We start from the raw sequence: 115,343 nt of genomic DNA on the forward strand, positions 1-115,343 counted from the left end.
TTGGGGTATAGCCAAGCGGTAAGGCAGCGGGTTTTGATCCCGCCATTCGTTGGTTCAAATCCAGCTACCCCAGCCATATTTAAGCCCAAGATTTTGTCTTGGGCTTTTTTATTGCTTGCAAATTGTTAGCATTCCTTCTCTTTACATGGGAACCAGATCACTTCAAACTGAACCTATAATAATTATAAGCAACTAAGGATTAGCGTGATAAACGACATAGTTAGTTTCATAAACGATTTATTATGGAACCGAGGGTTGAGTGTTCTATGGGAAACTGAGGGGGAGCAATCTAGTTTTTATGTTCCAATACTTGCCCTAATGTTGGTATGTGCTGGAATATGGTTCACTGTGCGATTAGGATTTTTACAATTCCGACATTTTGGGCACATGTTTAGCATCATGAAAAACAGCACCCAAAGCGATTCATCCGGTATAAGTTCATTTCAGGCATTGTGCACAAGTCTTTCTGCTCGAGTTGGAACCGGAAATTTGGCTGGTGTAGCAGTTGCCATTTCACTCGGTGGCTCAGGCTCGATTTTCTGGATGTGGATGATTGCCTTACTAGGCATGGCTACCGGCTTTGCAGAAAGCGTATTAGGCCAACTATATAAAGTAAGAGATATTAACGGTGAATTTCGCGGTGGTCCCGCCTATTACATACAACAAGGCTTAAATAAACGCTGGTTAGCTGTGTTGTTTTCATTATTTCTGTTTCTAGGATATGGATTTATTTTTAGTGCGGTACAAGCAAATACAATTACCGATGCTTTAAATCACGCCTATGAAATCCCCACCCATTATTCTGGTCTGGTTATTATCCTGATGGCTGGAATGATAGTAGTCGGTGGACTGCGTGCAATAGCAAGATTCGCAGAGTGGATAGTGCCATTTATGGCTATTTCATACGTTCTAGTAACCCTAGGTATTACTATTGCTAATTTTGATCTTGTTCCGGCAATGATTTCAGATATTGTATCTTCCGCATTTGGTTTGCACGAAGCGGCTGCTGGGGCTTTAGGTGCAGCAATAAAGAATGGTATTCAACGCGGTCTTTATTCAAACGAAGCTGGTTCAGGAAGTGTACCTCATGCAGCAGCTGGAGCGTCACCCAATCCTAATCACCCAGTTTCCCAAGGTTACGTACAAATGCTTGGAGTGTTTATCGATACAATGATTTTGTGTACCTGCACTGCTGTTGTCATATTGTTAGCTGGGGGATCAAGCAGTGAGCAAATGGAGGGCATTCGCTTAACGCAAGATGCTATGGGTAGTCACCTAGGTGAATTTGGTGGGGACTTTGTTGCCGCTGCTATTAGTTTATTTGCATTTACCTCTGTTGTAGCAAATTATGCTTACGGTGAAAGTAATCTGCATATGTTTAAACTAGATAACAAAGTAGGGCGCTGGGTTTATACTGCCGGTTATTTATTGATGATATTTTGGGGATCCATGGCATCACTTCCCAAAGTTTGGGCAATGGCTGATATGGCGTTGGGGCTGATGACTTTTATTAATATTATTGCCATAGTGTTAATGACACCCACTATCGTTTCGATTAGTCAGGATTATTTTGAAAAGCGTAAAAAAGGTCAAAAGCCAGAATATCTAAACGGTGACTGTGAGATCCAAGGTGAAACTGAAAAAGGAATCTGGGGCAAATAACCTCTCTTCTCCGCTGGATTGGCGCTGGTTTAGGTCAATCCCAGTGCCACCTTCATCACCTGCTTTTTAATTGGCCCAGCTTTGTCGGCCAAATTTAATCCAAGGTTTCTAAATAGTTTTAAAGGCAAATTGTCATTGCTAAATGCCGCGTATATTGCATCCATGGTAGACATCATAAGTAAATTAGACGATTTTCGCTTACTTTCATATTGTTTTAGCAAGGGTTGGACTGAGTTTTCGCTAATATCCCATCCACTGAGGCACTCTAAAAACACTGACACATCACGAAAACCTAAATTCACCCCCTGTCCTGCCAATGGGTTTATGGTGTGAGCGGCATCGCCAATTAACACACTGTTACCTTTGTAATACTGGTTTGCATGCATGCGGGTTAGAGGAAAACTTGCAGTTTGAAGTATTTCGAAGTCCCGCAATTTGTCGGGGAAATGCCCTAATATTTGTGCTTTTAAACTACTCGAATTTAAACGTTTTAATTCTGCCACTCTATCTGCCGAGTCATACCAAACTAAGGATGCAAAACCATCATACAATGGTAAAAATGCCACAGGGCCTGAAGGCTTAAATTGTTGCCAAGTAATATCTTGCTGTATAGCGTCCGCCAATTTTATATTGATAGCCAATGCATGTTGTTTGTATTGCCAACCTTGCTGGCCAATATTTAACGCATTGCGGACCTGAGAGTTTCCTCCATCTGCACCAACAAGCATTTTACACTCATAGGATAGATTGTTCCCAGTGCGAATAATATTTGGCCTACCACTCTCAATACCTTTAATCGTTACTCCACTCACCAATGTAATGTTTGGCAAAGCACGGATCCGATTTAGTAATGCCAACTGAATCAATCGATTCTCAACAATAAACCCCAATTGTCCTTGGTTTATTTCACTGCTATCAAACTGCGTTGCGCCTTTATCCTCCTCCCAAACCAACATTCTTTTAAATGGGCAAATTCGTTTAGATTCTACATCTTGCCAAACGCCTAAAGAATGTAATAGGGATTGCGCTTTGAGATTAATTGCAGATACCCGCATATCCGGTGGTTGTTCTGGTGAGTATTCGGAGGGTAATTTGACTTCAAAAACAACAACTTTGAGCCCCTGCTTTGCTAGCCCAACAGCCGTTGCAGCACCTACCATTCCCCCCCCCACTATACCGACATCAAACATATCTTCACATCACGCTGAATTAACTTTATTTACTATATCATACTGAATTAATGTCTATTTATTCAGGGAAATATTAAAAAATTTAAGTATAAACATGATACGTCAGTTAAATAACAGATGAGAGCTAGATCCTATGAGCAAATAGCGTTAAAATAGGCGGTTCGCTTAAGCTAGTATACAAGAAGTTGGTCTTGCATAGGCAGGCCGCAGTGGCGTCTAAATGACATATAAATAGTAGGGTTTGAAAACGCAATATGAGCAAAAAGTTATACATTAAAACGTGGGGCTGTCAAATGAACGAGTATGATTCGGAAAAAATGGCCGATCTACTTGATTCTACTCATGGTTATGAGCTTGCTGACGAAGCAGAAAACGCGGATGTTATTTTGTTAAATACTTGCTCTATTCGCGAAAAAGCCCAAGAAAAAGTATTCCACCAATTAGGCCGTTGGAAAAACCTGAAAAAAGATAAACCTGAACTAATAATTGGTGTTGGTGGTTGTGTTGCCTCCCAAGAAGGAACCACCATTAGACAAAGGGCTCCTTTTGTCGATTTAATATTTGGCCCACAAACTTTGCATCGATTACCCGAAATGATCAATCAGATACAAGGTGGCAGTAAGTCAGTAATCGATGTCAGTTTTCCCGAAATCGAAAAGTTCGATCGGTTACCGGAACCTAAAGCAGATGGGCCAAGCGCCTTTGTATCCATAATGGAAGGTTGTTCTAAATATTGTAGCTTTTGTGTAGTGCCATACACTAGAGGCGAAGAAGTCAGTCGCCCAGTGGATGATGTCTTGCTTGAAGTAGCGCAACTTGCAGAACAAGGCGTACGTGAAGTTAACCTATTAGGTCAAAACGTGAATGCGTTTCGAGGGCCTCATTTCGATGAAAGCATTTGTACTTTTGCAGAATTGCTTGAATTAATTGCGTCCATCGACGGTATTGATAGGATCCGCTACACCACTTCCCATCCTGTTGAATTCACTGAAGATCTAATTGAAGCTTACGCTTCTATTCCAGAATTGGTTGATCACCTGCACTTACCGGTGCAAAGTGGTGCTGACCGCATTCTAAATTTGATGAAACGCGGCCACACGGCAATTGAATTTAAATCTAAAATTCGTAGACTTAAAAAGATTCGACCTAACCTGTGTATGTCATCAGACTTTATTATTGGTTTCCCAGGCGAAACCGACGAAGATTTTCAGGCAACGATGGATTTAATTCAAGCAATTGATTTTGATATGAGTTTCAGTTTTATTTACAGTGCACGCCCCGGCACCCCTGCGGCAGATTTGCCCGATGATGTCAGTGAAGAAACTAAGAAACAACGATTACAAATTTTACAAAGTAGAATTAATCAACAAGCCTTGCGAATAGCCAGAAATATGCTTAATACAGAACAACGTATTTTAGTTGAAGGTCCTTCTAAGAAAAATCCAATGGAATTATCCGGTCGAACTGAGAATAATCGAGTGGTTAACTTTGAAGGCACACCCGATATGATTGGCGAATTTATCGACGTCAAAATTACCGATGTATTTGCGAACTCTTTGCGAGGAGACGTTGTCAGACGTGAAAAAGATATGGGCTTAAGAGTCAGCATTGCACCTAAAACTATTTTGTCAAAACAAAGTACAAATGATAACCCGTTAGGTGTACAAAAATTTTCTCCCGTATCACATTAATTTTAATTAAAAAGGTAAATTTTAATTTTGAGTACTATTGTCAGCAACGAAGTATTTTTAGAACCCGCAGATAACAAACGTTTATCGAGCTTATGCGGGCCTTTAGACGACAACATAAAACAGATAGAGCGCCGTTTAGGGGTGGAAATTACTTACCGCAATAATGAATTTAAAGTACTAGGTGATCCGTCACAAAGTAATGGCGCTGCACAACTACTTAAATTACTTTATATCGAAACTCAACCTATAAAGGGTAAAATTCCAATTTTGGAGTCTGACCAAGTTCATCTAGCCATTCAAGAAGCGAAATGTTTAGAAAAAGCAGAAGCGGGACACTACGGTAAAGAAGTGCATATAAAAACCCGTAGAGGTGTTATTAAACCCAGAAACCCTAATCAAAGCCAATATGTTTCCAATATCTTGAACCATGATATCAGTTTTGGTGTGGGCCCTGCTGGTACAGGTAAAACCTATTTAGCTGTTGCTTGTGCTGTGGATGCGTTGGAGCGCCAAGAAATACGCCGAATATTGTTAACTCGTCCCGCAGTTGAAGCTGGTGAGAAACTCGGTTTTTTACCAGGTGATCTATCTCAAAAAGTTGATCCTTACCTACGCCCACTCTATGACGCACTGTTTGAAATGTTAGGCTTTGAAAAAGTCGAAAAATTAATTGAACGTAACGTTATTGAAGTAGCACCTTTGGCCTATATGCGTGGACGGACATTGAACGACGCTTTCATCATCTTAGATGAAAGCCAAAATACCACTGTAGAACAAATGAAAATGTTTTTAACTCGAATTGGTTTTAATTCACGTGCAGTGATAACGGGTGACATTACACAAATAGATCTCCCCAGGGGGGTTCGTTCTGGATTGCGTCATACCATCGACGTATTAAAGGATGTTCAAGATATTTCCTTCAACTTTTTCACTGCTAATGATGTGGTAAGGCACCCAGTAGTAGCTCGAATTGTGCGAGCATATGAAGAGTTTGAATCTGCGCAAGAAAAAGCTAAGCATCTTAAACAAGCAGAACTCAATGGCAAAGGCGACAATGAGAAACCAATTAAGTGAAAATTGACTTAGACATTCAAATTGCCTGTGAAAATACTAATTTACCTACAACAGAACAGTTTGAACAGTGGCTTCAATTCGCATTAGCCGAACAAAAAATTGAAGAAACGGAATTAACTATCAGAATTGTTTCCCCTGAGGAAAGCCAACAATTAAATGCAACTTATCGAGAAAAGGATAAACCAACGAATATTTTATCCTTTCCTTTTGAGTCCCCTGCTGAAATAGAACTTAATTTTTTAGGGGATTTAGTGGTTTGTGCAGATATCGTTGATAAAGAAGCTAAACAACAGAATAAGCAATTATTAGATCATTGGGCACATATGATTGTCCATGGAAGCCTTCATTTACTTGGGTTTGACCATGAACATGATGACGATGCAAAAATTATGGAAAGTCTAGAAGTGCAAATTTTAGCAAAATTAGGCATTGACGACCCCTATCAAGATCATTAAATATAGTGATCCAAGGAACCTAAAAAAGACATTATGAGCGAAGACAACCCCCACTCTACTAGCGGTTCTACGAATAAAAGCTGGCTAGATAAAATAGTACAAACTTTTAACGCAGAACCGAAAAGTAAAGAAGCATTAGTTGATATTATTTCCGATGCTGAGCAGCGAGAAGTAATTGACCCTCAAACCAGAGAGATGATTGAAGGTGTGATGGGAGTGAACGAGATGCGTGTTAGGGATATTATGATCCCACGGGCACAAATGATGACCATCAACGTTGACGAATCAGTAGAAGAGTTTCTTCCTGTCATGCTCGAATCTGCCCACTCACGTTTCCCTGTCATCAACGAAGACAAAGATCACATTGAAGGGATTTTGTTAGCCAAAGATTTATTGGCTTATGCATTTATTCCAGGAAAAGAATTCCATCTAAAAGACGTGTTAAGACCTGCGGTAATTGTGCCCGAGAGCAAACGGGTGGATGTGTTACTTAAAGAGTTTCGTCAAGAGCGCTACCACATGGCTATTGTCGTTGATGAATACGGTGGTGTATCTGGTCTAGTTACAATAGAAGACATTCTAGAGTTGATTGTAGGTGAAATAGAAGATGAACATGATATCGATGAAAATGAGTCTGATGATATTCGTCCACTAAATACTTACACCTACTCTGTGAAAGCCCTCACCCCCATTGAAGATTTCAATCAATTTTTCGAAACCCATTACGATGTAGAACAAGCTGATACTATTGGTGGGATCGTATTGAAAGCCTTTGGTCATATGCCAATGACTGAAGATGAGATCGAGATAGATGGTTTGGTTTTTAAAATTACGAATTCCGATAAACGCCGCTTGTTACAACTAAAAGTGACCTTACCAAACAAAGAAGACTAAGTTTAAAAAAGCCATGCTGCACTATATTGCTGTTCTTTTATTCGGTGCTTTACTGACGTTTAGTTATGCACCTTTTTCACTTTGGTTTTTAACGCCGATTTTACTAACAGGATTGTTTTATCGATTACTGTTAAGTAAATCAGGGTTTAAAACTGGATTTGCATTTGGTTTAGGTTGGTTCGGGGCTGGAATCTCCTGGGTTCACGTTAGCATTGCTGACTTTGGAGGCCTCCCCTTGGTTGGCTCCGTCGGGCTAATGATTTTGCTCTGTAGTTTTTTAGCGTTATATCCTGGCTTGTTTTGTTTTGTTCTGAAACGTTATTGTCAGCCGCGCTTTTGGCCTTTACTAGCACCTTTTATTTGGTTTTTATGCGAATTTGTCCGGAGCTGGTTATTCACTGGGTTTCCCTGGCTATCAATAGGTTACAGTCAACTATCAGGCCCCTTATCCGGATGGATGCCAGTTTTAGGTGAAACAGGCGTAAGTGTTTTATTGATCGCCATCTGTAGTTCTATAGCACTTAGTATCAAACAAAAAACGGTTATTCCTTCTGTAGCGTTAACTGGTGTCGTTTTAATCAGTGGTTGGGCTTTAAATGCAGTTGAATGGGTGAGTGCAAAAACAAACAGTTTCTCCATAGCAATGGTACAGGGCAACATTAAGCAAGAAATGCGTTGGGCGCCAGAAGAAGAAGTCCCAACTATGACAAAATATCTCAAATTAACTAAAGAACATTGGCACAATGAACTTATTATATGGCCTGAAGCAGCGATTCCACGACTAGAGTCAACAGCTGAGTCATTTTTACATGACTTAGACACACAAGCTGCCAATAATGACTCAAGTTTAATTACCGGTATTGTCAATTATAATTATGATTCACGACAAGCATTTAATAATTTGATTACGCTAGGTAAAAAAAGCCCTTCAGATACCTCTGGTCAATATCATTATTTGCACGCAAATCGCTACGATAAACATCATTTATTGCCTTTTGGAGAATTCATACCATTCGAAAGCTGGTTAAGAGAGCTAGCCCCCATTTTTGATTTACCCATGTCGTCCTTTACAAGAGGAGACTACTTACAGCCTAACTTAATCGCAAATGGTATTAATTTAGCACCCGCAATCTGTTTCGAAATTGCATTTCCTAGACAAATAGCAGCAAATTTAACGCCGGAGACGGATTTTATTATTACAGTGAGCAACGATGCGTGGTTTGGCCGCTCCCATGGCCCAGATCAGCATTTAGAAATTGCCCAAGTGCGAGCAAAAGAGTTTGGATTACCAGTTCTAAGGGCAACCAATAATGGTATTACCGCGTTCATCGGTTATGACGGAGAAGTAATTAGTCGTTTACCGCAATTCCAAGCAGGCGTATTATCCGCTGAGATAGCCAGTACTTCAGGCTCTACCCCTTATCGACGATGGGGAGACTTACCTTTGTGGATTTTAAGCTTAATTGTATTGGCTTGGGTTTGGCGAGAAGCTGCCAAAAATAAGACATAGTGGGGATAAAGCGGAATATTAGCTTATGAGGTGAATATTTTGGCTGGCATCCTAAAAACCTAACCAGCCAAAACAGACTATATTCAATCTGAATTATTCTTTAATTCGAACAGTCGTAACCTTGAAATTAAATATATTCAACTTGTGATACTTCGTATTCCACTGTGCCGGCGGGCGTCTGAATGGTCACAATGTCATCTTCTTCTTTACCAATCAATCCACGTGCAATAGGTGAATTCACTGATATTAAGTTATTTTTAATGTCTGCCTCGTCATCGCCAACGATTCTGTAGGTTGTTTCTTCATCGGAATCAACATTAATAATGGTAACAGTAGCACCAAAAATAACTTTTCCGTTATTTGGTATCTTAGTTACATCAATAATTTGTGCATTAGATAACTTGCCTTCGATATCTTGAATTCGGCCTTCACAGAAACTTTGTTGTTCACGGGCCGCGTGATATTCGGCGTTCTCTTTTAAATCACCATGCTCCCTAGCTTCAGCTATGGATTGAATGATTTGTGGTCGCTTAACAGATTTAAGTTCATTAAGCTCTTCGCGCAACATTTCTGCGCCTTTTGCTGTCATTGGATATTGATTCATTGATCAACGCTCACTTATATGTGCTTTTGTTTGTATTGAGGTTAATTAAAAAGTGCGCAGTGAATGCGCACTTTTTTCTAGAAAGTATACTTAGTTTACCACAAGTTTAGCGTTCGTTAACTCTCTGGTGTAAAGATTGCACCGAGTTAACATTTGCACGATCATCCGCAGCTTGTGCATTCACGGTTGCAAATGCAGCATTTAGCGTTGTGGTATAGGTGATTTTATTAAGCAAAGCTTCACGACGAATATAGACAGAATCATTGATCGCCTTACGACCCTCGGTAGTGTTGACTATATAGCAATATTCACCATTTTTAATGGCGTCAACAATATTAGGTCGACCTTCCGTTAGTTTATTTACGACACTACAGGTTATGCCAACATCATTTAACTGTTTAGCTGTACCTGAAGTTGCCTCTAAACTAAAGCCCTTTTCAATCATTTTACGTGCAAGTTCGACAACACGATTTTTATCGTTGTGACGAACAGAAATGAGCGCTTTTCCTTTTTGTGGAATTGGTGCACTTGCCCCTAAATTTGCTTTAGCATAAGCCTCTTCAAAGGTATCACCCACACCCATTACTTCGCCCGTAGAGCGCATTTCAGGACCTAACAAGGGATCCACACCTTGGAACTTAGCAAATGGCAACACGACTTCTTTCACCGAATAAAACGGCGGAATAATTTCTTCCGTTACACCCTGAGAAGGCAGTGATTGACCTACCATTGCCCTAGCACCAATTTTTGCAAGTGCCATTCCTGTTGCTTTAGACACAAATGGAACCGTGCGAGCAGCTCGTGGATTCACTTCAATTAAATATACTTCACCATTTTTCACAGCAAATTGTGTATTCATTAAACCCACAACACCAAGCTCTAGTGCCATATCTTTCACTTGCTTACGCATGACATCTTGGATTTCTTGACTCAATGAGTAAGGAGGTAGAGAACATGCAGAATCACCAGAGTGAACACCAGCTTGCTCAATGTGCTCCATAATGCCCCCGATTACCACGTTTTCACCATCACACATGGCGTCTATATCAACCTCTATAGCGTCATCAAGGAATCGATCTAGTAATACGGGTGAATCATTAGATACTTTTACTGCTTCATTCAAGTAACGTTTTAAATCTTTCAAGTCATACACAATTTCCATCGCTCGACCACCTAGTACATAGGAAGGACGCACAACTAATGGAAAACCAATTTTTTCCGCTTCAACCAACGCTTGTTCCATATTGCTGACGGTGCAATTTGCTGGTTGTTTTAGATTCAATTTGTTAACCATGTGCTGGAAACGTTCACGATCTTCGGCTCTATCAATCGCATCAGGAGGAGTTCCAATTATTGGCACCCCTGCCGCTTCTAAATCACGAGCAAGTTTTAATGGGGTTTGCCCACCATACTGCACTATGACCCCAACAGGCTTTTCAATGCGCACAATTTCAAGTACGTCTTCTAGGGTAACAGATTCAAAATAAAGTCGATCAGAGGTGTCGTAATCGGTTGAAACCGTTTCCGGGTTACAGTTAACCATAATGGTTTCATAACCGTCTTCACGCATAGCTAAAGCGGCATGAACACAGCAGTAATCAAATTCTATACCCTGGCCAATACGATTCGGACCGCCACCTAGAACCATAATTTTATCTTTATCAGATGGATTCGATTCGCACTCTTCATCATAAGTGGAATACATGTATGCGGTGCTAGTAGAAAACTCAGCGGCACAGGTATCAACACGCTTATAGACAGGCATAACCTCCATTGAGTGCCTAACTTCGCGCACGTCACTTTCAGCCACATTGGTTAATTCAGCCAAACGAGAATCTGCAAATCCTTTGCGCTTAAGAATACGCATCATATCTAAATCGATACCCGTTAAGCCAATTTCTGAAACCTGTTTTTCTAGATTGATTAGTTCTTCAATCTGAACTAAATACCAGCGGTCGATATTGGTCAAAGCAAATACTTGATCCACTGACATACCCATTCTCATTGCATCCGCAATAAACCAAATGCGTTCTGCGCCTGGTTCCCTGAGTTCACGTATAATGGTTTCTTCGCTTTCCGGATCGTCAATATCGATAATAGGATTGAGACCGTTAACACCAACCTCTAAACCACGTAACGCTTTTTGCAACGATTCTTGTAGATTACGACCGATTGCCATGACTTCCCCCACAGATTTCATCTGTGTGGTTAAGCGATCGTTTGCACCCGCGAATTTTTCAAAGTTAAAACGTGGTATTTTGGTAACAACGTAATCAATAGCAGGCTCGAAGGATGCAGGCGTTAAGCCTCCTGTAATGTCATTAGCAAGTTCATCCAAGGTATAACCAATGGCCAATTTAGCCGCAACTTTAGCTATCGGAAAACCGGTAGCTTTTGAGGCCAAAGCAGAAGAACGAGACACTCGAGGGTTCATTTCAATGATGACCATACGTCCGGTGTTAGGATCAACACCAAATTGTACGTTTGAACCGCCGGTTTCAACACCAATCTCACGTAATACGGCCATCGCAGCATTACGCATGATTTGAAATTCTTTATCAGTAAGAGTTTGCGCTGGGGCAACCGTAATAGAGTCACCGGTATGAACGCCCATGGGGTCAAAGTTTTCGATGGTACAAACAATAATGCAATTATCGCTTTTATCCCGTACCACTTCCATTTCATATTCTTTCCAACCAATTAGCGATTCATCAATCAATAGTTCACTGGTTGGTGAAAGGTCTAAGCCACGACGACAAATTTCATCAAATTCATCCACGTTATAAGCGATACCGCCACCAGAACCCCCCATAGTGAATGAAGGTCTGATGATACAAGGAAAGCCAATGCGACTTAGTACATCATGTGCTTGTTCAATGGTATGCGCAATTTCAGCTCTAGGGCATGCTAAGCCAATTGATTTCATTGCTTTGTCGAAACGCTCGCGATCTTCCGCTTTATCAATTGCATCAGCAGTTGCACCGATCATTTCTACTGAAAATTCGTCCAATACGCCATGTTTATTTAAATCAAGGGCGCAGTTCAATGCGGTTTGCCCCCCCATGGTGGGTAAAATAGCATCAGGACGTTCTTTTTCAATAATGCGTTTTACCACTTCCCAGTGGATAGGCTCTATATAAGTTGCATCTGCCATTTCTGGGTCGGTCATGATAGTGGCTGGATTGGAGTTAACCAAAATAACCCGATACCCTTCTTCACGCAGAGCTTTACAGGCTTGAGCTCCTGAGTAATCAAATTCGCAAGCTTGTCCAATAACGATTGGACCAGCCCCCAGAATCAGAATGCTTTTTAAATCAGTACGTTTTGGCATAGTATTCTTTCTCTCGGTATCAAGCTGAAGTTGAAGTTGTTGCTGATTTCGATTTTTCTATCAGCTCAATAAAATGGTCAAACAAGGGAGCTGCATCATGGGGACCTGGACTTGCTTCAGGGTGTCCTTGAAAACTAAATGCCGGTTTGTCATTTCTGCGTATGCCCTGCAAAGACTTATCAAACAAAGATACGTGAGTTACTTCTAAATTATCAGGCAAAGAAGATTCATCCACGGCAAAACCATGATTTTGGCTAGTAATCATAACCACATCACCCTTCAAATCTTTAACGGGATGATTAGCTCCGTGGTGACCGAACTTCATTTTTTCGGTTTTTGCGCCGCTAGCTAACGCTAATAGTTGATGGCCCAGACAAATCCCGAAAATCGGAATCTCTGTTTCCAGAAAGGTTTTGATGGCAGCAATGGCGTAATCGCAAGGCTCAGGATCACCTGGTCCATTGGACAAAAAGATGCCATCCGGTTCCATGCCCAATACTTCTTCAGCAGGTGTTGTAGCAGGCACTACCGTTAAACGGCAACTTCTATCTACTAACATACGTAAAATATTATGTTTGGCACCAAAATCATAAGCAACTACGTGAAACTTACAATCTTCTACATTTTCCGCATATCCATTTTCTAGCGACCAAACGCCATCTTGCCATGGATAGGTAGTCGTTGTAGTAACCACTTTAGCGAGATCCATCCCTTTCAACCCCGGAAAAGCTTTAGCAGCATTCAATGCTTCCGAAACATCATCTTGATTAAATTCATCAACAGTAACGATACACCCCTTCAAGGCACCTTTATCGCGAAGAATACGAGTCAATCGACGAGTATCAATATCAGCGATGCCAAGAATGTTGTTATCTTTCAAATAGTCAGAAAGAGAAGATTGATTACGGAAGTTACTAGCTAATAAAGGAAGGTCTCGAATAATTAGGCCTTTAGCCCAAATTTTTGTAGATTCCACATCTTCTTCATTCGTGCCAGTATTACCTATGTGGGGATAAGTTAAGGTAATAATTTGTTCAGCATATGAAGGGTCAGTTAATATCTCCTGATAACCTGTCATGGATGTATTAAACACCACTTCACCGACAGAAACACCAGAAGCTCCAATAGATGTGCCTTTGAAAACAGAACCGTCTTCTAACACCAAAAGAGCAGAAATAGCCAAGTCAACCTCCTAATTAAGGACAACCCAAGGTTTTTTCGCAAGCTAAGCTCCAAAACCCTATAAAAAACGGGTCGTAATTATTAATTTACATCCCGTTTACTTCATCACCGCTAGTATTTTCGGGAGATTTAGCACCTCTAATCCGAAAATTTGGCAAATTCCCGAGATCATACACTAATGGTTTTATTTGATCCAATAGATTGTAGAAAAATTACTAAAATGAGCATTTGACTCAAAATTCATAAGTAAATCATTAAAAGGTTAAATTAAGCGCTGAATGGCTATTATTAAGTTTCACGATAACCTTAAGGATAAAATGTTGGGTTTAATTGAGCTCCAACACATCTTGCATTGAATACAGACCTGCAGGTTTGCCAACCAGCCACTTAGCAGCAGTCACTGCACCTTTAGCAAAGGTTAATCTGCTAGAAGCTTTATGTGTGATCTCCAATCTCTCTCCAATGTCAGCAAATAGCGCAGTATGCTCACCAACCACATCCCCAGCTCTTACGGTAGCAAAACCAATAGTTTCATGCTTACGTTCCCCTGTGTCACCTTCTCTGCCATAAACAGCGCATTGGTTTAAATCGCGGCCAACTTCATCTGCTATCGCTTCACCGATAGCCATAGCAGTGCCAGAAGGTGCGTCTTTTTTAAAACGGTGATGAGCTTCAAGGATTTCAATATCGGCGGTATCACCCATTGTTTTTGCGGCTTGACGAACCAAGTTCAGCATAAGGTTAACGCCAACACTGTAATTGGCAGCAAAAACGATTGGAATGCTCGTTGCTGCGCGCTCTAAGCTTTCTTTTTGTTTGTCGTTAAGTCCGGTCGTACCAATTACTATTGCTTTTTTATTTGCCACACACCAAGCTAAGTTTTGTTCTATCACATCTGGTAACGTAAAATCGATTACCGCATCAATTTGTGTTGTATTGGGTTCTAAACTGGCTGTAATTTTAAGATTCTGTTTAGAGATACCTGCTAATTCACCGGCATCCATCCCAATCCATTGAGAACCTTCTCTAACTGCAGCTGCAACTAAATTAATGTCGCTGTCCAAATGGGCTGCCTCTATTAATACGCGCCCCATTCGACCATTGGCTCCTAAAATACCAATTCCTGTCATTTTCCACTCATCTCTCATAGTCAATATCAATGATTATTGTGCAATATAAACCGAAAATTTGCAGCTGAAAAAACGCGATAAGATATATTTGATTACACATTTATATGGCGGCGTTTTATAGCAATAGGATTTTGTAACCTTATATATATTGATTCAAAATCTGATTCCGCTACATTAGAGTAAACTAATTTAATGTTGCCCGACTATTGTGACTTATCAACTATTAGAAACATCTGACCTACCCGATCCATTGGAAATTAAGTTTGAGCCTCTGCATAGACATTATCGACCCACGGCTATTGCTACCATTTGGGCTTTTTCACTATTCTTTATGTTAATTATGACCTTAACCCGATGGCAACCGTTTGTTGCTATTCACCCCGAAATAACAGCTATTTATCCTCTAGGGCTAGGGATCGTATTGTTGATCTCAATTCTAATTAGCATTTATTTATATATTGCCATTCCATGCAAACAATATTGCTTAACAGAAACTGATTTGCATTTTGCCAGTGGAGTAATATTTCGAAAAATATACAGTCAACCAATTTTGCGAATACAACACGTTGAATTAAAACGAGGTCCAATTGAAAGAGCATTTAAATTAGCTTCATTGCAAGTGTTTAGTGCTGGCGGTTCTATGTATACCTTTGAAATACCTGGTTTAAGTTTGAATGACGCGCAAAAAATTAGACGATTCATACTAGAGCATAAGAGTGTTCGCACTGATGGATAATAAGGAAATAGACTCCACATCTAACAATGAAAGTTGGCAAAAACTTTCTCCCATTGCGGTTTTATATTTTATTGCAAGCGGTATTAAATTAGCCGCTAATAATGCCATTTATTTGCTTCCAGCCATCGCTGTAAGCTACTCCACAGTGCAACAAAACCCTAAAATATGGCTGCCTATCGTAATCAGTGTTTTAGCTTTAATTATTGTTTCTTCTTGGCTTCAATACGCTTTTTACTCATTTCGACTAGTGAATGAAACAGTAGAGATCCGATCCGGTGTATTCTCAAAAACACATGTTGATTTACCATTTGCTAGGATCCAAAACGTAACTATCGACATTCCTCTTTATTATCGACTTACTCATACTTGTTGTTTACAACTCGATACTGCTGGTTCGGCAAAACAAGAGGCAAAAATAGTCGCTTTACCAGTGGAGTATGCTGAAACTTTAAAAACGTCAATTCTTCATAAAGAGCAAACACCGAATACACACTCTGCGGAACTAGTAGATAACGCGCAGATTGCCTCGGAACACCCACCCAGGAAAGATGATAAAGAGCAAGTTCTGAATCAACGTTCAGTGAGCGATTTAATATTACACGGTATTACCAACAATAGAGTTTGGATAATTATTGGCGCTCTTGCCCCTTTTTATGATGATATTGCTAACTACTTAGCTTCATTTTCACAACAGTTAGGCTTTGATTATCAGCAATATTTTGATCCACAATCATTGGGGATTTGGCAACTAGGACTGGCATTTTTCTCGTTAATACTTCTTGCAACACTTTCAATTACAGTTTTGTCTGTTTTAGGATCGATTGTGTTGTTTTACAACTATTCATTGGCAAAAACGACAGACAGATATATTCGTCGCAGTGGTTTATTCACTAAACAAGAAGTCTCCATGAAGCGTTCACGCTTGCAAGTGATTGCATTAAAGCAAGACTGGCTAGATGTGTTACTTGGTAGGATAAATTTAGAACTAAAACAAAATAGCAGTACAGCGCAAAATAACAGCGAATTACAGGCCAACTCCAACAGGATACTAGTTCCTTCAGTGACACAAAAAGAGTCAGACGTCATTGTTGAGGATGCTTTCCCTGGCAATAAACTGCATAAAATCACCTTTAAGGAAATCAGTAAAAGATTCATTTTACGTCAATTTTTGTGGTTGATCCCGTTTAACCTGCTCATAAGCGCAATCACTTTTTCAAAGTCGGGAATAATCGGTATTTTACTCACTCAGGTGATAAGTGGCCTAATTGTACTTTTGATATACTGTCGATGGAAACGCTGGGGTTACGCCGATGATGAGGATTATATCTATATTAGAAAGGGGTTATTCGGTGTGGATTTTTACAGTTTCCCTAAATATAAGGTACAGCAAACTCAGTTCATACAAAGCCGAATGATGAGAAGACGCAATTTAGCCACAATCAATATTGTTATGGCATCGGGTGTATTAAAGATCCCTTTTATAAACCATGTTGATGGAAAAAGAATTTTAGGCAACGCATTGTACATTGTATCTAAACTAAAGCGTTCATGGATGTAATCTAAAAAGCGTGATTAAGACTAATTAAAATAAATATTTATTCGAGGATATTCTGACCTCTTTGGAGAAAAATCAAAATGCAAAAGAAATTAATCTGGGATTTACCCCTTAGGCTTTTTCACTGGTTACTAGTGCTCGCATTGGTTTGCCAATGGATAACGGCAGAATTAGGTAGTGGATATATGGATTATCATTTTTATATTGGTTACTTCACGTTAGGTTTAATTATCTTCAGATTGATTTGGGGGATCGTTGGCCCAAAATACGCGAGATTCAGTAACTTTTTATACCCTCCAAAGGCTATCTGGCAATATCTCATGTCATTTTTGCGCGCAAAGAATCCGCACTTCACTGGTCATAACCCCCTAGGTGGGCTCATTGTTCCTGCCGTCATTTTGGTTGTTGGTTCACAGGCAATAACCGGGCTGTTTGCGAGTGATGATGTACTTGCTTCTGGTCCTTATATGTCGGCAATAAGCAGCGAAACCCAGAGCTGGTTAGACAGTTTACACCATCAAATATTTAATGTTATTTTGGCTATAGCGGGGCTTCATATCTTAGCTATATTTTGGTACCAGTTTGGCCGAAAAATTCCATTAATCGGGGCAATGTTTAGTGGAAAAAAAATGATTACTGATAAAAAAACCGATACTGCTCAAAACGGTATCGGTTCATCTAGATTAATTTTAGCGGTTATTATTGCAATTATAATTGCAGCCTTCCTGTATTGGTTAATTGCTATTGCAGCTCCTGTACCAGAAGTAGACTACTATTTTTAATTACAAACGACTTCTTACAAGGTGTTATTCCGCCTTGTAAGAATCATGACAACCTTTACACGATTTGAAGATTGCTCCAATGTTCGCCTTAAGTTGTCCTTCATCACCACTAGCAGCCGCCATTTTTAGGTTACTCGCCGCTTCAGTTAATGCTGTGATTTTTGTCTGGAAATCAGAATAGTCTTTCCAAATTGCCGGTAAAGCTTCAGTTTCAACACTGAATTTGCTGGTGTCGACTGAAAAGTAATCGTCCATCATCAAGGATAACTGCTCAATTCGCGTTGCATTTTTTTCTAATGTCTCAGCGCTCAAAGGAACGGCTCCCTTCGCCATAGCGCCCATAATCCCAACGTTACTTTTCACTAATTGCAATATAGCTTGACGATATTCTATTGCATCACCTGCATGCTTTTCCGATTTAGCAGGCGTCACTGCCACTGATGCGAAACTTACAGTTAACAATGTAATACCTAACATCGCAGGAGCGATAATGTTTTTCATATTGACCTCGATTAAATGGATAGTTTATTGGATTCGTCGACTTAGATTTGACTCACTAAAAAGCAATTTACATTGTTATATCATTATAAATCAACCATTAATTAGCTGAGCACGGTTTATACTGATTTTTTAACACAGTCTGCTTATACACAGTTATTTACTTTACGTAACCTTTACCTAAATTAAAGCATAAAACTTAGGTATAAAAAAAGACGCCATAAAAATGACGTCTTAATCATACCACTTATTTTTAGATTAACTGGTTAAGTCATCGAAAAATTTCTTCACACCATCGAAAAAACCTTTCTCTTTTGGACGGTATTTTGCAGCTTCATCGCCTTTGCCCATTGAATTATTCAATTCCTGTAATAATTCCTTTTGTTTGCTATTCAGATTCACTGGCGTTTCGACCACGACGCGACACATTAAATCGCCTACGCTGCCACTTCGCACAGATTTAACACCTTTACCACGTAAGCGGAAAAGCTTTCCAGTTTGCGTTTCTGGGGTAATTTTTAATTTAACTTTACCATCCAAAGTAGGTACTTCAATATCACCACCTAGGGCTGCAACCGTGAAACTTAATGGCACTTCACAATACAAATTATTGCCGTCTCTGGTAAAGATATTGTGTTCACGCACATGCACCTGAACATACAAATCACCAGGATGAGCACCGCTTTCACCTGCTTCCCCCTCACCTGTCAAACGAATACGATCGCCAGTATCTACACCGGCAGGCACTTTGACTGATAAGGTTTTGGTTTTCTCAGTTCGACCATGGCCATGACATTCACGACAGGGATCAGAAATAATTTGACCGCGACCTGAACATGTTGGACAAGTTTGCTGCACAGCGAAAAAGCCCTGACGCATTTGCACTTGACCATTACCATGACAAGTTGGACAAGTTGTTGGTTTAGTGCCTTTTTTAGCACCAGAACCGTCACAAACCTCACATGCAACTAAGGTGGGTACTTTTATTTCAACGCTCTTTCCGCGCACCGCTTCTTCTAAGCTCAGCTCCAAATTATATCGTAAGTCAGAACCTTGACGAGCACGTGATTGACGTCCGCCGCGACCACCTCCGCCGAAAATATCACCGAAGACATCGCCAAAAATATCACCAAAATCAGCACCACCACCAAAGCCAGCGCCGCCTCGGTTAGGATCAACGCCAGCGTGACCATATTGATCATAGGCCGCTCGTTTTTGCGAATCGGTTAGGATTTCGTGAGCTTCTTGCACCTCTTTAAATTTTTCTTCCATGCCTTTATCACCCTTAGTTCTATCCGGGTGATACTTCATGGCGAGGCGTTTGTATGCCTTTTTAATTTCGCGCTCGTCAGCACTTTTGCTAACTCCAAGCACTTCATAATAGTCTCGCTTCGACATATCGCTTGTGTATCCTTTTTGATGACAAACACAACATAGTGTGTTTGAACGTGAGCAACTGTAGATGCCCTTATTATTCGGGCTTATCCCCTTGCCACCTAAACGCGAAATTAAGTAACAAGGGGATAACACTTAAAAGGCGCAGAAAGGTCATTTCTGCGCCTATTGTTATATTTCACCTGTCAATAGACAGGTTAAGACGCTTATTTTTTATCGTCTTTTACTTCTTCAAACTCAGCGTCAACTACGTCGTCTTCGCCTTCAGCAGATTCAGCTTGAGGTTGCTCTGCACCCGCAGCGGCACCATCAGCAGCAGCTTTAGCTTGAGCAATTTCCATCAGCTTAGCTGAAGCTTGGATCAATTCCTGAGTTTTAGCTTCAATCTCTGCTTTATCTTCATTCTTCACAGCAGTTTCAAGGGCTTCAATGGCTGTTTCAATAGTTGCTTTATCTTCAGCTGGTAAATCGTCACCCGCTTCTTCAATTTGTTTTTTGGTACCGTGGATCATTGCATCAGCTTGATTACGTGTTTGTACCATTTCTTCAAATTTCGCATCAGCATCTTTATTCGCTTCTGCGTCAGCTACCATTTGCTCAACTTCAGATTCACTCAAACCAGAAGAAGCTTGGATAGTAATTTTCTGCTCTTTACCTGTATCTTTATCTTTAGCAGACACATGCAGAATACCATCAGCATCAATATCGAAAGTGACTTCAATTTGAGGTGCACCACGTTGTGCAGGGCGAATACCTTCAAGGTTAAATTGACCTAGAGATTTGTTACCCGCAGCTTGCTTACGCTCACCTTGTAATACGTGCACGGTTACCGCAGACTGGTTGTCTTCTGCTGTTGAGAAGGTCTGTGATTTCTTAGTAGGAATCGTAGAGTTTTTCTCAATCAACGCAGTCATCACACCGCCCATGGTTTCAATACCAAGAGACAGAGGAGTAACGTCTAGTAACAATACATCTGTTACATCTCCGGCTAACACTCCACCTTGAATCGCGGCACCTGCAGCAACAGCTTCATCAGGGTTAACATCTTTACGAGGTTCTTGTCCGAAGAATTCAGTGACATACTTCTGTACCAATGGCATACGTGTTTGACCACCAACCAAAATAATATCGTTTACATCGCTCACTGACAAATCTGCATCCGCAAGGGCTTTCTTCACTGGTTCAAGGGTTTCCTTAACCATATCTTCAACAAGTGATTCCAACTTAGCACGAGTAACTTTAATGGTAAGGTGCTTAGGACCAGAAGCGTCAGCGGTAATGTAAGGTAGATTCACTTCTGTTTGTTGTGCAGAAGATAATTCAATTTTAGCTTTTTCACCTGCTTCTTTAAGACGCTGCATTGCAAGAGGATCTTTACGTAAATCAACGCCTTGATCTTTCTTGAATTCATCAACCAAGTAATTAATTACACGGTTATCAAAATCTTCACCACCTAAGTGTGTATCACCATTAGTCGCAAGTACTTCAAAGGTATGCTCGCCTTCAACTTCATCAATCTCAATGATGGAAATATCGAAAGTACCACCACCAAGGTCATAAACGGCAACGACGTTATCACCTTTTTTCTTGTCCATGCCATAAGCAAGTGCTGCAGCAGTTGGCTCATTGATGATACGTTTAACTTCTAATCCAGCAATTTTACCTGCATCTTTAGTTGCTTGACGCTGTGAGTCGTTAAAGTAGGCAGGAACAGTAATAACCGCTTCAGTGACTTTTTCACCCAAGTAATCTTCAGCCGTCTTTTTCATTTTTTTCAGTACTTCAGCTGAGATTTGTGGCGGAGCCAACTTCTCACCCTTCACTTCTACCCATGCATCACCATTATCCGCCTTGCTAATAGAAAATGGCATAATGTCGATGTCACGTTGCACTTCTTTATCTTCCCAACGACGACCGATAAGACGCTTGATAGCATATAAAGTGTTTTGTGGATTAGTAACTGCTTGACGCTTAGCAGGTGCACCTACCAAAGTTTCACCATCGTTACTGTATGCAATTATAGATGGCGTTGTACGATCACCTTCTGCATTTTCTAAAATTTTAACTTTGTCGCCTTCTAAAACTGCGACACATGAATTTGTTGTACCTAAGTCGATACCAATGATCTTACCCATTAGCGTGTCTCCATAAAAAATTATTAAAACTAAGTCTTAGTATTTGTGGGGTTATTTTGATTTTTTTCAACATTAAATGTAAAAAAATCTCCACAAAAACTCTTATGCTTCGATGTCTACGCCACCTTCAGCGGCTCTAGAAACCATTACCATTGCAGGACGTAACAACCTGCCATTAATTTCATAGCCTTTTTGCATCACTGCCATCACCGTATTCGGTGGCAACTCTGCGTTTTCTTGCATCGACATTGCCTGATGCAACTCTGGGTTGAAGGGTTCACCTTGCGGATCAATCACTTTCAAACCGAATTTTTCGACTGTGCTGACAAAAGACTTAAGGGTAATGTCTACCCCTTCCATCATAGGTTTGAGGGATTCATTGTCAGGATCAGCTAATTGAATCGCTCTTTCCAAATTATCCGCCACTGGCAAAAGCTCTCCAGCAAAACGCTCCAATGCAAACTTACGAGCTTTTTCCACTTCGGCCTCTGCACGACGACGAGCATTTTCCATTTCAGCTTTGGCTCGCAAAACCGAATCTCTCTGCTCATTCACCGTCGCTTCAGCTTTAGCTAATGCTACTTGTAACTTTGCAATTGTTTGTTCGGAATCTCCGGCACCGGCATTTTCAGCCGCTTGATCAACCTCAGCTTGTTCTGCTTGATTGAATTCAGGTTGTTCCTGTTGATTATTATCTGTTGGCTGTTGCTCTTTGCTCATGCCTTACTCCATCGCCTTTTTCACTAAACTTAATCGGATTAATTTCGAGTTGCGATATAAATGGGGTTTGTTTAAACGGCTTCAAGGGTAAAGACCCCAGTTTTTTTAATGAAATAGAAAAAACATTTCCAATTGGAATTAAAAGCAATCGGTTTTATAGTGAGTTTGGCTTAAAAAAATAATTATATTTCAATAAATAGCCCCTTAAAAAGGATAAGAATCAGCCAATGTTTTCCCTTGTTTCCATGTCTACTGTCATTTTTGTATATTTAATCACGCTGTTCCTAGTTGGCTACTTAGGTGACAAATACTTACGACAAGGGCGGCAACACCCGATAATTTATAGTTTAGCGCTAGGCGTTCATTGTTCATCTTGGGCATTTTTCGGCACAACAACGCAAGCGACTCAGTATGGATGGGCTTTTGTACCCACTTACATGGGCATTATAATGGTGATGCTTTTGGGTTTTGGTGCGTTAAAGAAAATAGCAGAAATATGCCAACGGAATAACATTAGTTCACTTGCCGATTTTATTGGTGTGCAATACAACAGTGCGAATCTGCTTGCCGCGACTGTTTCTTTACTGTGTTTTATAGGCGTGGTGCCTTATGTGGCTTTGCAACTCGACTCAGTCGTAGATAGCTTAGCACTGTTGACGAATGAGTCATCAACTAGCATGGGGTTGTATGTAGCCATCGTTCTTGCAGTGCTGGCAATATTTCTTGGTGCCCGCTCATTTGATCTAACCGATAAAAAACCTGGTTTAATGATAACCGTCGCCTTTGCTTCAGCGCTAAAACTCTTAGCTCTCTGTTTCGTTGGTATTTTCGTTTGTTATGGTTTATTTAACGGTATATTTGATTTAATGGGTAAAGCGCAGTTATCTTCTAAAGCACAACAAGTTTTGCAGACGGATTCTGGGGGATGGGTTTACCTAAGCCATGTTTTTTTGGGGATATGTGCGATGTTTTGTCTGCCAAGGCAATTCCATGTTAACTTCGTCGAGTACAAATCTAAAACTGAACTGCATACAGCTAGGTGGTTGTTTCCTCTTTTCTTAGCAGGCATGGGGTTGTTCGTACTGCCCATCGGCTTAGCTGGTCACATAATATTTGATAAACAAGACATTTCTACAGATATCTATGCCCTAGCACTCCCCCTGAACGCAAATAATGGCATGACAACCTTAGTCAGTTTTATTGGTGGCTTAGCAGCAGCGACTAGTATGGTGGTAGTAGCAACGTTGGCGGTAGGAATAATGATCTCTAACAACCTCATTACTCCGGTTTGGGTTAAGTTCAAATTAATCAATCAAAAACAAAACAATTTAAGCCCTTCCATCATACTGTTTATTCGACGACTCACCATAGCGTCAGTATTAGCTGTTTCCTACTTTTATCACAAAGACGTCAGTTCAGGCTCACCCCTTGTGAATAGCGGTATTATTGCTATGGCATTATTGGCGCAAACATTTCCCATGATGATCCTTAGCCTGTATTGGCAAAAATCAAATAAATTAGCAGCATATATTGGATTGCTGGTAGGTTCAGCAGGTTGGTTTTATTGGTTACTTTGGCCCAGTATTACTTCAAGTTATTATTTTGACGCAACGCCAACAGATTTAGAGTTGGGTCGGGGGTTTATATTCAGTTTATTAGCTAATGGAATATGTTTTGGGATCATCGCTTGGTTCAGTCCTTCCAGTCCTGCAAACCAACAAAATCATATTCAAACTAACCGTCCTCAGAAACATCCAATTAAGCTCTCTAAATTACTTGCTCTCACGCAAAATGTGCTTAGCCAGGATGAAATTAACGGTCTTAAAAATAAACTCGGTAATGCTGGCTCAAATAGTTTTGCCAGTATGAGTATAGTTGAATCCGTTGAAAGCATGTTGGCTGCAAAAATAGGTGGCGCAAGTTCACGAATTTTAATTTCGGCAATTGCAGAAAAAGACGAGGTCCCGCTAACTGAATTAGTTGAATGGATGGAGGAAGCAGCGCAAACTTTTCAATTTAATCACGAAATTTTGCAATCCAGTGTTGAGCACATTCAACAGGGAATCAGTGTTATCGACCCAGACCTAAAATTAATAGCTTGGAATCAACGCTACATTGAAATGTTCGACTACCCTGAGGGGTATATCCATGCTGGTATCTCTATGCGAAAAATTCTGGCGTTTAATGCCCAACGAGGGCTGTTTGGAAGCGTAGATAACCCGCAGCAAGAGATAGACAAACGGATAGAGTATATTAAACAAGGCAGCATCTACAAATATGTGCGCAAGCAACCGAATGGTCAGGTAATAGAACTCAATGGCGGTCCTCTCCCCGGTGGCGGTTTTGTGACCACCTACAGCGATATTTCTGAGTACATGGAAATTCAACAACAATTAGAGCAAGCTAAATCGCAGTTAGAAAAACGCGTAGACTTGCGTACAGAAGAGCTTAAACATTCTAACCAAGCATTAACTAAAGCAAAGCTTCTCGCTGAAAGAGCTAATGAGAGTAAAACCAAGTTTTTAGCAGCAGCCGGACATGACCTAATGCAACCTTTCAACGCGGCAAGTTTGTTTGCTGAGTTGATACTGCAGAAATCCAACGAACCTGAAATTAAACAGTTAGGTCAATCCTTAAATGACTCCATCAATAACGCAGAAGAGTTGCTTTCTTTGCTGTTAGATATGACAAAGTTGGAATCGGGTGTGCTGGAGTCTCATATTCAAGAATTTCCGATAGATGACATTTTATCCCCTTTATTTAATGACTTTAATTTAATCGCACAACGGAAAAACCTGAACTTAAACTATGTGCCCAGCAGTGTGGTGGTCGTGTCTGATAAAAAGCTGCTAAAGCGTATTGTTCAAAACTTATTATCGAACGCAATACGCTATACCCAATCAGGTAAAATTGTCATGGGTTGTCGGCGCAACAAACAACATGTGAAAGTCTGCGTTTTAGACACTGGACCTGGCATATCGACAGCAGATCAAGACCATATTTTTGAAGAGTTTAAACAGTTAGACAAAACGAATGTTCAACAAGGATTGGGATTAGGACTTACAATAGTGGACCGCCTTTCATCTCTGCTCAATCATCCAATTCAGTTGCAATCGAAGATTGGTAAAGGCAGTAATTTTTCGGTTTCACTCCCCTTAGGTAAACGTACCAGAAGCCAAGTTAAAAGCGTCGGCGCAATGCCAATCAAAACCGAGATTTTACATGGTAAAACCGTGCTTTTAGCGGAAAACGATCTGCAAACACAAGAGGCGGTCGTGCAATTACTAGAAAGCTGGGAAGCAAAGGTAGTAACGGTTGAAAACTTGGAAGATGTTGAAAGCTTAGACAAAAACAACCACATCGATTTAATGCTATTAGACTATCATTTGGATCATCATTTAACCGGACTAGACATCGCTAAAAATCTTAGAAACAACTTACCTTATCCCATTCCAGGCATACTTAATTCATCTGATCGTAGTGATAATATGCGTGAAAATGCACAAACTGCAGACCTACTGTTTCTTCCTAAACCCCTTAAAAGTGCCGCGCTAAAACGGATGTTGCGAAAGATTAAGTGGACTAAAACTTAACTAGATGGTTGGTTAGAAGAACAGGTTTGCAACAGGCTGATGAAATTTAATTACCAACAGACTGCTGTAAACCAAGGGATTTTTGTTTGGCTTTGGAGAGGCCTTGAATGACTAACCCATATGACGCCTTAAGGTAATACTCCAACTCTTCGTTATTTCGCCCTTGAGAGTCAACTTGCTGTATCCATTTCATTCCTCTACTGGCGAAGTACGGTGCTGGAATATAGCCTGGTCGTTCACATAAAAAATGGTAATTTTGTTCCGAAGTTTTAAAGGTAAAAGCAGGTTGTTTATCCTTGCTCCAACCACCAATAGCAAAGACTTTACCGCCAACTTTCCATACATGTGAATTGCCCCACTGCATGACATAAGTCGTTGCTAATAATGCGCCACAAAATTGATTAAACTCTTGGTAATTCATATTGCTTGTTAGATATTAACCCTAGCTAGCCGGCGTACACTTTAGACTTGATTCATCAACTGTTTAAATAATACGCCAGCTTGTGTGCGATTATTTAGTTTCAGCTTTTTAAGTATGGCAGAACCATGCTGTTTAATAGTCGTTTCCTTAATGCCTAGCTCGTAAGCGATTTGTTTGTTTAACAAACCATCAGCCATCATTTTAAGCACGACAAATTGTTGAGGCGTCAGTTGTTCCAAATTCTTAGCAAATTCAGACTCTTCTTCAGGTAACTTCGCTTCTACTTGGGCTACCAAATGTTCAGGTAACCACTGCAGTCCATCCAAAACTTGTTCTATGGCATTGGCTATGGCAGACAATGAACTGGACTTTGGGATAAAGCCGCTGGCACCTAAATTAATCGCTTTTTGAATAATTAATGGTTTCTCCTCACCAGACACTATCACCACTAAAACATCTGGATGAAGCAATCGAATTTGGCTCAATCCAAATAGACCATCATTACCTGGCATATTCAAATCTAGAAACACCAACTCAATTTCTGGATCATGATTTAGTGCTGATAAGGTTTCTTGTAAAGTCGAGGTTTCGGTGATGTCATCATCTAATAGCGCACTCACTGCCTGTTTGAGAGCAATGCGAAATAATGGGTGATCATCTGCGATAAGAGCTTTAACTGACATATTAAATGATTATTTACGACTACAATGGTTGGCAGCATATGAAAGGTTGCTGCCAAGCTCAAGTTATATTAACGGTAACAGCATAAAAAAAGGGCGACTAGGTCGCCCCCATGGGAACAGCACAAGGTGCTATTAGAAAGTATAGCCTACCGTAAGGTGAATAGTGCGTGGATCACCGTAGTAACCGATCAAAGTAGTATCGCCACCTAATCCGGGTAACAAATCACCGTCAGCATTTCGGCCACCAGTAAAGTTGTAACCACCTACTCGATATTCTTCATCTCCTAGGTTTTTGGCATGTAATCCCGCTGTCCATTGGCCATCATCGCTGTACCAATTTAAGCTAAGATTTACTAACCCATAACCTTCTTGACGTAATAATTCATCAGGCGATTCGAATAACTCATAATCATCACGATAGTAATAATTACCATTGAAAACAAAATCGCCCATATCGGTGGTAAATTCATATTTAACGCCTGCATTGAAGGTAAAATCAGGCGTATTTGAAATTACAAAATTATCTGACAAATCAACAGGGTTACCTGCAGCATCTACAGAGAATACTTCGGTAAATTCCGCGTCAATTGTTCCTAAAGCACTGGTGAAAGTAAGCCCTTCTGAAGCAATATAAACCAGTTCAATTTCAAGACCTTTAGCATCTGACTCTCCCACGTTAGCAATTCGCTGGGTAGGTTCAGCCAAGTCATCAGAAGGGACATTTACAACGTATTGTCTGTCGGTGTAATCCAACCTAAACAGTGTTGCATTGAGTCTAAATGAATCGGTCACATCGCTTTTCATACCAATTTCATAAGAATCAACGATCTCGGGGGCGGCAGCGGGTTGAAAGAATGTGGCTCGAGGATTATACATTCCAGATTTGAAGCCCTGGGAATAACTTCCGAAAAACATAGTTGAGTCGGTTAATGCATACTCCAGTCCTAACCTTGGGGTTAAGCGCGACCAAGTTTCGGTGTCATCGATCACCACATTGGGTGCATAATCAGGTCTTACATAACCATCTACCCAACCAGAGTTAGGATAAGCTTGACCGAGCCGCGTTCCCGCTTCAACTACGCCGTGTTTTTCATCTTTTGTATAACGCAGACCCACAGTCGTCGAAAGTTTGTCAGTAATGTCATAAGACACTTGCCCATACAGAGCTAAACTCTTTGTATCTGTACAACCGCTTTGCTCAATGGAAATACCAAAAGCCATTAAATAGGCATCGTAGATACCACAAGCCTCAGCATCGTAGTAATAGGCACCTGACACAAATGTGACGCCGTCACCCACGTAATTTAGTTGGAACTCTTGTGAAATCTGTTCATCGGTATAGGTAGCTGGTGTATCAAAAATACCTAGTGGCGTACTATCAAAATCGATATTAGTAGGTGAATCACCCTCACGACTTGCCGTGACTGATTTAAATGCCCAGCTATCGTTAATATCCCACTCGACCGTTAGGCTCATGCCTTCGGTTTCAACTTTGTTCCATGTAGGTAGACTTGAATAAGAATCATAGACACTATCAGGTTGCGGGGCATCCGTTAAAATACTATCGGATAATCGATACCCCCCTTTCGCATTTGATTCATCTTTAGTTTTGTCATAATTGAAGCGAACAAACACATCTTCTGTAGCCTGATACTCCAAAGTAAATCGTGCAGCTTGTACATCTTTATTATAGTTTTCAGTATCTTGCCCTTCAGGAGCGACTAAAAATTCTCCAAAACCATCACGATTTAGGCTGGCAACAGCAAACCCAAAAAAGAGATCATCAGTAATAGGAATTTGCCCAGACACTTTTAAGTCTCTTTGGGAGTAGCTACCTAGAGTTGCATTCACTGACAACTCTGTTTCACCGGACATTTTTTTGGTGACATACTTAATTGCACCACCAATAGTGTTCTTTCCGTACAAGGTGCCCTGAGGGCCACGCAGCACTTCGACTCGTTCCAAGTCGAACAGATCTAAAACAGCACCTTGTGGTCTAGAAATATAAACATCATCGATGTATACACCAACACCGGGTTCAAATCCCCAAACCGGGTCTTGCTGCCCTACGCCGCGAATAAAAGCGGTTAACGTTGAGTTCGTTCCGCGACTAACTTGTAATGTGGTGTTTGGCGACTGCTGTTGGATTTCAGTCATGACCGACATCCCTTTTTCCATTAACTCAACAGCACCTATAGAGGTAAGCGAAACTGGAACTTCTTGTAGACTTTCTACGGTTTTACGCGCAGTAACTTCAATTCTTTCTAAACCACCTTTGGATTCTTCTTGTGCAGTAACTTGTCCAGATAAACAAGACAATGCGACTGCTGATGCTAGAGTTGAAAGTTTAAGCAACTTTCTTTTTTGAGCGCTAGATTGTGAGTGTGTGTGTTTCATAGAGTGTCCTTCTTAACACAGTTTCTTTTTATAAAGTTTTTAGTTTCGCTGCGGTCACAGTGACAGTGTAATTACTCTAATCTAGTTCAAAATGTTTTACCTTAGTACCATAGTACTATGTCCTAATCCGTTAAAAAGATTAACACTATATCCCACACTCAAAACTGCATTTACTTAGGCAATTGAGTGAAATGATATGTCTCTCTGCGGTCACAGATTTTTGTATCATTTAAAAAAGGGAATAAAAATGCTGAGTCTCATTGGCTTAATCGGCGGCTTATTTTTACTCATAGTCTTAACAATCAGAGGCATGAATCTTTTTATTGCAGCCCCTCTATGCGCACTTATCGTTGCCCTAACGAGTGGATTACCGGTTTTTATCGGCGATATGAATTTTGTTGAAACCTATATGTCGGGTTTTGCAGGATTTGTCGCAAACTGGTTTTTCATGTTCTTGTTAGGTAGCTTGTTTGGAAAATTTATGGAAGACACCGGCGCGGCTGATGCTGTTGCCAAAGCTATTATTGGTCGCCTAGGCAAACAACACGCGGTTGCCGCTGTCGTTATAGCCTGTGCCATTCTAACTTACGGAGGTGTAAGTGTATTTGTGGTGGCGTTTTCTGTTTATCCTATGGCATTGAGCCTTTTTAAGGATGCTAATTTACCCAGGCGTTTCATTCCAGCCGCGCTCGCATTCGGCTCTGTTACATTCACCATGACCTCTGCTGGCTCACCGGAAATACAAAATTGGATTCCCATAAAGTACTTAGGCACCTCACCTTTTGCGGCATGGGAAGTCAGTTTGGTAGTGGCTATTTTCATGGCTACCCTCGGCTTTTGGTGGATTAGAAGAATGATGAACAAAGCTATCGCCGCAGGTGAATGTTTTGAAACCAAAGACCATGATCCAAAAATTACACAGCGGCATTACCCGCACTGGGTGACGGGATTAATTCCTTTGTTAGTCGTGTTAGTTTTATCCTATACCTTTCATGAATCACTGCAACAAATGGCGTTAATTGTTGCTTTGGGAGGGGGCGTATTGACCTTGATGATCATCAACTTTAAGTATTTCCATAACTTGACTGCAGCAGTTGGAGTGGGTACCACGGGGGCACTAATTGCCATTGGCAATACTGCTGCAGTGGTAGGCTTTGGTACTATCGCTAAATCCACTGAGGCGTTTCAAACTGCCGTTGAAGTGATGACTCAAATTCCTGGCAACGAATTGATTGGAGCGGCCATTGCTGTCAGCGTAATAGCTGGACTAACGGGTTCAGCTTCAGGTGGTCAGGCAATAGCGTTGCCTTTAGTTGGGCCTCATTATATGGACCAAGGTGTCGATCCAGAGCAATTACATCGAATTGTTTCAATTTCGTCTGGCGCACTGGATTCACTTCCTCATAATGGCTATGTTGTAACGACCATACGCGGTATCTGTCATGAAACACATCAGAGAGCATACTGGGCGGTAGGCGCATTAACCGTGGTGATCCCGTTAATTGGGTTAAGTTTAGCTATTGCACTGTTCACTTTCTTTTAAAGGTGAAAATGGAAATGAAGGAAATAAGTTTGAAATTCAATCGACCCAGTTGGCTTAAGCCCTGCTTTTTACTGTTATTGTGCTGCATACAATCAGCCTGTGCTAATACACAAAGTCTCTCAGAGAACGGGGTTAGTTCTGGTGATATTGAAAGCGTATCTCTGGTTCAGAAAAAATCATTTACAACCAAAAACTTCCAAACATTTGGTGGCAAAAACATTGAAAACGTGACTGTGGGTTGGGAAAGTTATGGCAGCCTAAATGCGAAAAAAGACAACGTAATTTTAATTACACACTTTTTTACCGGTAATTCCCACGCCGCGGGTAAATACAATAATAGTGATAGTGCAGCGGGTTACTGGGACGCCATTATCGGGCCTGGTAAAGCCATTGATACAAATCGCTTTTATGTCATAAGTGTAGATAGCCTTGCCAATTTAGGGGTACACAATCCTAATGTCATCACCACTGGTCCCGCCTCTATAAATCCTAAAACAGGACAACCATACGGTCTTGATTTCCCAGTAGTGACTATTCGTGATTTTGTAAACGTACAGAAACAACTGCTCATGTCCTTAGGAATTTCAAAATTATATGCCGTTGTTGGTCCGTCAATGGGTTCAATGCAAGCTCTTGATTGGGCTGTTGCATACCCCAACTGGGTTGAACGAATGGTTTCAGTTATCGGCTCTGGTCAAGCAGATGCTTGGACATCGGCTAAACTCGAACATTGGGCTACGCCCATCAAATTGGATAAAAATTGGCAACAAGGAAATTATTATTCAAGCCAAGCACCTGTAGACGGCTTAGTCGCTTCACTGATGTTAATCACTCAAGATGCACTCTACCCTGATTTTTTCAATCAAGTTGGCAAAGAGATTAACTTTTCAGCTTTGGAGTCAGCAGCGCTTGACGATATACGACAATCTCCCAGCATAGTTAATTGGTTAAGAGCACGGGCTCTAACGCGCGCTGAATCGATGGATGCAAACCACCTATTGTACTTAGTGAGAGCCTGTCAATTGTACGTTGCAGGTCATCAAGGTGATTTAAATAATGCGCTAAAAAAAGTACAAGCAAAAACCTTGTTGTTACCAGCTCAGACCGATCTTTTATTGATGCCATATAATTTGCAATCGACCCAGCAAATGCTTTTGGACAATGGCAAAGATAGTCAGCTATCAATTCTGCCAGGCACCTTAGGGCATCTCGAAGGTGTTGTCGGTATTAGTAAACATGCTTCCCTAATTCAGTCGTTTTTAAATAAATAGGTTAACAATCATATGAGAAAATTACGTAATTTAGTTATTTGTATGGGTTTAACCACGAGTGCAGCGATAAATGCCGAGACAGTCGATTTAGATTTAAGTATTGATGAGATCACTGTGTCAGGCCTTTCGAGCGGTGGATATATGGCAAACCAATTTCACATTGCTTATTCTGATTGGGTTAAAGGAGCCGCTATTCTGGCAGCGGGACCATATTATTGTGCTCAAGGAAGCATTACAACGGCGCTGTCAGAATGTGTCAACAAACAATCAACAGAGTTCTCGTTAGATGTTTTAACAAGTCAATTACAGCAATATGCCAATCAAGGATTAATTGCCCCTCTATCTAACTTGCAAGACAGTAAAGTTTGGTTACTACATGGCAAATTAGATGCAAAAATTTCCCCACCAGTAGCCAATGCCCTTTATCAGCAATATCAAGAATTAGTGAAAGATGAAAACCTAACCTATATTAAAGATAAACCTTTCGCTCATCACTTCCCTACCCTTGCGACGGGATCTTCCTGTGATACCTCAGAGTCACCTTACATAGGAAATTGTAACTATGATGCAGCGGGTGAGTTCCTTAGTTTTTTGTACCCTCAGTTGAACTCCCCTAAGGCGAATATCAGCGGAAAAATTATCCCCATTAACCAACATAAACTAGGCGGAGAACCGGCAGATAGTATGGCTAAAGCCGGCTATTTGTATGTACCCCAAAGTTGCGCAGAAGGTCAAGAATGCCAGGTGCATGTTAACTTCCATGGATGCAATCAAAATGCTGAAACTATTGGTCAAGATTACATTGCTGGCAACGGGTTAAATCGCTGGGCAGATAACAACCAGTTGGTCGTATTATACCCTCAAACCACTACCTCCATGATGCTGCCAATGAATCCTCAAGGTTGTTGGGATTGGTGGGGATACACCGACGAAAATTACGCGACCGCCCAAGGCCAGCAAATTCAGGCCGTAAAAAACATTGTCAACGCCCTCGCCGTTGAATCGAAATCGAAAGGATAAAAAATGCAAAATAAGACCATACTAATAACTGGCGCTGCTAGCGGTATTGGATTAGGTATAGGCCAATATTTAGGAAAATTGGGACATAAAATCATTGTTGCTGATATTAACCTTCAATCTGCACAAAACGCAGTGCATAAATTAATTGCTGACGATATTGATGCCCTCTGTGTGCAATTAGATGTCAGTGATCCAGAACAAATAGAAGCGTTACCGCAAACACTGTTACCTGACACTGTTGATGTGTTAATTAACAACGCTGGAATTCAACATGTATCTCGTTTAGAAGACTTTCCGGCACAAAAGTGGCAACAACTCATCAATATCATGTTGGTAGGTCCCGCGCTATTAACCAAAGCTTTTTTACCCCATATGCGCGAGCAAAATTATGGTCGTATTATCAATGTTGGATCTTTACACTCAGTGGTCGCCTCCCCTTACAAATCAGCATATGTAGCAGCCAAACATGGTCTTTTAGGTTTTGCAAAAACCTTAGCCCTTGAAACGGGTGATTGTGATGTAACCATCAATACATTGTGTCCTGGATACGTTAAAACGCCTTTGGTTGAACAACAAATTGCTGCACAAGCCGTTGAGAATGGGATCAGTGAAGAAGACGTGATCAATAAAATTATGCTCGAGCCTATGCCTAAAAAAGCGTTTATTGAAATAGAAGAGTTGGCGAGCACAACTGCATTTTTAATCAGTGATGCAGCCAGAAACATGACAGCACAAGCGTTGGTTATTGATGGAGGTTGGACCGCCCGTTAAACATTATTTGAGACAGTATTGCCTATCATGCTTGGTTTTCATTACTAAGCATGGTTATACTGAGTTTTTGATTTTAAATAGAAAGTTATGCCATTTAAAACTATAGGTCTAATTGGAAAGCCTGCACATGAAGGTGCAAACAAAAGCCTTAACGCTATATTGCAGTTTCTGAAACGAAAGCGATGTCGCATTTTGGTTGAAACTAAAGTATCAAACATGCTGCAAGGCAATGGCTTTGAAACGGCTGAATTAGAAAATATTGGTTTACAAGCAGATCTAGCCATTGTCGTGGGGGGTGATGGGAATATGCTTGGCGCAGCTAGAATACTAGCGCAACATGATGTAGCTGTGGTTGGCGTTAACCGCGGTAATCTTGGTTTTTTAACCGACATCCATCCAGACGATATAGAGCGTCAATTAGAATGCCTGTTTAACGGCGAATTCGTCAGAGAGCAACGATTTATTTTGCAAGTTGATGTATTCCGAGAAGGCAAACAACAAAGCTCCAATTCGGCTATCAATGAAGTGGTACTGCACCACGGTAAAGTAGCTCATATGATGGAATTTGAAGTATACATTGACGATAACTTTGTATTTAGTCAACGCTCCGATGGACTCATTGTTGCCACTCCTACAGGCTCAACTGCATACTCTCTGTCTGGTGGAGGACCGATTCTAACCCCCAATCTAGATGCCTTAACCTTAGTGCCCATGTTTCCACATACATTAAGTAGCCGACCTATAGTGGTAGATGCAAATAGTGTGGTAAGAATGAAAGTATCCTGTGACAACACAGATAACCTGCAAGTAAGCTGTGACAGTCACATTGCTTTAACCGTATTTCCTGGTGATGAAATCTATATTAAGAAAAATCAAGATAAACTGTCACTGATCCATCCAAAAGACTACAACTACTTCAATGTTTTGCGCACTAAACTAGGTTGGGGTTCAAAACTATATTAGTTTTTAAGCGTTAAATTGTAATTCTACTTTACATGCAGAAAATATTGTATATATTTACAGTTACTGTATATATAAACATGTATTTATTGTTATGTTAATTCATTTATCCGTCCAAAATTTAGCTGTTGTAAAATCCTTAGATGTCGATTTTAAGCAAGGTCTAAGCGTCATTACTGGTGAAACTGGTGCCGGTAAATCTATTGCCATAGATGCATTAGGCTTGTGTTTAGGTAATCGCGCCGATGCAGGCATGGTGCGACCAGATTGCGACAAGGCTGACGTTTGCGCCACTTTTGATATCACCCATCTTCCTAAAGTGAAATTATGGTTGAATGAAAATGACCTAAGGGAGAATGAATTAGCAGAAAATGAACCTCAAGAGTTGATGATACGTCGCGTCGTTTCCTCTGAAGGGCGCTCCAAAGCCTACGTAAATGGGTATCCAGTTCCCGCACAACAGCTTAGAAATCTAGGTTTACAGTTAATTAGTATCCATGGTCAACATGCACATCAATTATTGCTTAAACCTGAAATCCAAAAGCAATTGTTGGATAATTTTGCTGAACATGGAAATTTAGTTAGTACTGTAAAACAACAGTATGAATTGCTTAACCGCGCGCAAAAACAAATGTCTGTGTTACTAGCAGGTACACAAAAGCGTTCAGACCGTCGCAACTTATTACAATATCAAGTGCAAGAATTAAATGAATTCAATCTAGCCGAGGGTGAGTTTGTTGAATTAGAAGTTGAACATAAAAAGTTGAGTAACAGCCAAGCACTTCTAGAGCAATCTCAAAAAAGTTTCTATCAACTGTATGATGCCGATGAAGGTAGTGCCTTAAATGCAGTGCAAAGCAGTATAGATATGCTTGGAGAACTTCAAGAACATGATCCTGAATTAGGGCCTATTGTCACTATATTAAACGAGGCATTAATTAATATCGATGAAGCGTCGAGTCAATTGCGCGCTTATACAGATCGCTTGGAAATTGACCCCATGAGAATGCAACAAATTGAACAACGTTATTCTCAAGCTTTAGATTTAGCCCGAAAGCACGGAGTGCGTCCCGAGGAACTGTTTGATCATCATCAACAATTATCTGCAGAGTTAGCCGAATTAGACAATCAAGATGAATCACTCGAAGAGTTACAGGGTAAACTTAGCCTACTGCAGCAAAATTATATCTGTGCCGCTGAAAAATTAAGTAAAAGCCGTAACAAAGCAGGTAATAAATTGGCGAAATTAGTGGAGCAACATATTCAGGAAATGAATATGTCGCAAGCAAAATTCTCAGTTAGCGTAGATTTTGACACCGAATTAGCCCCCTCACCTTCAGGTTTAGACAAAGTGAAGTTCTTAATCTCTACAAATTTAGGGATTCAAGCAGATACTTTGGAAAAAGTCGTCTCTGGCGGTGAACTTTCCAGAGTTGGTCTTGCCTTACAGGTGATTAGTGCGAAAGGTAACTTGATTCCAACTATGATTTTCGATGAAGTAGACACCGGTATTAGTGGCCCTACTGCATCGGTTGTTGGAAAATTGTTGCGCAAGCTTGGACAAACAAGCCAAGTTATATGTGTCACTCATTTACCTCAGGTAGCAGCAAGTGGCCATCAACAAATGTTTGTCACTAAGTTTTCAGATAAGAAAACCACAGAGACACATATGCTTTGTTTGCAGGAAAGTGAACGAATTGAAGAATTAGCACGCTTGTTAGCGGGCGATACTTTGACTAATTCTGCTATCGAAAATGCAAAAGAGTTGTTGAGCAGTTATCATTAGTCTCGATTATTTATTGATTGCAGACCTAATGGTGAGTTAGCATGCGTGTCCAGAAATAAGCTGCCCTAATGGGCTTGGCTAAATTGATTATTTAACTTAAATGAAAGAATGAATGAAGTATAAAAGTATAATAGTTGCTGTAGTTACCACATTATTTTTGTCTGGTTGCACAGATTGGATATACCGTATTGACGTTCCCCAGGGCAATTTCCTTCAGGAAAAAAGCGTAAAACAACTACGCGTTGAAATGACCAAAGAACAAGTGATTTATGTACTCGGACGCCCTGTTGTCCAAGACTCATTTGACCATGATACCTGGTATTACGTTTATGAAATGAAGCGAGGTATGAGTAAGCGAGGTGAAGACTTCCGCAAAGAGTTAATCATTCACTTTGAAGACGAAAAAGTGGCAAGGGTGACAGGTGACTTTGAGCTTTCCGAAGATTTTAATACCCCACTAGATCAATAATACGAGTCTAAAGTATCACCTATATTTTGTTACCTTAAATAATTATTTAAGGTAACAAAATGTAGGTGAGTTAACACTGAATCTGTTTCAGGCTCTGAAACTCTAACTCAGTTTTGTTCTGTTGATACCCCCTCACATTGCTAGCCGTTAGCGCTTAGACTAGGCCTTAATCTGCAAACTCACTGTATTTTCACTAACGCCTCTCGGTTCAGTGCTATTTACACTGACCTATTGGCTACCTTTACCAAGTTGCTTGCAAACCAGTCATAAAATTTTATTCAAGTTAAACATTTAGTCACAACCACTTAGCCAGGCTCTGTAAAACTATTTAAAGGGTTATCTGTGATTATTATCAACAAACCCCATCAAAATGAAGTTATTTGTGGCATAATCCCGCGCAAAATTTATATGTAATTAATCAATAGGAATTGCCATCGTGTTAGCTACTGCCAATATCACCATCCAATTTGGTGCCAAGCCTCTTTTTGAAAATGTTTCAGTGAAATTTGGCGAAGGAAATCGTTACGGCCTAATTGGTGCTAATGGCTGTGGTAAATCCACCTTTATGAAAATTCTAGGAAATGATCTAGAACCATCTTCAGGCAATGTCACTAAAGATCCTAATGAAAGAATTGGCAAACTAAAACAAGATCAATTCGCCTTTGAACAATATTCTGTTATCGATACGGTCATCATGGGTCATGAGGAACTGTGGAAAGTAAAAGAAGAGCGTGATGCGATTTATGCCAACCCTGAAATGACAGAAGAAGATGGTATCAGAGCAGCTGAGTTGGAATCTGAATTTGCTGAAATGGATGGTTACACCGCTGAATCTCGTGCTGCTGAATTACTCACTGGTGTAGGTATTGAAGAAGCCTTGCATTATGGCCCTATGAGTGAGGTTGCACCGGGTTGGAAATTGCGAGTGTTATTGACTCAAGTCTTATTCGCCGATCCCGATATCATGCTTCTTGATGAACCAACTAACAACTTGGACATTGATACTATTCGCTGGTTGGAAGATACCTTGAATTCGCGTAACTGCACCATGATCATCATCTCTCACGATCGTCACTTTTTAAACAGTGTTTGTACGCACATGGCAGACTTAGATTACGGTGAGTTAAGACTTTTTCCAGGTAATTATGATGAGTACATGACGGCGGCTACACAATCTAGAGAGCGTCTACTTTCTGACAACGCTAAGAAAAAAGCTCAAATAGCAGAACTGAAATCCTTCGTGAGCCGTTTTTCTGCTAACGCTTCTAAATCCAAACAAGCCACATCAAGGGCTAAACAAATAGATAAGATTCAGCTAGATGAAGTAAAACCCTCTAGCCGACAAAACCCATTTATTCGTTTTGATCAGGAGAAAAAACTCCATCGATTAGCCCTTGAAGTTGAAGGCCTAAGTAAATCTTTTGATACTCCTCTTTTCTCCAACCTAGATTTAATGATTGAGGTGGGTGAAAGAGTCGCTATCATTGGTCCTAATGGCGCAGGTAAAACAACCTTGATGCGCTGTTTATATGGCGACATTGCAGCTGATAGTGGAAATGTAAAGTGGTCTGAAAATGCCTCTATAGGCTATTACGCGCAGGATCACGCCCATGACTTTGAAGAAGACAAAACCTTATTAGATTGGATGTACCAATGGGGTAAAGAAGGCGACGACGAGCAAGTTATTAGAGGGACATTAGGCAGACTTTTATTTTCCCAAAAAGAAATTGATAAATCCGTTAAGGTCATATCTGGTGGCGAACAAGGTCGAATGATTTTCGGCAAGCTTATTTTGCAGAAAAACAACGTATTACTAATGGATGAACCAACCAATCACTTAGATATGGAGTCTATTGAGTCATTAAACCTAGCCCTTGAAAACTACCCTGGTACCTTATTATTTGTCAGTCACGACCGTGAGTTTGTATCTTCACTAGCAACGCGAATATTAGAAATCACTGAAAACGGAATCGTTGACTTTAGAGGCAACTACGAAGATTACCTAAGCAGTAAAAAACTCGTTCAATAGCTAACTTAACTAACCTGTAGGCGGTAAGGGTATGCAAAATAAAGAGAAAAACATCGGCGTTTTTGTTGATGTACAAAATGTGTACTACACTTGCCGACAGGCTTATCACAAACAATTCAATTATCGTAAGCTATGGCAAGAATTAACTTATCGCGGAAATATAGTTGTGGCTAACGCGTATGCTATCGCGCGGCAAGATGACCAACAAATCAAATTTCAAGACGCCCTTAGACATATAGGTTTTGAGGTCAAACTTAAACCTTTTATACAACGTAGCGATGGCTCAGCTAAAGGCGATTGGGATGTGGGTATTACCGTTGATATGATCGATCAATCACCGCTTCTAGACGAAATTATTTTACTCAGTGGCGATGGCGATTTTGCAGTGTTAATGGGCTATATCAAAAGCAAGTACCAGGTCTCAACACAGGTCTACAGCGTCCCCCAATTAACCGCTAAAACCTTAAGCGATTGCGTTGATATTTATCATCCTATAGAAGCCAATTCGTCCTTTCTTAAATAAATTAAAACTGTTTTTCTCCATTAGAATTTCATCTCAACAAAATACTGTACATACAAACAGTGTTGAGCTATATTTATACTCGATGGCACCAAAACAACCGAAAAATGAGGAAACGTAATGGCGATTATTGTGAGATATGTTGTTGAGCGAAATGGAGAAGAAAAACTAGTGACTTCTGACAAAAAGGCGGCTGATCAATACGACAAAATGCTTGATGTTGCCGATAACCTGGGCACTTATATTCAAGCAAAAGGCATTAAATTACCGAATGAAATAGCCGAAGACCTCACTATCTTGTTGTCGAAAAATAAAGACGTCATTGCCAAATTATTTAAAGGCACAGATGCCGACTCTATATTAGAGCAAGAAAAAGCTGAAGTTGTTAAAATGGACAAAAAGAAAGCATAATCAGACAATGATTCAATTTATTTGAAAAATAAATAACGCTTATTACAAATGTAAGCGTTACGCTCCCCTAAACCTCTTGTTGAGTTGGCATTCATAGCATTAGGTACAGGATCATCATAGGGAACCGTGGCAATCTTAAAGCCATTAGTTTTACCCTTAAGTTGGAAAATTATAAACCAAGACATAGATATTCCAACTGTGGCTAATATGTACCTATTTTATTTGTCAATATCAGCAGTTTTAGCGGGTTTACGCTGGGGCGATAATAGCTCGCCCATGTCAGATACCACGGCCTTATCTTCTATGGCGTCAAAATGCGATCATGTTCAACACCTTCGTATCCCAATGCCCTATGCACTGATTGTCCGGTTTGTCCGCATTTGTCGTAATTATGGCATTTGTCGTAATAATGCTAAACACCCTAGCTGCTAGCTTTGGCTTAGGCTTAGGGTGGTGGCTTAGGCTTAGGCTTAGGATGGTGGCTTGGCTTGCTCGTTGGTGCTGCATATTTAATGGTAACCATGCAAATCATAGGTAACGAAGCTAACCAAACCCAATAACTAACCTGTCTTATCAGTCGTTTTGCTGCAAATCAATGGCAACCTTAATCCGATCTATAAATTCGAAGCGTTTCCGATTCAAATCGGCATCGCTAGCTGTTGGCCAATTACCATTAAATGCAATCACAAGATCTCTATTTGGATCAATAAATATAGTTTGCCCAAATATACCTCGTGCAGTATAACTTCCGTCATTGAATGTCCACCATTGATACCCATAGCCTCTGTCGGGAAATCCATAGTCAACTTGTTTAGTAGTCGCCTTTGCTACCCAATTATCAGGGAACACTGACTCCCCTTCTATTTGCCCATTTTCCAACATAAACAAACCATAACGGGCAAAATCACGTAAGCTAGCTTGAATGCAACATCCTGATATTTCGTTACCATCAGAACCCAAAATCCAAGTCGCTTTTTGTGCCATCCCAAAGGGCTGCCAAATTTTTTCAGTCAAATATTCGCTAATATTACGCCCAGTTGCTCGTTCAACTAAAATACCAATTAGGTTGGTTTCCCCTGTAGAGTATTGCCATTTTTCACCCGCTGGATGGGCTCTTGATAAACCGCGCATATAACTGACAATCGTGGGTAAACCACCTTGTGCTTTATGATTGTTGAACAAGGCTACATCTGAATTTGGATCAGAGTAGTCCTCATTCCATGCAACACCAGAGGTCATGGTAAGTAATTGTTCAATGGTTACATTATCGTAAACAGAACCTTTTAAGCCGGTAACATATTCAGAAACATTGTCGTTAAGACTGCTTATATGGCCTTCCTTTAAGGCAATGCCAACAAGACTTGAAGTGAATGATTTAGCCATTGAAAAGCTAGTCCACCTGGAGTCAGCTGAATGTCCGAGACCATATTTTTCAAACCTGATTTTGCCTTTATGCAGTATTAAACCACCAGCTAAACGCTGCTCCTCAAAAAAACCATCGATATCTTCATTTAGTATCAACCCCTCACCAATAGGCAACTCTTTTACTTTGCTACTTGGCAATATTTCACGAGACTTAACGAGAAGAGAAAACTGATCCATAACTTGAAAAGCTGCATCACGCTGACTTTGACTCCAAAACAGAACGTCAAGATCTTCAGGCGGATCTAGAAGAAGCGAACGCCATTTAGGACCAACCCACCACCATCCTAAGGCGGAAAAAATCAACAATGCTATTAGCCCACGACCTATCCATTTCAACGTTTTATTCATATTATTGTCTCTCCCTGATCATCTTCAAACGGACGTAAACTATTACTTTTTAAACTTTAACACCTTAATACTATTATCATTATTCCTGTAGTTGTGCAAACGCACGTACTGGAAAGGTTCCAAAGCCTTTTACTTTTACCGGCACGGCATAAAAATAAAAACCATTTTCTGGTATCGATTGTAAATTGCACATGTGTTCAACAATTAAAATATCAGCCCCTAATAATGTACTATGCACAGGTCTTCCACCGCCTCTAGTATCATCAATATTATGGCTATCAATTCCTACAAGTAGCACACCAGTTTTTTTCAAAAATAGTGCCGCACCTTCGGTAAGAAAGGGATGACTCTCATAATATAACTCGGTGTTCCAATGACGAGACCAATTAGTTTGAATGAGTACTGCCTTACCCGTTAGCTCCATGTCAGCGAAATAACTCTCATCGATTGCAATGATATGTTGTGGAATCTTTATTTTCACGCCATCTAAATGTGCTACAGCGTCAAGATCAAGTTCAGAAAGGTCATCGCCATCCTCATAACGATGAAATGGTGAGTCGATATAAGTACCGGTATTAGAACACATTTCAATTTTGCCAATTTGAAATGAGGTACCTTCTTCATAGTGTAACTTAGATGCCTCTCGGCTCAGGTAGTCACAAATTATAGGGGCAGGTAAACCCTTATACGTGACCAAGCCATCTTCGACGGTATGACTTAGATCTATTAATTTAGCCATTAATCATTTTTCACTATTTATAACGCCAGTTCACTCAAACTTGGATAGTCATCGGGTCTATTCTGTGTTTGCCATACCAGTTTGCGCTGGTCTTCATTAATGGCCATATCGTTGATACTTGCAATGCGTTTTTGCATATATCCATTTTTATCAAACTCCCAGTTTTCATTTCCATAAGAACGAAACCAGTTACCTTGTTGATCGTGCCATTCATAAGCAAAGCGAACAGCGATACGATTATCTGTGAAAGCCCATAGTTCTTTGCTAAGCCGATAGTCCAATTCCCTTTTCCACTTATTCTGCAAGAAGCTCACTATAGCATCCCGTCCAACAAGAAATTCTGAACGATTTCGCCATCTGCTTTGCGCTGTATAAGCTAATGAGACTTTTATCGGATCTTTTGAATTCCAAGCATCTTCTGCCATTCTAACTTTTCGAGCGGCCGAGTCTGCCGTAAACGCAGGTAATGGGTGTCTTGGGAGGTCAATCGTATTCAATTCACTTTCCTTCTTGAGGTTATAAAGCGGTAGTAATACTAGATTACCAATCGCGTGCTGCGTCTAATTATAAGTTTGCATTGATTAACAACAAAACAAACAATTTTTATACTCTTAAAATGAAAAAGCCAGTTGAATTAGCAACTGGCTGAAATAGTAAAAAAGTACAAAGTAGTCAAAGCTACATTATTTACCACTTTTCAAATGATCTGCCACTAAAAATGCCATTTCTAACACTTGATCAGCATTCAAACGCGGATCACATTGAGTTTTGTATGCTTGAGCAAGATCGTCGTCACTGATTTGGTATGCCCCACCAGTACACTCCGTCACATGCTGCCCTGTCATTTCTAAATGGATACCACCTGGATGTGTCCCTTCAGCACGGTGAGCTGCGAAGAACTGTTGGATTTCACTTAGAATATCATCAAAGTTTCTAGTTTTGTAACCACTCGATGCTTTTTTAGTGTTGCCGTGCATTGGATCTGAACTCCACACGACCTTTCTTCCTTCAGCTTTCACTCGACGTAGTAATTTAGGCAGATTTTGCTCAAGCTTATCTGCCCCCATGCGGGTTATAAAGGTCAAACGACCAGCGCTATTATCTGGATTCAAGGTATCGATCAACCTCATCAATTCATCTTCTTGAATGGTAGGCCCAATTTTAACCCCAATTGGATTATGTATGCCACGGAAGAACTCTATATGCGCATGATCCAATTGACGAGTACGCTCACCAATCCACACCATGTGTGCAGAACAGTTATAAGGCTTGCCAGTTAAAGTATCAATGCGGGTTAACGCCTGCTCGTAATTTAACAATAGCGCTTCATGGGAAGTAAACAAATTGGTTTCATGCAACGTTGCGTTATTAACATGGTTGATACCAATTACATCCATGAACTCTAGCGCATCTTGCAAGCGGTTAGTGACGTCTTGATAACGCTCACGTAACGGATTGTTCTCAAGAAAGGTCATATTCCAACGGTTCACTTGATGTAAGTCAGCTAAACCACCTTGCGCGAAAGCACGTAATAAGTTTAGGGTGGAAGCCCCTCGATGATATGCCTCAAGCATCCGGTTTGGATCTGGCATTCTAGACTGTTCAGTAAATTCAAAGCTATTGATGATATCCCCGCGATAACTCGGCAGAGACACGCCATTAATCGTTTCTAGGTCAGACGAACGCGGTTTTGCATACTGCCCAGCCATTCTGGCAACTTTTGTTACCGGACATTTTCCTGCAAAGGTTAAAACGATGGCCATTTGCAGGATAACTTTAAAGGTATCTCTGATTTTGGGCGCATTGAATTCATCGAATGATTCGGCACAATCACCGCCTTGTAACAAAAACCCTTTACCTTCAGCTACATCACCCAGTTGTTTGTATAATTGCCTTGTTTCTTCAGCAAACACCAACGGAGGATAACTATGCAGTTTGCTTTCTACGTCTTTTAGTAACGCTTGATCTTGATAAGTAGGTTGTTGCTGGATCGGTTTAGACCTCCAGCTGTCAGGTTGCCATTGGCTCACACGCTTTCCTTTAATAAAGTCAAAAAAAGCAGGATAAACCTGCTAAATAAAATTTAAGGGAAATTACCCTATTATGGCAGTATAGTACAATGTCTATATGCACTAATCTATTCGACTATCGACTATAGTTGCGAATAATTATGTTTATAGAGGATGTGGTATTTGATGCTGTTACGTTATCTAAATTATTAATCTTCCAACACGATTAACGCAGAAATATGTTCAATCAGACCATCTGCTGATGATTCGATCAAATCCAGTACGTACTCAAATCCTTTTTTACCGCCATAGTAGGGATCAGGAATTTCTTCTTCCTCTAATCCTGAAAAGGACATAAACAACTTAATTTTATCCTGATGCTCATCAGGATATTCACTTTGTAACCCCCGCAGATTCATTTCATCCATGGCAATCAAAATATCGAAGTCGTTAAAGTCTTGTTTGGTAATCTTGCGGCAAGATATTCCCTCAAAATCATAGCCCCGTGCTTCACCAACAGAAACGGAGCGCTCGTCTGGTGGCGCACCAACATGATAACCTTGGGTTCCTGCCGAATCTATTTTCAACAACAATCCTTTTTCCTTGGCCTTTTTTCTAAACACGGCCTCTGCGCTTGGCGAACGACAAATATTACCCAAACATACAAACAATACAGAGCGAATTGTTCCAGCCATTCAAGTTGTTTCCTATTCCAGATTCTCTTATGCTTAATATTCTATTCTATCTAGCTAAAAATGCGCGTCTAGCGTTAAATTCATTTCAAAGGAAAAAAATGTCAAAAAAACGAGTACTCATGCTAAGCAGTTCTAAAGTGGGGAATGAAGAATACTTGGCGAACCCGAAAACAATGATACTGCCATTTTTAGATAACGCTCGAACGGCAATCTTCATCCCCTACGCAGGTGTGACAATGTCTTGGGATGACTACACAGATAAAGTACAACAAGCGTTCCCAGAGTTAAACATTTGTGGAATACATACGGTTGAAGACCCAGCTGAGGCTATCGAACATGCCCACGCAATAATCGTAGGCGGTGGTAATACCTTTAATTTACTTTATCAGTTACAAAGCAACGACTTAATTCATCCCATACAAAATAAAGTGAACGCTGGAACCCCTTATGTAGGTTGGAGTGCAGGATCTAACATTTGTGGACTGAGTATTAAAACCACTAACGACATGCCGATAATCCAACCCCAATCATTTTCTGCCTTAGCATTGCTGCCGTTGCAAATTAATCCTCACTACAGCGATTATCAACCACCGGGTCATAATGGTGAAACAAGAGCTCAACGCATTGAAGAGTTTTGTGTTTTAAACCCAGACATCCCCGTTGTGGGTATCAGAGAAGGAAGTGGGTTATTGCTTGATGATAAAGACCTAACCCTACTGGGTGATTTAGATGGGGTGATATTCAAAGGCAGAGATCATCACAGTATTGCTGCCAAATCAGCCCTAAACCACTTATTGTAATAGTCGTTCAATCGATAAATACTCTGCAGCTTGTTTAGTGTTTGCCAGTTTAGGGACAACACCAAGACAAGGTGCGGGTAGCAAGGCTTTTAAACTGTCAATATTGTCCTGCAAATATAACATCTGGTCATCAATCTGATTCGCAACCCAGCCAATGACTTCCAGACCATCAGCGCTGATAGCTTGATAGGTCAGTAATGCATGATTTAAACACCCTAACTTCATCCCTACCACCAGCACCACTGGTATTTTATGTTGAATGACAAAATCAGATAAAAATGCACATTCGGACAAGGGTAATCGCCAACCTCCAGCCCCTTCCGTTAGCAGTAAATCTGCATTTTGATTCACTAAATACTGGTACGCAGAACTAATTTTCTGAGTCTCTACGGTAACGCCCATTCGCTTGGCAGCTAAATGGGGGGCAACAGGATCAGCGAAAGCAATAGGGTTAATGCGTTCATAGGCCATCCCTTTAGTGCTGGCAGCTAACAAGGCAAGGGCATCATCATTACGTAGTCCTTCTGCAGTTTCACTACAACCCGCCGACACAGGTTTAAACCCAATTGTGCTGAGTCCTCTATCTGCTGCGAGTTGCAGAATTGCTGTCGCGATAACGGTTTTTCCCGCATCCGTATCCGTTCCTGTTATAAAAATTGAATGACTCATATGTTTTTACTCAAGATTAAAAAACTCACTTCATAAGACAAGGGTAATTGCCCATTAATCGCAAAATCTTGATTATATATGCGAGCAAACTCTGCTAATGATTGACGACTCAATCTGCGGTGATTACCCGTTTCTGGCACTACGTTTGCGCCAATATGACGAATACTATTTAATAAATGAATCGCTGTTTGGTGCCAGGTAGTATAGGTTTTTTGATGTTCTTCTACGCTGAATCCACTTTTTATCGCAGCGCTGACTAATTCACGGTGAGACAAGAACTGATTGACTCTTGGCACGGCATCAACCTTTGCCCAGGTTTTGTGTAATTCAACCATTGAACCTGCGCTCAACAAGGCTAAGACCCCTTTGCCTTGGTCGGTTAAAACACGATTTATCTCATCTAAGCTAGTCTGAATGGGCGTACACCACTGCAATGCCATGCACGAAAATACGTTATCAAAGGATTTATCGGCAAATGGTAAAGCTTCTGCATCTGCAACATGGAAGTCAATATGCCCTTTAGTATTTTTAGCTGGGTTACACTTTTTCGCCTGCTCTATCATACCCGTTGCTAAATCGACACCAGTAACACCTTGAAACTTATCTGCTAACCTTTGGGTTAATCGTCCAGTGCCACAGCCAATATCTAATAATCTCCCCGATTTATTCCCAGTGACCAATTGAATGGCATCAAATCCAATATCCAATTGTACTTGTGCAATATCATCATAGCGGTGAGCAGATTGACTAAATTGATAAGCAATTCTGCGCTTCTTTTCAGCAAGAAGACTATTCATTTAGCAACACCTGATAGCGCCTGAGCACTATCTCTAAACCATCCACAAACGCCTCTATATCAGAATTTTTATGACTTGCAGATAAGGTTATACGCAGTCTATCTGTGCCTTTAGGCACTGTTGGATAACGAATAGCCGTTACCCATAATCCTAGCTGTTTTAAATCTTCGCTAATTCTCAAACAGGTAACTGGATCGCCTATTATTATGGGTTGAATAGCCGTGCTTGAATCCGTTAACGGGATGCCCTTTTGTTGACATAGCAATCTAAATTGGGCTATTCGCTGGGTCAATGCTTGTTGTTTACTGCCATCTGCCAAAGATTGAAAACTTGCATGGGTAGCCAGCGCCATAGCGGGTGGCATTGCGGTGCTATAGACATAGTGTTTAGCAAAGTTAACTAAATAGTCGATAAGAATTTGTGAGCCCGCCACAAAGGCACCAGATGTACCTATGCCTTTACCAAAGGTTCCCATTAGAATTGGCACCTGTTGTTGGCTTAAATTAAACTGCTCTACACTGCCTAAGCCTGTTTTTCCCAACACGCCCATGCCATGGGCGTCATCCACCATTAACCAGGCATCATGCTGCTGAGCGACGTTTTGTAGCTCATTTAAACATCCCAAATCACCGTCCATGCTAAATATTCCTTCGCTGACAATCAGCTTATCTGTAGCAGAAGACGACAAATCTGATGATGGATTAGTCTTCAGTAAATTGGTCAGATGATTGACATCGTTATGTCGAAAACGTTTAAACTTAGCGTCGCAGAGTTTACCCGCTTCCATGAAAGAGGCGTGCATTAACTTATCGGCCAAAATACATAAATTAGGATGAGACAATGCTTGGCAGACTGCTTGGTTTGCAGCAAAACCAGAGTTGAATAATAATGCAGCTTCTCGGTTTAAACCCGTTGCTAAAAAGTCTTCTAGCTGTTGATGTGCGTCAGTATGACCAGTAACCAAAGGAGACGCACCGCTGCCTACACCGTAGCTAGAAATTCCCTCAACCCAAGCCTGCATGACGGCGAGATCTTGGCGTTGGCCAAGGTAGTCATTACCGGAAAAACTTAAATAGTGCTGACCATCAATTTCGATCATAGCGCCAACGGAAGAACCAATTATCTTACGTTGACGCAATAAGCCTTCACGTCTACGAGCATTGAGTGCATCTTGTAAATAAGCAAAAGCCACTGGCTAATTAGTCGTCTCAGACAAAACCGTCACAGGTTTAGTGGCATCATAAAACAACTCACTTTCTGCTTGTCCAGCTTCTTTGTCTTGAATCTCTTCCATTAATGCAGCTTCGTGGGCTTCGTCTGAATACTCGCGAGTTTGTTTTGAGTTAATTCCCAACTTTTTAAATAACATCACATCTTCGTGGGTATCTGGATTAGAAGTGGTTAATAATTTACATCCATAAAAAATCGAATTTGCCCCCGCCATAAAACACATTGCTTGCATTTGTTCATTCATGGCCTCACGCCCGGCAGACAGACGTACAAAAGACTTAGGCATTAAAATACGCGCCACTGCAATGGTACGTACAAATTCAAAAGGGTCCAAATCTTCTACATCATCCAATGGTGTGCCTTTAACTTTCACTAACATGTTAATGGGTACACTTTCCGGATGCTGTTCTAAATTCGCCAACTGCATTAATAACCCAGAACGGTCATCAGACTCCTCGCCCATCCCAACAATACCACCAGAGCATACATGCATACCCGCATCACGGACATTCTGCAAGGTATCTAAGCGGTCTTGGTATGTGCGAGTGGTAATTATATCGCCGTAATATTCTGGTGAGGTATCCAGGTTATGGTTGTAATAATCTAAACCCGCTTGCTTTAATGCGATTGCCTGATCCCGTGTTAACATACCCAACGTCATGCAGGTTTCAAGGCCAAGCTTTTTCACCTCTTTGATCATCTCCAACACATAAGGCATATCGCGATCTTTTGGATTACGCCAAGCGGCTCCCATACAAAAACGCGTTGAACCTGTGGCCACCGCCTCCTTGGCGCGCTGAATGACTTTTTCAATTTCGAGAAGGCGCTCTTTTTCTAAGCCGGTATCGTAGCGAGCACTCTGCGGACAATATTTACAATCTTCCGGACAGGCCCCAGTTTTAATCGACAATAGTGTGCTGACCTGCACATAATTAGGATCGAAATGTTGGCGATGAATACATTGAGCCTGAAAAAGCAAATCATTAAACGGTAAAGCGAACAATGCATTCACTTCATCCAATGTCCAGTCGTGTCTAATCTCTGCGGTACCTGAAAAATCTGCTGGAATCGCCATATTTGGTCCTTTACTATCGAATTATGTTCGCATAGTCTAAGCGCCACTTAAACATTGTCAACTCTTATCAGCTATCCAGATTTACAAGTGAGCAAAATTTGAACAACCAAAATCTTTCTGACCTCGAATTCGATCAAAAGCATATTTGGCATCCTTACACTTCTGCCATTAACCCCCTTCCCTGTTATGAAGTTGAATCTGCTGAAGGGGTATGGTTGACGCTTAAAGATGGAGAGCGCTTAGTTGATGGCATGTCCTCTTGGTGGGCAACCATTCATGGATATAACCACCCAAAATTAAATCAAGCCGCCACAACACAGCTAGCAAAAATGTCTCATGTCATGTTTGGTGGAATTACCCATAAACCCGCTATCGATTTATGTAGAACCTTAGTCGATATCACCCCGGAAGGCTTGGAACGGGTATTTCTAGCGGACTCGGGCTCTGTCTCCGTTGAAGTCGCTATGAAAATGGCGTTGCAATATTGGGCATGTCAGGGTGCGCCTGAGAAATTTAGATTTATCACCCCTCGAAATGGTTACCATGGAGACACCTTCGCAGCGATGTCAGTGTGTGATCCAGTCAACGGTATGCACAGTTTGTTCAATCAAGCATTAAGCACTCAAATATTTGCTCCTGCACCACAAACTCGCTTCGAACAAACCTGGAATGAAGATGATATTGGGCCTCTAGAGGACTTAATTCTCGCCCATAAGAACGAAGTGGCAGCGTTAATAATCGAGCCCATAGTGCAAGGTGCCGGTGGCATGCGAATATATCACCCCGAATATCTCCATCGCTGTCGTCAACTGTGCGATCAGCACAATATCTTACTAATTTGTGATGAAATCGCCACAGGCTTCGGGCGCACTGGAAAACTGTTTGCATGCGAACATGCTAACATTAGTCCAGATATCATGTGCGTAGGTAAAGCGCTAACCGGGGGCTATATGACATTGGCTGCAACTCTGTGCACAGAAGACGTGGCGTTAGGAGTGTGTGCGGGCGAACCAGGTGTGTTCATGCATGGTCCTACCTACATGGGGAACCCGCTAGCTTGTGCCGTTGCCAATGCGAGTTTAGCATTGCTAGGGGATAACAAATGGCAATCACAAGTGGCCAATATTGAAAAGCAACTGCAACACCAGTTGTTGCCATTAAAAGATCATGTTGCCGTTGAAGATGTCCGAGTGTTAGGGGCAATTGGCGTTATTGAGTGTAAAAAAGGGGTTAATGTTGCTGAATTACAAAGAGTGTTTGTGGACAATGGGGTTTGGATACGCCCATTTGGAAAACTCATTTACATTATGCCGCCGTTTATTATTAATCAGCAACAACTTAGTCAACTTACTGCAGCCATTGCAATTAGCTTGCAAACACTCAACTAAGACGGACTTATAAATCAGATAATATCCACACTAAAACAACCACACTAATCGCCAATAGGATAATAACATTTATCCCAAAATAATCGTTTCGGCGGCGGGTGCGATAGCGCCGCATAAATAACACGAACAGGCTCATAAAAGTACATAAACCCAGCAACAAAATTAAGTATATGCTAAGTGACATAGACCAGTCTTCCCGCCCGGTTACTCCCCAATATTCTTGCACACCAGATATCAATTCAGGTCGGGCATAATGGAAAACAATCAAGGAAGCGACAAATATCACCCAAGCAACGATATTCAATCCCAATACAATTTGGTAAAATTTATCGTGGCTTCGTGGCGTTTTTCGGCGATTTTCACCCTGCCAAGGGAATGGATCAGACATATTCTCTGTTTAGCGCCTATTTTTACTTGAGTCTGTCATTTAGCTAAGTAAGATTACACACCTTATTTAAATGATAGAATCTAGTGACATTTTAATTATCTAGCATATTAACTGTAGAGCATTAACTAAGTTTCATCTAGGTGATTGTTTATCCTAGTCGTTTATCATATTTTAGTTTGTAATCAAAAAATTGCAGGTTACCCCTGCTGTAGTGGAGAATATCAATGGCGCATGCCCCAGTGGTTGACGTGTTAACTGGCAAGTACCCTATCGGGGAACAGGTAGTTTTGAAAGGTTGGGTAAGAACCCGAAGAGATTCTAAAGCAGGGTTGTCTTTTATCAACTTACATGATGGAAGTTGTTTCGACGCGATTCAGGTGATTGCCCTGAATACAATGGAGAATTACAGCGATATCCAACGTCTTACTACGGGTTGCTCAATTGCGGTAACTGGCGAAGTAAAAGAGTCCCAAGGAAAAGGTCAAGCGCTGGAAATTGAAGCCAAGCAAGTTGACATTCTTGGTTGGGTAGAAAACCCTGATACCTACCCAATGTCGGCAAAACGTCACAGTATTGAATATCTTCGTGAACACGCACATTTGCGTGCCAGAACCAATGTCATTGGCGCCGTTACCCGTGTTCGTAACTGTTTATCTCAAGCGATACATCGTTTTTTCCACGAACAAGGCTATTTTTGGATCAGCACACCAATATTAACCGCCAGCGATACTGAAGGCGCAGGTGAAATGTTTAGAGTGTCCACTTTGGATATGATGAACATCCCTAAGACCGAACAGGGTGAAGTTGATTACTCCCAAGACTTTTTCGGAAAAGAAACCTATTTAACGGTTTCTGGCCAATTGAACGTTGAAACGTACTGTACTGCAATGTCTAAGGTATACACTTTTGGCCCTACCTTTAGAGCCGAAAACTCGAATACAAGTCGCCATTTAGCAGAATTCTGGATGATCGAACCCGAAGTCGCCTTTGCGGAACTTTCTGATGTTGCCCAACTTGCCGAAGACATGTTGAAGTATGTGTTCAAAGCAGTGCTCGATGAGCGTGCTGACGACATGGCGTTCTTTGCACAACATATTAATAAAGATGTTAAAGACAGAATGGAAAAAGTGATTTCCCAAGATTTCGTCAGAATGGATTACACCGATGCCATTGAAATACTGAAAAACTGTGGCAAAAAGTTCGAATTTCCCGTGGATTGGGGCGTCGATTTGTCTTCAGAGCATGAGCGCTATTTGGCCGAAGAACATGTAGGTGCGCCAATTATCATGCAAAATTATCCCAAAGATATTAAAGCGTTTTATATGCGCATTAACGACGATGGAAAAACCGTTGCAGCAATGGATGTATTAGCGCCGGGAATCGGTGAAATCATCGGTGGTTCACAACGTGAAGAACGTTTAGATGTGTTTGATCAAAGACTAGAAGAAATGGGTCTGGATAAAGAAGATTACGCCTGGTATCGCGACCTGCGCCGTTACGGTACGGTTCCACATTCAGGCTTTGGTTTAGGATTTGAGCGTTTAGTGGCCTATGTGACAGGTATGCAAAATATCCGTGATGTCATTCCCTTCCCACGTTCTCCAGGCAATGCAAATTACTAACACTGCGAATTTAAAAGATACCAACCAGTCAAAAGCCATCTGAAAAGATGGCTTTTTTTAGTTATTTTTCTCAAAAAGTACAATTAGTGATAACGTAAAGACACATTTAAAACGAGAAATTCACTCATGTCTAAATTACAAAATATAATGTTCGAACAAGTACAGACTTCAACGTTATTAAAGCAGGCTTGTGATAGTGCTATTTCTTATCAAAAAAACAGTCATCAAAGAGCCGTTTATCCCAGCCAACAAAGTTTAGAACTATTAAAGGAATTTGACACACAATTACCAGAGCATATGGGTGATGGAGAGGCTATTTTAGACTTACTGGCAAAACAGGGCGAACTCAATACGGTGCGCTACTCAAATGGTCGTTATTATGGGTTTGTTAACGGCTCCGCCCTGCCAATAGGGTTAGCCGCAAAATGGTTAGCCGATGTCTGGGATCAAAATGCTGCGTTATTTGTCACCTCTCCTATCGCAGCTAAGTTGGAAAGTATATGTCAGCAGTGGTTACAACAACTATTTGGCTTGCCCACCAACACGGTAGCAGGCTTTGTTGGCGGCACATCCATCGCTAGCTTATGCGGAATAGCAGCGGCCCGTTATCGCCAGTTGAGTCATTTAGGTTGGGATATCACACAACAAGGTCTGTTTGCTGCACCAGCACTACGCATCATTTTAGGCAGGCAAACCCATAGCAGTGTGGTGAAAGGATTAAATATACTTGGATTTGGCCAACAGCAAATTGAGTGGGTTGACTGTGACCAACAGGGTCGAATAAAGGTTGAATCGATTCCTCCTTTGGATAAAAGCTGTATTATCGTTTTACAGGCTGGAAATGTTTGTAGCGGTGCGTTCGATGACTTTCACACTATTATTCCCAAAGCCAAAGCAGCGAAAGCTTGGGTGCATGTTGACGGTGCCTTCGGACTATGGGCCGGCGCTTCGCAAAGATTTGCCACATTAACCAAAAGCATGCACTTAGCTGACTCTTGGTCGGTTGACGGTCATAAAACCTTAAATACGCCCTATGATTGTGGTGTTATATTATGCGCAGACGCAAGCGCCCTAACCCAGGCAATGCAACAACAAGGCTCTTATATTCAAACCAGTGAAAGTCGCGATAATATGATGTTCACACCTGATATGTCGAGACGGGCTCGGGGCATTGAATTATGGGCGTGTTTAGCTTACTTAGGTAAAAGTGGTATTGCCGAGCTTGTAGACTTACTGCATCAACATGCCGTTTATTTCGCCAAACAAGCTGAAATTGCAGGATTTAAGGTGTTGAACGAGGTAGTTTTTAATCAAGTTATCCTAAGTGCAGGTTCAGATGAATCTACCCAAAACATTCTAAAGTCCATTCAAAACTCAGGAGTTAGCTGGTGTGGAGGCGCGACATGGATGGGCCAACAAGTTATTAGAATTAGTATTTGTTCCTGGGCGACGACCCAAAGTGAGATAGATAAAAGCATCTCGATATTTTCTAACTGTTTAGCTGAATACAATCAACCTATGTGAAGGTTTGTCGATATGAGTAATGGTTTATAATAATGGGTAAAGGATTATCTGACCCAATTCATAGTGGAAAAACGATCTGTCAGCAGTGTGATACAAATGTGCTTGTCCCTCGTTTAGGCCATAGACAAAAAGCCAAATGCCCCTGTTGCGGCCATGTGTTAACGCAACACCTCCATTATGCAAACCAACGTATAATTATGTTTGCCGTTAGTGCGTTGATTTTTTTATTTCTGTCGATGCCGTTTAATTTCCTAGGGTTTAGTACCAACGGGCAATATCATGCTATCGGGATCATCTCCGGTTTAGACGTGCTAATTTTGAACGACTATATGTTCTTAGCGGTCGTCCAATTACTCTCTATTATCATAGTTCCAGCCATCGTCTTAATTGGTTTGCTACTTGTGCTTGTGCCTTTTCCCCTGAACAAAAATGTGCACACGTCAAAAACCATACTAAACATCGTTTATGCACTTATACCATGGAGTATGGCAGAGATATTTTTAATTGGCGTGTTAGTTAGTTTAATCAAAATCCGTTCTTTTGCCGATATTAGTATTGGTCCTTCATTTTATGCCTACATAGGTTTCACTGTGTGTATGGTCGCCACGATGTTATCCATGGATAAACATCAACTCTACATCACTGCGACCCGAACTCAGCACAGCAAAAAGCGGCTACCAAAATCGGAGAGTATACAACGCACCTGGGCTTTACTACTCACTTCCGTTTTACTGTATATTCCAGCCAATACCTTGCCTATCATGCATACGGTATTTTTGGGAACAGATGAGCCCAGTACCATTCTAGGTGGTGTTATTTCTATGTGGCAAAGTAAGTCTTACCCCATTGCTTTAGTTATTTTTATTGCCAGTATAGTAGTGCCTATTGGTAAATTAGTTATCTTAATTTGGCTTAATTATTGTGTACAAACAGGTACATTTAAAAAGCAAAATAATCGAATATTCTGGTATCGATTAACCGAGTTTATTGGCCGGTGGTCAATGGTTGATGTATTTGCCGTTGCAATTTTAGTTAGTTTAATTCAACTTGGAAATACCATGAGTGTATTTCCAGGCCCAGCTGCATTAGCATTTTGTGGAGTGGTAATACTTACGATGTTAGCGGCAATGACATTCGATCCTAGATTAATTTGGAGCAATACGGACGCACAAAATGACAGACAATAATAATCAACAAGCAGACTCACAAGCAGCAGAAATAGAGTCCAGTCGGATAATCTCCAAGTTCTGGCTAATTCCGTTAGTTGCTCTGTCCATTGGCATGTGGATGGTTTATCACCAATGGGCAAATCAAGGCCCGTTAATTACCATCGAATTTGTGTCTGCTTCTGGTATTGAAGCTGATCAAACTAAAATAAAAACCAAAGATGTAGAAATTGGAGTGGTCAAAAAAGTTGAGTTAAAACCCGATTTAAGTGGCGTTATTGTTACCGCAAGAATGAATCCAAGCGCAGAAGTATTATTGGGTGAAAATAGCAAGTTCTGGTTGGTGCGTCCTCGCGTTTCCCTTAACGGCGTTTCGGGGTTAACGACCTTACTTTCCGGTCCCTATATAACCTTAGAGCCCAACACAGAGGGCGAACAATCCAATGAATTTGTTGCCTTAGAAACTCCGCCTACAACTGCAGCTGGAACCCCAGGCCTACAGATTTCTTTAACTAGCAACCAGGAGTTATCTTTCAAAGCTGGCGACCCCATCATTTACAAAGGATTAAAAGTGGGGGAATTTGAAGACATGCATTTCGATGTAGATAAGCGTGTGGTGTCCTATAACGCCTTCATTCAAGCGCCCTATCATAAACTGGTAACCGAAAATACCAAATTCTGGAATGCCAGTGGTATCAGTCTCGACTTAGCCGCAAATGGCATTGAAGTCAAAACCGGTAGCATCGAAACCATTCTCACCAATGGCGTCACTTTTGGTATTCCAGACGGCATGCCTACGGGGGATTTGGTGACAACTCAAGCATCATTTGAAATTTATAAAGACTATGAAAGCGCATCTAATAAACGCTACAAACTCGGGGTCAATTTTGTCTTAATGATCAAAGATAGCATTCGCGGACTAACCGTTGGTGCACCGGTAGAATATCGCGGTCTGCAAATCGGTAAAGTGGTTAAAATTAATCTACCCGGTTTGGCGCAAAGTAAATTGCTAGACGAAGAGTTTGCGATCCCTGTTCTGATCACTATCCAACCTAGCAGAATGCAGCAGCCAGATGACCAAACCGGTGTCGACATTGTGCAAAAACAAACTTTGCGTGGCATTGAACAAGGTCTACGCGCTTCTCTTAAAATTGGAAATATAGTGACTGGCGGGCTGTACGTAGATTTACAACATTACACTGATGCCGAACCCGAACCTTTAAGCAGTTTTCTTGGTTATAATGTCATTCCTACCACCTCGGGAGAATTTGCTCAAATCACCCAAAAAGTGAGTGGCGTATTAGACAATATAAACGCTATTCCATTTGCTGAAATATCTCAAGATGCTAGTCAACTTATGCGCACTTTCAGCTCGACTGCACAGGCATTTCAACAAACCATCGATACCCTTGATGGCCTGCTTGTAGATGTGAAAGATCAGCAAACCAGTGAAAATATCAACCATGCAGCCGAATCCTTAACGCAATTGCTTAAAGACTATTCTGCAGGCTCCAAAACCAATCAGGAACTGATATCCACGATGCAGCGCTTCCAAACAACTTTGGAACAACTCACCCCGTTACTGCAGCAACTCAATCAAAAGCCAAATAGTTTAATCTTCAGTGATGGTAGCTCCCCCATAATTGAACCTAAAGCACAATCTTTAAACGAGGAAATTCAACATGATTAGGCCTGTATTTTATATGTTGGCAATAATGCTACTGTTGGTTGGTTGTGCAACAGAAACGAATACTAATGTACAATATTACCTACTCGACAACGCCACTTCCATGCCTGTCCATGAGGATCTTGCACAGCGCTCCACAACCGTTGTTGTTGAAACCATTGAGTTAGCAGATTATCTGAAGCACGCTGGCTTAAGCATGCAGTTAGATGAACATCAAGTTTACTATTCTAAGCAACATTTCTGGGCGCAACCTTTGCAGGCAAGTATTCAGAATGCACTCATAAAAGACCTCAATAAAAATTCGAACACGACCTCTTTCTATACTCCAAAGCAAGTTAATTCGAGTCAAACCGACCTCACCCTAAGTGTAAAAATAAACCACTTTCTGCCTACCAATAAATCGAAAGTGGTTTTAGTCGGCCAATATTGGTTATATAATGATCATCATCAGAAAGATTTGACTCCATCAATGTATCACTTTAAGTTTGAGTTACCACTGGCAAAAAATGGTTATGGACATGCCGTAGGAAAATTGCGAAACCTAGTGGAAGACTTGAGTAAAGACATAATAAATAACATGGAAAACGTTAAAAATTAATGATGAAAAAAATAACAGATAGGATGTTATCCTATCTATATTTGGGTACCGTAGGTGATAGAAATAGCGAAGTAAACCAACAACTTTTTGTTTCCAATCTATTTTCTATTATTGGTTATTCACTCACCTTTGTTTTGGGAGTTTCTGCGGCCATTGGCGGAGAAGTGATTCTTTCGATATCACTTTTTGTTGCGTGTTGTTTGTTTTTCATTAGTCATCAAATTCATCGACTCAACAAAATCAAAACGACCTACAAAATATCAACCCGCATTATTTTTGTTTGCCTACTGTTTCTCATGCTGTACTTAGTTTTTAGTGGTGGTCACGGAAATACCGGTCCCTTATGGATTTACATATTACCCCCAGTTGCCTTCTTTTTTGGCGGTTTACGCAAAGGATTGGTGAACATTGGCTTGTTCGTTATTCTAGTTAGTGTAATGCTATTTTACCCTGGCGAAATATTCTTAAATACCTCCTATACCCATGAATTTAAATCTCGGCTAATTTATTCGTTTTTAACGGTTACCTTATTGTTTGGTTTTTATGAATTTTCAAGACAAAAATTCATTTCATTTATGCAAAAATTAAGTAACCAGTTCGAACAACAAGCCATGCAAGATCCGCTAACCTTGTTGCCAAATAGAAGAGCCATGCAAGACTATTTAGAACACGAGTATAATCGTGCACAGCGCAGTAAAATTAGCATGTCGTTACTACTGTGTGATATTGATCACTTTAAAGGTGTAAATGATGTTTATGGTCACAATGGAGGTGATTATGTGCTTAAAAACTTATCCCAGTTATTCACTTCTACCTTGCGGAAACAAGATAAAATTTCTCGCTGGGGTGGAGAAGAGTTTTTATTCCTTTTACCGGAAACCAGCGCTTCTGACGCGCACTTTTTAGCTGAAAAAATACGCCTTAACGTGGCAGATCATATCTTTAAATTTGCTGGAGAAGAGTTCAATATAACATTGAGTATCGGTGTTAAAGAAGTCACAAAGGATATCAGCGTAGATAAAGCCATTAGTGCTGCAGATAAATTCTTGTATAAAGCCAAAGAAAATGGCCGAAATTGTACAATGCCGCAACGCAATACCCTAGATCACAAGCAAAGTAGCAACGACGAAGTTCAGCCTGAGCAGAACTAGCGATTTCAACCTAACGTTAACTAATACAATAGCAACAAACCCAGTTACAAGACCCACTCTACCTAGCAAAAATTCAGCTACTCCTAAAACTTTCACTCAACTTATGACGTTAGATTACATTCAATATTAACTTTTAGGTAAGTGCAGCCTACATACTTCAGATCAATGGCACTCATATTGCAAATCACTTAATCAAATTAACATGAATGATGGGAAACAACCGGGTTTTATGAAAAACATAGCCAACAATTTAGTCCATTTATGTACCCACAAACCTAAATCAGTGTATGGGATTTTATTGCTATTTGTGGTGCTATTAGCATCTCAAATCCCTCGTATTCAAATTGATACCGACCCAGAGAATATGCTGGATGCAGAGCACCCAGCCCGAGTGTTTCACAATCAAGTAAAACAAACCTTTAGTATGTATGACGCAATCGTCGTTGGGGTGGTCAATACGTCCGATGAATATGGTGTATTCAAACCTCAGGTGCTTACTGACATATTTGACATAACCAAGACAATTATGTCAATAGAAGGGGTTGTTTCTGCCGATGTCATGTCGATTTCAACAGTAGATAATATTAGTCAGGAAGGAACAGGAGCAATTCGGTTTGAATGGATGATGCCCTCGCCTCCAAAAACGATTTCAGTAAGCCAGCAGATACAACACAACTTGTCCCGTCTCCCCTTGCTGCAAGACACCTTGGCATCAAACAATGGTAAAGCGGCCGCTATTTACGTGCCGATTTTAGATAAAAACCAGAGTTTTAATATTGCACAACAAATACGCGCCGCCATCGAATCTCAGGATAGCAGCGCCCAGTGGTACATCACCGGGCTGCCCGTTGCCGAAGACCAATTTGGTTTTGAGATGTTTGTACAAATGGGAATTTCGGCACCTCTTGCAGGCTTAACTATTTTTATTCTATTGTTTATTTTCTTCCGTAACTTGCCCTTAATTATCGCGCCTATGATTGTCGCTATGGCAACGGTTATTATAACCATGGGGGCATTAATTGGGATGGGATTCACTGTTCATATCATGTCATCCATGATTGCAATTTTTCTGATGCCGATTGCGGTGGTTGATTCTGTTCATATTTTGTCGGAGTTTAGTGATCGGCATAAACCAGGAGAAGATCTTCAAGAGACCATAGAAGAAGTGGTTGGCCATTTATTTACGCCCATGCTGTATACATCAATTACCTCCTCAGTGGGATTTTATTCATTGATGTTAACCCCAATTCCCCCTGTGCAAATATTTGGTGCCTTTGTGGGCACAGGCATTTTACTGGCATTTTTAATCACGATTACCTTTATGCCAGCTTATCTATCACGAATGGGTGAAAAGTCCCTACTAAGTTTACAGGATGTGATGCATAGCCAGCACAGCGACGGTACCAGAATCGCCAAGATTGCAGGCGCATTGGGTAAGATTGCCATGAATTTTAAAGGTGCTTTAATCTTGAGTTTTACAGTGATTTTTGCAGTCTCCGTATGGGGAATTACCCAAATTCAAATTAACGACAACCCTGTGCGATGGTTCAAACCCGATCATGAGATCCGCGTCGCCGACAAAGTACTGAATGAAAACTTTGCTGGAACCTACGATGCATACATAGTACTTAGTCAACAATCAAACTTAGTGCCTTTGAAGAATATCATGTCACAGAACCTGCCTTCGTCCTTAAGTGACTGGCAAAAGAGTACAATGGAAAAACTCGAAAATGAGCCGTTAAATGAACAATATCAGCAACTTATTATTGAGATAGAAGATAAGATGTTTTCTTCAATAAATTCTCAAGAAGAGCAGTATTTAAATGTATTGTTAGCTCAAACGGAAACAGCATTGAGTCAGTCGAAAGCCTTCCAGTCGCCAACACTACTGGCCTATATAGAATCTCTACAGACGGAGTTGCAAGCATCGGGGCTAGTGGGCAAATCGAATTCTCTTGCTGATGTCACTAAAGTCGTGAATCGAGAGCTCAGATCAGGTGAAGCACAAGATTATCAAATTCCAAGGTCACCACAAGCTGTGGCGCAAACGTTAATGCAATATCAGTCATCCCATCGACCCAATGATTTATGGCATTTTGTCACACCGGATTACCAGCAAAGTCTAATTTGGTTGCAGTTGAGTAGTGGCGATAATCAAGATATGACAAAGGTCATTCAATTGGTAGATGATTATGTTGCCAGTCACCCACTCCCTGCGGGTGTTGAATTAGGCTGGGCAGGCAAAGCTTATATTAACGTCATCTGGCAGGAAAATATGGTGGCAGGCATGCTTGATAGCTTAATCAGTGCCTTTGTGATTGTGTTTATCATGATGGTTATTTTATTCCGATCCTTGGTATTTGGGTTATTAGCGATGCTACCGCTGACCATTACCATTACCTTCATTTATGGATTAATTGGCATTGTTGGTAAAGACTACGATATGCCCATTGCTGTTTTGTCAGCCTTAACCCTAGGCCTTTCAGTAGACTTCGCCATCCACTTTTTGGAAAGAGCCCGTACCCTGTTTAAACAAACTCAGGATGTGAAACAAACATTTTCGCTGATGTTTCAAGAACCGGCCACCGCTATTACACGAAATGCTTTAGTCATCGCCTTAGGGTTTACGCCATTGCTTTTTGCGCCACTTGTTCCTTACATCACTGTGGGCGTATTTTTAGCCAGTATTATGGCTATTTCGGCCTTGGTGACCTTACTTATTTTGCCCGCGGTGATGTCGTTGGCAAAACCCTTAGTTTTTAAGAACTAGTTAATTTGGAGGTTTAGAATGTCTCGATTTACATTATTTATTTTTGCATTAGTCCTATCACTACCCAGTGTTGCAGAGGTTGATGTTGAAGCATTAATTATCAGTTCTGAAAAAGTCGCATATTACAGCGGACAAGACGGTCGCTCAGATGCACGCATGATGATAGTCGATGCCCAGGGGCGTAAACAAATGCGTCAATTCACGATTTTAAGACGTGATATTAAAGACAATGGTGATCAACAAATGATGGTATTTTTCAGCCGACCAACAGATGTGAAAGACACTGTATTTAGAGTAGAAAAACATGCCGATATTACAGTAGACGATGACCGTTGGTTGTACCTCCCTGCTTTAGATTTAGTAAAACGTATCTCAGCTGGCGACAAACGTACCTCTTTTGTAGGATCACACTTTTTCTACGAGGATGTTTCTGGCCGAGCAATCTCAGAGGATGACTTCGAACTGGTTGATGAGACGTCGGAAAATTACATTCTTAAAGCCACGCCTAAATCCGCAGATAGCGTGGAATTTAGCTACTACCATGTCAGTATTAGTAAGCAGTCAAAACTCCCCGTCAAAATTGACTTTTTTAATCAAGAAGGGGTTAATTATCGCCGTGTTGAAGCGGTGAAAATTGATAATATTCAAGGTTTCCCTACCGTGCTGCGCTCTAAAGTAAGCGATTTGGTCAATGGTGGCTATACCTTAATGGAATTCAGAAATATCAGTTATGACCTGGGTCTGCCAGACGATGTATTTTCGGAACGCAGTTTACGTACCCCTCCTCGTCAATGGTTAAACTAATGAAAAAAAGCTTATCGCCCATTTCTGTTTTAGCAATGATTTTACTTTTAGTCTCCCTCAATACTAGGGCGCAAACCACAGAAGATGAGTGGGATATGGGGGATTGGTCGGAAGAAGAAGAGGCTTCCCCCCTATTTGCAGGCTTTGTTGATATCAGTGTAGGTAACAGATTCACCTCAGATCCTGCAATTGATGGGGCAAAAACCCTCAGAGATATTCGCTTGCAAGTCCAATGGGAAAAGCTACTCAGCGAATCCAGTTTAACCGTGACTAGTGACCTGTATTATGATGGCGTTCTAGATCAAGTTAAATTAAATGTTCGAGAGTTTGCATGGCAAGGAAGATTAGATTCAATTGCTCAATGGGGAAAGAACTTTGATTTAAAGTTAGGCCAACAAGTGCTGACTTGGGGGACGGGTGACTATTTATTTCTAAACGATCTATTCCCTAAAGACTACCAATCATTTTTTGCTGGACGTAATGATGATTACCTTAAGGCCCCTTCCTTATCTGCGAAATTATCTGGCTTTTTTGATTGGGGTAATATGGATTTCGTTATTACTCCAGAATTTGCTGCAGACAATTATATTAACGGTGATTATTTTTCATTTTTCTCTGCTTCATTTGGCACTAACATTGCGCCAGGTTTCGACGTAAAATCACCTTATTTACCGGAGTCACCAGAATACGCATTACGATATTATAAAAGCATAGGTTCGTCAGAGATCGCCATTTATGGTTATGATGGATTTCATAAATCTCCCAGCAGTCTAACCAGTGAAGGCCAAGCATACTTTTCTAAACTCAATGTATATGGTGCCAGCGTCGTAAGCCCTGCTTTTGCGGGCCTTATCAAAGCAGAGTTCGCTTATTATGCCTCCAAAGATGATAGCCAAGGCTCAGAGCCGTTAATTCCTAATGATCAAAGTCGATATCTCGTTGGTTATGAGCAAGAAGTGATAAAAGACTTAACGGCAAGTATACAATGGTATTTAGAGCATACTCATGACTATTCAGAACTAAAACTAAACTCCCTAACACCAGAGTATGATCCTAATCGCAGTCGTATCGTCGTTACCCAGCAATTTATTTATCGGTTAATGCAACAAACCTTAACGATTAATGCTTTTAACTTTTACTCCACCAGCGATCATGATGGCTTTTTAAAATTACGCGCCGATTACAGCCCAGTTGATCAATGGCAGGTGGCAGCTGGAATAAACCTATTTTACGGTGATGACAATCACACATTTTACAATCAGTTTGAAGATGCCAGTAACCTTTATGCAAGCTTCAAATATTTTTACTAACCTCCACAACCGATGATAAAAGAGGCTGAATATGTCTGCTGAAAGAGTGTTAACTGCATTTGCGGGTTTTATGGTGCTAGTCTCCGTTGCCTTAACTGTTTGGGTTCACCCAAACTTTGTATGGTTTACGGTGTTTATTGGAGCCAATTTGTTCCAACAAAGTTTTACAGGCCTTTGCCCTGCGACCTTTATTATACGCAAAGTATTTGGATTCAAAACCGAAAAAGAAATGGCTAACGAGTAGTAAATCCCGGTAGCTATTTGTATTAAATAGCAAGTAAATTATAAGACAGGATGAATTATAGATGACTCAGTTTTATCATCCTCCGTCGTATTTTAAGCCGTATTTTTGTAGTTTCCGATAAAGCGTTCGCGGGCTCACACCCAATTGCTGGGCAAGTTCATCCACAGGTAAAGTGCGAGTAAAACACAATTGCGATAAATATTTTTTCTCCATCTCATCTAAGGAAATAATCTGTTTAAACTCTTGAACTTCAAACCCTTCGGTATTGCTGACGAGGTCTGGCAAATCTTCAACCTCAATAATATCTTCATTTGCTAGTAACGCAGAGTGTTCAACAATACTTCTGAGTTCACGAATATTACCTGGAAAGTCATACTGACTAAGCTTAAGCATTGCTTGTTCACTGAACTTTTTGCGATGCATTTCAGATTGTTTTAAAAAATGTTCGACTAAAATGGGTATGTCGGAGCGGCGCTGCGCCAATGACGGCAACATTATAGGAAAACCGGCAATGCGATAATACAAGTCTTTCCTAAATTCACCTGATGCCACTAAATCAAGTAAGTTTTTGTGACTTGCACAAATCAACCTGAAATCAGCCTTTTTCTGCTTAATTCCACCTACCGTCCGATAACAATGGGTTTCAAGGAGTCTTAATAATTTGACTTGCATCGCTAATGGTACGTCAGCAATCTCATCAAAAAAGACAGTGCCACCATTAGCCATTTCTATCAAACCTTTTTTAGCATGGGTCGCGCCAGTAAATGCACCTTTCTCGTGGCCAAATAACTCCGATTCAAATAGATTTTCATTTAAGCCGGTACACTCAATAATAACAAACGGCTTTTCCGCCCTAGTACTTGACTCGTGTACAGCTTTAGCCACCAACTCTTTACCCGTCCCCGTTTCACCATGCAACAACACCGCAATATCGGCCTTAGCTGAACGATTAATTTTGTTGAGCATCGCTCTAAAAGGCTCTGAATCTCCTATCATTAACTGTGTACTTGACTCATTAGATGCAAATTTTATCCGCTCTAACACTTCTAAAAACCCGGTGGTGATGCCATTTTCATCTTTAATGGGTTTCATCAAAATATCGCAATAGGTTTTACCGTAGGGCGTATCGTGAATGTGAATCACGCTGCTGGTTTTTCCCGTTTTTTTACATAGCTCCATAGGACAATCTTCACCGTGCTTGTCACAGGGAGATGAATTGCGGTGGGAAATTTCAAAACAACGACTTTTCGCTACAATAACTTCATTTTCGTAAGTATCTCGATAAGCTGAATTCACAGCTAGAATACGATAGTCAAGATCTATAAAAATTGCCGGCTTTTCCATTGCATCTATCATAGATTGGATAACACCAATGTTCACGTTCAGATACCCTATTATCAAGTCAGTATTGACTCATTCTGTGTCAAAAATGACAATTGGATCAAGTCATATTAAAAATAAGTCAACAATTTAAAATAAACCTAATAATATTCAATGGGTTATAGTTTTTTGCAGTTATAGCACGCGTCTTGCTTAGATAGTATCTATATGTCGTACCAATTAACGATATTACGAAAGGTGAGGAACTAATATGGCTAAAATAGTGATTTTAGGTGCAGGAACCGGAGGCATGCCAGCGGCTTATGAAACAAAGGAAATGCTGGGCAAGGAACATCAAGTTATTGTTATCAACGAGCGACCAGATTTCCGCTTTGTACCATCTAACCCGTGGGTAGCCGTTGGATGGAGAGAACCTGATGCGATTACAATGCCGATTGAAAAATATCTGAACAAAAAAGACATTGAATTCGTGTGTGCAAGAGTGGATAAAATAGATGCTGAAAACAATACTATTTTAACCCATGAGAACGACACCATAAGCTACGATTATCTGATTATCGCAACAGGACCAAAGCTCGCTTTCAGTAATATTAAAGGAGCAGGTCCAGAGTATTATACCCAATCAATATGTACCTTAGATCATGCCCAAAGGTGTTATCAAGATTTTGAAAAGCTATTGAAAAAACCCGGCCCAGTGGTGGTTGGTGCGTTTCAAGGTGCAAGTTGTTTTGGGCCTGCTTACGAATATGCGTTTATCTTGGACAAAGCACTGCGAGATGCCAAGATCCGCCACAAAGTACCCATTCATTTTGTGACTTGTGAACCTTACATAGGACATATGGGTTTAGGCGGTGTTGGGGATTCCAAAAGCATGCTGGAATCAGAACTTAGATCCCGTGATATTAAATGGACATGCAATGCCAGTGTAGATAAAGTCTGTGAGGATATAATGCATGTATCCGAATTCAACCGTAAAGGTGAGGTAGAATTCGAGCACCAACTTCCCTTCACTCATGCCATGCTTATACCGCCTTTTAGTGGTGTTGATGCGGTGGCCAGTGTAGACGGGTTATGCAATCCAAAAGGGTTTGTGATTACCGATGAATACCATCGTAATCCAACCTATCCCAATATATTCTCTGGCGGTGTCTGTGTTGCCATTCCGCCGGTTGAGACAACTCCTGTGCCTACGGGTACACCCAAAACGGGTTACATGATTGAAACCATGATGACCGCAATTGCGCATAATTTAAAAGCACTCATTATTGATGATCAACCGCCACAGACTAAAGGCACGATGCATGCAATTTGTTTAGCCGACATGGGAAATACCGGCGCAGCCTTCGTCGCTATGCCGCAAATTCCGCCTCGAAATGTGGCCTGGTTTAAAAAAGGAAAATGGGTACATTTAGCCAAAATCGCATTTGAAAAGTATTTCATGCGGAAAATGCGCACGGGTACCAGTGAACCTGTTTACGAAAAATATGTGTTGAAAGCACTTGGAATAGAACGTCTAGAATAGGAATGATTATGAAAAAGAGCTTAGCAAAATTTGTATCTACCGTTAAATTGTCGATGATGGTTAGTGTCAGCTTGTTTGTGACGCTAGCAAATGCAAATCCAATTGAAATCGAAAATAAGCTGCCGCCCACTAATTCCTTTGAAAGTCAGCAAGATAAGTTACAATTACAACAGATTGCTAAACAAAAAATGGCGCAGTTTGGTAATCAACTTAAAACGGCTTTGCTGGATGCAATCGCTTCTGGAGGTTTCGAAAATGCAGTGGATGTCTGTCAGCAACAGGCACCACAGATAGCATCAGAGTTATCCACAAAGGGGTGGAAATTAAGCCGCACCAGTTTAAAAACTCGCAATCCACTTAATTTACCAAATGAATGGCAAAAACCGGTATTGCTTAACTTTGAACAACAAGCAAAGAACGGCCAACCCATCGATAAGTTAGACTACAGTGAAATTGTGAATGGGCAATTTAGGATGATGAAAGCGATTCCCACAGGTCAGTTGTGTATAGCTTGCCATGGCTCAAATGTTTCACCTAAATTACAAGACAAAATTGATCAACATTACCCACAAGACGCAGCAATAAACTTTTCTCTAAACGATATTCGCGGTGCGTTTAGTGTCACTGCCAGTGCGTCCAATTAATTTGCTTACCAGCAAAACCACCATTTGTCACTTATGACACACTTATTGTCATAAGTGACATTTACGCTTCTCAAAATAGTCCACCAAGAAATAAAAAAACATAATTTTCAGACATTTAAAGTTTTTTCAAAATTTGGCACGTTGAATGCAATTCCCTTGATTAAGATCAACTCCGAGCCTGAAATCTTCGGAATATAATAAAATTCGACAACACTTTTTAAATCACTAGGAGAAACAGTATGAACGAGACTCTAATCGAGTTATCTCGTTGGCAATTTGCCTCTACCGTCATGTTTCATTTCATATTTGTTCCATTAACCTTAGGGCTGAGTTTTATGCTTGCCATAATGGAATCTGTGTATGTTATGACAGGCAAAGATATCTACAAACAAATGACCAAGTTTTGGGGTAAGTTGTTTGGGATCAACTTTGCCATTGGCGTTGCCACAGGTCTAACCATGGAATTTCAGTTCGGCATGAACTGGTCTTATTATTCCCATTATGTTGGTGATATCTTCGGAGCACCTTTGGCCATAGAAGGGCTTATGGCCTTCTTCTTAGAGTCTACCTTTGTTGGTTTGTTTTTCTTTGGTTGGGACAAAATGAGCAAAGTAAAACACCTAATGACAACTTGGTTAGTTGCCCTAGGTTCTAACTTCTCAGCTCTGTGGATCTTAATAGCCAATGGCTGGATGCAATTTCCTGTAGGTGCCGAGTTTAACTTTGAATCCATGCGTATGGAAATGACCAGTTTTGCAGAGGTAATTTTCAACCCTGTTGCTCAGGTTAAGTTCGTGCATACCGTTTCTGCCGGATACGTCACAGGCGCTATCTTTGTGTTAGCCATCTCATCATATTACCTACTCAAAAACAAAGATGTGGCTTTTGCTCGACGCTCGTTCGCCATCGCTGCAAGTTTTGGATTAGCCTCGGTCATTTCGGTAATTATATTAGGGGATGAAAGTGGTTATGAGTTAGGTGATGTGCAAAAAGTGAAACTAGCTGCAGTTGAGGCTGAATATGAGACGCAACCCGCCCCTGCCGCATTTACCCTGTTTGGACTGCCTAATGATGAAACCCAAAGCGTTGACTATGCCATTCAAATTCCTTATGCAATGGGGATCATTGCTACCCGCTCTCTTGACGAAGAAGTGGTAGGGTTAAAAGAGCATAAAGAACGCCATAGGGAGCGTATTCTGTCTGGTATTATTGCCTACGACTTACTAGACAAAGTAAGAAGCGGAGAAGCCACGTCAAACCAACGCGCAGAATTTGAACAGCACAAAGACAATTTAGGCTTCGCCATGTTGTTACAACCATTCACTGATAATGTGACTAACCCATCAGAAGAGGCCATTCAGCAAGCGGTAGACTACAGTATTCCAAAAGTTGCTCCGTTATTTTGGAGTTTCAGACTGATGGTAGCATCAGGATTTGCGATGTTAATATTATTTGCTCTTGCCTTTTACTATTCCACTAAGCATCAAATCACTAAGCCTCGCTGGTTGCTGAAATTTGCACTTTGGAGCCTACCACTTCCTTGGATTGCCTCTGAAGCGGGTTGGTTTGTAGCAGAATATGGTCGCCAACCTTGGTCAATTGCGGAAATTCTGCCTGTCCACGCATCGGTATCAAATTTGAGTGTGACTGACGTAGTAATTACGATAATTGCCTACACTTTTTTCTATGCAATTATGTTTATTGCAGCTTTCTACTTAATGCAAAAGTACGCGAAAAAAGGCCCCAGTGAGACCTTTGCAGACGCTGAGCGTGAATTAGAAGAAGCGGCACAGTTATTAAATAATGAACAACCTCAAGGAGCAAACTCATGATTGATTATGAAACGCTGCGCGTTATCTGGTGGGTGTTAATTGGTGTATTACTCATAGGCTTCGCGGTAACTGACGGTTTCGATTTAGGCGTAGGCGCATTGTTAACGCTGATAGGTAAAACGGATCAAGAACGACGAGTCATGATCAATACCATTGGTCCCCATTGGGATGGTAACCAGGTGTGGTTTATTACTGCCGGTGGTGCCATTTTTGCAGCATGGCCAATGATATATGCCACCGCTTTTTCTGGTCTTTACTTAGCATTAGCGCTGACCTTAATTGCACTTTGGATGCGTCCGCTGGGCTTTGATTATCGCAGTAAGCTGACTAATAAAAAGTGGCGAATGATGTGGGATTGGGCGCTATTTGCAGGCGGTTTCATTCCAGCCTTAATCTTTGGTGTGGCTTTCGGTAACTTGCTGCTAGGCATTCCGTTTGAGTTAGATGAAACATTGAAATCGACTTATACTGGATCGTTCTTTGGATTACTCACGCCATTTGCATTGCTCACTGGCCTAGTTTCGGTTGCTATGTTGCTAAACCATGGGGCCACTTGGCTGCAGCTTAAATCTGACGGTGACTTATATCAACGGGCACGTTCTGTGTCAGTGATATTAGCGTCAGCAACAGCCGCTCTATTTTCCCTAGCCGGCGTGTATTTAGCCATCGGTGTTGACGGTTACCAAATTACTTCAACTATTGATGTAGCAGCAACAAGCAACCCATTACTTAAAAGCGTATCTGTGGTCAGTGGTGGATGGTTGCATAACTACAGCGCCTACCCTTGGATGGTCGCGGCACCTGTTTTGGGTATTGTTGCGGCACTAGCTTCTGCTTTGTTTTCTAGCAAAGGTAAAAGTGGCAAAGCCTTCACGGCGAGTGGTTTAAGTATTGCCGGTATCATTTTAACCGCTGGTTTTTCCATGTTTCCCTTTCTATTGCCAAGCAGCGTCATGCCTGACGCGAGTTTAACAGTTTGGGATGCAACCTCATCATATTTAACGCTGCAAACCATGTTTATCGTGGCCTGTGTATTTGTACCTATTGTGCTGTGTTACACAGCTTACGGTTTCTGGGTCATGCGGGGACGAGTAAAACAAGCTGACTTGAACAAGTCTCACGCAATTTATTAACAGTTACAGGAGAAAAATTATGTGGTATTTCACATGGATCTTAGGCGTTTTATTAGCATGTTCATTTGGCATTATTAACGCCATGTGGCTTGAGTCAACAGAAGATATGGATCGCTCGGACGAATCATAATGGCGACTGAAATAACACCTCAGGCAACACTATGGCTAAGGGGGCAAAGCAAGGAATTTCGCGTGCCCCAAAGCAAGGTGTTTTTGCTGCGCCTAATACAGTTCGGTGCGCAAATTGTCACCTTTTGGTTTTTTGCTGCAATGATGATGTCGATTGTTGTCGAGCAACAAACGATCGAAGGGCGAGAGGTGTTATACCTTGGTATTGCGTCAAGTATTTGGTTGGCCAGTGTGTATTTTGCAGATAGCTTGTCGGCTATCTGCAAAACTCAAGTTGAAAGCCAGCTTGAGGACAATATTCAACACATTTGGCAGCAACAACAAACGGCTTTAATTCGCCGCTATTCACCGGCTTATTGGCAGCAATTGATGTTCGATCACATAACTGATGTGGGTAATTACGTCAGTCAATACTGTGTTCAAAAATGGCTAGCGGCAACTACGCCGCTGGTGATATTGCTGCTCATTGCTCCCATTAACTACGTAGTGGCAGTATCGCTACTGCTTTGTATGCCTGTGGTTCCTTTGTTTATGATTATTGTTGGCAAGGGAGCGGCGGCACTTCATCGTAAACACTTTATCGCTTTAGAACGATTAGGGGCGATGTTTTCAGATAGATTAAAAGCCTTGCCTTTGATAACCACCACTAACCGACATCAAGAGCAACAAATGCGATTGAGTCAGGCCAGTAATATTGTCAACGCTAAAACCATGAAAGTCGTTTCTGTGGCGTTTCTTTCGTCTACTGTCCTGGATTTCTTTTCCACCTTATCAATTGCATTAGTGGCAGTCTTCATTGGTTTTAGCTTAATAGGCGAATTCGAATTTGGTCCGGCAATGGATTTGCAAACAGGTCTTTTCATGTTACTGGTGGCACCTTTATTATTTGCAGAACTAAAAACCTTAGGAAAATACTATCATCAAAAATCTAAAGCTGAAGCGAGTGCTGAACGTTTTGCAGAAATATTTCAAGAGGTTAGTTCACCAATAAGACAACAAAAATTTAATGGCATAGATTGGCTTAACTTTCAGGTCAAAAATCCCAATATTTGTGCCAAAAAAATCTCAATTAGTCCCGGAGATTGGGTATTTCTAGAAGGCAAATCCGGCGCCGGTAAAACGGTATTGCTAGAGGCTTTAATGGGCTTTAGAGAAGCTTCACATCAGTTCCCTGCCACTTGCTACTTGCTCACCCAAGATACCGTCGTATTGGATAATACCCTAAGGTATAACCTCACATTAGGGAAAACTATCCCCGATCATTTGCTTTGGGAGGTGTTGGTCGACGTTGAGCTAAATGACTGGGCATTTAAACTGAGACAACAACTCGATACACCATTAGGTGACTATCCACCTTTATCGGGAGGTGAAGCTCAGCGTTTAGCCTTAGCTCGTATATTATTAATTAACGCTGATGTGGTATTTCTTGATGAGCCCACAGCCCACCTGACTCAAGAACAGCATAAAGCACTGAGCATTTTGTTGCATCAGCGATTGCAACAAAAGACTGTCATTTGGGCATCACATAAGTCCATACCTTCACACTGGTTTACACAACAATGGCAACTTGATGATGGCAATTTAAGGTTCCCTAATGAAACATAAAAAACTGTTAGGGATTAGCCTAATACTCGCCATTGTGCATGTTCTGGTGGGGTTCACCATTTTGTTGGTGTCCTCCTGGTTTATTGCCGCATCAGCCATTGCTGGAATGGGTTTTAACTACATGTTGCCCGCAGTGGTCATTCGAGGCCTCGCTATTTTGCGTATAGCTTCTGGTTATTTCAATATGCTGTTTGGCCACCATCACTTACTCAACTCCTTGGCCGACATTCGTCTATCTATATTCCAATCTTTAGCTGACAAGCATGTCATTAAAAGAGACGTTTCATTGAACGCCCTCGCCTATCAAAGTGAAGAAGTCGCTTCAATCTGGATTGCTTGGGTGGGCCAAAATGCAGGCGTGTTTTTGTCCATCAGTATCCTCATGTGTTGTGCTGTCGTGTTTACCCCTTTATTGACCTGGCCATTAATCGTGTTTCTATTGGTCTTTAGTGCTATTTACGTTGCATTGGTGTTGAGCACCTTATCCTACGCAGCAAAACTGGCTAAATACCAAAAAGCGGCTCAGTTGAGCTTAATTCAACATATCGAAAGCGCACCTATTTGGCACATGCAGAATCAATTGCAGCCTCCTAAATTAACCCAAATTCGTAGCTTACAGAATCGTATGCAATCGAATACTCGATTAGCGGCCCTATTCACCTCTATCACCAGTATTTCAACCTTGTGTTTTATTTTAGTCAATCATGCCGGAGCACACCTTGGGAACAGTTTGTTTGTGATTATTCCCATGGCACTGCTGAGCGTAAATGATTGGCTGGGCCGCTCCATTGAGTCACAAAATAAGTTAGCCACTTACCATATCGCCAATAAAAGTTTGACGACTTTGCAACAGGACGCTGTATCTATTTATCGCCATGACACTGAAGTACAGATCCTGACAGTCTCTCATTTTGAAGCCCAAAATACCCATATGCCTGAGGTATCGGCTACTTTCAGCCCTGCTAGTTTGAGTTTAATTGTAGGTAGTTCCGGGGCAGGAAAAAGTCGATTTCTACAAGCAATTGCAGGCTTAATCCCTAGTCAAGGAAGTCGTCAGGTCAATCAAATAGAGGTGCCAAGTGGTTTACTCAACGACAGCCTGTATATAGAACAATTTCCCTACTGTCTTTCAGACACCCTAAAGAGTAACTTGCTTATTGCTAATCCCAATGCGTCGGATACACACTTAATGGACGTACTTAAACAAGTTGGTTTGGGCTACATGACAGACATTAACCAATGGATTGGAGAGAACGGTCGACGTTTTTCAGGTGGTGAAAGAAAACGTTTAGGTTTGGCTCGCGCACTGTTAAGTCAAGCTAATTTAATTTTAATCGATGAACCATTTGAAGCACTGGATGAAACAAATATTGAAATTGCTTGTAAACATATAAACCAACTCTCCCAGCATAAAATTGTGTTGGTAGCCTCCCACATTATTCCTCGCCAACTCAAAATAGATCAACAAATATCACTTGATCCAAAGGTGCAGCCTGAATTAAGCAAAGAAGGAATCATTCATCATGAATAAACTCATTATTCAACCATTTCTGGATGAAAAGACCAATACGATGACCTATGTTATAACCGACAAAACCTGCAACCTGTCGGCAGTAATTGATCCTGTTTTAGATTTTGATGCTAATTCAGGCACCCTTTCATCTGCCAGTGCAGATAAGGTGATCAAATATTTGGATGATAATAATTTCTCTTTAGAGTGGATACTTGAAACCCATGCCCACGCAGATCATATAACTGCCTCCCAATATATTAAAGAAAAACGCGGGGGCGAAATTGGCATTGGCGAACATATTCGCATCGTCCAATCCACCTTCAAAAAAATCTTTAACTTAGCGGCATCTTTTCCATGTGACGGCAGTCAATTTGATCATTTATTTAGCGACGGGGAAATAATTAAATTAGGCCATCTAGACATTCAAGTCATGAATACCCCTGGTCATACGCCTGCCTGTGTGAGTTATTTGATTGAAGACGCCGTATTTGTTGGTGACACTCTATTTATGCCCGATTATGGTACTGCTAGAGCTGACTTTCCAAACGGCAGCGCAAAAGCGTTATACCAATCTATTCAGAAAATACTTGCCTTGCCTGGGGACACCCGAATCTTTGTCGCCCATGATTATAAAGCTGAAGGTCGTAATGAATATGCCTGGGAAACCACCGTTTTTCAGCAATTACGCAATAACATTCACGTAAAACAAGGGGTTAGCGAAAACGATTTCGTAAAGCTGCGTAATGAACGTGATAAAACGCTCCCTGCGCCAAAACTACTTTTACCCTCTATTCAACTGAATATTCGCGCAGGACTGATGCCCGACAGCGAAGATAATGGTATTTGTTATTTAAAAATACCGCTAACCGTAAAGCTAGGTTAACCCATGACTGATCCGATAATTTGGTTGGGTGCTATAACCATGGGGTTAAGTCTTGGTTTACTGGGATCTGGCGGCAGCATTTTAACCCTACCTTTGTTAATTTTCATTGCCAAAGAGCCTGAAAAAATCGCCATAGCGGAATCCTTACTAATAGTTGGATTAGTGGCGTTAGTGGGCACCCTAACCCACTATTTCAAAGGCAATATAATTTATAAATTGGTCATCTATTTTGGCATACCGAGCATGTTTGCAGCGTACGGGGGAGCCTACCTAGCTCAATTTGTCAGCGCCCAACTACAATTGCTTATATTTGCAGGGATTATGCTATTGGCGAGTGTTTTCATGCTGAAGCCAGTTTCCCCTCTAACGAATAATCCAACACCTCCTCATTCAGGATTCTGGTTGATCCCCGCAAGTTTATTGGTGGGATGTTTAGCGGGTTTAATCGGCGTTGGTGGCGGTTTTCTGATTGTGCCTGCACTGATGTTTATTGCAAAAATTCCGATTAAACAGGCTGTGGGTACCAGTTTAGTCATTATAGTCATGCAGAGTATTAGTGGATTCTCCCAATATTTACAGATATTTCAAGATGCAGACATCCGCTTAAATTGGCCACTAGTGACACTAATAAGCGGCTGTGCGATAGGGGGTATTTTAGTGGGATTACAGGTAGCAGATAAACTTCCACAAACAGTGATTAAGCGACTATTTGCGGCGGGTTTAATAGGTTTGTCGGCCTACACCTTTATCGCAAACTTTTAATCGAGGATGTGCTATGTCGATTGTTAATTTAAACGACCACTTTTCAGTATCTGGTGAACTAAACAAACAACAGCTATCTGAGTTAATTGAAAATGGTTTAACCATGCTAATTAACGTTCGGCCTGACAATGAAACCGACCAACAAAAGACGAGCAGAGAGTGGAAGTTGCTTTGTGATTCACTAGGTGTTAGCTATCAACATATCCCAGTTAATTCAGGTTGTTATGCAAAACAGCAAATTGCATTATTCAAACAGGTGCTTGAGCAACAAAATGGCTTAGTCCATTGTTTTTGCCGAAGTGGTACCCGGGCTGCCCATCTTTGGGCTTTAAGTCAAAAAGAACAGTCTTCTTTCCAACAACTACAAAGAATATGCAGTTCCAAGGGATACGATTTGTCGGCAATTAAAGACTATTTTGCGGATTAAGGTTTGAATCTACAAAAATAGACTAGACTAAAAGAAAAAGAATAACGCGACACAATAGCGTCGCACAATACGTTTGCGGCAATAGTAGAGGAATTAGCAATGATTTTTTTACGTAGGTTTTCATTGATCTACCGATTAAGTTTGATCGTCATTCTAATGGTACTCGTTCTCGTACTGCTTAGTTTCAGTGTGTTGAATCATCATTATGAATCATTGGAACAACAAGCGTATAAAGAAAACAAAAGCGTTGTAGATGTAGCATACAGCGTTATCGAACATTTCCATCAATTAGCAAGCACCCAACAACTCAGTGAAGACGATGCAAAAGCAATGGCGATTGCGACTGTGAGTGAGCTTAGATACGACAACAATAATTATTTTTGGCTGCAGGATGCTGCACCGAATATGATAATGCATCCCTTTAAACCAGCCCTAAATGGCCAATCTTTATACGACAGTACCGATGCTAATGGAAAAACGTTTTTCCGAGAGATGGCATTGTTAGTCAAAAATCAAGGCAGCGGCTTTGTCACTTATGTTTGGCCACTTCCAGGTGAAGAAGAGCCCACCGCTAAGATATCCTATGTTAAAGAATTTAGTCCTTGGGGATGGACTATAGGCTCGGGAATTTACTTAGATAAACTGGATGCCTTTTATGCCAAACTGCGCAATTCTTATATTCTCGAAGCCTTTATTGGATTGGTTTTTATTTTAGGCGCGACTTGGTTAATTAGTAAGAGCATTACCGGTCCTATTCAAGAAGCCAGTGAACGCATGCGCGACATAGCACAGGGCGAAGGAGATTTAACCCGGCAATTACCAGTACAAGGAAATGACGAAATAACACAACTAAACCAATTTTTTAATCAATTTACCTCCAAAATACGAGAATCTCTTGTTCAGGTACGCACCATCATCGAAGAATTAATTGCGCAATCTAACTCTGTTGCTAGTGTTAGCCAAAGCAGTAATACCTTTGCCCAACAGCAAAGTGAGGCTACTTTGCAAGTAGCCGATGCTATCGACAAAATGACTAAACAAATAGGTGAAGTTAGTAATAGTGCTTTGAATGCTGAAAACACGACTAGTGACGCAAAAAACAATACGCAAGCGGGTGCTGTAGCGGTTAATCGCACTGTAGAAGATATTCAATCTTTAACCAGTAATATTGATCAAGTTAATTCCGTTGTTTCTCAATTAGCCAAACAGAGCGAAAATATTGGTAGCGTCCTCGATGTGATACGAGCGATTGCAGAACAAACCAACTTACTAGCATTAAACGCTGCCATTGAAGCAGCTCGCGCTGGCGAACAAGGTCGAGGCTTTGCAGTCGTTGCAGATGAAGTCCGCACATTAGCTAGCCGCACTGGACATAGTACTGATGAAATTCAAAGCATGATTGAAAAATTACAAAGTGATGCTAAAGCTGCAGTAGAAGCCGTGAAAACGAGCCAAGATACATCCCAAAAAACGGTCGGTAACATAAACGAAGCTAATCAGACACTGCAAGAGGTAGCCCGACTAATGGGCCAAATGTCACAAATGAATACCCAGATAGCCCAAGCCACAGAACAGCAAACTCAAGCGGCTCAAGCCATCAATTTACGACTGGATGATTTAAACGCTGCCTCAGAGCAATCAGTTACCACGGCGACCACGTTAAACCAAGCTAGCCAGGCTCTCAAAGCCCTCAGTGATAAAGTGCATACTGTGGTAAATCGCTTTATACTATAAATTGGTATACAGTTGTTCGGTAATTAACCAAGCCTAAATGCTTAAATATGTATTGCTGCGCAATCACGTTGAATCAGTATGGTTAAACCCCAACGATATGTTCTTGGTAACAGAAAAATAGTAGTATTATTCTCCCTTGAGCGAAAATTCGAACCTTATCTAATGTTACTATCTCTTCAAGACATACTACGGAAATAAATCATGCGCGTGATTTTCTCACACGGAAAAGAAAGTGGTCCTTGGGGCTCAAAAATACGTAAATTAGCTGAAGTCGCTAAACATCACGGATATACAGTTGATAGCATTGATTACTCTGGCATCATGAATGCCGATGTGCGAGTCGACAAGCTAATAAAGGTGCTATCTGACATCAAAGAACCCGTGCTTTTAGTGGGCTCTTCTATGGGCGGCTATGTGTCTATGGTAGCGGCACAAAATCAACTTTGTAGCGGCCTGTTCTTGCTCGCTCCTGCCCTCTTTATGCCCGGTTACATAAATCAAACCTATGCGCCCAATACTGAGCATATTTGCATTGTCCATGGCCTAAATGATGAGGTTATTCCTTATCAACATTCACAAAAGTATGCTGAAATATCAGGCTGTGAATTACATCTCATTCAAGGGGATCACAGACTTAACACATCAATGCCTGAGGTTACCGATATATTTCAGACATTCCTCAAGCAATATCAATAAATTAAATCGACAATTGATAGACGCAAATATTCACTGCACTGGCTAAATTAAGTGAATCAATTTTACCACTTCCAACAATGGTATAGGCATCAGCATCACAGGCCGACAAGGCATCATTAGGTACGCCTCTGGCTTCGTTGCCAAATAAATAGCACTGGTAATTGGCAAAATCTGAACTTTGTATTTGTTTACCTTGCATATCTAAGTAGGCAAAACCTTTAAAGCGCGTACGTAAATGCTCTAATTCAACATCTAACTCAATAGGCACATGGAATATCGCGCCCATACTGGCTCGAACCACTTTGGAATTAAACGGATCAACACTGTTGGGACTAAGCAATAATCGAAAACCACCAAACCAAGCGAGAGTGCGCAAAATAGTACCTAGGTTACCGGGATCTTGTACTTCATGGAGATAGATACAACGCTCGTTCTGTGAACTGGGTTGGATTAACTCCGCGGTTTTTGTTTGCACCTCGACCGCTTTAGCTTGTGCCTCAACCGCTTTAGCTTGTGCCTCAACCGCTCTAGCTTGTGCCTCAACCGCTTTAGGCAATGGCACGCAGGCAATGATGCCCTGGGGAGTTTTAGTATCACTCAATTGTGCCATTTGTTTTTTGTTGAGGTTTGCAATAGTGCAATCCATACTCAACTGACTGGCCCAACCTTGATATTCTTCCGTAACATACAAAGTAATATCGCCTGCGTCAGTGTGCGTTTTTAGCGCTTTTTGAAGCTCTAAAACTAAATGTTCACCTTCGACTAAATAATAACCAAATTGAGAACGATACTTTTTTTGATGGAGTTTTTTTACATCATCAAATTTCATATCAACTTGCCTTTACATTTTAGTTTTGCATGGCACAAGTTAAATACTGCAAGATTGGTCATGTAATTTCCTAGTCGGTAGATTTGATAAATGAAACAATAAATACTCATGGTTGAGAATTGTAACCCTTTGATGAAATCAAGTCAGGCGAAACTGGTTAAACCCAATAAATTACGGTAAAAAGCAGCAATTTCCCTTTGGTAATTTGCAAATTTGCTGTGCCAGCTTACAATAAGCGCCGTTTAAACCTTCTAAAATAGCAGACTCACTTTATGGCACGCTCTAAAACCAGTAAAAAATGGCTGGACGAACACGTTAACGATCCCTACGTTAAAAAAGCACAGATTGACGGATATCGTTCCCGTGCAAGTTATAAGCTGATTGAAATTAATGAAAAAGATAAATTAATTCGCCCTGGCAATATTGTTATGGATCTAGGTTCAGCTCCTGGTGGGTGGTCACAAATTGTCGCGCCTTTAGTCGGTAAGAAAGGCCGTGTAATTGCCTCTGATATTTTACCAATGGATTCAATCCTGGATGTCACTTTTATCCAAGGAGACTTCACCGAAGAAGCGGTTTACGAGCAAATTGTTGCTGAGCTAGACAATCAACAAGTCGACGTTGTAGTTTCTGACATGGCGCCCAATATCAGTGGCGTGAATGCTACCGACCAATACAGCTCTATGTACCTAGTAGAATTGGCATTAGACATGGCGCGCAATGTTCTTAAACCTGGTGGTAGCTTTTGTGCAAAGGTGTTTCAAGGTGTGGGCTATGAAGAATACCTAAAAGACGTGCGCAGCTCTTTTAACAAAGTCGTTATCCGTAAACCCGATGCCTCTCGCCCTCGCTCACGTGAAGTGTACATAGTGGCAAAAGGGTTTAAAGCATAGCGGTGGTTTTGGCTAACCATTAACGCTCTAGCAAAGGCAACTTGTCGACAACACCGTTCCACTTGTCCGCATCTTCTGGGGGAGCTTTTAATTCAGTGATATTTGGCCATTCTTGGCTCAACTGCTCATTCAATTCTAAATATTGGAGTTGATCGGTTGGTAGTTCGGTATCTTGAAAAATCGCATCTGCCGGGCATTCAGGTAAACAGAGCGCACAATCAATGCAAATTACCGGATCAATCGCTAAAAAGTTAGGCCCTTCAAAAAACGCATCAACAGGGCATACAGCAACACAGTCGGTGTATTTACATTTGATGCAATTGTCGGTCACTACAAAGGTCATTGAAAGTTATTTTGGTTAGGCTGAAAATATGCCGACAAGTTTAAAGAAGCACCATAAAAACACAAGTTTCTTTGAAAAATTGTTCTGGCAATCTTTGTCTACCTGTTTTCAACGCAAATAGAATTTAACAGGGCTATCTATCATAGACTAGCTGATTTAAAATATCGCGCCCTGACAGAAAGGCTGTCCGGCGTTTAAAGAGTGTGTATTATGTTACGTTTAACGGATATTAAATTACCCCTAAATCATCAAGAAGAGGCGATTGAGCAAGCAATTCTCAGCAAACTCAAGATCACCCCAAGCCAGTTAATATCCTTTAATATGTTTAAACGAGGCTATGATGCGCGCAATAACAGAGACATTCAGCTCATCTATACCCTTGATGTGGAAGTCAAAAACCAATCTGAACTGCTTGAACAGTTTGAGCAAGATCCACAAGTGCGTATCACTCCCGACATGCAATATAAGTTTGTCACTCAAGCACCTGATAATTTAGCTGAGCGCCCAGTCGTTGTTGGACTAGGACCTTGTGGTTTATTTGCAGCATTAATTTTAGCCCAGATGGGGTTTAAGCCGATTATTCTGGAACGGGGGAAAGAAGTGCGAGAGCGGACCAAAGATACCTTTGGTTTCTGGCGTAAAAAACCACTTAATCCAGAATCAAATGTGCAATTTGGAGAAGGTGGAGCGGGTACTTTTTCCGATGGCAAACTCTACAGTCAAGTAAAAGACCGCAAACATTACGGTCGAAAAGTGCTACATGAATTTGTCGCCGCGGGCGCACCTGAAGAAATCATGTATGTCAGTAAACCCCATATTGGCACCTTTAAATTGGTCAATATGGTTGAAAAAATGCGTGAAAAAATTATTTCTTTAGGCGGTGAATTTCGCTTTAGTACAAGAGTAGAAAAACTCGATTTAGCCCCACAAAGTGAAGGTTATAAATTGAAAGGTTTACACTTAGCTGGAGGGGATTATCTTAGCTGTAAACACGTAGTATTAGCCGTTGGCCATAGTGCAAGGGACACCTTCACCGCACTGTATGAACAGGGTGTGCATATTGAAGCCAAGCCATTTTCAGTAGGTTTTCGAATCGAACACGAACAAAGCATGATCGACAAATGTCGATTCGGTGATAATGCCGGCAACCCTATTTTAGGTGCGGCAGACTACAAATTAGTACATCACTGTAAAAATGGTCGTACTGTGTATAGTTTTTGTATGTGTCCAGGTGGCACTGTTGTGGCTGCTGCGTCTGAGCCAGGAAGAGTCGTCACTAATGGAATGAGTCAATACTCCCGACATGAACGCAACGCCAACAGCGCCATAGTAGTTGGCATTACCCCTGAACAGGATTATCCCGACCACCCATTGGCAGGTATTGAATTACAACGTAGTTTAGAGGATATGGCTTTTGCAGTAGGCGGTGAAAATTATCATGCGCCGGCACAATTAATTGGTGACTTTTTGGCAGGAAATGCCAGTGCAGAATTAGGCGATGTTAAACCTTCATATACGCCAGGCATTACGTTGACGGATTTATCCAAAGTGGTACCAGACTTTGTTACCGAATCCATTCGCGAAGCAATTCCAGCGTTTAATCGTCAAATCAAAGGATTTGCTAAAGCGGATGGTTTACTCACTGGCGTCGAAACTCGCACCTCATCACCTATTTGTATTAAACGCGACAAAGATTATCAAAGTGTTAACGTAGCAGGTTTATACCCTGCGGGCGAAGGTGCAGGTTACGCTGGAGGCATTTGGTCTGCTGGCATAGATGGTATCCGTGTAGCCGAAGCTCTGGCATTAGCCATGGTTACCAGTGATGCGAAACCAGAATAAATACAATTAACAGGCCATTCCCCTTTTATGCAGCAAAGTATTAAAAAAGATCGGTTCATCCCGTTAAGAAAAGCGGATCTTATCAACGCCTGTTTGCAACAAGGCCAACTCAATGAACAAGATAAAAATGCATTCATAGATTTGTGCCACATACTGGTGAGCACTTTGCATTTTGAATATCATCAAACCCTTGAAATATTAAAAGATAGCTACGCGCCCTTTGATCCTAACTCTGACACCCTGCCCGTCCATTCAACCACTAAACAATCCTTAGATAACAAACAACAGGTTTTTGCGCAAACGTTTGCACAGGTATTAAATGCGGCGAACTTTGAAAAAGTGACCGAACAAGATTTGCAAGAGGCTTTACATGAAGCGTCTTTATTTAAAGTTAGACTGGAAGTGGAATTTGAAGACTTCGCAGAAGTGGTGTTCTATCGCCGAGGGGAATACCAAAAAACGGAAACCTTGAGGAAGTTTTGGGGCTTGAAGAAACAACAAGTCAGCTTCACCAATTATGACAAAGTGGCCGTTTATATAAAGTTTAAAAATGCTGACTACTTTGCCTCAAAGAAAATGAAACCCCTTAATTTTGAACCGAATTCTACCATCATAAAGTTATTCCAAAATGTCCCAAAAGCCGATTTAGAAATGCTCTTCCCAAACAGCGAAGTGCGCATGCGCACCTTAGATAAAGCCATTATTGGCGGCTCTGCATTAGTCGGTGGAACCGTGGTATTGGTAACAAAATTAGGGGCGTCATTGTTACTTATGGCAGGATTGATCAGTTATTGGATTGGTTTATCAGATAAAGCCGTCACCATTGGCACACAAGAACTTGTCGCCCTTTGCGCGGGTGCAGGCGTGATTGGAGGCTTTATCTTTAAAGAATGGAGTAAATTCAAGAATCGCAAATTAAAATTTATGAAAGCACTGGCGGATAACCTGTATTTTAAAAACCTCGACAACAACGCCGGAGTATTTCATCACTTAATTGATGCAGCTGAAGAGGAAGAGTGTAAAGAAGCCATACTCGCCTACTACTTTTTACTGATAAATACACAAGCGATCAGCAGCGAGCAATTAGATCAGCAAATTGAACATTGGTTTGCTCAGCAATTCGACTTTGAAATTGATTTCGAGATAGAGGATGCGCTAAATAAGTTGCATCGCTTTGGTCTTATTGAAAAATATAACAACCTATATAAGGCCGTTTCTCTCAATCAAGCCCACAGCCAACTCGATAAACAGTGGGATAGTATCTTCAGCTAGCCAGTAAAGTAAGGCTATTCTGAATTAGCCTAGCTTTCCCCTATTCGAACCAGTTAAGCCCGCGCAAAATACAATAATTAATTTATTTATCAAAAACTTAAACCTCAAAAAATATAGAATCAGGGCTCGTTGTACAGCTTATCAAGACTTGCTTTTATCGCCACTAAAACCTCACAAAGTTAATATAAAGTAAATAAATTTAAACTTATTTAACATAGTTACTTGCTTTAATAGACTCATCAAATTAACATTACTTGCATTAAAGAACTTAGTGGTTATTGTGGCCATCTGTTCTTCCGATATGTTTTTCGAATAGAAAGTAAGCCAGCTTCAACTTGTTTAAGGTTAAGCCTGATATAAATTAAAAATTCTGGAGTAATCTCAATGCCATCTTATAAAGCTCCTCTTCGTGATATCCAGTTCGTTACAAACGACCTACTTAAGTTCACTGAGCATTATCAAAATTTGAATAAAGATGTGGGATTAGATCAGTCTATGCAGTGGGCTATCATTGAAGAAGCTGCAAAGTTTTCTGAACATGTCATATCGCCATTGAATGCCGTTGCGGATCAGCACGGTTGTCAGTGGAGTGCCGATGGGGTTACTACCCCACCAGGTTTCAAAGCAGCTTATCAACAATATTGTGAAGGGGGGTGGCCATCGTTAGCAATGCCTGAAGAATATGGTGGTCAAGGTTTACCAGAATCTATGAATGTCATTGTCAGTGAACTTGTGTGTAGCGCTAGTGTTGCTTGGTCGGGTTACCCTGGTTTACGTGAAGGAGCAATAAAAACGCTAGTCAGTTATGGCACCGAAGAACTTAAAAACACTTTTCTCCCCAACTTAGTTAGCGGCAAGTGGACTGGCACCATGTGTTTAACGGAATCCCATTGCGGTACTGATTTAGGTCAATTAAAAACCAAAGCCACACCCGTAGCTAATGATGAATATATCCTCAGCGGAACAAAAATCTTCATTTCCTGTGGGGAGCACGACATGGCAGAAAACATTGTGCATATTGTGCTGGCCCGATTACCCGGTGCCCCTGAAGGTACGTCGGGGATCTCACTGTTTGTGGTACCAAAGTTTTTAGTCACTGAAGAAGGTAAAATAGGCGCGAGAAACAAGGTTGGCTGTGGTTCCATCGAACATAAAATGGGAGTACATGGGTTTGTTACCTGTGTAATGAACTTTGATGGCGCTAAAGGTTATTTAATTGGCCAGCCCAACAAAGGCCTTGAAGCCATGTTTACCTTTATGAATTCAGCTCGGTTAACAACAGCCTTACAAGGATTAGTCCATTCTGAAGTGGCCTATCAAGGTGCTGTTCCCTACGCTAAAGAACGATTAGCTATGCGCTCTTTAAGTGGTGTAAAGAATCCTGAGGGGCCTGCGGATCCTATTATTGTGCATCCAGATGTTCGTCGCATGTTACTCACCATCAAGTCTTTGGCTGAAGGCTTTAGAGCCTTTGCATATTATGTTGCTCAGCAACTCGATATCGCTGAGCTGGGGCAATCAGAACAACAACGACATCATGCCAAACAACTATTAGCGCTGCTCACGCCAATCTGCAAAGGATTTATGACAGAGCTAGGCTGTGAGGCAGCCCATCACGGCGTGCAAGTATTTGGTGGCCATGGCTACATTAGAGAATGGGGCATGGAGCAAAATCAGCGTGATAGTCGCATATCTACCTTATATGAGGGTACCACTGGTATTCAGGCCCTTGATTTGATTGGCAGAAAAGTGATGGGCTCTAAAGGCAGCTTATTAACCAACTTTACCGATATCGTATTAGAGTTTTGTGAATCCCACCAATCAACTGAAAATATGCTGGAGTTTATCGGGCCACTTAAGCAATCAACCCATGATTGGTTAGAATTAGCCAATACAATAGGCAAATCTGCTGGTGCAGATGCTGATGAATTGGGTGCCGCATCAGTGGATTTTCTAATGTTTTCTGGGTACACCGTTTTAGCCTATTTCTGGGCAAGAATGGCCTTAGTGGCATTCGACAAACAAAAACAGGGAGCTCAGACACATGATCGCGATTTTTATAACAGTAAAATCAACACTGCACGTTTTTATTTTCAACGAATACTTCCCCGCACTGCCACTTTAAAATTAACCATACAATCTGGTGCGCAAAATCTAATGGCAATGGATACTGAGCAGTTTTAATCACCCGCTAACATATACAAGTATCCATTGATGCTAGCAGGCCGATGGATCACTTCCAGTGTTATTGAAAACCAATTTTAAGATAAGCTTTTTGAGATAAACATGAATTTAAACAATCAAGTAACAACTGAATTAGAAAACGTCACGTTACAATCTGTGTTTAATCAAGGTTGCAAGCAATTTAGTCAACATACTGCCTTTCGTTGTGGCACACAAAGCCTGAGTTATTTAGCCCTTGACCAAGATTCAAGAAATTTTGCAGCTTACATACAAAACTATACGGATTTGCAACCTGGCGATAGAATTGCTTTGCAATTACCGAATTGTCTAGCCTACCCCATAGTTGCTTGGGGAGCACTGCGGGCGGGCTTAATTCTGGTTAATATTAATCCTTTATACACTGCAAACGAACTTCGCCACATCTATCAGGACTCGGGAGCAAAAGCGCTATTCGTTTTAAGCTCTTCAATAGAATTGGTCACTAACTTGGTGAATGAATCTGACATATCAGCACTTTTTTTCTTGCAAAATCAGCCTACAACCTTAGAAAATTTACATGTCGATTGTTGTGAATACGCGGAACTATTATCCCTTGGTAGTCAATCTCAATTCCATCCGGTACCAGCTAAAACTGATGACACCGCACTATTGCAATACACCGGAGGAACTACAGGGCTATCTAAAGCGGCTGTTTTAACCCATGAAAACTTAGTCAGCGCCGCCCACAGCTTTTGGCATACTACAGCGGTGTTTGAAGCGGGTAATGAGGTATTTGCCGCACCTTTACCTCTATACCATGTGTACGCATTTGTAGGCCACATTATGGTTGGAGTTATTTATGGTGTTACCAGTATCTTAATTACTAACCCACGAGATCTGCCCGCCCTATACAACGCCTTAAAAGACACAAAGTTCAGTCTTTTTGTAGGTATCAATACCCTATTTAATATGTTGTGCCACGATCCACAATTTAGGACCCTTGACTTCTCAGGCTTAAAATTCACTTTATCAGGGGGAATGGCTCTGGATCAAAGTGTTGCCTTGTGCTGGGAAGCGCTCACCCAATGCCAAATTAACGAAGGTTACGGATTAACAGAATCTTCTGCAGGGGTGATTATTAATCGCGGACAACACGACTATCGTTTAGGCTCAGTAGGTAAGCCAATGCAAGGGGTTAAGATTAAAATTATCGGTGATAACAATCAAGTTATCGGCCCTGGAGGCAAAGGCGAACTCTTTGTTAAAGGGAAGCAAATTATGAAGGAGTATTGGCACAATCCAGAAGCAACCAAAGCCAGTTTACAAGATGGTTGGCTAGCCACTGGTGATATAGCGACTATGGATGAAGACGGCTTTGTATATATTGTGGATCGTATCAAGGACATGATCCTTGTTTCGGGTTTTAACGTTTACCCTGCCGAGATCGAACAAGTTGTAAACCGCTTAGACGACGTTCAAGAATCTGCGGCGATTGCCATCACATCTAAAGACACGGGTGAGGCAGTGCAATTATTTGTAGTTCGTAAACAAAATAGCCTGACGGAAAGAGACATAATAGATCACTGTCGCAGTAATTTAGCCGCCTATAAAATTCCCAAAATAATTAAATTTATTGATGAGCTACCTAAATCCCCTGTAGGCAAAATTTTAAAACGGGAATTAACCTCGCAAAATTAAATATGAACTGTCGTTCCACTCTATTCCTGATTACTAAAGCCTACCTGTTCAGGCAAGGGCGGAGTTAAACAAGTGGCGCAAATAACATCAACATCTAGATCATGACCACAGGCATTGTGAATGAGTTTAAATGGGCGTTCTATCGGTGGAAAATAATCTAACATCCACTGACGTAGCGCTAAAATTAAACCATATAGCGAAGTCCCCTTTTCGGTTAATTTATATTCATATCGTGGTGGTGTTTGTTGATATAGATTTCGCGTCAATACACCTAAGTCCACCATGAGTTTTAACCGATCCGCTAAAATATTGGTGGCAATACCTAAATTTTGCTGGATATCATCATAACGACTCAGCCCTAAGAAGACACAAGCAACCACTAGGCTGCTCCACCGATCGCCGATGATTTCAATAATATGGCCTAACCGGTGATCGGCGTCAGAGACAGTACTTCCTCTGGAACGCCGCTGTGTATTCATGTTTTCAGCAACATTTCCTGTATAAACAATATCGATGGATTTGTCTTGTACTCGCTTCACATCTTGAAAATGCACTTCTACACGACAATGTCGGCACACGCATATTGGTTTCAGTTCATGTTGAGCCTGGATATTATGCTGTAAAACAGAAGGTAACTTCGTTCCAGAGTGACTCACCCAGTGCGTTTCCCACTCCCAAACCATTAATGCCCAAGGGTAAAGACCAAGTCCTCGGGGCGTGAGTTTGTATTCAAAACGGGGAGGAGTTTGGGTATAAGGTGCTTTATATAAAATCTCATTCTCAATCAAAAACTCCAAACGATTGGTTAAAGTACCACGGGCTATTTTACTAAATTCTCTAAACTCACTGAATCGATGTCGACCTAAAAAAGCATCCCGCAAGATCAAGATAGTCCAGCGATCACCGACAATTTTAAGTGCTCGAGCAACTGGGTTTGTTATTATTTGACTTTCAATATTCATCTACAAACCTTATCTCATCCTATGCCTAAAACCTAGTAAATTAACCTAAATAAAGTTCAATTCCACCTCAATACAAGCACTGAATAGTGCGTAACTTTCATTATAAGTCTTATATATTAAACAATCAGTTAAACTACCCCTTCAACAATAATTACATTATATAAACCTATTTAAACATTTTTTTAACAAAAAGACTTGCATTAATGAACCTACAAGTATATTGTCATATCACTTGCGTTATTAGACTAACGTTTCATTGAGTTTAAACGCATATTTTGGTTCGAAGCATTTAGGAGCAGACGATGCAGATTAATTATAAAAAGAAGCGTGTAGCCATTTATATTTCAGCTTTAATGATGGGATACAGTGTTAACGCAATAGCGCAAGAAACCAATGGGAAAGATGCAGAGTTATCCCTTGAAGTTATCGAGGTCACCGCTCAAAAACGTTCGCAAGGGTTACAAGATGTTCCGATTTCAATTAGTGCCATTTCTGGGGATTTGTTAAAAAGCAATAACATTAACAGCCTAACGGATATGTCGAGCTCTGTTCCTAATCTCAATATCACAAAATCCGGTATTACTAACCAAATCGGTATTCGTGGTATTTCATCAGGCGGAAATAAAGGGTTTGAACAATCTGTAGCAATGTACGTTGATGAGGTGTATTACGGCCGCGATCAGTTGATTCAATTACCGTTAGTGGATTTGGAGCGCGTTGAGATTCTTCGTGGCCCTCAACCCATACTCTTTGGTAAAAACGCTATTGCTGGTGCAATTAGTCTTTCTTCGGCTCGACCAACTGATGATTTTGAAGCGTCTATTTCAACCTTATATGAATTCGAACAAGAAGAATTTAAAACCGTAGGAATTATTTCTGGCCCCCTAACAGACAATCTGAAAGGGCGTTTTGTTGCGTCATACCGAGAGATGGATGGCTGGATTGAAAATGTAACCTTAGATCGCACCGAACCCAATACAGAACAATTGTATTTAAGAGGCATGCTTGAGTGGGATTACGATGACTTAACGATTTTACTTAAGGCAGAAACATCTAACTTCGACACGGCCGGCAGAGCAATTGAAAACCATTCGGCCATTGGTTCATATTCTACCATTTTCAGTGGCGCGCTTTATGTAGAAACCGATGAAGATTACAAATCCCAAAACAACGGGCAAGAAAGTAATAATACGGTTGATACTCTGATGTTAAACGTCGCCTACGATATCAATGATTTTACAATTACCTCAACCACTGCATATCTAAAGTATGACACTGATGAACTCATTGATGTGGACTATACCGGACTAGATTTATTTAATGGTTCCACTCAAGGAGAGCGCTTTAAACAATGGAGCCAGGAGTTAAGAGTTGCCTCCCCCACCGATGGAAACCTCGATTATATAGCCGGTATTTATATTCAAGATAATGAGCTAATTACCTATGACAATGTGCTATTTGGTAGCACCTTTGCTGCAAATCCAGCTTATGTGCCTATTGTTGGTGGTAGTTGGGATAGAGACTTCTCCCAAGACTCTCAAGTCTTTTCCGCTTTTGCACAGCTTAACTGGCGGATCACAGAGCAACTCTCAGTCACTGCAGGAGCACGTTACAGCAAAGAAGAAAAAGACGCTCATCGCGTGCTGAATTTACCAGGCGAAAATACTAGTGGGATTCCTGCAGACGCATTATTTCCGGGCTCTCCCGCTTTTGGTCCCCAAGCGGGTTTCGAAGTCATGATGGGAGCCATAAAAATATATGCTCACGATCTTGAAGGTACACGCAATGAATCACAACTTGATCCATTACTTAATATTCAATACGAAGTTGATGATGATACGCTATTTTATGCCTCATATACCCAAGGTAGTAAAGGCGGTGGTTTTGATATTCGTTCCAATAGCTATCCTGACAATCCGGTCAATCCAGGTTCCTTTGAGTTTGAAGACGAACAGGCAACAAGTTATGAACTAGGTGGAAAATTTGGATTTGGTTATATAGAAATCAATGGCGCCGCTTTCTTCACCCATTATGAAGATCTGCAAGTGACCCAGTTTGATGGCACCGTCGGATTTAACGTGCAAAATGCCGCTGAAGCAGAAATTAAAGGCATCGAAATAGATGGTCGTTGGTTGCTATCAGAATCTTTGGTATTAACAGGTTCGTTGGCTTACCTAGATTTTGAATATCTGGATTTCGACGTTGCCCAATGTGCCCCGGATTTGGTGTTGCCAGATCAAGTGTTGAGCTCCTCCGTTGATGGCTTGTGTAACCTTACTGGTGAACGGGCTATCTACACCCCAGAGTTTTCAGGTAATTTAAGACTGCAATACCAACAAGACATCAGCGATTGGGCTTACATGACCTACAGCTTAAATATGGAGTACAGCGACGAATACAATGCCGGTGTCACTATCGATCCAAATACGATGCAAGACAGCTATACCCGTTGGGGACTTCGCATAGCATTGGCCGACTATGACGACAAATGGCAACTCGCGTTAATTGGCAACAATATTACTGATGAACGCGTCATGACCCTGTCTAATTCATTGCCCTTTTCAACCACACTCACGGGTGGAACAGGGGTTGCCTATTATGGCATTTACGAGCGTCCTAGAAGTGTAGCGGTAGAGTTTACTTATAACTTCTAAGCACAGATTAATTACTCGAATGCCGCCTTATTAAGGCGGTAAATTAGTTGTTTTACTACAGTACAAAGACGTGCAAAAGATACCGAATCCTGAAGAGAAATTAGAATGATTACTTCAACTTTAGACAGAATAAAGCAGTACCACGACTCAGGAGAGTGGAGTGAACTGAAGCTTCATGAATTGTTTGACAAAACAGCCTCTGAGTATCCGCAACGCACAGCGTTGGTTGATCCCATTGATAAACCAAGCCTGACTGGCAATCAACCCCAACGCCTAAGTTACCAGGAGTTGTCACATAAAGTAGAACAGCTCACTGGCGCTTTTTTGCAATTGGGGTTAATCAAAGATGACATTGTGTTGGTACAAATGCCAAACGTGGTTGAGCTCATATATTGCTACTTAGCTGCTTCCAAGTTAGGGGTTATCCTCAGCCCAGTCCCCGTGCAGTATCAAGAAAGTGAACTGCGCACTATTTTGCAAATGTTACAACCCAAAGCCGTTATCACTACAGCAAGTTTTAAACAAACAGAATTGTTGGAAAAAATACATCGCAGCGTGGCGTTATCTGAGTTGAACAGCCCTCCCAAAATATTGAGTTGGGGAGAAGGCAAATCCGACGCTAACTTATATACGATAATGGACAAAGGGATAACCCCTGAGGAATACCAAGCTTATACCCGCCAATACCCAATCAGGGCCGATGATTTGATTACAATTTGTTGGACGTCTGGCACTGAAGGCGACCCCAAAGGCGTTCCCCGTAGTCATAACCAATGGTTAGCCATAGGTAAAGCCACCTATTTAGGCAATCAAATTGAAGATAACGAAACCTTGCTCAATCCCTTCCCGCTTATCAATATGGCCTCCATTGGCGGCATGTTTTTAAGCTGGTTATACAGTGGTGGAAAACTCGTTCTTCATCACCCGTTAAATTTACCCGTGTTCTTACAACAGATTGTCGATGAAAAGGTGAATTACACCCTGGCCCCTCCCACATTGCTCAACACTTTGTTGAAAGATGAAAAACTAAGAAGTGCCATCGACTTTTCGACAATTCGTGCTATTGGTTCCGGCTCTGCGCCTCTTGATGCGTGGATGGTAGACGGATACAAACAATTGTTTAACATAGAAATTGTCAACCATTTTGGTTCAAACGAAGGCATGAGCCTACTATGCGGCCCGAATGAAACTACGTCCCCTGAAAAGCGCGCCCGCCTGTTCCCGCGTAAAAGTGATTTACTTGAAACACGATTAGTGGATGTAAAAACAAACACTGAAATCACTCAAAATGACACCTCTGGAGAGCTACAAATAAGAGGCGCTGGCGTATTTGATGGTTATTTTAAAGCTCCACAAAAAACTGCGCAAAGTTTTACCTCAGACGGATTTTTTAAAACCGGGGATCTTTTTCAAATTTCATCACAAGACCCTGACTTCTTTAAATTTATAGGTCGTTGCAAAGATCTCATTATACGCGGCGGAATGAACATAGCACCGGCTGAACTGGATAATCTATTAAGTGGTCATGAACACATATTAGATGTCGCTGTGGCTCCCTACCCTTGCGAAATAATGGGTGAACGAATTGCCGTATTTGTAGCATTAAAACCACAGAAAAGTCTGACATTAGACGACTTAATTGGCTATTTAAAAACGCAAAACATAGCGTCGTTTAAGCTTCCAGAAAAAATGCATTTGGTAGCTGAAATTCCTCGCAATGCCTTAGGCAAGGTGATGCGCCATAAGCTAACGGCATCACTGTGATAACAGAATGTATTCAATTCGCACCAGAAAACACATAAAAAGGATCTCCCATGAACTCAAAAATGATTAAAGAGTATGAGCAACAAGATACTCCTGAGTGGACCAAAGAAGAACAGCATCTTCATAATGTGAACCCATATTTGCACGGTGCACTAGGTCCAACCTTATTTGAACATACAGTCGATAGTTTAGAGGTTTTAGAAGGTAAAGTGCCAGAGGATTTAACTGGCGTTTACGTCCGTAACGGAGCGAACCCTCGGTTTGCCAGCAAAGGTCCCCACCACTGGTTTGATGGTGATGGCATGTTGCATACCCTTTCCTTTAAAAATGGCAAAGCCAGTTATAAAAACCGTTGGATTAGAACCAAGCACTTTAATATGGAAAGCGAAGCACAAAATGCATTATGGCCTGGCTATGCAATGCCAAGACCGGATCCAAACTCGCCACCAGGAAGTGGCAGTGACTTCTCAATCAAAGATGCGTCCAATACAGATGTGGTTTGGCACAATGGTGCCTTGTTAACCACGTTCTACCAAACAGGGATCCCATACAGAGTAAACCCTGTCACCTTGGAAACTGAAGGCCAAGAAACCTTTAACAGTAAGTTGCCCAGGCAGATGTCTGCCCACTGCAAAGTAGATGACTCTACCGGTGAATTAATGTTCTTCGATTACAACATGGAAGAACCCTACATGACATACGGCGTAGTAGACAAGACAGGACAGCTAACCAATTACATAGAGATCCCTTTACCTGGCGCCCGGCTGCCCCACGACATGGCAATTACTGAAAACTACTCAATATTGATGGACTTACCTCTGCATTGGAACAAAGGTAGCCACGGATTACACTTTTTCAAAGACCGTCCAAGTCGGTTTGCGGTAGTACCCAGACATGGTACTACCGACGATATACAATGGTTTGATGCCAGTGCATGTTATATGTATCACACCGTTAATGCCTATGAAGAGAACGGTAAAATCATTATGGATGGTTGTCGTCAACCGGATCCTATTACACCACGCAAACCTGGAGATGGCGTCATTGAAAGAATGGAATCCGCCGGCACCTGGAAAGACGTAAAACTGTACCGTTGGACGTTTGATTTAGCCACAGGTGAAACCACCGAAGAACAACTTGACGATACCAATGTTGAGTTTCCAATGATCAATGCAGATTGGAAGACTGGTAAAAAATATCGATATAGTTATTCCACCCTCATGCCTAGCGATTCGCTAATTAATTTTAGTGGTGTGTTTAAATTTGATCACCAAACTCGTGAAAAGCAAGTGTATGCCTTCCCCAACGGTACTTGTGGCTCTGAGACTCCATTTGCACCTGCCGATAATGCCATCAACGAAGATGATGGTTACCTCATCAGCTTTTTGACCTATGGGGATTCAGGTGAAAGTGAAGCTATTATTCTCGATGCTAGAAAAGTAGACGCTGGTCCGGTATGTCGCCTCAAAATACCCAGTCGCGTCCCTGTCGGATTCCACGCTTGTTGGGTTAACAGTGAAAAAGCTGTTGGTTTATAAAAATTATTAATCCCTGAAGAGAACAATATGAATGGACAAAACATTTACATTTTAGGCGGTAATCAGACTGATTTCAGTCGTAATTGGGCTAGGGAAAATAAGAGCATATACGATTTATTCGAGAGTTGTTTACAGCAAGGCTTGAAGGATTCTAAAGTACCTGCCGAGGATGTAGAGGTTGCCCACGTTGGCAACTTTGTATCTGACCTGTTTACCGGACAAGCCCAACTTAATGGTTTCTTCGCCCACGCAGTTCCTGAATTTGCGGACATTCCCACATCAAGACATGAAGCGGCCTGTGCCTCAGGCTCTATTGCCTTATTAAGTGCCATGCGTGATTTAGAAGCCGGGCACTATCAGCTTGCCTGTGTTTTAGGTATTGAACTGATGCGCAATGTTAACTCAGCAAAAGGCGCTGAGTATTTGGGCTCTGCTGCCTGGGTAGGTAAAGAAACTGAAGGTTGCAACTATGTTTGGCCGAAAATGTTTGCAGACTTACTCGAACACTATCAACATAGGTACGGCATTGATACGCGACATCTATCTAAAATTGCAGATATAAACTTTACCAATGCTAAACGCAACCCAAATTCACAAACCCGAAATTGGCAATTCTATGAACAAAGTTTTATGGACAACAATGAGTTTAATCCGGTTGTAGAAGGCCGCTTACGGAAACAGGATTGTGGCCAAATAACTGATGGTGCTGCAGTGGTATTTTTAGCCACTGAAAGTTACGCTGCTGAATATGCGAGAAAAAACCATATTCCCCTATCTTCAATACCCAAAATAAAAGGTTGGGGACATCGCAGTGCCCCTCTATTAATGAACCGCAAATTGGAATTGAGCGAACATGATGGATTAATATTCCCCCACGTTAAGCGCACCTTTGCAGATGCATTGTTGCGGGCTAACTTAGAAAGTGTGCATAACTTAGATTTACTGGAAGTTCACGACTGCTTCTCTATGACGGAATACATGCTAATTGATCATCTAGGTTTAACCGCCCCAGGTGAATCATGGAAGGCCGTTGAAAATGACATAATTACCTTTGATGGTGACTTACCAATTAATCCAAGTGGCGGACTCATTGGGCTTGGTCACCCCGTGGGCGCAACAGGAGTCAGAATGATGCTGGATGCCTATAAGCAAACCACAGGGCAATGCGCAGATTACCAAATAGAAAACGCCAATAACGTGGGTATTTTTAACCTTGGCGGAAGTGCCACTACCTGTGCCGCGTTCATTGTCGGAACCGATGAGCACTAATGGGTTAAGCTAAACGGCAAGTTGATTAGCTCTCCCTCAGTTTGTAAAAATAATTTTATTTTTGATTTAGCGCAAACTATTCTTTTTTAACTTTTGTTATAAAACCATATGGAACTAACCTAATTTTAATCTATAGCAATGATAAATTTGAGCCATAATTGCACTGGCAAATGCTGTGTTTAAATTGCAATTTAAGCGCCAAATTAGGAGCTATTATTTATTCCTAGTAACTTTCATAATCACACCTATATAATTGGAGATATGATTTAGATTAGGGATCCGTCAGAAGTGACAATAGATAAGGAACCGACTCATTTGAATAGCCCATCTACCGACGTAAAACTCATTCAAACTTGCTCAATTTGGCGAGCACTTGAAATTATAGGTGATAGCCCGGTTTTGTTGATCATGGAAAGTTATTGGCTTGGCGCTAGACGATTCGACGAGTTCTGCCAACAAACTAAGCTGTTAAAACCCGTGGTGAGTAATCGACTCAAACGTCTAATCGACAAAGGTTGCATGGTCAAAGTCGCATATAGTGAAAGACCAAAACGTTACGAATATAAAGCCACTGAAAAATTCATCGACTTGTATCCCGTTGCCTTGGCGATGTTGCATTGGGAGCGTCAATGGGGGCAAAAATCCGGAAAACTGGAAATCGTCCTCACCCATAAATCCTGTGGCAATATAACCGACCCCTTCCCAGCCTGTGAGTCTTGCGGTACTGAAATTAGTCCTTTAGATGTGAGCTGGGAAACGGGCCCCGGTGCCGGAGAAATGGAAGCGAAATACAGTGCGAGGCGACGTAAAACCTCGAAGTCTGCAAGCAGCACAACCTTACTCGATGATAGTATTCAAATCATAGGTGATCGTTGGGGCATGTTGATATTTCGTTCACTATTTAGTGGCGTCAACCAGTTTCAAGGTATTCTGAAAGCCACCTATATTGCCACCAATATTCTGTCTAACCGTCTTTCAGAACTCTGTGAAGACGGGTTCCTAACCACCACTGAAGTTGCTGGTGATTCACGACGAATTCAATATAAATTGACTAAAAAAGGTATCAGTATCTATCCAATAATACTGACATTGATGCAGTGGGGAGACAAATGGTTACCCTCCCCTGAAGGGCCGCCACTGTTGCTTACCCACACAATATGCGGAGATCCTTTGAAACTCGAAATGATCTGTTCCTGCTGTAAAAAAGAGGTCTACCCAACCGACACATCCTACGCACTGCAAATCAGTAACAGTCGGGGCAAACTCAGTAAATAGCTGAGAATTCCCCTCAAATGATCCCCTTTGTTTTCAATTCGTTAATCTGTTGAGAAGTGTAGCCAACCTGACTAAGCACTTCAGTGGTATGCTCTCCTAATGTAGGGGCCCGTGTAAATTTAGCAACTTTGGTTTTTGAATAACGAATAGGATGATCTGCAATAGGCGCTGGGATTTCTACTCCTGGATATTCGCAATACTGAAACATATTGGCTGCGACAATATGTTCGTTTTCTAGCACCTCACGGGGCGTTAGCATCTCGCCACAAGGTATACCAGCTTGGGTTAATTCAGTTAGCACTTCTTGGTTAGTACGCTGCTCACACCAATGTGACATTCGCTGACCGATAATTTCACCGTGATCACCTCGGGATTGGTCTGAATCAAATCTAGGATCATCTAACCATGCTTCCTCTCCCATTAACCTCGCCCAACGCTTGTAAATTCCTGCACCAACGACTTGTACGGTAATATGGCCATTTTTAGTACGATAGGTATCAGTTGGCGCATTATATTGGCCTCTGGTTCCACTGCCTTGTCGGCCTATGCCACCAATGGCTTCTTCCATTAATGGAGCATTGTTAAAGGTTAAAGCGGTTCCTAACAAAGTGCCTTCAACCATTTGACCTTCTCCCGTTTGCTGACGATGCATCAGCGCAGCTAATGTACCAAAAGCACTCAAAGATGCAGTGCCAAAATCATTGTAAGGAGCAAACGACTTGGCTGGTTGATCTTTACTGCCACTTAAATACATAGCCCCCGACATGGCTTGAGCTACGGTATCGAACCCCCCTCTGGAGGCATAAGGTCCAGTCGCACCAAATGCAGAGCCCGTGGTCAAAATAATATCCTGTTTAATCTCTTTGAGTGTCTCGTAATCAAGACCCAGTTTCTTCAGTGCGGGATACGGCAAATTTGCTACCACGACATCAGCTGTTGCCACTAAACGACGCACTACTTCACGGCCTTCTACTGATGTGGGGTTTAAGGTAATTGCTCTTTTGTTGCGCCCAATCTGAGTATGATATGCGCCTTCACCTTGGTCACTAATTGGCACGGTATACCTGTCTTCACCACCGCTGGGTTTTTCTATACGGATCACATCGGCCCCTAAGTCGGCAAGCAAGGTGGCGCAAAAGGGGCCAGCAATATATCGACCAAAATCCAATACTCGGATCCCATTTAAAATCTTGCTCATAGGGCTATCCCCTTGTTTTATATAATTAAGAAATACTCACGGAAGAACTATCTGTACTTGATATAAGGAGCGTTAAAGGGTCTTGCATTTAAACCGCTCGATAGCTGCATTATATTCAGCGTCTAAATCAGCGACGATATCGGCTACAGATTCAATGGCACGACTGCGTCCTACACCTTGTCCTGCCGCCCAAATATCTTTCCAGCGTTTATTATCTCCTCCCCCTGAATAATCTCTTTTTACGCTATCTGCGAGGGTATCAGGGTCGAGTCCGGCTTTCTGCAAACTTGGTTTCAACCAGGATGCTTTTGTTCCCGTGATAGCTGCCGAGACCATAAGATCATCTGCATTTGCCGCTACTACCATCTCTTTATACTCTGCCTGAGCCATACTTTCTTTAGCAGGCAGAAATCGCGTCCCCATATAAACAAAATCGGCACCTGCAGCGATAGCGCCAGCCACGCCGCTGCCGTCAGAAATACCGCCGCCCACAGCAATATAGCCATCAAAAAACTCACGCACCGCTGAAATAAAAGCAAAAGGCGAGAGTTGACCTGTATGACCACCCGCTCCGGCGCTAATACAGGCTAGTCCATCAACCCCGGCCTGGGCCGCTTTTTTGGCCAGCTTTAAATCCACCACATCGGCAAACACCATCCCACCATAAGACTTTACAGTCTCCATTACAGGTTTAGGTGAGCCCAGTGCTGTGATCACAATGGCCGGTTTATACTTAGCCACAAGTTTTAGCTCTTCTTCCAAACGGGTATAAGTTGAATGGGTAATTAAGTTCATTATCCAAGGTGCATCCTCATAGGTTAAAGCGCTGGATATTTTGCTCATCCACTTATCTAATTCTTCAATGGTGCGGGTGTTGGTAGACGGAAACGCGCCACTGATCCCAGCTTTACATGCTGCAATAACCAATTCTGGACCTGAAACGAGAAACATAGGTGCGCAAAATACCGGTAATTTTAAATTTAACGTTTGAACTTCTTTCATTTATAGCATTCTCTTATTTGTATTTTTAGCCAGTTCACTTATTGCTTCGTTCCGCCTTTGAAATAAGCTTTTTCCTTAAATCTTGGAGGTAGAATGCAGATGGATATCAAAAGTGTATTTACACTTTCTCCAACACAGTTACGGTCGTGACTCCTTCTTCAACACCGAGGAACCCTCCGCCATTTTCTGCCACCCCAATACGCGCTCCTTCCACTTGTCTTGGGCCAGCCTCTGCTCGCAATTGGCTGGTTAACTCGTAAAGTTGGGCGATACCCGTTGCACCAACAGGATGCCCTTTAGCAAGCAGTCCTCCAGATGGGTTAACGGGTACTCTGCCACCAATCTTGAAGTCTCCTTTTCGTAAAGCCGCCCCCACCTCACCTTGCTCACACAAGCCTAAATTTTCAATTTGTACCAACGTCGAAAACGCCGTGGCATCATGAACCTCAATAACATCAATATCTTTAGGGTCAATTCCGGCTTGCTGGTAAGCAAGTTGTGCCCCCCTGCGACTAATGTGATGGGCATAATCAAATTTGTCTCGTGTAATCGTGCTCAAAAGCGCCAATGAACGAATTCTAACCGCCCGTGACAAACCAATTTGTTTTAGAACCCTTTCGCTACATAGAACCATTGCAGAAGAACCATCACTAACAGGTGCGCACATAGCACGGGTAAAGGGTTGAACGATACTTTTATCCGCTAGCACCTGGTCAACGCTAAAGGGAGTGCGGTACTGTGCATTGGGGTTATGTTGTCCATGGCAGTGGGTATTGGCTGCAATACGAGCAAAATCTTCCTGAGTTGAGCCAAAACTATCCATGTGCACCCGCGCTTGAGCGGCATACAAGTCCATAAACAAACTGCGGTCGGGTCCGGGTTTTTCCCCGCCGATGGATACAATATAATCGAGTACACTTTGTTGGTCATGGATATCAGTACCACCAGCAAATGCAGCGGCCACTTTCTCGGGTCGATCTTTGTAAACCATTTTTTCAGTACCAACCACCAAGGCGATATCGAGCATGCCAGCTTTTATTGCTGTCATCGCCTGGTGCACCGCAGTGGAACCAGATGCACACGCATTTTCTACATTGATAATGGGGATCCCTTCAATCCCTGCAGCACGCAACGCAATTTGCCCTCGAATGGTATTCTGCCCTTCCAACATTTGCTGCCGGGTATTCGAAAACCATGCGCCTTGCACTGCTTGTTTGTCGATACCTGCATCCTTCAGGGCGGCCTCCACTGATTGAGTGGTTAATGACTTAACACTCTGTTCAATGTGTTTACCAAAAGGCGTCATTGAGGCCCCAACAATGTACACACTTGGGCTCATGCTGCCCCCTCAGAAATCGGTCGACGTCGTTGGGCAATGCGAAATCGAGAAGCCACAAAAGACAGATCTGCTAAACACGCATTTCCTGCAGGATTCAATCCTGTTACGTGATAATCACTGTAGGCTGCTGCAAAATTGATCCACATAGCACCGGTGAGATTGATTGTTAAGTTTGCGCCAACTTGTGCATACTCATCGACCCAGCGATGAATAAAATCTTCATCGGTTGAATACAAATAACATGAAATGGTGCCCCGGGTGCGTGCCAGTTCAGTGGCTTCGTGGGCGGCATCATCGCCGCTTTGTGCCGCAACAATAAATAATACGGGACCAAAGCGTTCTTCTGAGTACATTTGTTTGTGAGCAGATGTAGTGGAGATCACAAGTGGCGTGAGTGTTCGTGCATTAGGAAAATCAGGATGAGGATATGCTTCCCCGTGCCGTAAGATTGGTAAACCATGTTTGTTTGCCATTGCTTCAGCTTCTTCGACAACATCAAGACTAACTTGCCCTTGAATGGCTCCCATTATACCCGCGGCGAGTTTAGGGTCGTGGCCAATGGCATCAATTTCATTCACAAGGGTTTGTGCCACCTGCTCAAAACTGGCATGGCCATCTGCTGTTTTAATACCATCTTTAGGCACATATACGACTTGCGGACTGGTGCACATTTGCGCCGAAAATAAACTCGTCGCTCGGGCAATGGCACGCATGGATTCAGCTAAATTGTCTACCGACTCCACAACCACGCTGTTTACTCCCGCCGTTTCGGTATAGAGCAGCTTGCGAGTCACAGTGCTTTCCAAATAATGACCGAAACGAGGACTGCCAGTAAAATCGATGATCTGCACATCAGGGTGTTTAATATAGTGTTGTGCAACAGGCTCAGCCAACGTATCGGCCGCCAGAGTGACTAAATTTGGGTCAAACCCAAATTCCGCTAAAGTAGCGCGACAGGTTTCAACCACAATTGCCATGGGTAAAATAGCGATAGGATGCGGTTTAACCACGACCGGATTGCCGGTGGCTAAGCTGGCGAACATAGCTGGATATGCGTTCCAGGTGGGGAATGATGCACAACAAATTACTAATCCAATCCCCCTGGGCACGAGTGTATAAGTTTTGTCTAGATTCACTTCTTCGCGACCGAAGGTTCTATGGTATTGGGCGCTCGGCGTAACATTATCCATTGCAATAGCGGCGTAAGCTAAGGCTTCAATACCGCGATCCAAGGCATTAGGACCTGAACCACTAAAAGCTTGGGTATAACTTTGCCCAGCCACATGCATGACCGAGTGTACCATTTCGAAATTTCTGTCGTACATGCGCTGCGCAATTTCCAGGCATAATGCCACCCGTAAATCAGGGCTTGCTTTTGCCCAACTCGCCATGGCCCTTTTTGCTGATCCAATGATGTTTTCTGGTTCACAAAGTGGGTATGTGATCCCCAGCTTCTGTTGAGTAAAAGGTGAAACTTCCTCACCTGCCCAACCTTTAATTCCGGGCAGATCCAGTGTAAAAGGTTGATTCAGATGCGCCGTAAATGCGGCTTTTCCTAAACTCGGCTTTTCCGGACCATGTATTTTGGTCGAAGGTGAGTCTTTGAATGGACTCCAGCTTTTCCGAGTTTTGACAGCCTCTCTGGCCTGCTCTAGGGTAGTTTGATGCTTTGCGATAATATCAATTGATGTTTGCTGTTCATTCATTACTTATTCCCCTAATCGTTCTACAATCATCGCACTGCCAATACCCGAAGCACCCGCTGCAACCACAAGACCATATCGTCCCTTCGCAACATCTAAGGTGTCTAATAAGGTAGAGAGTAATATTGCCCCTGATGCCCCCAGAGGATGGCCTTTTGCTAAATGCCCCCCTGAAACATTCACCTTGTCAGCAGACACATCAAAATCACGGATAAACTTGACGATGCTTACAGCGAACGCTTCCATGTATTCAATTCGATCCATGTCATTCAATGACAAACCTGAACGGCATAAAACTTTTTCCATAGCAGCGATACCCGCCGTTAACGACTCTGCGGGATCACCGCCAACTTCTGCACAAGCAACGATTCGTGCCCGAGGTGGCGCATCTAAGGCATCTTTAGTTCCCACCAAAGCTAAGCCCGCGCCGTCTGAAATCGGCGGTGCATGGGCAATAGTGTGGCGATGGTCGATATCCCTACCAAGTATGTCTTTATAGTATTTAGCGGCACCTGCAAAAGCAGGCGCTAGTGATGCCAATGACGCTTGAGTTCCAAGGTGCAAACACTCTTCATGGTTTAGGCCATTTACTGCAACTCGTGACGCCACTAGCCCGCTATCTTCTGCAGCTTTTGTGCGTTGTTGAGATCTCAGTGCGGCTTGATCAAGTTCTTCTCTGCTTATCCCTTGATCCTCTGCTAATCGATCTGCAGCAAGTGCAACCAATAAATAGCGACTGCGTAGAGGTAAACTTCGGTCAGTGTAAAAATCTGCTTTATCCGCCATAAATGGAACACTAGACATCATCTCAACGCCTCCGGCCAAGACGGTTTGTGCTTGCCCAGAGTCAATCATTGCTGCGGCTTGAGAAACTGCGGTAAGTCCGGAGACACAAAAATTGTTGACTGAAAACGCTGTGGTGGAATCAGCTAAATTAGCTCGAAACTTCGATACCAATGCAATGTTTCCCCCTTGGGCACCCACCTGGCCTACCGCTCCTAAAATCAACGCCTCTGGATTGATTTCAGTGGCGGTTCGTTGCTGAATCGCCGTCACTAGCTGAGACACAAGTTCGTCAGGCTTCATTGCTGCCAGCGCCCCGCCCTCTTTCCCTTTCGCTCTTGGGGTTCTTACTGCATCAAAAATATAAGCCATATAGTGTTACCTCCTGCTTTCTAACCCATTGAAACATCACCACAATCAATGTTTGTTTTAAATATCCAAGTAGTTGAATCATCATCACACAACTAAGTATATTTACGCAAGCTAAAATGTTAATAATTTGTATATTTGAAATTTTCAGTTAATAAAAACCACATGAATATGGAATAGCAAGGAAGTTAAAAACCAAATTAGAAAAACGATTCAATATATAACTAAGGATAGTGCTAGAAGAGTCCAAAAGTAGATTTTTTTATAATTAAAACAGTTAACTATTATTTTAGTGATGTTTTATTTTGCTATCATGTAAGCTGTTTATTTGCCAATCTAATAACCACTATTGAGCAAGTTAACCGGGTGATTTTTGTCAGAACAAGCGAGTTTGTGAATTGGAAAGATGGCATCCTTTGATAAGGTAAATGACTTATCATAATTTTCAAAAGAAAAATGAAATTGGTTTTAACTTGCAAGTTAAATACAATAAAACGCTACTTTTTGTGCAATAAATAATTTCACTCCCCCTTGAAACGCCCCCAACAGATTGTAGTTTGCATCATCTGCAAGTAGGGTATAACCTCAATTCTCGGCAGTGTTTGAGTAACACATACTAACTTTGGGACACGATAAACTTATGATACTGCGTATCGAGCACTTAACTCGTCATACATACTCAGGCCCAGTTAGTTTTTCAGGGCACAGTTTGTATCTTCACCCCGTTGAAGGCCATCAGAGGCGGGTTCATAGCTTTTCAATAGCAACAATACCGCCTGCACAACAAAGTTTTATCAGCGATGTTGAAGGCAATTCAGTGGTAAAATGCAACTTTGGTCTTACGGAGTCGGACATCTTAGAATTTAAGACGGTTATTCATGTAGAGATTAATGATGATAACCCTTACGATTTCTTACTTGAGCCATATGCCATTGAATACCCTTTTGATTATCGAGGCGACGATCTGAGATCCTTAACTCCATATCGCTTAGGTGAAGACCAAGTTGATGAAAATGAATCTCAGGTGCTTAGCTGGTTTCAACAAGCAGTTCCCTCCCCGGCAAAACACCCAGATATTGTGCAGTTTTTAACGGATATTAACCAAGCCATTGGTCGCGACATAAGTTACGTGCGCAGAGATGAAGAAGGTATCCAAAGTCCAAATCTCACACTAGCGTCACGTTCAGGCTCGTGTCGAGATATGGCGATGCTATTTATTTCAGCCGTTCGTCAATTGGGGTTAGCCGCCAGGTTTGTGAGCGGGTATTTGTTTGATCCCCCATCATCCGAGGAAGGCAATCATAGTTTCAATCGCGCAGTGGGTTCAATGCATGCTTGGGCCGAAGTTTATTTACCCGGTGCGGGCTGGAAAGGTTTTGATCCGACTAATGGCATTTTGGCAAACAGCTTTTTTATACCTACTGCTGTTAGCCATAACCCAGATGTTATCGCACCTATCCAAGGTCATTATTTTTCTAAGCACAGCACTGAAGCCGTTTTAGATATTCAATTGCATATTGAAGAAGTAAATATTGCCGACATAAAGCCAGTTTAATCCTCAAAAAAATCAGCTAATAACCTTAGCCGGCTATTAGCTGATAAACAACAACAGATTTATTCGATGGAAAACTCATCAAATAACTGAACATCAGAATTCAGATTAGTTGGGTCAAACACATAACTTTGCACAGTTCCCGTGCCGGTATCCAAAATAGAGAAGACCGATAAGGTATTGCTCGTTACAAATGGTAAATTTGGATAGTCTTCATTTTCCAAACTCATAGGACTAAACACGGTGGGGAAACTCATAACGCGATCTTGTGGGTCGCCATTGGGTGGATAATCTTCAATAGCCCAGCGAGGATTTGCTGAATTCACATCAGCCCAAAAATCCGCATAACTGGAACGTACATCTCTGGTATACACACCGCTACTATCCACATAATAAGCACCGTAGGAATTACCCACGTTCGAGCTTTCTAAATAGTGTAAATCTTCAACCTGAGCACGATTCCATAAGTGTGAGTGCCCGATGTGAACTAAATCAACACCATTTTCCAACAATAAAGGTTCAATATCATTTAACCAGACATCTTGATCAAGTGGGTATTGATAACGCACCTCACTGACATTTGCTAGCATGGGTTCAACGTCATTGGTCCAGGTATCCGCACTCAAAGGAAAGGTGAATTCAGTAATAGATTCATTCCCTTGGGTATCGGTTTCCACTAGTTGCATAACGGGTTGAGATAATACTGGAACGGTATTGTCACCTAAACCAAATACCCCTTGGTGGGCCATAACCACTTTGTATTTTGCATTTTTAAACGCATCCGTTTCCATAACTGATTCTAACCATGCATATTGGTCAGAATCTTTATCAAAGCGTTCAAATAAAAACTCACCAAAGCCCCATTGAGAAGGGTCTTCTAAGGTACTCAAACCCTCTACAAATTTCGATTTACTGGCACCAGACACACTCCAAGAGCGCCATATTCTTGATACATTCATGGAAATAATAAATACGTCACCAAATGCTGTAGCGTAGTATTCTTCACCGCCCTGGCCATCGTCAGGAAAAGAGAAAATATCTAAGAAGCTCGTTTGGTTGTGTGATTGATCAGCAATCCATTGGGCTTTAATGTCTGCATCATCCGTTGGGTTAACGTCGGCTTTAACTTGCTCGTAGGCGGCTTCTGCATACCATGCAGGTTGCGGATCATTGAAGCTACCATTGAGAGAATAATCATCTTCAGTAGGATTATATCGGCCCATAACTTCATGGTTACCTATGGTGCCAAACAACGGTGAATGTTGCAGAATTTCACCTCCATTGTATGGGAAGCCAGGTAGGTATTTTTGATAGTGGCCTTGCAGCGCAGGGAAGAAACCAGGCGCGTTATCTTTTGCTTGGTCAAACCATTCTGAAGCGCGGTCTGGTACATTTACAAAATCCCCGGCGAACAAAACCGCATCAGGTGTACCTACAGTTTCAACCACCTTTTGGTAGTTAGCTACAACGTTCTTTTTTGACTGCAAATCAGACGTTAATAGGATTTTTAACGGTGCATCTTTTGCTGGCGCTGGCGCTAATGTAAAAGTATCACTAGCAAATACAAAACCATCCTCATCTGTACTCGATACTGAATAGTCTAGTCGTACACCTTGGGTCAACCCTTCTGCAGTCGCTTCGTGGCGATAAACCGAACGATAGCCCACGGCATCATAGGTTTTACCAAACTGTTGAGAGGAAGCATCTTCCATCATGCGGCTTAACTGGGTAGTGGTCACATCAGAGGTAGTAGCGTCACCATAAGTCAAAGTGTGTGCAGAACCTTCAAAATTAGTGAACCACACTACATTGACTGAACTATCAGTTGGAACTTGTAGGAATGGGTCAGTTAACATGGTGTGCTCTGCATTCACCATTACAGGGACTTCTACAGGCACTTCAACTGGTACTTCAACCTCAATAATTTTGTCGTCATCACAGGCACTAAGACCCGCTACAAGACAAAGTAACCCTAGCGAACGTGAGTTCGAAAACGTTGTTTTCATTGTAATTATCCCTTCAGATATGAGTTATTTTTTATTTTACGCAAGGTAACCTCAGCCTAAACTGGAATTGGTATACTTGTTGAACATCATGACAAAACACGAAAAATCAGCACAAAACCCACAACGACGAGTGCGTTTTTAATTCACTATTTTTAATAGAAAGTTTGATTTAGCGTGTGACGTTTAGAATGTGCTTAAACAGCGCGGGGGAAAAACTAGCAGCGAAAAACGACAAATATATTACAAATACAAAGTGTGATAAAAACTTCATAAAACCGAAACATTGTATCCTGTTATTCACCTCATTCCTTATCAAAAAAGACTATACATCTAATTTAATTGAGTATTTTTAGCCTACAGTGAGAAAATAGAAGTATTGCTGAATACGTTACGAAAGACGGGTTAACTGGCCTAAAAAGTAGGAAAAAAGTTCCGAACTGGAACGCAATTTTAGTTTGGCGTATAGCTTTGCCCGATGCACACGTTCAGTACCAGGTGAAATATGTAAATTATCAGCGGCAGATTGTGACGAATGACCAGTTATCACTAATTTAGCAATTTGCCGCTCTCGAGCTGTCAACAGTTCAGGCTCAAAGTTGTTTAGTAAGTAGTTCACGCGAGTAGACACAACAGAAGACAAGGTCTGTCCCCCATGGGCGTGTTTAAGCTGAACTATCTCCCAATGCTTGCGAATGAATGCAATGATAACCCTATTGATCTGACTCAAACAATTAAACTCGTCCACCGAAAACTGGGGATTGGGTGAGTGGCGTCCAATACTGAACTGAATAAAACCACTATCGCCGCAGTTTACAAAAAAATACAATAAATCTTCGATACTACTGGGTTGGTAATATGCCATGTACATTTGCGAGCTTTTGAACCCCTTTGGCATCAATTCAGACCACAAATACGCACCATCAGAGGCATTATTCATAAATCCCTGATATGCCGGACTGGCCACATAAGCGCCGTCCAAAAAGCGGGCATAAAAGATCTCTTGTTCATGTTCCAGTAAATCTGAAAATAGCAACTCTGGTGGTTTGTCTTTGTTGTAACAAATAGCCGAGCTACTATCGAACTCTGTGGTCGTTTTAAGGAGATTTACCAAAGAGGCAAAAAACGCCTTTGACCCCAAAGCGTCAATAAGGTTGATTTGGTCTGAAGAACTAAACACATTGTTAGGAGTGCTGTGCATATGGGGGTCCGAAGATTTACATGTCATCTTTGTGGGTTAATAACCATTTTCTAAATTGACGAATGGCGTAATCTTCCTGCCTTTCTTCATCATAAAGTATATGAAACCGTTGTTTGGGGGTGTAAGTTTCCTCACATGCAATGATCAGGTCACCATTTAAAATATCATCTTTGACTAGATATTCAGGCAATATAGAAACCCCAATATTATTTTTTACTGCTTGTAATAAATAGATGAAATAATCAAAATGCTGTCCGCCTATCATTGATATTTCTTTTTCTGTCATACCCGCTTCAAGGAACCATTCATCGGTGGTTGAAATTGCACTACTTTGATGAATAAAATCAAAGTTAGCCACTTCTCCCATGGTCTTGACCGATTTGCGTCCGCGCAGATATTTAGGGGTACACACGGCCAAATAAGTGTCGTGACGCAGCGGTTCTGCATAATAATGAGGCCAATCACCACTTCCCCAAAGTATGGCAAAATCACAGCGGCGAGTATTGCGGGTCACGGATTCATAATCAGTGCCTAAATCAATTTCGATCTCAGGATAATTAATGTAAAACTCGTTTAACTTGGGCATTAACCAAGCAATAGCAAACGTGGGCTCTGTAACCACTTTCAATTTAACTGTCTTGGTGTAGTCCGTATTGGAACATATTTTCTGAGTAATAGAGTCTAGGCTGTTTAATATCTTATGGACCTCTTCAGCATATTGTTCACCCACAGGGGTTAGTGCTAGCTGGTTATCTTGTCGATAAAATAATTGCCTGCCAATTAAGCTCTCGAGATTCTTAACTTGCCGGCTAACTGCACTTTGGGTCAAGTGCAATGCTTCCCCTGCGTAGGTCATATTTAGATGGTAAGCAACTGCATCAAAACACTGCAAGGAAATAATGCTGGGAAGTTTTCCTCTCACTTAAAATACCTTTACTTTAACGATTGATTACCGCGTGAATGAAAGTATCACGCCCGAAGCGTTGCATTTCACCATACAAGCCGTTGCTTGTGAAATACCTTTTGACCTAAATAAATCGCCAAAGACGCTATATTTTCAGTTAACTTATTGTTTTATAAACCATTCCAAAATGGAATACCGCCAGTCGTTTTCATTGTTTGCGGGCAAAAATGCCACGCTATAGTATTTCTAGCAGCTAAGCGAACTGTATAAAGTGTACTTAATAATTATAAGACTTAATTCTAGGGAGAATTGTGATGTTTAATCCAAATAAGTTGAGAGTTGCGATTTGTTGCGCCTGCCTTGGCTCATCAACATTTAGTTATGCGCAAACAGAGGCTACTACCCAAGATAAAAAGCCGAAAGCAAATGCTATTGAAAAAATATCAGTAACAGCAACACGCCGTGAAACCACAATTCAAGAAGTGCCATACAGCATTTCAGCTTACGGTGGTGAAGCGCTAGAAAATGCCGGAGTGACTGACTTTTCTGCCATAGCTCGCTCTATACCGGGTCTAACTCTTACCGACGTAGGCCGGGGCAAAAATGGTATTTCCTCTGGAATCGTCATGCGGGGGTTAAACCTAACCGGTGGTGCTCAAGAAGATTTCGCGATGACCACAGACCCTGTGGTTTCAGTTTACTTAGGAGAAACGCCGCTTTTTGCTAACCTAGAATTGCGGGATATGAATCGTGTAGAAGTGCTTAAAGGTCCGCAGTCAACCTTGTATGGTTCAGGATCATTGGGCGGCACAATGCGCTATATTCCCAACAAACCTGAATTCGATAAAGTTTCAGGTAAAGTTCAGGCAAAAGTATCTAGTACCGATGGCGCTGGTGATTTGAACCACGACCTAGAATTTACGTTAAACGTGCCACTTAGCGACACCTTTGCAGTTCGTGGTGTAGTAACCACCCTTAAAAATGGCGGTTACATCGACAGTGATTACATTGCTGGATTAGATGAAAATAAACAACCAACCGGTGAATATCAAACAGCTGAAGATATTAATGACGAAGATGTCTCTATGGCCCGTATTTCTGCTCGTTGGTTACCCACCGATGAAACCGAAATATTGCTAACCCATAATTACCAAAAAGATGAAGTACAAGGTTCTTCTGCAACATCTGAAGGTTTAGGCGGTTATAAAACGGCGGCTAAGATATTAGAGCAATTTGAGCGTGAAACCAGCATCACATCACTTGTGATAGAGCATGAGCTAGGCTTCGCCGACTTAACCTCTGCCACCTCATTCACCAGTAATGAAGCAGAAAACATGTATGACCAAAGTTACAACTATGGTCATTCAACTTGGTGGGGCCCCTACTACGTTTCTTACTACGGCTACACTGGCGGAACAGCGCCAGCGTCAGAAATTATCGTTGGTGAAAAAACCTACAAAACCGATACCATCACCCAAGAGTTTCGTTTAACTGGCTCAACCGATGCAAACACTGATTGGCTTTTAGGAGTTTACTACAACTCTGTGGATTTTGAAGCTGAAGCCTACGACTATGTTTATGGTTTAGATGAAGCCTTCAATATCACCAATCCCGTTGGAACAGATGTAGGTTATGGCAATCTTCAAGAAACCGAATTTGAAGACTACGCTATATTTGGTGAAGTAACATATTACCCTACAGATCAAATCAGTGTCACAGCAGGTTTGCGTTATTTTGAACAAAGCTTTTATGCCAAACAAGAAGTATTGCTGCCAGCCTGCGAAGAGTTCTGGAATACGACTTTAGGTTTCTTTACCTGTGGTGATGTTGAAAACTCAGGCATTGATCCGCGCGGCTACGCTGCCGGTGAAGATGAAAAAGATTTCAGCGATTTGCTCTATCGATTTAATGTCGCTTATGACGTCAACTTTGATACTAAGGTTTATTTAAACATCTCCCAAGGCTTCCGCCATGGTGGTGCTAATGGTTTACCCACTACCGGTATTTTTGCCGAAGGTGAAGAATATTTATTCTTTGAGCCAGATAAATCAACTAACTATGAAGTTGGTGTAAAAGGCAGCTTATTAGACGGCGACCTTTACTATAGCGCAACCGCTTACTACATTGATTGGGAAGATCCGATCATGCTTGTGCAATCACCAAATGGTGGTTTCCCAGCAATGATTAACGCCCAAAGTGCAGAGTCCAAAGGCGTTGAGATTGAGCTAAATGCAAACTTATCCGATAACCTAAAACTGAACTTCGGGTACACCTATACCAAAGCTGAGTTAACCGAAGAGTTCACTACACCAGATGGTAATTTTGGCGCAGCTGACGGCGAGACATTGCCCGGTATTCCTGAGTCAACTATTGTCAGTTCACTACTTTACACACAAGAAGTTGGTGAAGGTGTTATGACAGCCCAAATTGGTGTTTCATACAAAGACGAATTTGTTACTGGTTACGCTCAGCCTTCGATTTTTTACGAAACATCTTATGACGAAATTCCTGCATCCACACTATGGAATGCCAGTGTCAGATACGATGTAGAGCAATGGTCGTTCTCTGTGTTTGCTGACAACTTATTTAATGCCGATGATCCAACTGCATCTGACGGCGACGGTAAATACATCATTGATGCCGCTGCAGGTGAAGTTAAAGCCGGTGAACAATATGATATTAGTCAACTAGGCGACCAATTATATCGTGTTCGTCCACGCACTGTCGGCGCAACTGTTAGTTATAAGTTCTGATAAAATATGCTTTTGTTTCATAAGCTTCGTCTTATAAGAGAGTAAATATTTTGAATCAGTTTAACGCCAACTACCATTCGCTGATTCAGGCAAGCTTGGCCGCTAACGATCTCGATAAAGCGGCCAAACTTTGCACTGAAGGATTGAGCAAAGCACCCAATAATGCACAGTTATGGGTGGACTTGTCAGAGATAAGTATGCGTCTCGGACAAGCCAAAATGACCATCAATAGCGCCTTAAAAGCGATTAATTGTGAGCCCAACAATATATGGAACATTTTCCATCTTGCGGGCTGTTATTTGCACTTTCAGGCTTTTCCTCCCGCCGTCAAAGCGCTGGATAAAGCCGCGTTGTTGTTAAACGATGATTGCACTGCACAACAGTGGGATAAATTGGGTGAATTGCGTTATATGGCTAATCAACTTGATTTAGCCATCATTGCCCATTCTAGGGCGTTAAAAATTGAATCAGACAGCAAACGCAGTCGCAACCAATTGGCCGCGTTGCTGCGTTTCAAGGGGGATCTGAGTGAGTCCGAAGCGCTCTATCGGGAAGTGATTGCACTGCAGCCGGATAATTACCAGGCCTGTTACAACCTATCGCAACTGCGTCGCTTTAAATCATCAGACAACATCACTGCCCTGCTAGAGGACTGTAAGCAACGTTTAACCCCTGAGCATAAAGGTCATATTATGCTGGAGTATGCAGCCGGCAAAGTGTTTGAAGACGTTGGAGATTACCAACAAGCTTTCATTCACTACAATCAAGGTGCTGAGATAAAACGCAAGCAAAGACCTTACGATATTGCCCAAGATCAAGCACTCATGAAAACCGTGGTTGCATTGTCGGAAACGTTACAAACCCGTGATGCCAATCCAACGCAAAATGCAGCACAAACGCCTATTTTTGTGGTTGGCCTGCCAAGAACCGGCACCACGTTGGTCGAACGTATTATTGCCAGTCACTCCAAAGTGGTCAGTGGCGGCGAACTAAACGCCTTCCCAATGGCCTTGCTTGAAGCAGGCGGTAAACCCATAGCAGCAGGACTGGAAGGACTTGATCAAGATCTTATCCAGAAATTAACTCCTGGTGCATTAACCAATATGGCTTCCCGCTATCTGCACTTAGCCAATAACTACGTCAATAATGCGTCGTATTTCGTTGATAAATTACCTTTCAATTTTTTGTACTGTGGATTGATTCTGCAAGCAATTCCCAACGCAAAAATTGTACATGTTAAACGTAACCCTTTTGATGCTGCATTGAGCAACTTCAAAATGTTATTCGACCGTGGTTATGAATACTCTTACAGCCTAACGGATACAGCCGATTTCATTGCTGCTTATAACCACATGATGACGCAATGGAAGTCACAGTTTCCGACACAAATTCATACCATTGAATATGAGTCTCTCGTAAGCTCACAAGAACAAGAAACTGAGAAGTTACTTGCTTTTTGTGGATTGGATTGGGAGTCAGAATGTCTCAATTTCCATCAAAATAATAGCGCTAGCCAAACGGCCAGTGCCAGTCAAGTACGCGAACCTATTTACAGCCGTTCCGTCAATCTATGGCGTCATTTTCAACCGCAACTTACTCCGCTTCTAGACGCCTTCGCGAAACACGGCATTAAGCCAACATCAACCGAGGAACAATAATGGTAAAACTAGATGTTTTCCAATCAATGTGGGCAATGGAATATAAACGCCCTGATGGTTTTGAACTTTCCCTACAGGAAAAAATCCAAAAAATTTCTGACGCTGGCTTCAAAGGCGTAAGTTTTGATATTGGCTATCATCCACTCGACATGATCGAAACAGCCATGCCATTATTGCAAGCCCATGGACTGGAATTGGTGTATAACGCCTTTGTTAAAAGTGTTGAGCATTATGCGGAAATAATCGAATTTGTATCCAAACAACCCATCAAACCACGATTCATTGCCATTGTTGGACAAATTGAACCTTGGGATGTAAAAGAAGTTGCTGACGTAACTAAACAGTGGATTGCAATTGGTGAAAAGGCAGGAATCACCTCACACGTAGAAATACACCGCAACTGCATGACCAACGATTTACACTTTACCCTGCAATTGATGAAACAAGTTCCTGAACTGCTAATGGTCGCTGATTTATCACATACGTTAGTGAATCAAGAGTACTATTTACCCTTACATGATGAAGCCAATCAACGCATCTCTGAGTTTCTCACTCGCGCTGAAGCGTTCCACGGTCGGGTTGCCACACGGGAACAAATTCAGGTGCCTTTTTTGTTTCCACAACATAAACCTTGGTTTGAGTTGTTTCAACAATGGTGGTTAGAAGGGTTTGAAAATTGGATTGCCCGGCACGGCAAACAAAGTGACGATGCTTGCGTATTTTTATGTGAACTCGGACCGCCAGTTTATGCGATTACCGGCGAAGACGGCAGCGAGTTAAGTGATCGCTGGCAAGAAGCACTGGTCATGAAAGAAACAGTTGAACAGTTGTGGCAACAGGCATGCAACAAAATTTAATACTTTAAAGCGTTATACTCCTACTCGTGTCGACTTTGAAAGACCAATTGGGCGTGATAACGAAACCCAAAGAAACATAGGTAAGCTATTTATATGCAACAACAAACTTGTGGTGAAGCACTTACTCGATTATTACAGGCATATGCTGTCGATACCATTTTCGGCATCCCAGGTGTACATACCATCGAACTTTATCGCGGCTTAAAAGGCGCCACGCTTCAACATATTACCCCTCGACATGAACAAGGTGCAGGTTTTATGGCCGATGGTTATGCCAGAGTCACTGGAAAACCAGGGGTGTGCTTTATTATTACCGGTCCGGGCATGACGAATATTGTTACAGCCATGGGACAAGCATTACAGGATTCTATCCCAATGCTGGTAATATCTTCTGTGAGTCGCACCCAACAATTATCCATGGGTGAAGGTCGACTGCATGAG

Annotated in this window: 95 protein-coding genes and 1 tRNA gene (1 of these 96 running past the window's edge); 61 read left to right on the forward strand and 35 right to left on the reverse strand. The window is 41.5% G+C overall.

The window, feature by feature from the left end; all coding sequences use genetic code 11:
• Position 1 precedes the first annotated feature (1 nt).
• Together Q4574_RS14025 and Q4574_RS14030 are read left to right on the forward strand one after the other, a co-directional pair.
• Positions 2-76: transfer RNA gene (locus Q4574_RS14025), tRNA-Gln, on the forward strand.
• Between the two features lie 128 nt (positions 77-204).
• Positions 205-1,662 (forward strand): sodium:alanine symporter family protein, encoded by a 1,458-nt coding sequence (locus Q4574_RS14030; protein WP_303474774.1) that lies wholly within the window; start codon positions 205-207, stop codon positions 1,660-1,662.
• 29 nt (positions 1,663-1,691) lie between these two features.
• On the opposite strand, the gene Q4574_RS14035 is transcribed toward Q4574_RS14030, so the two are convergent.
• Complete coding sequence (locus Q4574_RS14035; protein ID WP_303474775.1) at positions 1,692-2,852, reverse strand: FAD-dependent oxidoreductase; 1,161 nt, start codon at positions 2,850-2,852, stop codon at positions 1,692-1,694.
• A gap of 254 nt (positions 2,853-3,106) precedes the next feature.
• Here Q4574_RS14035 and miaB point away from each other — a divergent pair, with 254 nt between their 5' ends.
• The 5 genes from miaB to lnt are packed head-to-tail and all read left to right on the forward strand — an operon-like array spanning position 3,107 to position 8,476.
• Positions 3,107-4,543 carry a tRNA (N6-isopentenyl adenosine(37)-C2)-methylthiotransferase MiaB gene (miaB, locus tag Q4574_RS14040; protein WP_303474776.1) on the forward strand — a complete coding sequence of 479 codons (1,437 nt, stop codon included), beginning with the start codon at positions 3,107-3,109 and terminating at the stop codon, positions 4,541-4,543.
• 27 nt (positions 4,544-4,570) lie between these two features.
• Positions 4,571-5,617: a PhoH family protein gene (locus Q4574_RS14045; RefSeq protein ID WP_303474777.1), complete on the forward strand. Its 1,047-nt coding sequence runs from the start codon at positions 4,571-4,573 to the stop codon at positions 5,615-5,617.
• Complete coding sequence (gene ybeY / locus Q4574_RS14050) at positions 5,614-6,072, forward strand: rRNA maturation RNase YbeY (RefSeq protein ID WP_303474778.1); 459 nt, start codon at positions 5,614-5,616, stop codon at positions 6,070-6,072. The genes Q4574_RS14045 and ybeY overlap by 4 nt, the downstream gene beginning before the upstream one ends.
• Before the next feature lie 33 nt (positions 6,073-6,105).
• The gene (corC, locus tag Q4574_RS14055; RefSeq protein WP_303474779.1) at positions 6,106-6,966 is read left to right on the forward strand and encodes a CNNM family magnesium/cobalt transport protein CorC; all 861 of its coding nucleotides are present in this window, start codon (positions 6,106-6,108) and stop codon (positions 6,964-6,966) included.
• Positions 6,967-6,979: 13 nt separating this feature from the next.
• On the forward strand, positions 6,980-8,476 hold the full coding sequence (lnt, locus tag Q4574_RS14060) for an apolipoprotein N-acyltransferase (RefSeq protein ID WP_303474780.1): 1,497 nt from the start codon (positions 6,980-6,982) through the stop codon (positions 8,474-8,476).
• Positions 8,477-8,603: 127 nt separating this feature from the next.
• Here lnt and greA read toward each other — a convergent pair whose 3' ends face one another.
• The 4 genes from greA to dapB form a co-directional block, all read right to left on the reverse strand.
• Positions 8,604-9,080: a transcription elongation factor GreA gene (gene greA / locus Q4574_RS14065; protein WP_303474781.1), complete on the reverse strand. Its 477-nt coding sequence runs from the start codon at positions 9,078-9,080 to the stop codon at positions 8,604-8,606.
• Positions 9,081-9,186: 106 nt separating this feature from the next.
• Positions 9,187-12,411, reverse strand: coding sequence for a carbamoyl-phosphate synthase large subunit (gene carB, locus Q4574_RS14070; RefSeq protein ID WP_303474782.1), 3,225 nt, complete (start codon positions 12,409-12,411; stop codon positions 9,187-9,189).
• A 19-nt stretch (positions 12,412-12,430) separates the two neighbouring features.
• Positions 12,431-13,594 carry a glutamine-hydrolyzing carbamoyl-phosphate synthase small subunit gene (carA, locus tag Q4574_RS14075; protein WP_303474783.1) on the reverse strand — a complete coding sequence of 388 codons (1,164 nt, stop codon included), beginning with the start codon at positions 13,592-13,594 and terminating at the stop codon, positions 12,431-12,433.
• 325 nt (positions 13,595-13,919) lie between these two features.
• Positions 13,920-14,723 carry a 4-hydroxy-tetrahydrodipicolinate reductase gene (dapB, locus tag Q4574_RS14080; RefSeq protein WP_303474784.1) on the reverse strand — a complete coding sequence of 268 codons (804 nt, stop codon included), beginning with the start codon at positions 14,721-14,723 and terminating at the stop codon, positions 13,920-13,922.
• Positions 14,724-14,931: 208 nt separating this feature from the next.
• On the opposite strand from dapB, the gene Q4574_RS14085 reads away from it, so the two are divergent.
• The 3 genes from Q4574_RS14085 to Q4574_RS14095 all read left to right on the forward strand — a co-directional run bounded on the left by Q4574_RS14085 (position 14,932) and on the right by Q4574_RS14095 (position 17,796).
• Positions 14,932-15,459: a PH domain-containing protein gene (locus Q4574_RS14085; RefSeq protein ID WP_303474785.1), complete on the forward strand. Its 528-nt coding sequence runs from the start codon at positions 14,932-14,934 to the stop codon at positions 15,457-15,459.
• Positions 15,452-17,017: a PH domain-containing protein gene (locus tag Q4574_RS14090; RefSeq protein ID WP_303474786.1), complete on the forward strand. Its 1,566-nt coding sequence runs from the start codon at positions 15,452-15,454 to the stop codon at positions 17,015-17,017. Before Q4574_RS14085 ends, Q4574_RS14090 begins: the two co-directional genes overlap by 8 nt.
• 77 nt (positions 17,018-17,094) lie before the next feature.
• On the forward strand, positions 17,095-17,796 hold the full coding sequence (locus Q4574_RS14095; protein ID WP_303474787.1) for a cytochrome b/b6 domain-containing protein: 702 nt from the start codon (positions 17,095-17,097) through the stop codon (positions 17,794-17,796).
• Between the two features lie 24 nt (positions 17,797-17,820).
• On the opposite strand, the gene Q4574_RS14100 is transcribed toward Q4574_RS14095, so the two are convergent.
• The 4 genes from Q4574_RS14100 to grpE form a co-directional block, all read right to left on the reverse strand.
• Positions 17,821-18,297: a cytochrome c gene (locus Q4574_RS14100; protein ID WP_303474788.1), complete on the reverse strand. Its 477-nt coding sequence runs from the start codon at positions 18,295-18,297 to the stop codon at positions 17,821-17,823.
• Positions 18,298-18,552: 255 nt separating this feature from the next.
• Complete coding sequence (gene dnaJ, locus Q4574_RS14105; RefSeq protein WP_303474789.1) at positions 18,553-19,692, reverse strand: molecular chaperone DnaJ; 1,140 nt, start codon at positions 19,690-19,692, stop codon at positions 18,553-18,555.
• Between the two features lie 203 nt (positions 19,693-19,895).
• On the reverse strand, positions 19,896-21,824 hold the full coding sequence (dnaK, locus tag Q4574_RS14110; protein WP_303474790.1) for a molecular chaperone DnaK: 1,929 nt from the start codon (positions 21,822-21,824) through the stop codon (positions 19,896-19,898).
• A 102-nt stretch (positions 21,825-21,926) separates the two neighbouring features.
• Positions 21,927-22,544 carry a nucleotide exchange factor GrpE gene (gene grpE, locus Q4574_RS14115; RefSeq protein WP_303474791.1) on the reverse strand — a complete coding sequence of 206 codons (618 nt, stop codon included), beginning with the start codon at positions 22,542-22,544 and terminating at the stop codon, positions 21,927-21,929.
• Between the two features lie 227 nt (positions 22,545-22,771).
• On the opposite strand from grpE, the gene Q4574_RS14120 reads away from it, so the two are divergent.
• Entirely contained in the window at positions 22,772-26,137 is a 3,366-nt protein-coding gene (locus Q4574_RS14120; RefSeq protein ID WP_303474792.1) for a PAS-domain containing protein, read from the forward strand.
• Between the two features lie 46 nt (positions 26,138-26,183).
• Here Q4574_RS14120 and Q4574_RS14125 read toward each other — a convergent pair whose 3' ends face one another.
• The 3 genes from Q4574_RS14125 to Q4574_RS14135 all read right to left on the reverse strand — a co-directional run bounded on the left by Q4574_RS14125 (position 26,184) and on the right by Q4574_RS14135 (position 29,638).
• A complete protein-coding gene (locus Q4574_RS14125; RefSeq protein WP_303474793.1) occupies positions 26,184-26,558 on the reverse strand; it encodes an MmcQ/YjbR family DNA-binding protein in 375 nt (124 codons plus the stop codon).
• A 41-nt stretch (positions 26,559-26,599) separates the two neighbouring features.
• Positions 26,600-27,241, reverse strand: coding sequence for a response regulator transcription factor (locus Q4574_RS14130; protein ID WP_303474794.1), 642 nt, complete (start codon positions 27,239-27,241; stop codon positions 26,600-26,602).
• A 132-nt stretch (positions 27,242-27,373) separates the two neighbouring features.
• Entirely contained in the window at positions 27,374-29,638 is a 2,265-nt protein-coding gene (locus Q4574_RS14135; RefSeq protein WP_303474795.1) for a TonB-dependent receptor, read from the reverse strand.
• 247 nt (positions 29,639-29,885) lie between these two features.
• On the opposite strand from Q4574_RS14135, the gene Q4574_RS14140 reads away from it, so the two are divergent.
• The 10 genes from Q4574_RS14140 to Q4574_RS14185 all read left to right on the forward strand — a co-directional run bounded on the left by Q4574_RS14140 (position 29,886) and on the right by Q4574_RS14185 (position 40,418).
• Complete coding sequence (locus Q4574_RS14140; RefSeq protein WP_303474796.1) at positions 29,886-31,181, forward strand: GntP family permease; 1,296 nt, start codon at positions 29,886-29,888, stop codon at positions 31,179-31,181.
• Positions 31,182-31,267: 86 nt separating this feature from the next.
• The gene (locus Q4574_RS14145; protein WP_303474904.1) at positions 31,268-32,452 is read left to right on the forward strand and encodes a homoserine O-acetyltransferase; all 1,185 of its coding nucleotides are present in this window, start codon (positions 31,268-31,270) and stop codon (positions 32,450-32,452) included.
• A gap of 12 nt (positions 32,453-32,464) precedes the next feature.
• The gene (locus Q4574_RS14150) at positions 32,465-33,472 is read left to right on the forward strand and encodes a PHB depolymerase family esterase (RefSeq protein WP_303474797.1); all 1,008 of its coding nucleotides are present in this window, start codon (positions 32,465-32,467) and stop codon (positions 33,470-33,472) included.
• A gap of 3 nt (positions 33,473-33,475) precedes the next feature.
• Positions 33,476-34,243: a 3-hydroxybutyrate dehydrogenase gene (locus Q4574_RS14155; protein WP_303474798.1), complete on the forward strand. Its 768-nt coding sequence runs from the start codon at positions 33,476-33,478 to the stop codon at positions 34,241-34,243.
• Between the two features lie 87 nt (positions 34,244-34,330).
• On the forward strand, positions 34,331-35,206 hold the full coding sequence (gene nadK, locus Q4574_RS14160) for an NAD(+) kinase (RefSeq protein WP_303474799.1): 876 nt from the start codon (positions 34,331-34,333) through the stop codon (positions 35,204-35,206).
• Positions 35,207-35,297: 91 nt separating this feature from the next.
• The gene (gene recN, locus Q4574_RS14165; RefSeq protein WP_303474800.1) at positions 35,298-36,989 is read left to right on the forward strand and encodes a DNA repair protein RecN; all 1,692 of its coding nucleotides are present in this window, start codon (positions 35,298-35,300) and stop codon (positions 36,987-36,989) included.
• A 112-nt stretch (positions 36,990-37,101) separates the two neighbouring features.
• The gene (locus tag Q4574_RS14170) at positions 37,102-37,458 is read left to right on the forward strand and encodes an outer membrane protein assembly factor BamE (protein ID WP_303474801.1); all 357 of its coding nucleotides are present in this window, start codon (positions 37,102-37,104) and stop codon (positions 37,456-37,458) included.
• A 436-nt stretch (positions 37,459-37,894) separates the two neighbouring features.
• Positions 37,895-39,487: an ABC-F family ATPase gene (locus Q4574_RS14175; protein ID WP_303474802.1), complete on the forward strand. Its 1,593-nt coding sequence runs from the start codon at positions 37,895-37,897 to the stop codon at positions 39,485-39,487.
• Between the two features lie 31 nt (positions 39,488-39,518).
• The gene (locus tag Q4574_RS14180; RefSeq protein WP_303474803.1) at positions 39,519-40,010 is read left to right on the forward strand and encodes an NYN domain-containing protein; all 492 of its coding nucleotides are present in this window, start codon (positions 39,519-39,521) and stop codon (positions 40,008-40,010) included.
• A gap of 117 nt (positions 40,011-40,127) precedes the next feature.
• Positions 40,128-40,418 (forward strand): YebG family protein, encoded by a 291-nt coding sequence (locus Q4574_RS14185; protein WP_303474804.1) that lies wholly within the window; start codon positions 40,128-40,130, stop codon positions 40,416-40,418.
• A 17-nt stretch (positions 40,419-40,435) separates the two neighbouring features.
• Here the strand turns inward: Q4574_RS14185 and Q4574_RS14190 are convergent, their stop codons facing one another.
• Positions 40,436-40,603, reverse strand: coding sequence for a hypothetical protein (locus tag Q4574_RS14190; RefSeq protein WP_303474805.1), 168 nt, complete (start codon positions 40,601-40,603; stop codon positions 40,436-40,438).
• A 22-nt stretch (positions 40,604-40,625) separates the two neighbouring features.
• Between Q4574_RS14190 and Q4574_RS21500 the strand changes: the two genes are divergently transcribed.
• Positions 40,626-40,850, forward strand: coding sequence for a Na+/H+ antiporter NhaC family protein (locus Q4574_RS21500; RefSeq protein ID WP_368411645.1), 225 nt, complete (start codon positions 40,626-40,628; stop codon positions 40,848-40,850).
• 141 nt (positions 40,851-40,991) lie between these two features.
• Here the strand turns inward: Q4574_RS21500 and Q4574_RS14195 are convergent, their stop codons facing one another.
• The 5 genes from Q4574_RS14195 to Q4574_RS14215 form a co-directional block, all read right to left on the reverse strand.
• Positions 40,992-42,191, reverse strand: coding sequence for a serine hydrolase (locus Q4574_RS14195; RefSeq protein ID WP_303474806.1), 1,200 nt, complete (start codon positions 42,189-42,191; stop codon positions 40,992-40,994).
• A 79-nt stretch (positions 42,192-42,270) separates the two neighbouring features.
• On the reverse strand, positions 42,271-42,930 hold the full coding sequence (locus Q4574_RS14200; protein WP_303474807.1) for a cyclase family protein: 660 nt from the start codon (positions 42,928-42,930) through the stop codon (positions 42,271-42,273).
• 17 nt (positions 42,931-42,947) lie between these two features.
• Positions 42,948-43,418 (reverse strand): nuclear transport factor 2 family protein, encoded by a 471-nt coding sequence (locus Q4574_RS14205; RefSeq protein ID WP_303474905.1) that lies wholly within the window; start codon positions 43,416-43,418, stop codon positions 42,948-42,950.
• A 195-nt stretch (positions 43,419-43,613) separates the two neighbouring features.
• Positions 43,614-44,960, reverse strand: a complete 1,347-nt coding sequence (locus tag Q4574_RS14210; RefSeq protein WP_303474808.1) for a class II 3-deoxy-7-phosphoheptulonate synthase — start codon at positions 44,958-44,960, stop codon at positions 43,614-43,616.
• A gap of 188 nt (positions 44,961-45,148) precedes the next feature.
• Positions 45,149-45,634 (reverse strand): low molecular weight protein-tyrosine-phosphatase, encoded by a 486-nt coding sequence (locus tag Q4574_RS14215; protein WP_303474809.1) that lies wholly within the window; start codon positions 45,632-45,634, stop codon positions 45,149-45,151.
• A gap of 98 nt (positions 45,635-45,732) precedes the next feature.
• Between Q4574_RS14215 and pepE the strand changes: the two genes are divergently transcribed.
• Positions 45,733-46,434 (forward strand): dipeptidase PepE, encoded by a 702-nt coding sequence (gene pepE / locus Q4574_RS14220; protein ID WP_303474810.1) that lies wholly within the window; start codon positions 45,733-45,735, stop codon positions 46,432-46,434.
• Here pepE and bioD read toward each other — a convergent pair.
• Genes bioD through bioB form a run of 4 tightly spaced genes read right to left on the reverse strand, consistent with a single transcriptional unit; the run spans position 46,426 to position 50,205 of the window.
• On the reverse strand, positions 46,426-47,103 hold the full coding sequence (gene bioD, locus Q4574_RS14225) for a dethiobiotin synthase (protein WP_303474811.1): 678 nt from the start codon (positions 47,101-47,103) through the stop codon (positions 46,426-46,428). The two genes, pepE and bioD, sit on opposite strands and share 9 nt — an antisense overlap.
• A complete protein-coding gene (locus Q4574_RS14230; protein WP_303474812.1) occupies positions 47,100-47,900 on the reverse strand; it encodes a methyltransferase domain-containing protein in 801 nt (266 codons plus the stop codon). The genes bioD and Q4574_RS14230 overlap by 4 nt, the downstream gene beginning before the upstream one ends.
• Positions 47,893-49,092: an 8-amino-7-oxononanoate synthase gene (gene bioF / locus Q4574_RS14235; RefSeq protein WP_303474813.1), complete on the reverse strand. Its 1,200-nt coding sequence runs from the start codon at positions 49,090-49,092 to the stop codon at positions 47,893-47,895. Before bioF ends, Q4574_RS14230 begins: the two co-directional genes overlap by 8 nt.
• Positions 49,093-49,095: 3 nt before the next feature.
• Positions 49,096-50,205, reverse strand: coding sequence for a biotin synthase BioB (bioB, locus tag Q4574_RS14240; RefSeq protein WP_303474814.1), 1,110 nt, complete (start codon positions 50,203-50,205; stop codon positions 49,096-49,098).
• 98 nt (positions 50,206-50,303) lie between these two features.
• On the opposite strand from bioB, the gene bioA reads away from it, so the two are divergent.
• Complete coding sequence (gene bioA / locus Q4574_RS14245) at positions 50,304-51,593, forward strand: adenosylmethionine--8-amino-7-oxononanoate transaminase (RefSeq protein ID WP_303474815.1); 1,290 nt, start codon at positions 50,304-50,306, stop codon at positions 51,591-51,593.
• 7 nt (positions 51,594-51,600) lie between these two features.
• Here bioA and Q4574_RS14250 read toward each other — a convergent pair whose 3' ends face one another.
• Entirely contained in the window at positions 51,601-51,981 is a 381-nt protein-coding gene (locus Q4574_RS14250) for a hypothetical protein (protein ID WP_303474816.1), read from the reverse strand.
• 224 nt (positions 51,982-52,205) lie between these two features.
• Between Q4574_RS14250 and asnS the strand changes: the two genes are divergently transcribed.
• The 10 genes from asnS (at position 52,206) to Q4574_RS14300 (ending at position 64,857) form a co-directional block, all read left to right on the forward strand.
• Positions 52,206-53,603 carry an asparagine--tRNA ligase gene (asnS, locus tag Q4574_RS14255; protein WP_303474817.1) on the forward strand — a complete coding sequence of 466 codons (1,398 nt, stop codon included), beginning with the start codon at positions 52,206-52,208 and terminating at the stop codon, positions 53,601-53,603.
• A gap of 126 nt (positions 53,604-53,729) precedes the next feature.
• On the forward strand, positions 53,730-55,127 hold the full coding sequence (locus tag Q4574_RS14260) for an aminotransferase class V-fold PLP-dependent enzyme (protein WP_303474818.1): 1,398 nt from the start codon (positions 53,730-53,732) through the stop codon (positions 55,125-55,127).
• A 197-nt stretch (positions 55,128-55,324) separates the two neighbouring features.
• A complete protein-coding gene (locus tag Q4574_RS14265; RefSeq protein ID WP_303474819.1) occupies positions 55,325-56,314 on the forward strand; it encodes a paraquat-inducible protein A in 990 nt (329 codons plus the stop codon).
• Positions 56,301-57,983, forward strand: a complete 1,683-nt coding sequence (gene pqiB / locus Q4574_RS14270; protein ID WP_303474820.1) for an intermembrane transport protein PqiB — start codon at positions 56,301-56,303, stop codon at positions 57,981-57,983. Before Q4574_RS14265 ends, pqiB begins: the two co-directional genes overlap by 14 nt.
• On the forward strand, positions 57,976-58,578 hold the full coding sequence (locus Q4574_RS14275; RefSeq protein WP_303474821.1) for a membrane integrity-associated transporter subunit PqiC: 603 nt from the start codon (positions 57,976-57,978) through the stop codon (positions 58,576-58,578). The genes pqiB and Q4574_RS14275 overlap by 8 nt, the downstream gene beginning before the upstream one ends.
• A gap of 2 nt (positions 58,579-58,580) precedes the next feature.
• Positions 58,581-59,729, forward strand: coding sequence for a GGDEF domain-containing protein (locus Q4574_RS14280; RefSeq protein ID WP_303474822.1), 1,149 nt, complete (start codon positions 58,581-58,583; stop codon positions 59,727-59,729).
• Positions 59,730-59,958: 229 nt separating this feature from the next.
• Positions 59,959-62,499 (forward strand): RND family transporter, encoded by a 2,541-nt coding sequence (locus Q4574_RS14285; RefSeq protein WP_303474823.1) that lies wholly within the window; start codon positions 59,959-59,961, stop codon positions 62,497-62,499.
• Between the two features lie 18 nt (positions 62,500-62,517).
• Positions 62,518-63,303, forward strand: coding sequence for an outer membrane lipoprotein-sorting protein (locus Q4574_RS14290; RefSeq protein ID WP_303474824.1), 786 nt, complete (start codon positions 62,518-62,520; stop codon positions 63,301-63,303).
• Complete coding sequence (locus Q4574_RS14295) at positions 63,303-64,613, forward strand: hypothetical protein (protein ID WP_303474825.1); 1,311 nt, start codon at positions 63,303-63,305, stop codon at positions 64,611-64,613. Before Q4574_RS14290 ends, Q4574_RS14295 begins: the two co-directional genes overlap by 1 nt.
• 31 nt (positions 64,614-64,644) lie before the next feature.
• Entirely contained in the window at positions 64,645-64,857 is a 213-nt protein-coding gene (locus tag Q4574_RS14300) for a DUF2892 domain-containing protein (RefSeq protein WP_303474826.1), read from the forward strand.
• Positions 64,858-64,932: 75 nt separating this feature from the next.
• Here Q4574_RS14300 and Q4574_RS14305 read toward each other — a convergent pair whose 3' ends face one another.
• The gene (locus Q4574_RS14305; protein ID WP_303474906.1) at positions 64,933-66,213 is read right to left on the reverse strand and encodes a sigma-54-dependent Fis family transcriptional regulator; all 1,281 of its coding nucleotides are present in this window, start codon (positions 66,211-66,213) and stop codon (positions 64,933-64,935) included.
• Positions 66,214-66,448: 235 nt separating this feature from the next.
• Here Q4574_RS14305 and Q4574_RS14310 point away from each other — a divergent pair, with 235 nt between their 5' ends.
• The 12 genes from Q4574_RS14310 (at position 66,449) to Q4574_RS14365 (ending at position 79,078) form a co-directional block, all read left to right on the forward strand.
• Complete coding sequence (locus Q4574_RS14310) at positions 66,449-67,720, forward strand: NAD(P)/FAD-dependent oxidoreductase (protein WP_303474827.1); 1,272 nt, start codon at positions 66,449-66,451, stop codon at positions 67,718-67,720.
• 8 nt (positions 67,721-67,728) lie between these two features.
• Complete coding sequence (locus Q4574_RS14315; protein WP_303474828.1) at positions 67,729-68,364, forward strand: DUF3365 domain-containing protein; 636 nt, start codon at positions 67,729-67,731, stop codon at positions 68,362-68,364.
• 239 nt (positions 68,365-68,603) lie between these two features.
• Positions 68,604-70,196 (forward strand): cytochrome ubiquinol oxidase subunit I, encoded by a 1,593-nt coding sequence (locus Q4574_RS14320; protein ID WP_303474829.1) that lies wholly within the window; start codon positions 68,604-68,606, stop codon positions 70,194-70,196.
• Positions 70,193-71,329, forward strand: coding sequence for a cytochrome d ubiquinol oxidase subunit II (gene cydB, locus Q4574_RS14325; protein WP_303474830.1), 1,137 nt, complete (start codon positions 70,193-70,195; stop codon positions 71,327-71,329). Before Q4574_RS14320 ends, cydB begins: the two co-directional genes overlap by 4 nt.
• A gap of 19 nt (positions 71,330-71,348) precedes the next feature.
• A complete protein-coding gene (cydX, locus tag Q4574_RS14330; protein ID WP_303474831.1) occupies positions 71,349-71,459 on the forward strand; it encodes a cytochrome bd-I oxidase subunit CydX in 111 nt (36 codons plus the stop codon).
• Between the two features lie 62 nt (positions 71,460-71,521).
• Positions 71,522-73,063, forward strand: coding sequence for an ATP-binding cassette domain-containing protein (locus Q4574_RS14335; protein ID WP_303474832.1), 1,542 nt, complete (start codon positions 71,522-71,524; stop codon positions 73,061-73,063).
• Positions 73,053-74,594: an ATP-binding cassette domain-containing protein gene (locus Q4574_RS14340; RefSeq protein ID WP_303474833.1), complete on the forward strand. Its 1,542-nt coding sequence runs from the start codon at positions 73,053-73,055 to the stop codon at positions 74,592-74,594. The genes Q4574_RS14335 and Q4574_RS14340 overlap by 11 nt, the downstream gene beginning before the upstream one ends.
• Complete coding sequence (locus Q4574_RS14345; protein WP_303474834.1) at positions 74,587-75,459, forward strand: MBL fold metallo-hydrolase; 873 nt, start codon at positions 74,587-74,589, stop codon at positions 75,457-75,459. The genes Q4574_RS14340 and Q4574_RS14345 overlap by 8 nt, the downstream gene beginning before the upstream one ends.
• A 3-nt stretch (positions 75,460-75,462) precedes the next feature.
• Entirely contained in the window at positions 75,463-76,221 is a 759-nt protein-coding gene (locus Q4574_RS14350) for a sulfite exporter TauE/SafE family protein (protein WP_303474835.1), read from the forward strand.
• Positions 76,222-76,234: 13 nt separating this feature from the next.
• Positions 76,235-76,648, forward strand: coding sequence for a TIGR01244 family sulfur transferase (locus Q4574_RS14355; protein WP_303474836.1), 414 nt, complete (start codon positions 76,235-76,237; stop codon positions 76,646-76,648).
• 99 nt (positions 76,649-76,747) lie between these two features.
• Positions 76,748-78,382 (forward strand): methyl-accepting chemotaxis protein, encoded by a 1,635-nt coding sequence (locus Q4574_RS14360; RefSeq protein ID WP_303474837.1) that lies wholly within the window; start codon positions 76,748-76,750, stop codon positions 78,380-78,382.
• 201 nt (positions 78,383-78,583) lie between these two features.
• On the forward strand, positions 78,584-79,078 hold the full coding sequence (locus tag Q4574_RS14365; protein WP_303474838.1) for a YqiA/YcfP family alpha/beta fold hydrolase: 495 nt from the start codon (positions 78,584-78,586) through the stop codon (positions 79,076-79,078).
• A gap of 1 nt (position 79,079) precedes the next feature.
• Here the strand turns inward: Q4574_RS14365 and Q4574_RS14370 are convergent, their stop codons facing one another.
• The gene (locus Q4574_RS14370; protein ID WP_303474839.1) at positions 79,080-79,907 is read right to left on the reverse strand and encodes an RNA methyltransferase; all 828 of its coding nucleotides are present in this window, start codon (positions 79,905-79,907) and stop codon (positions 79,080-79,082) included.
• Positions 79,908-80,179: 272 nt separating this feature from the next.
• Here Q4574_RS14370 and rlmE point away from each other — a divergent pair, with 272 nt between their 5' ends.
• Positions 80,180-80,800 carry a 23S rRNA (uridine(2552)-2'-O)-methyltransferase RlmE gene (rlmE, locus tag Q4574_RS14375; RefSeq protein WP_303474840.1) on the forward strand — a complete coding sequence of 207 codons (621 nt, stop codon included), beginning with the start codon at positions 80,180-80,182 and terminating at the stop codon, positions 80,798-80,800.
• Positions 80,801-80,819: 19 nt separating this feature from the next.
• Here the strand turns inward: rlmE and fdxA are convergent, their stop codons facing one another.
• Positions 80,820-81,143 carry a ferredoxin FdxA gene (gene fdxA / locus Q4574_RS14380; RefSeq protein ID WP_303474841.1) on the reverse strand — a complete coding sequence of 108 codons (324 nt, stop codon included), beginning with the start codon at positions 81,141-81,143 and terminating at the stop codon, positions 80,820-80,822.
• Positions 81,144-81,353: 210 nt separating this feature from the next.
• On the opposite strand from fdxA, the gene Q4574_RS14385 reads away from it, so the two are divergent.
• From Q4574_RS14385 to Q4574_RS14400, 4 genes are all read left to right on the forward strand, one after another.
• Complete coding sequence (locus Q4574_RS14385) at positions 81,354-82,985, forward strand: NAD(P)/FAD-dependent oxidoreductase (protein WP_303474842.1); 1,632 nt, start codon at positions 81,354-81,356, stop codon at positions 82,983-82,985.
• A gap of 39 nt (positions 82,986-83,024) precedes the next feature.
• A complete protein-coding gene (locus Q4574_RS14390; RefSeq protein ID WP_303474907.1) occupies positions 83,025-84,257 on the forward strand; it encodes a TMEM143 family protein in 1,233 nt (410 codons plus the stop codon).
• Positions 84,258-84,641: 384 nt separating this feature from the next.
• The gene (locus Q4574_RS14395; protein ID WP_303474843.1) at positions 84,642-86,441 is read left to right on the forward strand and encodes an acyl-CoA dehydrogenase C-terminal domain-containing protein; all 1,800 of its coding nucleotides are present in this window, start codon (positions 84,642-84,644) and stop codon (positions 86,439-86,441) included.
• 102 nt (positions 86,442-86,543) lie between these two features.
• Positions 86,544-88,118, forward strand: a complete 1,575-nt coding sequence (locus Q4574_RS14400; protein WP_303474844.1) for an AMP-binding protein — start codon at positions 86,544-86,546, stop codon at positions 88,116-88,118.
• A 20-nt stretch (positions 88,119-88,138) separates the two neighbouring features.
• Here the strand turns inward: Q4574_RS14400 and Q4574_RS14405 are convergent, their stop codons facing one another.
• Positions 88,139-89,080 (reverse strand): helix-turn-helix domain-containing protein, encoded by a 942-nt coding sequence (locus Q4574_RS14405; protein ID WP_303474845.1) that lies wholly within the window; start codon positions 89,078-89,080, stop codon positions 88,139-88,141.
• 302 nt (positions 89,081-89,382) lie between these two features.
• On the opposite strand from Q4574_RS14405, the gene Q4574_RS14410 reads away from it, so the two are divergent.
• The 5 genes from Q4574_RS14410 to Q4574_RS14430 all read left to right on the forward strand — a co-directional run bounded on the left by Q4574_RS14410 (position 89,383) and on the right by Q4574_RS14430 (position 97,580).
• Positions 89,383-91,734, forward strand: coding sequence for a TonB-dependent receptor (locus Q4574_RS14410; protein ID WP_303474846.1), 2,352 nt, complete (start codon positions 89,383-89,385; stop codon positions 91,732-91,734).
• 105 nt (positions 91,735-91,839) lie between these two features.
• Complete coding sequence (locus Q4574_RS14415; RefSeq protein ID WP_303474847.1) at positions 91,840-93,498, forward strand: class I adenylate-forming enzyme family protein; 1,659 nt, start codon at positions 91,840-91,842, stop codon at positions 93,496-93,498.
• 50 nt (positions 93,499-93,548) lie between these two features.
• The gene (locus tag Q4574_RS14420) at positions 93,549-95,036 is read left to right on the forward strand and encodes a carotenoid oxygenase family protein (protein WP_303474848.1); all 1,488 of its coding nucleotides are present in this window, start codon (positions 93,549-93,551) and stop codon (positions 95,034-95,036) included.
• 27 nt (positions 95,037-95,063) lie between these two features.
• Positions 95,064-96,305, forward strand: coding sequence for an acetyl-CoA acetyltransferase (locus tag Q4574_RS14425; protein ID WP_303474849.1), 1,242 nt, complete (start codon positions 95,064-95,066; stop codon positions 96,303-96,305).
• A gap of 288 nt (positions 96,306-96,593) precedes the next feature.
• Positions 96,594-97,580 carry a helix-turn-helix domain-containing protein gene (locus Q4574_RS14430; RefSeq protein WP_303474850.1) on the forward strand — a complete coding sequence of 329 codons (987 nt, stop codon included), beginning with the start codon at positions 96,594-96,596 and terminating at the stop codon, positions 97,578-97,580.
• A gap of 13 nt (positions 97,581-97,593) precedes the next feature.
• Here Q4574_RS14430 and Q4574_RS14435 read toward each other — a convergent pair whose 3' ends face one another.
• The 5 genes from Q4574_RS14435 to Q4574_RS14455 form a co-directional block, all read right to left on the reverse strand.
• Complete coding sequence (locus Q4574_RS14435) at positions 97,594-98,778, reverse strand: CaiB/BaiF CoA-transferase family protein (RefSeq protein ID WP_303474851.1); 1,185 nt, start codon at positions 98,776-98,778, stop codon at positions 97,594-97,596.
• 72 nt (positions 98,779-98,850) lie between these two features.
• Positions 98,851-99,780, reverse strand: coding sequence for a nitronate monooxygenase family protein (locus Q4574_RS14440; protein ID WP_303474852.1), 930 nt, complete (start codon positions 99,778-99,780; stop codon positions 98,851-98,853).
• Between the two features lie 118 nt (positions 99,781-99,898).
• Positions 99,899-101,119 (reverse strand): thiolase family protein, encoded by a 1,221-nt coding sequence (locus tag Q4574_RS14445; RefSeq protein ID WP_303474853.1) that lies wholly within the window; start codon positions 101,117-101,119, stop codon positions 99,899-99,901.
• On the reverse strand, positions 101,116-102,825 hold the full coding sequence (paaN, locus tag Q4574_RS14450; protein ID WP_303474854.1) for a phenylacetic acid degradation protein PaaN: 1,710 nt from the start codon (positions 102,823-102,825) through the stop codon (positions 101,116-101,118). The genes Q4574_RS14445 and paaN overlap by 4 nt, the downstream gene beginning before the upstream one ends.
• 3 nt (positions 102,826-102,828) lie before the next feature.
• Positions 102,829-103,977, reverse strand: a complete 1,149-nt coding sequence (locus Q4574_RS14455; RefSeq protein ID WP_303474855.1) for an acetyl-CoA C-acyltransferase — start codon at positions 103,975-103,977, stop codon at positions 102,829-102,831.
• A gap of 637 nt (positions 103,978-104,614) precedes the next feature.
• On the opposite strand from Q4574_RS14455, the gene Q4574_RS14460 reads away from it, so the two are divergent.
• Positions 104,615-105,529, forward strand: a complete 915-nt coding sequence (locus tag Q4574_RS14460; protein ID WP_303474856.1) for a transglutaminase family protein — start codon at positions 104,615-104,617, stop codon at positions 105,527-105,529.
• Between the two features lie 59 nt (positions 105,530-105,588).
• On the opposite strand, the gene Q4574_RS14465 is transcribed toward Q4574_RS14460, so the two are convergent.
• From Q4574_RS14465 to Q4574_RS14475, 3 genes are all read right to left on the reverse strand, one after another.
• Complete coding sequence (locus Q4574_RS14465; protein WP_303474857.1) at positions 105,589-107,532, reverse strand: fibronectin type III domain-containing protein; 1,944 nt, start codon at positions 107,530-107,532, stop codon at positions 105,589-105,591.
• 388 nt (positions 107,533-107,920) lie between these two features.
• Positions 107,921-108,730 carry a helix-turn-helix transcriptional regulator gene (locus Q4574_RS14470; protein ID WP_303474858.1) on the reverse strand — a complete coding sequence of 270 codons (810 nt, stop codon included), beginning with the start codon at positions 108,728-108,730 and terminating at the stop codon, positions 107,921-107,923.
• Between the two features lie 16 nt (positions 108,731-108,746).
• Positions 108,747-109,652 (reverse strand): LysR substrate-binding domain-containing protein, encoded by a 906-nt coding sequence (locus tag Q4574_RS14475; protein ID WP_303474859.1) that lies wholly within the window; start codon positions 109,650-109,652, stop codon positions 108,747-108,749.
• A gap of 296 nt (positions 109,653-109,948) precedes the next feature.
• On the opposite strand from Q4574_RS14475, the gene Q4574_RS14480 reads away from it, so the two are divergent.
• The 4 genes from Q4574_RS14480 to Q4574_RS14495 all read left to right on the forward strand — a co-directional run.
• Positions 109,949-112,387 carry a TonB-dependent receptor gene (locus Q4574_RS14480; RefSeq protein WP_303474860.1) on the forward strand — a complete coding sequence of 813 codons (2,439 nt, stop codon included), beginning with the start codon at positions 109,949-109,951 and terminating at the stop codon, positions 112,385-112,387.
• Between the two features lie 50 nt (positions 112,388-112,437).
• Positions 112,438-114,045, forward strand: a complete 1,608-nt coding sequence (locus Q4574_RS14485; RefSeq protein ID WP_303474861.1) for a tetratricopeptide repeat-containing sulfotransferase family protein — start codon at positions 112,438-112,440, stop codon at positions 114,043-114,045.
• Complete coding sequence (locus Q4574_RS14490; protein ID WP_303474862.1) at positions 114,045-114,902, forward strand: sugar phosphate isomerase/epimerase; 858 nt, start codon at positions 114,045-114,047, stop codon at positions 114,900-114,902. The genes Q4574_RS14485 and Q4574_RS14490 overlap by 1 nt, the downstream gene beginning before the upstream one ends.
• A gap of 93 nt (positions 114,903-114,995) precedes the next feature.
• Positions 114,996-115,343, forward strand: the start of a protein-coding gene (locus Q4574_RS14495) for a 5-guanidino-2-oxopentanoate decarboxylase (protein ID WP_303474863.1). Its footprint extends 1,269 nt past the window's final position; only the first 348 of its 1,617 coding nucleotides appear in the window; its start codon is at positions 114,996-114,998; its stop codon lies off the right edge, out of view.

Source organism: Aliiglaciecola sp. 3_MG-2023, from assembly GCF_030548205.1.
Classification (GTDB): Bacteria; Pseudomonadota; Gammaproteobacteria; order Enterobacterales; family Alteromonadaceae; genus Aliiglaciecola.

What these genes read in the sequence shown, in the direction of transcription:
- Q4574_RS14420 (WP_303474848.1), top strand. Translation starts at nt 93,549, where the DNA reads ATGAACTCAAAAATGATTAAAGAGTATGAGCAACAAGATACTCCTGAG.
- fdxA (WP_303474841.1), bottom strand. Translation starts at nt 81,143, where the DNA reads ATGACCTTTGTAGTGACCGACAATTGCATCAAATGTAAATACACCGAC.
- Q4574_RS14230 (WP_303474812.1), bottom strand. Translation starts at nt 47,900, where the DNA reads ATGAATAGTCTTCTTGCTGAAAAGAAGCGCAGAATTGCTTATCAATTT.
- Q4574_RS14345 (WP_303474834.1), top strand. Translation starts at nt 74,587, where the DNA reads ATGAATAAACTCATTATTCAACCATTTCTGGATGAAAAGACCAATACG.
- dapB (WP_303474784.1), bottom strand. Translation starts at nt 14,723, where the DNA reads ATGACAGGAATTGGTATTTTAGGAGCCAATGGTCGAATGGGGCGCGTA.
- Q4574_RS14265 (WP_303474819.1), top strand. Translation starts at nt 55,325, where the DNA reads ATGTTTGCCGTTAGTGCGTTGATTTTTTTATTTCTGTCGATGCCGTTT.
- Q4574_RS14295 (WP_303474825.1), top strand. Translation starts at nt 63,303, where the DNA reads ATGAAAAAAAGCTTATCGCCCATTTCTGTTTTAGCAATGATTTTACTT.
- Q4574_RS14150 (WP_303474797.1), top strand. Translation starts at nt 32,465, where the DNA reads ATGAGAAAATTACGTAATTTAGTTATTTGTATGGGTTTAACCACGAGT.
- corC (WP_303474779.1), top strand. Translation starts at nt 6,106, where the DNA reads ATGAGCGAAGACAACCCCCACTCTACTAGCGGTTCTACGAATAAAAGC.
- greA (WP_303474781.1), bottom strand. Translation starts at nt 9,080, where the DNA reads ATGAATCAATATCCAATGACAGCAAAAGGCGCAGAAATGTTGCGCGAA.
- Q4574_RS14275 (WP_303474821.1), top strand. Translation starts at nt 57,976, where the DNA reads ATGATTAGGCCTGTATTTTATATGTTGGCAATAATGCTACTGTTGGTT.
- bioB (WP_303474814.1), bottom strand. Translation starts at nt 50,205, where the DNA reads ATGGCGATTCCAGCAGATTTTTCAGGTACCGCAGAGATTAGACACGAC.
- Q4574_RS14170 (WP_303474801.1), top strand. Translation starts at nt 37,102, where the DNA reads ATGAAGTATAAAAGTATAATAGTTGCTGTAGTTACCACATTATTTTTG.
- Q4574_RS14400 (WP_303474844.1), top strand. Translation starts at nt 86,544, where the DNA reads ATGAATTTAAACAATCAAGTAACAACTGAATTAGAAAACGTCACGTTA.
- dnaJ (WP_303474789.1), bottom strand. Translation starts at nt 19,692, where the DNA reads ATGTCGAAGCGAGACTATTATGAAGTGCTTGGAGTTAGCAAAAGTGCT.
- paaN (WP_303474854.1), bottom strand. Translation starts at nt 102,825, where the DNA reads ATGAATGAACAGCAAACATCAATTGATATTATCGCAAAGCATCAAACT.
- grpE (WP_303474791.1), bottom strand. Translation starts at nt 22,544, where the DNA reads ATGAGCAAAGAGCAACAGCCAACAGATAATAATCAACAGGAACAACCT.
- Q4574_RS14465 (WP_303474857.1), bottom strand. Translation starts at nt 107,532, where the DNA reads ATGAAAACAACGTTTTCGAACTCACGTTCGCTAGGGTTACTTTGTCTT.
- Q4574_RS14370 (WP_303474839.1), bottom strand. Translation starts at nt 79,907, where the DNA reads ATGAAATTTGATGATGTAAAAAAACTCCATCAAAAAAAGTATCGTTCT.
- Q4574_RS14445 (WP_303474853.1), bottom strand. Translation starts at nt 101,119, where the DNA reads ATGAGCCCAAGTGTGTACATTGTTGGGGCCTCAATGACGCCTTTTGGT.
- pepE (WP_303474810.1), top strand. Translation starts at nt 45,733, where the DNA reads ATGTCAAAAAAACGAGTACTCATGCTAAGCAGTTCTAAAGTGGGGAAT.
- Q4574_RS14285 (WP_303474823.1), top strand. Translation starts at nt 59,959, where the DNA reads ATGAAAAACATAGCCAACAATTTAGTCCATTTATGTACCCACAAACCT.
- Q4574_RS14035 (WP_303474775.1), bottom strand. Translation starts at nt 2,852, where the DNA reads ATGTTTGATGTCGGTATAGTGGGGGGGGGAATGGTAGGTGCTGCAACG.
- carB (WP_303474782.1), bottom strand. Translation starts at nt 12,411, where the DNA reads ATGCCAAAACGTACTGATTTAAAAAGCATTCTGATTCTGGGGGCTGGT.
- Q4574_RS14090 (WP_303474786.1), top strand. Translation starts at nt 15,452, where the DNA reads ATGGATAATAAGGAAATAGACTCCACATCTAACAATGAAAGTTGGCAA.
- Q4574_RS14185 (WP_303474804.1), top strand. Translation starts at nt 40,128, where the DNA reads ATGGCGATTATTGTGAGATATGTTGTTGAGCGAAATGGAGAAGAAAAA.
- Q4574_RS14100 (WP_303474788.1), bottom strand. Translation starts at nt 18,297, where the DNA reads ATGAAAAACATTATCGCTCCTGCGATGTTAGGTATTACATTGTTAACT.
- Q4574_RS14215 (WP_303474809.1), bottom strand. Translation starts at nt 45,634, where the DNA reads ATGGCTGGAACAATTCGCTCTGTATTGTTTGTATGTTTGGGTAATATT.
- Q4574_RS14200 (WP_303474807.1), bottom strand. Translation starts at nt 42,930, where the DNA reads ATGGCTAAATTAATAGATCTAAGTCATACCGTCGAAGATGGCTTGGTC.
- Q4574_RS14395 (WP_303474843.1), top strand. Translation starts at nt 84,642, where the DNA reads ATGCCATCTTATAAAGCTCCTCTTCGTGATATCCAGTTCGTTACAAAC.
- Q4574_RS14190 (WP_303474805.1), bottom strand. Translation starts at nt 40,603, where the DNA reads ATGTCTTGGTTTATAATTTTCCAACTTAAGGGTAAAACTAATGGCTTT.
- Q4574_RS14300 (WP_303474826.1), top strand. Translation starts at nt 64,645, where the DNA reads ATGTCTGCTGAAAGAGTGTTAACTGCATTTGCGGGTTTTATGGTGCTA.
- Q4574_RS14455 (WP_303474855.1), bottom strand. Translation starts at nt 103,977, where the DNA reads ATGGCTTATATTTTTGATGCAGTAAGAACCCCAAGAGCGAAAGGGAAA.
- bioD (WP_303474811.1), bottom strand. Translation starts at nt 47,103, where the DNA reads ATGAGTCATTCAATTTTTATAACAGGAACGGATACGGATGCGGGAAAA.
- Q4574_RS14290 (WP_303474824.1), top strand. Translation starts at nt 62,518, where the DNA reads ATGTCTCGATTTACATTATTTATTTTTGCATTAGTCCTATCACTACCC.
- asnS (WP_303474817.1), top strand. Translation starts at nt 52,206, where the DNA reads ATGGCGCATGCCCCAGTGGTTGACGTGTTAACTGGCAAGTACCCTATC.
- Q4574_RS14365 (WP_303474838.1), top strand. Translation starts at nt 78,584, where the DNA reads ATGCGCGTGATTTTCTCACACGGAAAAGAAAGTGGTCCTTGGGGCTCA.
- Q4574_RS14125 (WP_303474793.1), bottom strand. Translation starts at nt 26,558, where the DNA reads ATGAATTACCAAGAGTTTAATCAATTTTGTGGCGCATTATTAGCAACG.
- Q4574_RS14250 (WP_303474816.1), bottom strand. Translation starts at nt 51,981, where the DNA reads ATGTCTGATCCATTCCCTTGGCAGGGTGAAAATCGCCGAAAAACGCCA.
- Q4574_RS14410 (WP_303474846.1), top strand. Translation starts at nt 89,383, where the DNA reads ATGCAGATTAATTATAAAAAGAAGCGTGTAGCCATTTATATTTCAGCT.
- Q4574_RS14095 (WP_303474787.1), top strand. Translation starts at nt 17,095, where the DNA reads ATGCAAAAGAAATTAATCTGGGATTTACCCCTTAGGCTTTTTCACTGG.
- nadK (WP_303474799.1), top strand. Translation starts at nt 34,331, where the DNA reads ATGCCATTTAAAACTATAGGTCTAATTGGAAAGCCTGCACATGAAGGT.
- recN (WP_303474800.1), top strand. Translation starts at nt 35,298, where the DNA reads ATGTTAATTCATTTATCCGTCCAAAATTTAGCTGTTGTAAAATCCTTA.
- Q4574_RS14355 (WP_303474836.1), top strand. Translation starts at nt 76,235, where the DNA reads ATGTCGATTGTTAATTTAAACGACCACTTTTCAGTATCTGGTGAACTA.
- Q4574_RS14480 (WP_303474860.1), top strand. Translation starts at nt 109,949, where the DNA reads ATGTTTAATCCAAATAAGTTGAGAGTTGCGATTTGTTGCGCCTGCCTT.
- Q4574_RS14260 (WP_303474818.1), top strand. Translation starts at nt 53,730, where the DNA reads ATGTCTAAATTACAAAATATAATGTTCGAACAAGTACAGACTTCAACG.
- Q4574_RS14180 (WP_303474803.1), top strand. Translation starts at nt 39,519, where the DNA reads ATGCAAAATAAAGAGAAAAACATCGGCGTTTTTGTTGATGTACAAAAT.
- lnt (WP_303474780.1), top strand. Translation starts at nt 6,980, where the DNA reads ATGCTGCACTATATTGCTGTTCTTTTATTCGGTGCTTTACTGACGTTT.
- Q4574_RS14320 (WP_303474829.1), top strand. Translation starts at nt 68,604, where the DNA reads ATGAACGAGACTCTAATCGAGTTATCTCGTTGGCAATTTGCCTCTACC.
- Q4574_RS14405 (WP_303474845.1), bottom strand. Translation starts at nt 89,080, where the DNA reads ATGAATATTGAAAGTCAAATAATAACAAACCCAGTTGCTCGAGCACTT.
- Q4574_RS14120 (WP_303474792.1), top strand. Translation starts at nt 22,772, where the DNA reads ATGTTTTCCCTTGTTTCCATGTCTACTGTCATTTTTGTATATTTAATC.
- Q4574_RS14155 (WP_303474798.1), top strand. Translation starts at nt 33,476, where the DNA reads ATGCAAAATAAGACCATACTAATAACTGGCGCTGCTAGCGGTATTGGA.
- Q4574_RS14440 (WP_303474852.1), bottom strand. Translation starts at nt 99,780, where the DNA reads ATGAAAGAAGTTCAAACGTTAAATTTAAAATTACCGGTATTTTGCGCA.
- cydB (WP_303474830.1), top strand. Translation starts at nt 70,193, where the DNA reads ATGATTGATTATGAAACGCTGCGCGTTATCTGGTGGGTGTTAATTGGT.
- dnaK (WP_303474790.1), bottom strand. Translation starts at nt 21,824, where the DNA reads ATGGGTAAGATCATTGGTATCGACTTAGGTACAACAAATTCATGTGTC.
- Q4574_RS21500 (WP_368411645.1), top strand. Translation starts at nt 40,626, where the DNA reads ATGTACCTATTTTATTTGTCAATATCAGCAGTTTTAGCGGGTTTACGC.
- Q4574_RS14280 (WP_303474822.1), top strand. Translation starts at nt 58,581, where the DNA reads ATGAAAAAAATAACAGATAGGATGTTATCCTATCTATATTTGGGTACC.
- Q4574_RS14130 (WP_303474794.1), bottom strand. Translation starts at nt 27,241, where the DNA reads ATGTCAGTTAAAGCTCTTATCGCAGATGATCACCCATTATTTCGCATT.
- Q4574_RS14435 (WP_303474851.1), bottom strand. Translation starts at nt 98,778, where the DNA reads ATGAGCAAGATTTTAAATGGGATCCGAGTATTGGATTTTGGTCGATAT.
- Q4574_RS14350 (WP_303474835.1), top strand. Translation starts at nt 75,463, where the DNA reads ATGACTGATCCGATAATTTGGTTGGGTGCTATAACCATGGGGTTAAGT.
- cydX (WP_303474831.1), top strand. Translation starts at nt 71,349, where the DNA reads ATGTGGTATTTCACATGGATCTTAGGCGTTTTATTAGCATGTTCATTT.
- Q4574_RS14360 (WP_303474837.1), top strand. Translation starts at nt 76,748, where the DNA reads ATGATTTTTTTACGTAGGTTTTCATTGATCTACCGATTAAGTTTGATC.
- pqiB (WP_303474820.1), top strand. Translation starts at nt 56,301, where the DNA reads ATGACAGACAATAATAATCAACAAGCAGACTCACAAGCAGCAGAAATA.
- Q4574_RS14195 (WP_303474806.1), bottom strand. Translation starts at nt 42,191, where the DNA reads ATGAATAAAACGTTGAAATGGATAGGTCGTGGGCTAATAGCATTGTTG.
- Q4574_RS14140 (WP_303474796.1), top strand. Translation starts at nt 29,886, where the DNA reads ATGCTGAGTCTCATTGGCTTAATCGGCGGCTTATTTTTACTCATAGTC.
- Q4574_RS14310 (WP_303474827.1), top strand. Translation starts at nt 66,449, where the DNA reads ATGGCTAAAATAGTGATTTTAGGTGCAGGAACCGGAGGCATGCCAGCG.
- Q4574_RS14460 (WP_303474856.1), top strand. Translation starts at nt 104,615, where the DNA reads ATGATACTGCGTATCGAGCACTTAACTCGTCATACATACTCAGGCCCA.
- Q4574_RS14415 (WP_303474847.1), top strand. Translation starts at nt 91,840, where the DNA reads ATGATTACTTCAACTTTAGACAGAATAAAGCAGTACCACGACTCAGGA.
- rlmE (WP_303474840.1), top strand. Translation starts at nt 80,180, where the DNA reads ATGGCACGCTCTAAAACCAGTAAAAAATGGCTGGACGAACACGTTAAC.
- Q4574_RS14385 (WP_303474842.1), top strand. Translation starts at nt 81,354, where the DNA reads ATGTTACGTTTAACGGATATTAAATTACCCCTAAATCATCAAGAAGAG.
- Q4574_RS14315 (WP_303474828.1), top strand. Translation starts at nt 67,729, where the DNA reads ATGAAAAAGAGCTTAGCAAAATTTGTATCTACCGTTAAATTGTCGATG.
- Q4574_RS14305 (WP_303474906.1), bottom strand. Translation starts at nt 66,213, where the DNA reads ATGATAGATGCAATGGAAAAGCCGGCAATTTTTATAGATCTTGACTAT.
- Q4574_RS14425 (WP_303474849.1), top strand. Translation starts at nt 95,064, where the DNA reads ATGAATGGACAAAACATTTACATTTTAGGCGGTAATCAGACTGATTTC.
- miaB (WP_303474776.1), top strand. Translation starts at nt 3,107, where the DNA reads ATGAGCAAAAAGTTATACATTAAAACGTGGGGCTGTCAAATGAACGAG.
- Q4574_RS14340 (WP_303474833.1), top strand. Translation starts at nt 73,053, where the DNA reads ATGAAACATAAAAAACTGTTAGGGATTAGCCTAATACTCGCCATTGTG.
- Q4574_RS14490 (WP_303474862.1), top strand. Translation starts at nt 114,045, where the DNA reads ATGGTAAAACTAGATGTTTTCCAATCAATGTGGGCAATGGAATATAAA.
- Q4574_RS14135 (WP_303474795.1), bottom strand. Translation starts at nt 29,638, where the DNA reads ATGAAACACACACACTCACAATCTAGCGCTCAAAAAAGAAAGTTGCTT.
- Q4574_RS14470 (WP_303474858.1), bottom strand. Translation starts at nt 108,730, where the DNA reads ATGCACAGCACTCCTAACAATGTGTTTAGTTCTTCAGACCAAATCAAC.